Below are 114,366 nucleotides of genomic sequence, written 5' to 3'. Positions count from 1 at the left end.
ATTAGAGGACAACAAGACGATCGCTGCACTGTGCTGGCGTCACAAATTTAGTTCGCAAAGGCGCAAGGTCGCAAGGGCGCCAAGCACTCGCCTTATGAAAAATGAGATATTCGGGCAGAGGCTATGAAAAATTGAAAGTTGGCCCTGTGTGAGTCGAAAATACCGCCAAGCCCGCCAGGAGATAAATGTCAGAGAGGAGGTTATGTAAGGTACCCGGAGGTCAGAAAGAATTAACTTAAAAAATCCTCTCTGACCTTTCCACACTCCCAGTCCTCCTTTCCGACCTCTCTAACCCTCTCCAACCTCCCAGTTTGAAAATCCTCCCCGGCCTCCCGGGAACTCTCAGACCTCATAACGTTTTTCATCAATTCTATAGCGCCGGCACAGCGCAGCGTTCGCATTGCTGTCTCGCCTTTTATGCTTACCCTATCTCTTGACCATGTTGATGATGCTCATCGCCAGCTCCACTTTCCGGTCCTTGATCCCGAAGAACGGGCGGAGCTCTCCCCCGAAGTTGCGGAAGAAGAACTCTATGCCGGGCACTGTGGAGCCCTCGAAGTCGAACTCGTTCAGATGCAGCTTCTCTTTCGTAAACTTGATCGCTTCCCAGATGAGCATCGGCATGCCGCCACGGGAGTTGCCGTCCATGCCGCCTCCGATGTAGTAGGATCTTTTGTTGTCCCAGACAAGCATCAGGCTCGCGAGGGCTTCGCCGCCGCTGTATGTGGTGAAGACTTCAGCGCAGCCTCTCTTTTTACAGTGGGAGTAAATGTTTTCCCACATCCGGCCGGTGATGCGGCCGTGGTCCTGGCGCGCCATGGTGAGGTCGTTCAGCCGGGCGAAGGTTGAGATGTCCCCGGTGGTGACCTCAAAGCCGTTTCTGGCCGAGCTTTTGATGTCGTTCCTGCGCTTTCTGGAGATGTTATTCCAGACGGTATCCAGGTTGTCCAGCTTCAGAATGTATGTATAGTGGAGTGTCGGACAGTAGTCAGACCACAGGAAGGGCTGGAGGTCCATGCTGTTCACGTTGAACGGGTAGTACAGGCAGGTTCCGAAGGGCTTGATGATCCGGGCGAAGTTGGCGTTGACGTCCTTCCTGAACGAGTTTTCCGTATGGCCTTTCTTCGTCCCGTCGGGCTTGAAGACTGACCCTGAGTAAGGGGTCAGGCGCGGGTTGATGATCCACCTGGTGCCCAGCTTTTTCCGGTAAGGCACCGGAAAGCCGGCCACGATCTCCCCGTTCTGGTAAGCCCCGAACAGCTCTGCCCGGTTGGCGTTGATGCCGGCACTGTCCTCGAAGATCTTGAACCACCAGCTCTTGTGAAAGAGCGTCCCTTCCACAGACTCGTCTACGAGCGTATCATAGATCTCGATGTCCTCTCCAGGTATGGGCATGAACTCCATTTTGTTCAACTACCTTTCTCCCGCCAGTGGTACGGCCGGGCGTATACTGCCGTGTCAGGAGTTGATTTCGCCTGCACGGCAACTATTTAATTATCGTGTTTATATTTATAAGAGCATAATATATAATATTTTTGCCGGTTATCCTGGGTTGCCCTGCTATGCGGGGCCTGGGGTAAAGGGTAACAGGAGTGTGCCCTGTAGTGACCTGCCAGATACTGACAGTGCTCCTGCGTACGTGGATCTTATAGGTATCGAGGGCACGGGTGTGTATCGTTTATGTGCCATGCTCTTGCTTTACAAGTCTATCTATAATAAACTATTAATATTAAAATCATCATATAACATGTGTTGACACCTCAGGTGAGTATATGATGCAGAACAGCGACAGCATATTTAATAAACATTCGACTACCGGAACCGGCTTTCCAGGAAAAGCGCTCGATACTTATAAAGACCTTCTAATCGTCCTGGGGCTGGCAATTATTTTACTTGTCTTTATCTATGTCCCGTTTCTCAGCCATAACGTGATCAGGTTTGCACTGGGGCTCGTCATGGTTCTCTTCCTCCCTGGCTATGCGTTTATAGCGGCGCTGTACCCCGGAAAGGAGGATCTCGGTAACCTGGAGAGGGCAGTACTGTCTGTGGGGCTCAGCATAATACTGGTCCCGTTCACGGGCTACATCCTCAACTACACGATCTGGGGGATTACGCTGAACTCCATCCTGCTGTCTGTCACAGCCCTCCTGCTGGTCTGCCTCCTCGTGGCGTTCGTGCGCAGGCAGTGGCTGCCTGCCGAGAAGCGTTTCATGGTGGACTTTCGCGGTCCTGTGGAGCAGGCGAAAAAGCTGGTACTGCCCGCGAGCAAGGACCGGAGCGACACGATTATCTCCGGGCTGCTAATCTGCTCCCTCCTGCTGATCCTGTCGGTCATCGGCTACCTCGTCGTCATGCCCTACCAGGCTGACAGGTATACTGAGTTTTACCTCTACGGCCCGGAAGGAAAGATGAGCAACTATCCCACCAACTTTACCCTGGGGGAGAAAAAGCCTCTCATCATAGGGATCGTGAATAAGGAGGGCATGTCGAAGGAGTATGACCTGGCGGTCACCCTCACCGACGGCAACCAGTCTCACCGCATCTTCCTCGACCACATGGTACTCGCAGATAACGAGACGCTGGAGAAGACCATCTATCTGGCACCTGACCGGGTGGGTAATATGCAGAACATGAGGTTCCTGCTGTACATGGAAGGCTCTCCGGCAGACCCGTACCGGGAGTGCAACCTGTGGGTCAACGTGACGGAGCCGGCCGTTAATGCCAGCGTCAGTAACGAGACTACCGTCACTCCCTAGTGTATATCCGTGCAAAGGCTTTACAGGGGGTTACTCCGGGCGGTTGATGCTCTCCGTCACGGGTGACCCTTCGAGCCAATTATTTACTTTAATATGTCCTGCTATGCCCAAATCTGGTGCGCGCCTGTGATAGCGGCATATCACAATTATTATATAAAATAAAATTTATACTTACTAAAAAAGCGGTTAGCTGGAGATCAGTCGTGATGGCATCGTCTGTATATTTACCGAATAGTGGTGAAATGGTTGCGGATTATGGCAGAAGTATCTGGCACGATGCCATAGTAAATAACTCTGCTCGCCCGTCCCGCAAGCTAAAAATCATGGTATTTGTCCCGTGCTACAACGAAGAAGTATACATCGGCAGCGTAGTTCTTCGCTCTAAGTACTATACGGACGATGTAGTCGTCATCGATGACGGGTCCTGCGATAAGACTGCCGAAGTTGCACAACTTGCAGGGGCGCATGTGATCCGGCATGAAGTCAACAAGGGGAAAGGCGCAGGAATTAAAAATGCGTTTGCTTATGCTAAGAAAGCCGATGCCGACATCCTCGTTCTGATGGATGGCGACGGGCAGCACAACCCGGATGAGATACCTCTGCTGATCAAGCCGATCATCTCGGGCGAAGCCGACATCGTGAACGGCTCCAGGTTCCTGGTCAAAGACAGCCACAACGTGCCGAAATACCGGCGCTTTGGACAGGGCGTGCTGAACGTGCTGACCAATGTTGTTTCCAGGCATAAGTTCACTGACAGCCAGAGCGGTTTCCGGGCCTTCTCCAGAAACACCTTTGACTGTTTCTCCTTTATGCAGACGGGAATGGGGATCGAGAGCGAGATGCTGATCGAAGCAGCCCGGGCTAACCTGCAGGTCAAAGAAGTTCAGATCAACGTGCGGTACGATGTCTCCGGGTCGACGCTGAACCCTCTGGTCCACGGCGTCAGCGTCGCAGGCTCGATAGTGAAAACACTCTTTCAGCAGAACTACACTGTCACATGCGGCTTTTGCGGGGTGTTGCTCCTGCTGCTGGGCACGACCGGTTTCTCTTTCCTGGCGATCGAGCCTTACGATCTCTCTCGTAATCTCCTCATAGGCATAACGTCTGTCAGTATGCTAAGCATTATTCTTGGCATCCTTTGTGTTTTTACGCTTCTGACCACTTCTGCCCGGGAAACCGGGCAGGTTGCGGGGCAAAGGTGAACGTCATGAGAATCGGGGTTTTCATCAACACGGCCGGGCAGGCTCACTTCTTCAGGAACATCGTAAGGCAGCTGGAAGCCGATGGCCATGAAGTAGCTATCGTCGCCCGCAATCAGGGAATCACCTGCGAGCTCCTGGATGAGCTGGAGATCCCGTACTATCCGTATTCTTCCACCCCGGACAAGTCTGCCCGGATCACTTCTTTCCCGTGGGACATCCTCAGGGCTTACCGGTACCTGAAAGAGAAGAGGCTTGATCTCATTGCAGGCTTTGGCATCTACAGCACCTGCGCAGCTCGTATGCTCCGCGTTCCTGACATCACCTTCTGCGACGACGAGCCTATGATCTATCCGGCATCCTATGCGGTGCCCTTCAACTTCTTTCGCAGGTTTACTGGCGCTCTGGTGACGCCATCTTCCTTCCGGCAGGCACTGGGTAAAAAGCAGATCCGGGTGTCCAGCTACAAGGAGCTGGCCTATCTGCACCCGAACCATTTCAGCCCTGACAGAGGGGTATATCAGCTCCTGGGCCTGCCCGAAGGATCTGACTATGTACTGCTGCGGTTCAACGCTTTCGACGCGATCCACGATGTCGGGATCACCGGCTTCAGCGGCGCCGACAAGATCGGGCTCGTCAGAGAACTGGAGAAGTACGCGCCTGTCTTCATTTCCACTTATGGAGAAGTCCCCGAAGAGATCAGAGACCGCCTTCTGCCAGTGCCCAAGCACAGGATCCATGACGTCATCAGCTTCGCGAAGCTGGTGGTCACGGATACGGGCACCACTACGACCGAGGCAGCCATGCTGGGCACGCCAGCCGTCAGGGCTATGACCTTCGTGAAGAACGACGCCGGCAACTGGATAGAGCTGGAGAAGAAGTACGGGCTGATCTACAGTTACGTCGAGCCAGGGAAAGCGATCGAAAAAGCCGTCGAGCTCATACAGCAACCCGATCTGCGAGAGCGGTGGAAGGCAAAAAGGGAGAGGATGCTGCAGGACAAGATCGACATGACCTCCTACATGGTCTGGTTCATCGAGAATTATCCGGAGAGCGTTACGAAAGTCTGGCACCCGGCCACACACCACTCCTATCAGCCCATAGTCGACGCCGGCACTACTCCATGATGTCAGCATCGTCCGCGGAAGGCTCCGTAAGCATCGGTAACGTGCCCAGGAAAATGTGTTGTTACAATGAAAAAGAATGCGATACCTATGTCAATTGTCAGGCAAAACAGAGGGCTATGGGACTTGTATACATTGAGGCACGAGTACCCTTTGATGCAGCGGAACGGATACAAGTCTTATTACAGGTCTCCAGACAGGGACTCGATCCTGGAGCCCTCTGTCTCCCGGTATCTGGTCGAAAATAACCTGGACGTGGCTTATCCCGGGGACCGACAGTTCGCCGTATGCCTGACGCATGACATAGACATCATCTACCCTACCTTACCACACAAGGCCCTGTCCTCCATTCATTTCCTCAAGGGCCTGAACCTGGGAGGGCTCAAAGAAGAGCTCTTCCGGAACAGAACCGTGAAGGGGCCTGGTACCTACGTTAACTTCAGAGAGATAATGGAGATCGAGGAAGCCTACGACGCCAGGTCGACCTTTTACTTCATGGCTCCCTGCCCCGGGAAAAAAGGCTCCGGCCTCTATGATCTGCGCTCCATAGAGGATGAGCTGGGCTTCATCTCTGACCGGGGCTGGGACATAGGCCTACATGGCGGCTACTACGCGTACGATGACCTCGCCGAAATCCTGGAGGAAAAGAAGAACCTGGAAACCGTGCTCGGGAAAAAGGTGACCGGCTACAGGAACCACTACCTCTGCTTTAAGATCCCCGACACGTGGGAACTCCTGGCCCGGGCGGGGTTTGAATACGACACGACGCTGGGCTATAATAACATGATCGGCTTCCGCAACGGCATGTGCCACCCGTTCAGGCCGTTTAACCTGAAGCTGGGCAGAGAAGTCGACATCGTGGAAATTCCCCTGACTATCATGGACCGCACGCTGTTCGGCTACGCCGGCACTCCCGCCCGGGCGTGGGAGAAAGCGAAGCTGCTTATAGACACCGTCGAGCGTTACCACGGAGTCATCACCCTGCTCTGGCACAACACCGTCTTTGGCTCTCCCTACCGGGAAGAGTGGAAGCGGCTGTACTGCAAAATACTGGACTACTGCAGCAGCAAAAACGCCTGGATGACCAGCGCGGAAGAGATCTCTAAGACGAGGATCGCCTATGCATGCCAGAATAGTATATGATCAGGGCTGGTGGGACAGGTTTGCCGCAGACAGCCCCGGAGGCACGCTGTTTCACCGGTGGAAGTTTTTGGAGATCATGGAAAAGTACTCCTCCTTTAAGATGCTTCCCTACGCCGTCTTCCGGGGTGAAGAGCCGGTCTGCATCTTTCCTCTGTTTTACAGGTCATACGGCGGCCTGAAAGCGGTATTCTCTCCGCCCCTGCAGACCAACGTCCCTTACCTCGGCCCGGCGTTCAGCGAGGGGTATTATGGCCTCAGGCAGCGGAGAAAAGAGAGCTACCTCAACGATGCCGTCGAGGAGGTCAACCGGGAGATCGCCCGGCTATCCCCAAGCTATGTCGCTGTAGACGCCGCCCCGGGCTTCGACGACGTCCGGCCTTTCCTGTGGAGCGGATACGACGTAGACGTTAAGTACACCTACGTCATCGACCTCGCCAGACCTCTGGACAGGATCTGGGAAGGCTTCGACGCAAGCTGTAAAAAGAGAATCAGGCGTTGTGAGCACACGGCTCCGGAGATCCGGCGATCGGAGGACACTCGTGCCTTCTACCAGATTATGGACGAGAGGCTCCGGCTCAAAGGCCAGAGCTCCGTCTACGGTAGCCAGAGCCACGAGTACCTGCGGGACATCCTGACAGCCTTCCCGGAGAACGTGAAAATGCACTTCCTGTGTGACCATGGCATTTCCGGCGTCCAGGTGACGTGCGAGTACCGGGATACCCTGCTCCTGTGGCTGGGAAGCGCCAATGGCCACTATAACGAGTACCTGATCTGGGAGCTGATCAAAAGGGCGAAGGCTGCCGGGCTCCGCCGATTCGAGATCTACGACGGGCACACCAGGCGGCTGACCCCGTTCAAGTCGAAGTTCGGCCCAGGGCTGGAAAAGTGCTACTCCGTCAGCCGGAAAAATATCTTCGGCACATGCGCCCGGTGGGCTTACATCGCACTTGCAAAAGCCCGGTCTGCGACGGTTTCGGGACGCCTGCCGGAGGGTGAGTAGGCTGTGCCAGTAGAGCTTCTGGATGACCGGGGCCAGTGGGACGAGTTTGTCGAAACGAGCCCGGACAGCATGCTCTTTCACAGGTGGGACTTTTTGAAGATCATCGAGAAGCACTCCAGTTACAGGCTGCTTCCGCTGGGGGTCCGCAGAGGCAGGGAGCTGGTCTGTGTATTCCCCCTGTTTTTCCGATCCTTTAAAGGGCTGAAGACGGTCTTTTCCCCTCCCCCCGGGACATGTGTCCCCTACCTTGGACCCGCTTTCAGCCCGGGGTATCACCATCTCAGGCAGAAGAGGAAGGAAAGCTACCTGAACGACGCTTTCCAGGAAGTAAGCGGGGAACTGAAAAAACTGGTGCCGAACTACATCTCTGTTTCCACAGTCCCGGGCTTCGACGACGCCAGGCCTTTCATGTGGGCCGGCTACGACCTCGGGATCAATTATACCTATTACCTCGACCTGGGCCGGCCGCTGGAAAAAATCCTGGAAGGCTTTGATCCTGACTGCAAGAAGAAGATCAGGGCAGGCGACAAATACCACCTTTCGATAGATCAGACCCTCGACGTCGAGACGTTCTACGCTATCACCCGGGACCGGTTTGCCAGCCGGGGCATGGGCTCTCCGCTCCTCAGCCCTCAATACCTGCGGGATATCCTCGATGCTTTTCCCGATAATGTGCAGATGTACTTCGCTTATGCCGGGGATGAGCTTGTATCTCTGGCACTGAACTGCGCTTACAAGGAGAGCCTGATGTTCTGGCTGGGGGAGATAAATATCAGAAAAGACATCCCCGGCAACGAGCTCATGAAGTGGGAGTTCATCCGGCAGGCGAAGCAGCAGGGCCTCCGGGAAGTTGAACTGGAAGGTGCAGGCCTCAAACACCTGTGCCTCTTTAAGTCCAAGTTCAACCCTGCACTCAGGCAGACTTTCGTGGCCAGCAAAAAGGACCCGCTGGGCGCTGCGGCTGAATGGGCTTACAAGAACGTTCTGAAAAAAAATTTTACGGCAGGGCTTAAATCAGTTATACCCCTGTATTGAGTTTGAGTCGTAGACCCTGCTGTACCTGCCAAGATCGTTCCACAGGGGCGAGTCCCCGGTGTAATAAACCGTATTGCGCCACCCAGGCGTATGGATAAAGTTCCCGTCATCCACTGCAGATACGTACAATGGCCTGCCCTCAAGCTCCCCGGACCTGATGACCAGCAGGTCTTCTCCGCTGTTTCTCAGGAACGTCAGGTTTCGGGAGTCTACCTCCAGTATGTGTGTCTTAACTCTTTCCGGAGAGCCGTACAGGTACCGGTGAGGTACGTAATCCGATAATATGTATCCGGTGGTCATCGTCGTGAGATGCTCTATGATAGCGGCATCCCCTGATGAAATGTAATGGGTGAAAAACGGCCGCTTTACAAGGGGATTGTCTGTGGCAACGAAGTCGTTCGAGACCGACAGGAGAACCATTGTGACGAAGAGCAGCGTCAGGACTGCTTTCATCGCCCTGCCGGATCGCAGGAACAGCGCCGAAAACCCTATCGCCGCGGTGAGGCCCATGAAGACGAACCCGTTCTCGAAAAATCTCTCCATCTCCACGTCCATGAAGAACTTGTTAATGAGGAGCGCAGGGCCGGGGAAGGTCAGCGGCACAAGCACCAGCGCAGTGAGAGCGATGATCTTGGCATTATGGCCCAGGCCTTTCGAGCGCAGGATGGCCACTGTGCCGACGATGATGAAGAGGAGGAACGGCACGAACTGCAGGTAGTTGAACAGTTCGCTGGCCGGGCTGGCGATGACGGATGCCATGACCTGCGTCGAGGCCCCGAGATTTCGGACGCTGTACAGTAGAGCCTGTACGATCCTGTTCCCGAACAGCAGCCAGTAGAGCGCCAGCATTGGGATCGCTACTGCAAAGTACTTCCCCGGGATCAGGGAAAATTCAGGGTCCCTGACAAAGATTTTCTGGGCCAGGTACATAGTAGCCAGGATCACGAGGATAAAGAGGATGGCTACCGGGTGGAAGACGATGATCCCGGCGGTCACGAGCACCGATAGCCAGAAACGCGATTTAACCTTGCTGTCGAGCAGAAGCAGGAGCAGAATGACCCCCAGGCATGACACGACGCTCCTGGCCAGCGCTTCGGAGCCGATCAGGATGAAGTACGGGTAGACCGCGACGAAGAGCGAGGAGAGCATCGCAGTGCGCTGGTTTCCCGTGACCTTCAGCGCCACCAGAAATACTCCCATCGCAATGACGACGTAGATGATGCCGATGTTGATGAACATGATGTCGTGCACGGGGAAGTCCACGCCTGTGATCCTGTAAGCCGCTGCGTTGAGGATGTGCCACAGGGGAAAGGTCTGGTAGTCTTCGAAGACGCTGCTCACGAACCCGTATTTCACGATGTTCTCGACGTACCACGAGTGAAGCAGGACATCGGTCCTGCCGACGTAGAAGTAGTATTTCAGGTTGATGCTCCAGATGATGTTCAGGACCAGCATCGAGATCTGCGCCAGGATGACCGGTACGCTGACCTGCCGCTTATCGAACAACAATATCTCGAGCATGATCAGCGTAGCGATGATCGCGATAAGGGCGTAGTACAGGAACGTCCGGGTCTCAAACGTGTAGAGCAGGATCAGGGACATGGAAAAGTTGATCAGGTAGACGATCAGCAGGAATCTGAAGGTTAGTCCGTTAACATGGCCATTTCCGCATTTCCTCCGGCTGTAGGCGAGGAAGAGAATGGGGCCGAGGACTATTGGGATGATCAGGTAGGTGCCCAGGACCAGCAGGTTCCACTGTTGCAGGACGAGCAGGGCCGCCATGCCAAGCAGGCCCAGCACGGGGATCGCGTATAGCACGGCATCGACTGTCAGGTCGTACAAAAACGAGGGCCTGTCCGCAGTGAAGAATCTGGTCGCGTACAGTGCCAGGAGAAATCCTGCGACGATGAGGCCCGCGGCGAGCAGAAACAATCCGTTCATATCCATTTCTCCTTCTTACAAATACCAATTATCAACAGATCTATCACGATGAAGGTGACGACCATCGCATACCCCACCCCGGTAGTCCCGAAGAGTCCCATCAGCGCGTAAGACAGTCCGAGGAACAGGCAGAACATGATCAGGTTCAGCTTAATGACGCTGTCCATTCCCATATTCACCTTCTGGATGGCACAGTACAGGGAATAGATCGCCTGGAAAAAGCTCGACAGCGCCACCAGCTTGAGAAGATCGAGAGCTGCCACATACTCACTGCCATAGATGTTGAGGACATATTCGCCGAACAGACAGATGCACAGGAAGGCAGGCACGAGCAGCGAATAGATCGCTATCCCCGACTTGATCACGTTCTTCTTCATGCTCTCTCCGTGGCTTCCCTCCACGAACAGCGAGGTACTGATCGTGTAGGTGATCTGCATCAGGAAGCTCCCGATCGTGAACGCGATGTAGTACCTGGCAGCGTCGGCTTCTCCCAGGACGTGGAGAACGATCACCGGCATGAGCAGAAATGGCACTTCGGACAGCAAGGTAGCCACGTAGTTCCGGGATGAGTAGCTGAACGAGTTCCGGATGTAGTCTCTGTCTGCCCTGAAGTCGAACCTGATGAATCTGCTGAGGATGAAGAGCACGAATAGAAAGGCCACGATGTATGCGGCCATCGTCGAGCCCACGATGCCGAAGCTTCCCAGGAAGATCAGCGGTATGAGAAACAGGACCCTGAAAGAGATGAACACGTTCTGGACAAGGTAGTACAGCGTCTTACGCATGGCTATGAATATGTTTCCAGTGACGACCGCGATGGTGCTGATGACTCCGAAGGCGACGAATATTATGAGGTAGACCGGGTTACTCACGAACGCGAGGTCAGAGGAGAGCAGAATTAGTGCAATGCTGTACGCTACGCCTATGGCCAGCGATGTAAGGGTAACGATGATTATGCTGCTGTTGATGACCCTGGCCATGCTGTAGGCCGGGAAAAACCTGATGATGGAATGCTCGATACCCAGTGTCGAGAACAGGTTGATCAGGGTTGCCGACGAGATCAGGGCTACGGCCAGGCCTACATCCTCTACGGAATAAAGCCTCGCTGCGATCATCCAGAAGACGAACCCTACCACCACTGTCAGGAGTCTGGTGGTGAAGATAAACACAGAATTCTTATACAGCGGATCGTTCAGGTGATATCTTAGCTCTCGTAAATATGCAGGTACATGGACATTCATCAGTTCGCCTCGTCATCGACCTGAACCGATATTACTAAGTGCTTATTATTTAATAACTTAAATAATTAACTATCGTACGCGATCTAATTGCCAGCTCTCTTAGCGGATGGTAAGGATGTCCTTGTGCAACAATTATATACAAACAGTATAATATAATGCTTTGGCAAGAAGCCGGACTTAAAAGGAATGTTCTATGTGTGGTATTAACGGATTCAACTGGAAAGACCTGCGCTTGATCAGCCAGATGAACGATGTAACCAGACATAGGGGGCCGGACGACCATGGTATCTACCAGGACGAAATGGTCTCGCTGGGCCATAACCGGCTGTCGATCATCGATCTCTCCGAGAAGGGTCGCCAGCCGATGTCCAGCGAGGATGGGACCGTGTGGATCACCTATAACGGGGAAATCTACAATTACCGGGAACTAAGGCGCGAGTTGCTGGAGAAGGGCCACAGGTTCAGGAGCGACACCGATACCGAAGTGATCATTCACGCCTATGAAGAGTTCGGCCATGACTTTGTACGCAGGCTCAGGGGCATGTGGGCATTTTGCATATATGACCAGAACCGGGGCACGCTACTGTTATCCCGGGACCAGTTCGGCATCAAGCCCCTGTACTATCACCTCAGCCCCGGGAAGATCATCTTCTCATCGATGATCTCCGGCATACTCTGCCATGAGATTCAGACGGCTCCCCGCGCCAGGGCAATCATGGAATATCTTGCCTTCAACCTGGAAGACCACGGTACAGATACGTTCTTCGAAAATATCCAGTCCCTGGCCACCGATTCTCTCCTCCTCTACGACCTGAAGAGCCACGAGCACAGGTATCTGAAGTGGTACGATCGAAAGCCCCGGACTACAGCTACCGCTGCTGCGCCAGACATTAAAACCCTCTTTACAGAAAGCGTCAGGCAGCGGACGATAGCTGACGTCCCCATCGGCAGCTGCCTGAGCGGCGGAGTCGACTCGTCAGCGATCGTCTGCATCCTCGATCAGCTTCTGGACGGGGATTTTTGCACGTACTCCTTCGTGGTCCCGGGCAGCCCGATCGACGAAAGCAAGTATATCCGGGAGATCGGCCGGACCACTGGTGCCCGGCAGCTTTTCACCGCGCTTGACCCTGACAGCTTCCTGGCAGAGATCGCAGACTTTGTCGCGGCACAGGAGGAGCCTGTAGGGGGGCTGAGCCCGTACGCACAGTACCGGGTGATGAAACTGGCGCACGAGCACGGGGCCAAAGTCCTGCTGGACGGGCAGGGAGGGGATGAGCTGTTCGCCGGCTACGTCTACTATTACAGCTACTATTTCTACGAGCTGTTTCGCTCATTCCGGTGGCTAAAGCTGGCACGGGAGATGCTTCTCTACTCCCGGAACTCCCGGAAAACCTACAGCAGCGCCCTATTCGGGTTCCTGCTCCTGCCGAGAGCGATCCAGGTACGGCTGTGGAAAAGCCGTCTCAATACCTGGATCAACCACGCTTACCTGAAGCAGGTCTGCGGCGACACGTACGATCCCCGCTGGAGCCGGATGCCCTTGAACGACATCCTGAACCTCTCGCTCTTCAGCACGGCGATACCTGAAATGATGCGGTGGGAGGACAAAAACTCCATGCGCTGGAGCATCGAGACCAGGCCGCCGTTCCTCGACGTCGATCTGGTGGAGGCCATGGCATCCGTACCTGCAGAGGAAAAGCTACAGGACGGCAAGACCAAGGTCATCTTCCGCAAGGCCATGGACGATATACTGCCCCCGCTTATCAGGGACCGTAAAGACAAGATCGGGTTCGCCGCACCGGCCGACGAATTTTTCAGGAACGAGAAGATCATCGCCTTCTGCGAAAACATCATCTACTCCGACAGCTTCCGGAGCCGGCCGTACTGGAAGTGGCCCGAGGTGGAGAAAATTTTCCGGGACCACATCACCGGCCGCAGGAACGCCGGCGACCTCATCTTCAAGTGGATCAACCTTGAGCTGTGGTTGCGACACTTCTTCGAAGGCCGGAATATTTCTGGGGCCGGGCCAATACCGGTTTTCACTTCCACCCCGTGAATGTCCGTTTACACAGCTGAATCGATCCGGGGAACGTGGTATAACTCCTTCATATTTATGTAATTTTTTTAAAAAATCTTCACCGCCAGCAGAAAAAAGTATATATGGGATATAAATAAACCAGAAAGTGCTTACTAAATAGCTGATAAATACGCACGGTTAAAGTGGGTGACCTGTTGACCGTTAACCGGCCCGCCAGCTTTTACCGGGCGTAAAAACGGTGGTGTTGTTATTAAAAAACTTATCCTCACAGCGGCTCTGGTGTGCACGCTTCTCGTCGCATCTCTCAGCCTGACTTCCATGAATGTCACGGCCCAGACGATCACTGTCGGCCCCGGCGGGCAGTATTCCAGCATTCAGACAGCGATCAACAATGCTGCGGCCGGCGACGTCATCAATGTCAACAGCGGCACGTATAAGGAAAACGTGAATATCAACAAACGGATTACGCTCAGGGGCGTGGACACCGGCTCGGGCAGGCCTGTCATCGACGGCATGCTCAACGGCAGGGACGCTGTCAGCATCACGGCCAGCGGTGCCTGGATCGAGAACTTCGTGGTGACCAGGGGCAAGAGCGGCATTAGCGTTGCTACTACTGGTGTAACTATCAAGGGCAACACGATCCGGGATAACTCTGAGTACGGTATATCCCTGTACCAGGCGTCCGGCAACAAGATTCTGGGCAACTCGATCTGGTACAACAAGATAGACGGCATCATTCTCCAGCGCTCCTCCGACAACAACCTCATCTCCGGGAACGACGTGAGCTACAACGCGCAGTCCAGCGTGGAGTATGAGAATAAAAACGCCGTCAAGCTCTACCAGTCGAATGGTAACGTCATCTCCGACAACACCATGAAACAGAATGGCGGCACCATTACTCGTCAGCCCGGCAACCGCGTCTACAGGCTTGGCGACGGGGTGCAGCTGTACGAGACGAGGGACAACGTGGTGAAGAACAACGTCATGATAGACGACCACTACGCGGTCTGGATCTATAAGTCGACCAATTGCACCGTCACCGGCAACGTCGCCTCGGGCGAGTACTACAACATCATGGTTGAGCAGTCCCACCGCAATACCATCGCAGACAACACCGTGTCTAAGGGCGGCAGGGGCATATGGCTGGACTACGCCAGCTATAACACAGTGAGGGGCAACAAAGTCTCCGGCGGGGGCAATTCCGAGTGGTCGACATACCTTGTGACGCTCTCCAACGCGTGGTACAACACCCTCGAGGAGAACGTCATCAGCGACAGCAGCTATGTCTACAACGCCCTCTGGCTCACCAACTCCAGCTATAACACGCTCAAGGGCAACAGAATTGCTAACACTGGCGGCCCACTGATGATCGATTCGTCTAAGAACAACCGGCTCTACCTGAACGACTTCCTCGACGGAGTAAGCTCCGGCGGCTCCGGCAACTACTGGACGTCTCCCGGGACGATGACCTACCAGTACAACGGCGTCACTTACACGAGCACCGTCGGCAACAAGTACAAGGACTACAGTGGCCAGGACGCCAACCGGAATGGCATAGGCGACACGTCCTATTCAAAGAACGGGGTAAGCGACGCATATCCTCTTATGCAGACCCACGACAGGTACCTGCCACCTGGATCGGCGACACCTACGCCCACCCCTGCCCCTACCTCTACTCCCACTGTCACGCCTAAGCCGACTTTAGCGCCTACCCCCACGCCGACACCGAAGCCTACTGCAACTCCGAAGCCTACTGTGACGCCGACTGCCACTCCGGCTCCGACGCCTATCCTCACTCCTACGCCAGTGCCTGTTCCAGGCACTCCCGACTACTCCGTGGATAACATGCGGACTATGGCCAGCTACGAGGGTAAAGTAAAGCGGATGGAACAGTTCAATGTAGCTCCCGGCAAGAGCCTGACACAGGAGATCTACTACAAGAACATCGGGGCGAAACCGGACACGTACGCCATCTACGTTAGCGGTATTCCCGCCTCATGGTACAAGGTGACTATGTACGAGGATTCTCTGGTACAGCCACTGGACTTCCGGTACGGCTATGTGACCATCACGCCGACAACCAGAGGCACATACCACGTGAATATTCAGGTGAAGTCCACCACCCACCCGGAGATCCAGGATACGGTCAACTACGAACTGCGCGTTAAATAATGTGGGGGGATTCCCCCTCACACTCTTTTTGTCGTACCTGAAGAACTTTTAATTGCAGCACAATACCTGTTGATGAGTAACTATATTATCCGCAAGCATCTATATTTAACATACTATACATAAAAGATTAGCCGCACGGCGGTGACTCGACATTAGAAAAGAAATCCGGTACGCTGCTCTCTTTATTTGCCTGCTCTTGCTCTTCCTGAGCCCGGGTATTGTCAGCTCAAAAGCCAGAACGATCCCGGTCGGCCCGACGGGGGAGTATCAGAGTATCCAGCAGGCGATAGAAAGTGCTGGCGGCGGGGATACCATCCTGGTGAAGAGCGGAACGTACCGGGAGAGCCTCGAACTGGATAAGCCTGTCCACATCAAAGGCCTGGACGATGGTGGCGGCGCTCCTGTCGTGTGCGGGGACGGTGCTGGAAACACTATCTCTATCCTTGCCGACGGGGTGCAGATCGAAGGACTCAGGATAACAAGCACAGATAGCAAAGGCACAGGTATCGGCATATACTCCGACAACAATACTATACGGGACTGCGAAATCTTCGGACATCTGCTGGGCACCGAAGTCTCCGGTTCCCGGCTAAACACCATCGACTCCAACGACCTTTATGGCAACTACATCGGCATTGACCTTAACCGGTCGGACAGTAACGTGATCGTGAGTAATATCGTCAATGGCAACAGTTTTCACGGCATCAAGCTGTACGCTTCGACGGAGAACTCCATCCTGAATAACGCCGTCTGCTATAACTCCGACGACGCGATCAGCATAGAGCAGGCTTCCGATAATAACCTGATCTCCGGAAATAACGTGAGTTTCAACGCGCTGTCGAGCGTTGAGTTCGAAAATAAAAACGCTATCAGCATCTACCAGTCTGACGGCAATGTCGTTTCTGATAACCTTATGCAGCTCAACGGCGGGACTGTAGCAAGGGACGGCGGAGCGCACGTATACCGCCTCGGCGATGGAGTCCAGCTGAAGAATACCCGGGACAGCGTGGTAAAGGACAACGTGATGATAGACGACCACTACGCTGTCTGGATCGACGCCTCCGAAAATGCCACTGTCACCGGCAATATCGCGTCAGGGGAATACTATAACGTTATCGTCGAAAATTCCCGGGACTGCCTGATAGCCGATAACGTGCTCTCCAGAAGCGGCCGGAACATCAGGCTGCTGAACGCCCACAACTGCACACTCCGGAACAACACCATGTCCGGGGGCATGTATGACCTAACCCTGACGGACTCCTGGTATAACACGATCGAGGACTGCACCTGGAGCGACAGCGCTCCGGGATACCAGAGCCTGTGGCTCTCCAACTCCAGCTACAACCTGCTGACGAGAAACAGCGCCTACGATAACGGCGAAGGCATCTGGCTGGAGCGATCGACCAGTAACCGGCTGTACCTGAACGATTTTCTCGACGGGGTCTACTCAGCGAGCCCCGGTAACTACTGGAATACCTCACAGCCAGAAACCTACTATTACACGGGTAACGCGTATACAGGCTATCTCGGGAACCATTATGGCGATTACAGCGGCCGTGATGCGGACGGGAATGGCATCGGAGAGACAGGCTATACTGTGAATGGGGTCATAGATCAATATCCCCTTGCAGAGGCATCGTACAATTATCTTATTCCGCCCCCTGCGACAGAGCCCTGTACAACCCCTCGCAGCGCCCCTGAACCTGTAAACACTTCACCGCATGCCGGGCTTAATCTATGGCAGCAGCTAGCCGTTCACCTGAAAACGTGGCTGCAGCATATCGGTTTCTAAAGCGTTTGAAAAAAGTTGAAATGCCCCGGCTTTTTCCGGGGCCGGCTGTCAAAATGGTGCTTATGCGGCCGGGATCGGCTCTTCTGCCATTTTCCTGCTCCGGGCAAGATCTGCGATCCGGTGCCCGTTCTTGTCTCCCCTGCCGATGCCCTTGTACACGAACCCCTGGGCGATGAACTGGTCGGGATCGATGATATTGCGCCCGTCGACGATGACCGGGTGCTCCTTGCCTGTCAGTTCCCTGATCACTGCCGGATCAAGATCCTTGTACTGGCTGTGGCCAGTCATAATGGCAACTACGTCAGCTCCTTCGACCGTGTGCTCGATGCTGCGCAGGATGGGCACGCCGGGGTACTTCTCCACGTAGGGGTCGTGGACCTTGACCTCGAAGCCGTCGAGGAGGAGCAGGTCTCTGAACGTCTCAGATGGCGTGTTCCTGGCATCGTCGGAGTTGCTGAGGAACGCCCAGCCGAGGATGGCTGCTCTTGCGCCTTTCCTGTTCTTGCCCGCCCGTTTCAGGCCCTGGACAGTGAGGTTAAACATGTGCCGGGGCATGAAGTCGTTGATGTTCCTGGCCAGCACGAACATCGAGTCCTTGCCCTCCGGATAGTCGAGGTGGCCGTTCAGGACCTTTACTCCCCGCTCCAGGTGGTAGGTGTCCTTGGTCAGGCAGTGCCCGCCGACGCCTGCGCCGGGCCAGAGGATGGCTCTGGTGATGCCCTCGCCTTTCAGGCTGTCGATGCCAGTGCGGACGTCGTAGAAATTAATGCCCATTGCTTCGCAGTAGAGTGCCAGTTCGTTGGCAGCTGCGATCTGCAGGTCCCTGAAGGTGTTCTCCGCTGTCTTGGTGACCTCTGCTGCTGTCGCCGACATGGGGATGATCTTGCCCTTCGTGAGGATCGGTGAATATAGCTCCACCGCCCTCTTCGTGCTCACTTCGTCGATGCCGCCCACAATGCGATCGTGCTCCTGGATGTTCTTGAGCAGGCGGCCGACCATGACCCTTTCCGGAGCGTGGGCGAGGGCGAACTCTACCCCTGCCTTCATGCCTGATTCTTCCTCCAGCACTTCCTTTGCCATGCCCATCGTAGTGCCGGGGGTGACCGTCGACTCGATGACTACGAGCGTGCCGTACCGGATGTACTTACCGGCCATGCGCAGGCCTTCGGTCAGCGCGCTGAAATCAGGCACCAGATCCTTGGGATTCTTAAAGGGCGTCTGGATAGCGAGGGTGACCGCATCGAGCTCCCTGATCCTCGAAAAGTCCGGGGTACACTCAAACCTACCCTCGGAAACCACCTTCTTCAGCAGGTCCTCGAGGCCCGGCTCCTCACCTTTCAGCGGGCTCTCCCCGCGGTTAAGCATATCGATCTTGTAGCCCGACGACGGCGAGTCCCTCTGGAATCCGAGGACATGCTCGAACTGCCTGCAGTCGGCAAACAGCGCTGCTGCGGGAATCCCTACGTAGCCCATACCAATAACGCCGACCTTGCGGATCGGGCCTTTCCGTTCGATGATCTTTTTTAAATCGTCCATGTTCAACCCCTTGGGATGTAATCAGCATAATATATACAAGTGTATTATATAAAATTTGCGCAATAATTGCTTTGAGTGCATGGGAACGAAAACCATTCTACAATCGGCTGCTATGGATCGTATCGTTCTCTCCGACGGGATCACTCGTGATACTGTGGACTATCAACATTAGTGATAATGTGTTATCCTACGCCCGGGAGGTTGATCTTATAACGCTAAGGCGCCAGGATGCTAAGCAGGCTGTCAAATGCTGGCGATGCGATAACGAACGCTGTGCTATGCATAACAGATTGCTTATATGAAGTGAGATAGCAAGTCGAACGCTGTGCTGTGCATAACAGATTGCTTATATGAAGTGAGATTGCAAGTCGAACGCTGCGCTGTGCTAAACCACACAGATGCCACAGATTGATACAGAATCCACAGATTTCTAATGGATAGCACAGATGACGCAGAATCTGATGATTCTGATGGATTCCACAGATAGATAAAAAATATTCTGATCGATTGTCTTATGATTGCTATCGGTGATCGAATAGTATAATCGTATTCCATCTGTGATATCGAGTAGTAATCGGTGGATTCAGCAGAGGAATCTGTGGAATCAATCACAATCCGTGGAATCTGTGAGGATTGGCACAGCGCAGCGTTTGTGTACGTTCACCTGCACATAGACAACTGTTTGCGAGTATCCTTGTAATGGTGGCTAGCACAGCGCAGCGTTTGTGTACGTTCACCTGCACATAGACAACTGTTTGCGAGTATCCTTGTAATAATGGATAGCACAGCGCAGCGATAGTTATGACTTTTTCATAATGCCTTGCGCGCCGCGCACCGCACATGATCAGGTTTATTTACACCTTTTGCCCCTATTAGTAACAGGACTCAAGTCCATGACATAAGGAGCGTCATCAGATAATGGTAACCTATGCTGAGAGGATCAACTCGCTGCCACCTTACCTGTTCGCCGAGGTGGACAAAGCCAAGCAGCAGAAGCTCAAAGAAGGAGTCGACGTCATCGATTTCGGCGTCGGCGACCCGGACACGCCTACCCCCGACTATGTGATCGAGGAACTCTGTAAAGCGGCTAAGGACCCTGCAGCCCACCAGTACCCCGCGTACTCAGGGTCCAATATATTCAGGGACGCGGCCGCCACGTGGTGCAAGAACCGGTTCGGCATCAAGCTCGACCCGGAGACCGAAGTGATCACTTTGATCGGCTCCAAGGAAGGCATTGCCCACATTCCCCTGGCGTTCGTGAACCCGGGCGACTACACGCTCTGCCCTAACCCTGGGTACACCGTGTATGCGACCGGCACCTCTTTTGCAGGCGGCAAGCCGTACGACATGCCCCTGCTCGAGGAGAACGGCTTCAAGCCCGACCTGTCCGCCATTCCGAAAGACGTCGTGAAGAAGTCGAAGATGATCTTCATCAACTACCCCAACAACCCGACCGCTGCTGTGGCTGACAAGAGCTACTTCAAGGAAGTAGTGGACTTCGGCAAGGACAACGGCCTCGTCGTCGTGCACGACAACGCCTACTCAGAAGTCTGCTACGACGGTTACCGGTCTCCCAGCATCCTGGAGGTGCCGGGTGCCATGGACTGCTGCATCGAACTGCACTCGCTGAGCAAGACCTCTAACATGACCGGCTGGCGCATCGGCTTTGCCGTGGGCAACCCCGAGATCGTCGCAGGCCTCGGCAAGGTCAAGATGAACGTGGACTCCGGCGCCTTCCTCGCAGTGCAGATGGCCGGCATAGCGGCTCTGAAGCAGTCTCAGGCCTTCACTGAGAAGACCAACAAGATGTACGAGGTCAGGAGAGACGCGCTCTGCAGCGGCCTCAAGTCCATGGGCCTCAACGTGACGCCCCCGAAGGCGACCTTCTACGTCTGGACGCCCATACCTAAGAACTACACGTCCATCGAGTACGCCAAGTACCTGCTGGACAAGGCGGGCATCGTCGGCACGCCCGGCTCCGGCTTCGGCAAGTACGGCGAAGGCTACATCCGCTTCTCGCTCACCAGCCCCCTCGAGCGCATTCAGCAGGCCGTCGAAAGAATGAAGAAACTCTGAGGTTGACCCAGCCATGAAAGCTTACGAAATCCCCGGCCACCTGGAGGTCAAGGGCAACCATCTCACTATAGGCGGAGTTGACGCTGTCAGCCTCGCTGAAACCTACGGGACGCCGCTCTACGTGACGAACGAAGACCGCCTGCGGGACAACTACCGGCGGTTTTCCGCCGCATTCCCCGGCGTGTCCATTTTCTTCGCGGCCAAGTCGAACAACAACCTGGTCGTCCAGCGCATCTTCGCTCAGGAAGGCGCAGGCGCGGACGCCTTTTCCGACGGTGAGATTTACCTCGCCCGCATGGCCGGCATCCCCGCAGAGAAGATCCTGTTTACGGGCAACTCTAAGACGGACGCCGAACTGCAGTACGCAATCGACTCCGGCGTCATGGTCTCGGTGGACTCCCGGGACGAACTGCTGGCGCTGTCGAAACTGGCCAAAAAGGCGAAGAAGGAAGTCAAGATCGCCTTCCGGGTGAACCCCGACGTATCCGCGGACGCCCACCCCAAGCTCGCGACCGGGCTAAAGGTCTCCAAGTTCGGCATTCCGACGAAGGATATCGTATCGATATATAAGGAGGCAAAGAAGCTTCCGGGCGTAAACCCGGTCGGTATCCACTGCCACATCGGATCTCAAATCTTAGAAACCGCTCCCTATACGGAGGCCACCAACAAGATGATGGACCTCGTGGAGCAGATCAGCGGCTTCATCGACCTGGAATGGGTCGACCTGGGCGGAGGCTTCGGCATCCCCTACCAGAAGGGAACGAAAGTCCCGACCCCGAAGGACTGGGCTAAGGCTATCCTGCCGACCTTCAAGGCGAGATGTAAGAAGATCGGCATCAGCCCCGAGCTCCATCTCGAGCCGGGCAGGTACATGGTCGCAGACAGCACCGTCCTGCTCATGAGGGTGAACACTGTGAAGAAGGCCTACAAGAACTTCGTCGGCACCGACGCGGGCTTCAACACTCTGATACGGCCGGCAATGTACGACTCGTACCACGAGGCTGTAATAGCCAACAAAGCCGGGTCCCCTGCGAAGGGCGAGTACACTGTCGTAGGCCCGATCTGCGAGTCCGGCGACATCCTGGCTACCGACAGGCAGCTGCCAGTGGTGGAGAAGGACGATATCGTGGCGCTGCTCGACGCGGGCGCCTACGGCTTCTGCATGAGTTCCCAGTACGTGGGCCGGCCGAGGTGCGCCGAGGTGCTCGTCCACAACGGCAAGGCAGACCTGATCAGGAAGCGGGAGACGTTCGACGACCTGTTGCAGAACCAGATCATGCCAGGCAGGTTACTGTAATGACGAAGATCAAGTTCACCAAGATGCACGGCAACGGCAACGACTTCATCGTGATCGATGAGTTCGAGAACCCCGTGCCCGAGGAGAAGAAGGCGGCCTTCGCCAAAAAGGTCTGCCACAGGCGGTTCGGCATCGGTGCCGACGGCGTGCTCTTCCTGGCAAAGCCGCTGCACACGTCGCTCCACATGCGCATCTTCAACGAGGACGGCAGCGAAGCCGAGATGTGCGGCAACGGCATCCGGTGCTTCGTGAAATATGCAGTGGACAACGGCCACATGAACCCCGGCAAGGACAAGGTTGAGACGAAAGCCGGCATCCTCGAAGTCGAGGCAAGAATAGAGGATGGCAAAACCCTGGTCAAAGTCTCCATGGGCAAGCCATTATTCGACCCGAAGAAGATCCCGGCCGCAGGCCTCAACAACTTCATCAACAAGCCCCTGCACGGCTATGAAGTCACCGCCGTCAACACCGGAGTACCCCATGCCGTCATCTTCGTGGATGACGTAAACGCGGTGGACCTTATGAAGGTGGCCCCGGAAATCCGGTACGACCTCAAGACCTTCCCGAAGGGCATCAACGTAAACTTCGTCCAGCGCGAGGGCCACAACCTCAGAGTGAGGACATACGAGAGAGGCGTGGAAGGCGAAACCCTGAGCTGCGGCACAGGTTCCGTAGCCTCGGCAGCAGTCGCCAGGTACCTGGGCTACACCCGGGACGAGACCACTGTCTATACAGCGGGCGGCCAGCTCAACATCAGCTTTGTCAGCGACATCGCCTACATGGAAGGGCCGGCTGAAACCGTATACGAGGGCGAAATTGATGTAGACTTCAGCGCCCTCTAATCTTTTTTTAATTTTCAAGTATAGTCATCTTTGTCATTCAGGTCCTCCAGGGCCTCTGGTCCCTCACATTCCTCCTCTCTGATCTCCGGTGCCTCCGAAACCTCCCTGTTGCCCGGCTTGCGCACACGTACACTACAAAGTGAGAGGTTGGGGAGTGCCCGGAGGTCCGGGAGACTTTTCAAGCTGGGAGGTCAGGGAGGTCAGGAGGTCTGGGAGGAGGAAGGTGAGTGCCCGGAGGGTGTGGGAGGGAAAACCGGCTGTCGGGAATCGCCTTGAGAACGCCTGCGGATGCAGGCGTTCAACAGGCGAATATCCCGGCAAAGGAACTGTCCAAAACGTTTTGGCAAAGAGTCAGGTGATGATCGGAGCCTTGATCAGGCATAAGTGATGTAAAACTGGCAGTTCCCAGTTTCTGCGCTAGTAAAGCCGCCAAGCTCGCCAAGGGGCCAAGCTCGCCAAGAGATAAATTTATTGATCGACGTGGTTCCGATCGAAAAAGTCCCTGGCGTGCCTGGCTTCTTGGCGTTCCATGAAAAATTAGCTCTTGGCGAGCTTGGCCCCTTGGCATGCCTGGCGGTATTTTCGACTCACACAGGGCCAACTTTCAATTTTTCATAGCATCTACCTGAATATTCCATTTTTCATACGACGAGTGCTTGGCGATCTTGCAACCCTCGCCGAAGCAACAAGTTTCATAGGACTAAAATTCGTGTAAACGGTACGGGCATTCATACAAAACATATCAGTAATGACTATAATCTCGGCGCCCAATAGTATCCTATTCAAGGGATTAGTATGAAGCATGAAATCTTATACCGTCCGGTCTATTCTCTGCTCCAGATCGAGCTGGAGGCCGGAGAGTCGATCAGCGCCGAGTCGGGCGCCATGGTCACTATGACCCCGAACATCGATATCCAGACCAGCGCGAAAGGAGGCGTCCTCTCGTCGCTTAAAAGGTCGATACTCGGCGGGGAATCTTTCTTCCAGAACACCTTCACCTGCAGGCAGGGCAAAGGCGTGATCAGCTTCGGCCCCGCATACATGGGCGACGTAGAGCACATACCCCTCACCGGGGAGTGGTTCGTCCAGAGCGGGTCGTACCTGTGCTCAACACCGGAGCTGGGCATTGACACGAAGTTCCAGGGCCTCAAAGGGGTCTTCTCCGGGGAAAACCTGTTCTTCCTCCGCATCTACGGACAGGGGGAGCTTTTCATATCCTCTTTCGGCGCCATCCACCCCATCGACCTCCAGCAAGGGGAGGAAGTCAAAGTAGACACAGGCAACCTCGTAGCCTTCCAGCAGGGCATCTCCTACACCGTAGAAAAAGTCGGCGGCATCAAGTCCACGATGCTCAGCGGCGAAGGCCTGGTTTTAAGACTGAGAGGCCCGGGCAGGCTGTACGTCCAGACCAGATCACCACGGACCTTCGTCGGGTGGCTCTGGCCCATGCTGCCCAAGCCCCAGAGTCAGTAAGAGAAGTAATGCAGCCGAAAACCAGCCACTCTGAGCGTTTCCATAGTTAAAAGGCCACTCGCAATGGTGATGCTGGTTATTTTTTCTCCTGCAAAGCAGGGAGCTTCCCCGCATGGCGGTCGATATCTCTCCACGGGTCTCCAGTCTCTCTGAGGTGCTTTACAATATTGCGGATGTTGTAGGCCTGCGATGATTCGAGGTCTTCCAGCTCTTCCCAGCTTACCGGCATCGCCACGGGTGCGCCCTTTTTCGCTCGGACTGTGTATGGTGCGACGGTGGTCTGGCCGTAGGCGTTTCTGGTATAGTCGATGAACAGCCTGTCGCCGCGGCTTTCCTTTCGGAGCTCTGTGGTGAAGCTGTCGGGGACTGCCCAGGCCAGCTTCCGGGCGAATTCCGCAGCCCATGCCCTGACTGTATCGAAGTCGACGGACCTGTCGAGCGGGACGACGACGTGCAGGCCGCGGGAGCCGGTAGTCATGGGAAAGGCGGGTATGCCAAGATGTTTCAGCTTCGCCCGGAGGGTGTTCGCCGCGAATTTGACAATGCTAAAATCGTCGTCGGGCGGGTCGAGGTCGAAGATCATCCGGTCCGGGTACTCCAGCCGGTCGGCCCTGCTAAGCCAGACGTGCTGGGTAATCGAGCCCTGGTCGGCCAGATAAGCCAGCGTAGCAGCGCTATTGCACAGGATCTGGCGCTGCTCCCGGCCCTCCTCCCGGAGCGGAAAGGTGACGGTGTCAATCCACTCAGGCAGGTAAGAAGGGGCCTCTTTCTGGTAGAAGCCGGGCTCCCCGATGCCGTTCGGGAAACGCTGCAAGGTCATCGGCCGATCCCGGACCTGAGGCAGCATAAACTCTGCCACGTCCCGGAAATAATCGGCCAGCTCCTGCTTGGTGATGCCGTCCTCTGGAAATAGTACTTTATCTGGGTGAGAGAGTTCGACTCTATCTGAATCGGTGGTAACTCGTGCAGTCATCCTTTGTCCTCCCGGACTACTTTTTCAGGCTCCTTATCGTCCCGCAGGCCCTTAAACCTTGGCTGCCGGAGCCTGTTATAGCGGGTCCACTCCTCGAAGCCGATCTGGGCGACGAGCTTCGGCTCCAGCCAGTGGACTTCCTTATCAGGCCAGCCGCCACCTGAGAATGGCGACGTTGCCCGCTCAAGAGGAGCCATCAGCTGGCACAGCTGCCTCAACGTCTCGTCGGTATAGCCTGTGCCTACTTTGCCCGCGTACAGAAGCTTTTCGCCCTCGTAATAGCCGACCAGCAGTGCTCCGAGGCAGATACGTTTACCCTTTGGCTCGGTGTAGCCCCCGATGACGAACTCCTGTTGATTGACGCACTTGAACTTGAGCCAGCTATCTGAGCGGCGGTGCTCGTAGACACTGTTAGCATTTTTAGCCAGCAGTCCCTCCCAGCCCACGGCGCAAGCCTCCCCGAAGTACTTCTCGCCGTGCTCCCTGCGATAATCCAGATACCGCAAGGGATCCTTGTAGACGAGAGCCCGCCTGAGCAGTTCTTTTCTTATGACAAGGGGCAGGGAAGTCAGGTCATATCCAGCCAGGTATAGTATGTCGAAGATATAGTAAAAGATCTCAACGCCCCGGCTGCGGGCCTCACCGGGATTGCTGATGCCTATCCGCCTCTGGAGTGCCTCGAAGCTGGTCTGCCCGTCCTTGAAAGCAACCACTTCGCCGTCGAGGACGAAGCTTTTTTCGGGCTGTGCCAGGAGGGCGTCTACCACTTCCGGATAGGTATCGTTCAACGGCTTTTTATTCCTGGATATCAGCCGAACTATGCCGTCACGCTTAAAGGCCAGAACTCGCTCTCCGTCAAGCTTCCTCTCGAAGATCCAGTCAGGGCTGGAAAACCTCTCGTGGGTAAGTGTCGCCAGCATCGGCTCCGTCCACTCGGGCTGTTCAGCCTTTAAAACATTTAGCCGTTCCTCTGGTGGAAGCTGTGATAATAAGTCGTTCATAGCGCATCTGGTATATGTGAAGATTTTCTTCTGCGGCGATAAACAAATGTAAAGCATAGTCGGTTCTGGAACTTTTTTGATGCTCTTGAACGGTAAAAAATGGGCGAATAAGACATATTTGTGAGCAGAATCTTTCGTATGCCGTGACGTTCGCCTTTTGAACGCCTGTGAATGCAGGCGTTCTCAAGGCGATTCCCAACAGACGATTTTTCCTCTCTAATCCTCCGGGCCCTCACCATCCTCCTCTCAGACCTCTTAACCTCCCTGACCTCCCAGTTTGAAAAGTCTCCCTGATCTCCGGGCCCTCCCCAACCTCCCAGTTTGCCGGGTATGTGTGCGCAAGCCGGACAACAGGGAGGTTTCGGAGGCCCCTGAGGATTGAATGACTATAAAATGATTTATTTCTTCAGGACCCTGCGGACCATGATGATCAGCCCCGATATCAGGACAGTCAGCAGGCCGCCGAAGATCAGCACTTCGCCTGCGCCTGATATGCTCCATTCGAGGCCGCTTCCGGGCTTTTCTCCGGCTGCGGCGAGGGCGAATCTGCCGGGGCCGGAAACGACTGCCTGGTATACGACAGTGGTATTATCGTCCGCCTTCACTAAGCGGGTGGCTACCGGCACAACGGATGTGTCGTGTCGCCCGTAGATCGTGATATTGTCGCTGCAGTATTTCTCCACCCAATCCTGGTCTGTGCTCACGGAGACTATGATAAATTCTATCATGCTCCGGCTCTTCTGGTCAACGCCGTCTACCTCTATAGCCAGCGGCACGGCGGGCGGAGCCAGCCCGGCAGGTTCGAGGGCGGCATCGATTGCCCTTTTCATGTCCTGACCTTCGGTCGTAACCATTCGATAGGCGATACCCTGTGGCAGGCTTTTGAGAAAGATGGCTGTGCCAGCAGAGAACCTGTGCCCGTCTACAGTTCTTTCTCCTCCCGGGATGTCAAGCTCCACACCTGTAATCCTTCCTGTATAGCCATCCCTGCCCGCTATCATCTCGTCTGTGGCAAGTACCAGTCTTGCTATCACATCGGAGTCCTTGACTACGGGCAGTGCTATCGTATTGTTACGGAAGACTACCCCTGTCTCAGAATCCCGCAGCGAAGTCAGCCTTGCCCCGTTCTCTGCTGATACCGCGGGGATGAGTAAAAAAGAGGCTGTATCTGTATGTATTATCTGAATGTTTCCTGCCACAGCGCCCGCTGTCGATCCTGTGCTTGTCAGCTCGGCCGGGCCGGATAGCGGGAACTGTGATGGTATAGTCACCACTATCGCGTCTGCCGTCTGGCCCGCATGAGCAATGCCTGCAAGGGACAGGAATAGTACGATCGCCGCAGCTATGGGTAAAGCAGACGATGGCAGACGGACGGACATATATTAAAACGGTGAACAGCCAGATACTTAAGACTGATCGGCTTTTTCCACGAATGCCAGCTGAGGGCATTCTGAAGCAATGAAAAAATTAGAAAAAAGGTGGGGGTGTAAGGTCTGGCCTTACATTCCCATGTCCATTTCGCCCATGCCGCCGGGGCCCATGCCCGGTGCGCCCTTGTCGCTGGAGAGCTTGGAGGCTGCGATGACGTCGTCGATCCTCAGGATCATGACGGCTGCCTCAGAGGCGCCGCTGACAGCCTGGGTCTTGACGCGGAGCGGCTCTACGACCTTCTCCTTCTTCATGTCTACGGCTTCGCCGGTGAAGACGTTGATGCCCGCGGTCTTCAGGGCGCCCTTGCCTTCGTGCTTGCTGCGCAGGCTGACGAGAGTGTCGATCGGGTCCAGGCCTGCGTTCTCTGCGAGGGTCCTCGGAATGACTTCCATGGCCTCTGCGAACGCCTCGATAGCCAGCTGTTCCCTGCCACCGACGGTAGAGGCAAACTCCTTGAGCCGGAGCGCGAGCTCTACCTCGCAGGCGCCTCCGCCCACGACGTACTTCTTGTCCTGTACTACGACGCCTACGACGCGGAGAGCATCGTGGACTGCCCTGTCGAGCTCGTCTACTACGTGCTCGGTGCCGCCGCGGAGGACTATGCTGACTGCCTTGGGGTTCTTGCACTTCTCGACGAAGATCATGTTCTCGTCGCCGATCTTGCGCTCTTCCACGAGGCCTGCCGTGCCCAGGTCATCCTTGCTCAGCTCGTCGATGCTGGTGCTCACCCTGGCGCCGGTGGACTTGGCGAGCTTCTTGAGGTCGGACTCCTTCACTCTGCGGGCTGCCATGATGCCGTTCTTGGCGAGGTAGTGCTGGACGAGGTCGTCCACGCCCTTCTGGCAGAACACGACGTTTGCGCCGACCTTCTTGATCTTCTCAACCATGTCCTTGAGCATCTTCTCTTCCTGGTCGAGGAAGCTCTGAAGCTGGTCGGGGCTGGTGATCTCGATCTTGGCGTCGATCTCGGTCTTCTCGATCTCCATCGGGGTGTCGAGCAGAGCGATCTTTGCGTTCTTGACGGTCTTCGGCATGTTCGGGTGGATGCGTTCCTTGTCGATTACGATGCCCTCGATGAGCTCGGAGTCGCCGATGGTGCCGCCGACTTTCTTCTCGACCTTGACATCGTCCACGTCGACCTTGCCGTTCTCGTCGACGACTGCCTTGATGGCCCTGACGATGATGTCGGCGAGCTTCTCGCCTACTGCTTCAGCGCCCTTGCCGGTCATGGCGGTGATCGCGAATTCCTTGAGGAGTGCCTCGTCCTTGAGCGAGACGTCGAAGGCCAGGTTGTTCAGGATTTCCCTTGCCTTGCTGGCTGCCTGCCTGTAGCCGGAGGCGATGACAGTGGGGTGGACGTCCTGGTCCAGGAGGCTCTCGGACCTCTTCAACAGTTCGCCTGCGAGGACTACTGCGGTGGTGGTGCCGTCGCCGACTTCGTCGTCCTGGGTCTTGGCGATCTCAACGATCATCTTGGCTGCAGGGTGCTCTATGTCCATTTCCTTGAGGATGGTGACGCCGTCGTTTGTGATGACTACGTCGCCCAGAGAGTCTACGAGCATCTTGTCCATGCCCTTCGGGCCGAGCGTCGTCCTGACTGCCTCTGCGACTGCCCTCGCGGCCATTAAGTTCATGCCCTGGGCGTCGCGGCCCCTCGTCCGGGTGGAGCCTTCCCTTAAAATAATCACTGGTTGACCAGACTGTTGCTGTGCCAAATGTGTAACCTCCTTAAATGTAAAGTAAGCTATGTAGCAGGCATTTATGAGTTTGTGATTCTATATATAATTTGCGATTGCCTGTCTTGCCCACAAGCCATCCAAAGCCGTTAGCATACAGGGATTTATGATTCTCCGAAGCGCAAATCGCTGATAGACCACAAATGTAGTGCCCACTTGATTTTTTCCCTTCTGTACGGGGAAAATTGCAGTGAAATATGAGATTACACTTCTATAAATAATTTTCTGAGCATATAATAGTGGGGCAAGGGGGTCAATCTAATATGGGGTCTGCCAATCGCCGGCGGCGCAGTGATGTCCTCATAGCCTGAGCATTCTCATCCCTCTTTCCCCGTCGCTGATCTATGTCATGGCTTTTTCCGTATGCCATTATGAAACCCGGACCACTATGAAATATTCCTGGGACGGCGCCGACCAGGGCCTGATCAGGCTGAATACCAGCCTGCATTCCCCGGTGGCGATTGCGTTGAACCGCCACCATCTCTCCCCGAGCCCTGTAAACCTGGCCTCGCCTTTCTCCCGGTAGTCCGAGTCTTCGAGTTGCAGGCGGGGACAGCCGGGCTCATGGTATTTCCACATGTACCCGGAAATCCGGCTTTCGGGCAGGCGTATTTCAAGCCGTTCCCGGAGGTGGATCTCCAGTACCTGTCCATTGCTCCCTAATCCTGCGATAGTGGTCATAAATTTCACATTATAGTTCTGGTTATTATTCGAATACATTTATTATGCTGCCAGAGTAACTTTTTCACTAACTAAACTCAGGCTGATCCGCATGAAGTATGCTGCCGATACCTCCGGGATCTTTTCACGCTACGATATCTCTATAGAAGTAGCCCGGCAAAAAGCCCGCGAAGTCTCCGAAGACGTCCTCCTGCAGAAGGTAGTCGAACAGCTGGTAGCCGGAGACGAGGCAGGAGTAGAAGCCAGCGTAGAGCTGGCGCTTGAACACGAGGAGCCGATGAAGGTCATCAACGACGGGCTGATCCCCGGCATGAAAGAAGTCAGCCGTCTCTGGGCGGAAGGCGTATATTTCCTGCCCCAGGTCATCCTCTCCTCCGACGCGATGATGGCCGGAATCTCGTTATGCGAGAAGCGGCTGGGCAAGCCTGTCAAGAAAAAAGCCACGGTGGTAACCCACACGCCTGAAGGCGACATTCACGACATCGGCCAGGTGATCGTCAACGCGCTGCTGAACGCCTCCGGGTTCGAAGTGGTCAACCTTGGCGTGGACGTGCCCGTGGAGCAGGTCGTTGAGACTTGCAGGCTCCGGCGTCCTGTCATGCTGACCGGCACTGCCCTGATGACCACGACTATGACCGCTTTTCCCCGGACTGCGGCAGGGCTGAGGGAACTGGGCCTCGACATTCCGTTCGTCTGCGGGGGAGGTGCAGTGACTGAAGAGTTCGTGACCAGCTTCGACCTGGGGATCTGGGGGAGAGACGCCAGCCAGGCCCCGGAGATGGCGGAAGACGCGATGAATGGCATGACCTGGCAGGAGATGCGGGCCAAATGGAACGGGTGAGCAGGGAGGCCCTGACATGAGCCTTAAACTGTCGAATTCGATGGCTTACCAGAGCCCTGATCTGATGATGTTCGGTTCGGCTCTGAAGCCTGTCCGCGTCAGGTGCGGGATGGCCATCGGGGGAGGTGCTGTCATCCCTGAGATCGTCCCGCATCCCCGGCTGGGGAGCGAGCAGAACCTCAAGACGCTGCTCCGGGAGTTCGAGCGGGCCAACGGCGATGCGCTGGAGCAGTGCATCCTCCTGGGCTTCCCCGGCATCATCATCGAGAACGAGCACGTGTCCCAGATGACGCAGAACCCTGACTGGGGAAAGGAGATCGCCAGGCAGACGGCGGGGCAGATCGACGATTACTACGATAAATACGGCCTCAGCGCCGGCTACCGGGCGACCATCGCCGACCTCAGAAAGCCCGAGGTGGCCCACCTGAGGCGGTCGGACCGGGCCTCTCTGATCCTGGAGGCGTTCGAGGCCTGCGCGGAGCACGCGGACATAATCTCCATAGAATCAGTGGGCGGCAAGGAAATTTCGGACCACGCCATCATCCGGAACGACGTTACCGGGATGCTCTTCGCTCAGGCAGTGCTGGGCGGCCGGGACATGGAATGGCTGTGGCCGCAGATCGTCGGCATCGCGAAGAAGCGCGGCTGTATCGCCGGCGGGGATACCGACTGCGCTCAGGCGAACGTAGCCATGTACCTCGCCGGGGGCTTCGCCTCAAAGGACGTGCCTCACTCGCTGGCCGCTCTCTGCCGGGCCATGGCAGCCGGCAGGTCTCTCGTCGCCTACGAGTGCGGCGCCACTGGCCCTGGTAAGGACTGCGGGTACGAGAACCCGATCATCAAGGCGATCACCGGGCTGCCCATGTCTGCCGAGGGCAAAACCAGCGCCTGCGCGCACCTGAGCCTGTGCGGCAACGTGACCGCCGCCGTGTGCGACCTCTGGGCGAACGAGGCGGTGGAGTACCACGAGATGTTTGGCGGCACCACTCCCGCCGTTTTCACCGAGATGCTGGGGTACGACGCAGCGATGATGAACTCTTCGATCGCGCTTGGCTTCCATAAAGAACTCCAGGCCTGTATGATCAACTCCGATCGGTACCGGAGCCCCCACGGCTACATCCTCTGCCCCGACATCGCGTGGGAGATCGGCAAAGCGATCGTGGAGAACAACGACAGCATGTATTCCCGGGCGAAGGCGGCGGCGCTGAAATGCGGCCAGCTGATGCTCTCTGATGCCCGGCTCAGGTTCACCGCTTACGAGCGGGATTCTCTGCTGGGGTACATGAAAGAGCTTGAAGCCCTCCCTGACAGGGAAGGCGATTTCATCGACATGTGCCTGAAGAAATACGAGAGAGTCAAAGCGTTCAAGCCAGCGTCCTACGAGCTATGAGACTGATAAATATGGATAAGGATGGATTTAACGGAGTGACCCGATGGCCAGACTCGCTATTGCCCTTGACCTGGGGACGAGCGGATTCAGGGCTCAGGCCCTTAACCTGGAGTCCCGGGAAACGCTGTCCACCGTGATCACGTCATGCCACCCGCTGCCGGGGGACAATGTGATCGATCATATCAGCTTTGCCTTAGATGCCGGCATCGAGGTCGCCCGGAAGCTCATCGTCGAGGCAGTCAACCGTCTCATCGCAGCCCTCGGGGTGCCTCTGGACGAGGTAAGCGTGTTCGGCGTCTGTGGCAACCCCGCCCAGCTATCTTTGTTCCAGGGTATGGAAATACGTGATCTCGCTTATGCCGGGAAGCGAAAGCTTGACTCGCTCGGCGTGAATGTTCCCCGGCGGGAAGCGGCTGTTCTCAAGGCCTGGCAGTTTCCCGGGCTTCTCCTCCCCCCGGACTGCGACATCCTCATTCCTCCGGCGGTACGCCACGAAGTCGGGGCAGACGCGCTTGCCCTCATTATTAAAACAGGCATGCTTGAGCGTGACGAGACCTCCCTGGCGATCGATTACGGGACGAACGCCGAGATGGCGCTCTTCCATAACGGGGTGGTGTATACTGGTTCAACTGCGGCGGGGCCCGCTCTCGAAGGGCAGCAGATCACCTGCGGCACAATAGCCATTCCTGGCGCTATATGTGACCTGGAGCCGGAAGAAACGACCGACGTACCCTTCTACCGGCTGATGATGCTGGATGCCGGCATGTCTCCTGTGCCAGGGCCCGTTGTCGACTTCCGTGAAAGCCGTTTCGTCGGCTCCGGCGTGCCCAGGCCCGCAGGTATCACGGGCACTGGTACAGTAGCAGCTATCTATGAGGGAATCGAGTGCCGCCTGATCTGCCTTCCACATATCACCACTACCGATCGCAGGTTGCACTTCGGCGAAGACGTGTACCTGGCGGAAGCAGACCTGATAGAGGCCGGTAAGGCGATGGGCGCAATCAGGGCAGGGTACATAGCGCTATGCAAGCGTGCGGGCATTGCCATTCAGGATATCGATACTGTGTACATGTCAGGATCGGCCGGCACTTATATGGATGCCCTGAAAGCGCAGAAACTGGGGCTGATCCCGCCGAGGGTGAGCAAAGTGTGCCATGTCGGCAATACCTCTCTGGCAATGGCCCGGGACCTGGTATCAGACCCGGCGAAGCTCGGGGAGATGTCAGAGCTTGCCCGGAAGCTGAAAAGATACCACTGTATGTTCGCCCTGTCGGCCGTCTTCAAAAAGGCCTACGTGCTGGAACTTTCGTACTGGACCGAGGGCATGCCGGCCCACCTTCACAGGTCCCTGCTGAAGCGGTATGGCCTGCCAGATCTGCCGCCTGTGGCAGGGACGCCAGAGGTTCTGCATCTCGTGAAAAAGGACATCGAGGATACCGGCATTATGGGCCTGACTACGCTGCACGATTTCGGTAGTTCCGCCGATGCGCAGTTCGAGGGGTGTACAGCCTGCTGGCAGTGTGTCTCAGGATGTCCCGGAAAAGCGCTCTCTGCCCTGAAGAGCGAGCCTCCTGTCGTAGCGATCGATCCTTCCCGGTGCAAGGGCATGGCTTGCAGGCGATGTGAGCGCATATGCCCTGAAAGGGTCTTCAAGGTCCGCCAGTTTTTCAGCAGCCTCCTGCCTGAGGGGGGCTCATCATGATTGTAACCCGCGAAGACCTCTCATCACTTCCGCTACTCTATGAGGGCAACAGCACTCTGGTGTACCTCCTGGAAGAGTCGGAGTACGGCGGCCCCGTAGTAATCAAGGTACTTCAGCCCGGATATGCTGCCCATGGCGGGACCGGGCGGCTTGACGTAGAGTACGAGATAGCGAAAGGACTGGATCTGCCGGGCGTCAGAAAAGCCTGGGAGTACCTGACGATCGATGGCAGCCCGGCAATTGTCCTTGAGTACGTCGAAGGCAGGGCGGCCTCTGAGGTCTTCCGGGAACGACTGAGTCTCGAGAACATGCTCAGGATAGCCTTGTCCCTGGCCGTCGCACTGGATCAGCTGCACCGCCACAAAATACTGCACAGAAACCTCACCAGCAGCAATGTTATCATTGACAAAGATATGCAGGCCACAATCATTGACCTGGACATGGCAGTGGCCGGCGGCAGGGTCGTCAGGCGGGAGAGCCTCGACATGTTCGAAGGTCCGCTGGAGTATATTTCGCCCGAGCAGACGGGAAGGATAAATCTCCCTATCGACTATCGCAGCGATCTTTATTCGGCAGGCGTCATACTCTACGAAATGTTTGCCGGGAGGCTGCCCTTCTATGCGGCTTCCCGCTCAGAACTCACCCACCAGATCCTGGCCAGAAACCCGGTGCCTCCGCACGAGGTCAATCCGCTGGTGTCCGAGGCGGTTTCTGCCATCGTGATGAAGCTGCTGGCCAAGAGCCCTGAAGATCGGTACCAGTCAGCGTACGGCCTGATGGCGGACCTGGAAAAGGCCTTGAGCCGGCTGCGGTCCTCCGGCAGGGTCGAGCCGTTCCAGCCGGGCCTCGAAGACCTGCCCGGAGTCTTCCAGCTGCCCGGCAAGCTGTACGGCCGGGAACCTGAGACCGTCGAGCTCCTCAAAGCGATAGAGGATGCTGCGGAGGGTGGCTCCGAGGCTGTGCTGATTACCGGCCCTCCCGGAGTGGGCAAGACCATGCTGGTCAGCGACGTGCAGCGGTTTGCCGGAAAAGCCGGTGGCTATTTTATCACCGGCAAGCCGGACGAGTACCAGAAAAACTCCCCACATTATGCCCTGATCCAGGCTTTCACCGAACTGGTCGACCAGATACTCACCGAGAGCGTGGAGAGCGTAGCTAACTGGAAGGCGAAAATTTTACAGGCAGTCGGAACCAGCGGAGGCTTGCTGGTCAGCATGATCCCCCGGCTGGAACTCATCATCGGCCGGCAGCCCCCGGTTCCGGACCTCGGGCCCACCGAAGCGCAGAACCGCTTCAGGCTCGTCTTCCTGAGCTTCGTCAGATCGATAGCGGGAAAAGGGCATCCGCTCGTCCTCTTCATCGACAACCTGCAGTGGGCCGACCCCGCGACGGTGAACCTGCTCAGGCCGCTGATGGCAGGACAGGACTACCCGTACCTGCTGTTTATCGGCGCGTACAGGAATACTGAGACGGGCCCCGGACACCTCCTGTCCATGGCGATAGATGAGCTGAGACGAAGTCAGGCTCATATCCGGTTTATCCAGCTGGAAAACCTGTCGCCGGATGCGCTCAACCAGATAGTCTCTGATACGCTTCGCTGCGATCCCTCATTCTCCCGCCCTCTGTCCAACCTGATCTTCGAGAAGACCGGGGGTAACCCGCTGTTCGCTGTACAGTTCCTCCAGTCGCTGTATGAAGCCGGCCACCTCACCTTCAACTACGACCTGCGTCAGTGGGAATGGGACGTCGATCACATTCAGCACATGGGGATCACTGATAACGTGGTCAGGCTGGCGATGCAAAAGATCGAGCGGCTGCCCGAGAAAACGAGACACCTGCTATCGCTGGCCGCATGCATCGGAAACCAGTTCGATACCTGGACACTGGCAGCGGCAGCTGAGATGCCGGACCAGGAAGTCGAAGATCACCTCTGGCCGGCGGTCGAAGAAGGGCTGATCCTGCCTGTCGGGGAACCGATCTCCCCGGATCTGGGCGAGACTCTGCAGGCAAACGAGAGCCGGTTCGAGTTCCTGCACGACCGGGTCAGGAAAGCTTCCCTCTCTTTACTTCCCCGGCGGCAGCGAAAGCTCGTGCATGTGAAGCTGGGCCGGATGCTCCTGCAGAGTACCTCTGAAACAGAGCTTGAAGATATGATCTTCACCCTGGTCAGCCACCTCAACGAGGGCTTCCAGTACCTGGATAGCGCAGCTGAGCGGCTCCGGCTGGTCGAGCTAAATCTTTCCGCCGGGCAGAAGGCGAAGCGGGAGGCGGCTTATCAGGCAGCCATCTGGTACTTCAGCATGGGCATAGGGATGCTGCCTCCGGATAAGTGGGAGAGGTATCACAACCTGACACTTAACCTGTACATGGAGGCCATCGAAGCAGAATACCTCAGCCTGAACTTCGAAAGGGCTGAACTGCTGTCCAGCGAGGTACTGCAGCACACGGACGACGTGCTGGTCCGGGGGCGGGTGTACGAGCTGCATGTCATTTTCTACGCGACGCAACGGCAGGACGAGGAAGCTATCCAGGCGGGGCTGGAAGCGCTCGACCTGCTGGGGGTACAGCTCCCCCGGGAGCCTGGAGCGCTTCAGGAGTACTCAGCGCAGCTACGCCAGGAACTTGCCAGGAAAATCCCGCGGGTGGAGGACCTTGCCTACCTGCCCGCAATGACAGAAGCCCGGCAGCTGACGCTGATGAGGGTGATGATGAGCCTAGCCGCGCCTGCGTACAGGATGAATTATACCCTGCTCACGGCGCTCATCTCGATGATGGTCCTCATCTCTGTGAAGCACGGTAACTCGCCCATGTCGGCCTTCGCATACGGCTGGTATGCAGTGCTGCTATGCGGGCCGTACGGGGACGTCGAAACCGGCTACCGGTTCGGACAGCTTTCCCTGAAACTGCAGAGGCTGTACAAGGCAAGGGAGCATGAGGCGAAGATCAACTTCCTCTTCAACGTGTTCGTGAGGCCCTGGAAAGAGGATGCCCGGGACTCGCTTAAGACACTGAAAGAAGTCTCTCAGGCCGGCATGGAAACCGGCGACCTCGAATACGCTTTTGCCAGCGCGGTTCACTACAGCGGCTATCTCTTTTGCACTGGCGGACAGGTCGACGAGATCCGCAGGAGCGCGATTACATGCCTGGATACCATGGATCGGCTGAGGCTGGAGTTGCACGGCGATCTGGCCCGGATATGGGGACAGGCTGCGCTTAACCTGGCCGGCGAGGCCGCCGATCCACGGCATCTACATGGCAGGCTTCTGGACGAGACCACCGCCCTTGTCCGGTGGAGAATGGAAAAGAATTATTTCCCCGCCTTCTGCACCCTGTACTGTAAAATCCGGCTACAATACCTGTTCGGCGACTACAGGGGCGCGATCGAGTCCGCCGCATCCTGTGCGGAATATGAAAAATCCGGCGAAGGTTACCTGTACTACGCCGATTTTCTCTTCTATTATGCGCTGGCACTGCTGGCGTACTACCCGAACGCCGCGGAGCACGAGAAAATATGGCTTCTCGAGAAGGCGAAATCGGTCCTCGCTGACCTGAATAGCCGGGCCAGCCATTCGCCCCTGAACTTCAGTCATAAGTGTGATTTAGTAGAAGCCGAATTAGCCCGCGCGACCGGCGAGATAGGCCAGGCAGTAGCCCTGTACAGTCATGCGATCAGGGCCACCCGGGAAAACGGCTTCGTAAGCGAAGAAGCGCTGGCCTACGAGCTGGAAGCCAAATTTTACCTGTCTCTGGGCCGGGACGATCTCGCAGGGGTCAGCCTTCGCAATGCCACCGACTGCTATCGCATATGGGGCGCTTCACGCAAGGCTGAGAACCTCAAAGCACAGTACAAGTACCTGCTCGTCCGGGAACGCGCCGCTTCGCTGGACGCTGCGGCGATTATCGCAGCATCTCGCACTCTCTCCCAGGAGATCCGCCTCGAGCAGCTGCTGAACCGGCTCACGAGCATCGCCATAGAGAATGCGGGTGCCCAGAAGGGCATCCTGATGATGGTAAGAAACGCTTCGCTGTTCGTGCAGGCACGAGGCGTCATCGGTCGCCCGCAGGTCGAGACTCTCCCGGGACTGCCGATCGAGGAGAGCGGGGAGGTCCCCGTCTCCGTAGTCAACTACGTGGCGAGGACGAAGACGCCAGTCATGCTCAACGACGCGTGCCACGACAGCATCTACGGGTCGGACCCGTATATCTCGGAGCATCGTACCAGGTCTATGCTCTGTCTTCCTATCGTCCACCACGATGCCCTGTCGGGCATTCTGTACCTCGAGAATAACCTGGCCACAAACGTGTTTACCCCTGAGAACCTCGAGCTTTTAAAAGCACTGGCTTACCAGGCCGCCATCTCCATCGAGAACGCTCACGTCTACGATGCGCTGCGGGAGAGCGAATCCAGGTTCAGGACGCTGGCCGAGACCAGCTCTGCCGGCATCCTTGTCTACCGCCAGAAAATCCTCTACGCAAACCCGGCTACTGAGAAGCTCCTGGGCTACAGCGTCGAAGAGTTGCTGTCCATGGATATCGCAGAGATCGTCCACCCCGAGTTCCGGGAAAAGGTCAGGGAGCGGGTGAAGTGCCGGCTGAATGGCGAGGCCGTACCCACCCACGACGAGTATCCGATGGTCCGGAAAGACGGTGAAACGAGGTGGATCGATGTCTCCGTCACACAGTTCCAGTACCAGGGTCAGCCAGCCGGCCTGGGCATCCTGATCGACGTCACGGATCGCAAGCGGGCGGAGGAAGGGCTGAAAGCGGCCAAAGCACAGGTCGAGATGTACCTGGACCTGATGAGCCACGACATCACGAACCTGAACCAGATCGGCATCGGCTTCCTGGAGTTCGCCCTGAGCACCATGGACCTTGACAGGAGCAGCAGGGAACTAATCTCCAAGCCGCTGGAAGCACTGCAAAGCAGCACGAGGCTGATAGAGAATGTTCGGAAGCTGCAGCGAGTAATTGAGGGCGGCGTCAGGCACTACGAAACCGACGTCGACCAGGTGATCAGGGAACTGGTCTCGACCTACTCGAACCTCGTCGGCAGAGATATAAAGATCAACTACACCGGGTGCAAGTGCATCGTGATGGCCAACGAGCTGCTCACCGACGTCTTCTCCAACATCATCGGCAACGCCATCAAGCACTCTCTCGGCAAGCTGATCATCTCCATCACGCTGAAAAAAGAGGTGGTCGACGGGAAACCCTACTGTTACGTGTCAGTAGAGGACAATGGCCCGGGCATCCCCGACGAGCTAAAGGTGAGGCTCTTCAGCAGGTTCCAGAAAGGAAAAACCCGCACCAGCGGCAAAGGCCTCGGCCTATACCTGGTGAAAGTGCTGGTCGAAGACTACGGCGGCAAAGTCTGGCTGGAAGACTGCGTGGCCGGGGAGCACACAAAAGGCTGCAGGTTCGTGATCATGCTGCCTGCCGTCGCAGCTTCGGAGCAGCCCGGTACTGCCCTGCCGGGCTGAAGCGAACCTTACCGGCCTCACCGCCCGGATACTCCCGGCCTGGGTGCCCAGTCTACTTCCACTCGAGCCTTGCGCAACACTTTGTTTTTCAGGTAATATCCCGGCATCGCCACGTACCGGACAGTCGGCCTTACGAGAATTTTGGGGGGACGGTCCGCGAGATTGATGATCTCGTGCCTGATATCGTCAAAGGGCTCGCCCTTTTCGATCGGTATCTTTGCTACCCCTGCCTGCTCAAGCCTCTGCAGCAGGCTGGAATAAACGGTCACTATCCATCCGAACCCTTCTACGTTTTTACCTTCATACTGCCGGATGTAACCAGAAAGGCCGTCGCAGACCTCTATCAAGCTGAGTAGCTGTACCTCCAGGTTGTTGGCCATGCTGATCCTTTCTTTTTGTACCTCTTTCATATAACTCAAAAGCACGTCTCTGAAGCCTTGTGTCCTGGTCATGAGCTCCTGTGCGTACCTTTCTTCCAGACTCGACAGGCCGGCAGGTGTGTCTTTTCCCTGCGGGGCTACTGATCGTGCTGCTCTATCGTTCATCATTGTTCCTCATCCACCGCTACCAGCATACCTATTTTCCACCATTTGCTCAGCACTTATCACCATGTCCCGTCAGTCCGGAAGTTCGATGAACAGGGTCAAAGCCGCTGATGCCAGTATTCAGTTTAAATGGCAATGCTAATACTACGTGATATCTGAAATATTTTAATATACGACTGTAACAAGTTCGTCAAAAACGATAAATAAATTTTGTTGTACAACATCAAATACCGGGCGCTTCTCACTCGCAATGTATACGCAGGCAGCTGTTACCGCGCACATGTCTGCGTGACGTCTGACCGCCCATGTAAAAGTCTTTATAGGATGCAGCCTCCATTTTTTCCGCGATGAGCCACGTTTATCTTGGAAAGCTGACGCTGTTCTGGTGTGACGCCTGCAACGTGCCCGTGCTCGGCAAAAGGTGCGCGAAGTGCGGGAACGAGACGCGACGGGTAGAGGTCACGCCGCCCGGCGACATCAGGCCGGCCTTCCCCTTCGACGTCGATCTCATAAACCGGGCGATCGCCGATGGCTTCGGCCACGAAGGCATGATCCAGGATAAAGTTGTCGTGCTCAACAAGGCTCCGTACGAGGACCGGCTCGACGAGATCTACGTGGACGGCCGGATGTTCGGCGCCGTCAGGTTCGACCCGGTCAGGCTCAGGTGGATTTTCATGCCCAGGCCCTATGCGGCTAAACAGATGAAGCTGACCAAGGGCTTCGTGATCGCCGACAAAGGGGCGGAAAAGCCCCTGCTTGGCAGCTCCAACATGCTTGGCCCCGGGGTGGTCGGCTGTGACGAGTCTATCCAGATCGACGACGAGGTCATAGTACTGGTCAACGGCAGGCCGGTGGCTATGGGCAGGGCCAAGATGACGGGCGCCGACATGAAGGCCAGGAAAAAGGGTGTGGCGGTCAAGACCCGGTGGAACGGCTACGATGACCACGCCGTCCCGGCCGGGGGCCAGACCTGGGACGATGCGATAGCCGCTAACGCAAACTATATCGACGGCTTCGAGAGCGAAGGCATCAGCTTCGCGAAGAGGGTGGCTGCAGAGAAGAACCTGCCCGTCACTGTCTCGTACTCCGGCGGCAAGGACAGCCTGGCCACGCTGCTGATCGTGAGGAAAGCCCTGCCGGACTTCGATGTGATGTACATCAATACAGGGCTGGAGTTCCCTGAGACCACGGCCAACGTGCACGAGGTGGCAGAGAAGTACCAGCTGAAGCTGAAGGTGGCCGAGGCTGAGTCCTTCTGGGCAGCGGCCCCCAAGTTCGGGCCTCCGTCGGTTGAGGCACGCTGGTGCTGCAAGGTCTGCAAGCTCGGCCCGATCACCGACCTGATTGAGAACAGCTACCCTGAGGGCTGCCTTTCCTTCATTGGCCAGCGCCGGTACGAGTCCGAGGTCCGGGCGAAGAGCCTGCGGGTCTGGCAAAACCCATGGGTGGGCAACCAGATCAGCGCGTCGCCCATCCAGAACTGGACCGCCCTGCACATCTGGCTCTACCTGTTCCGGGAGAAAGCGCCCTACAATCCGTTATACGAGCGGGGCTTCGACCGGATCGGGTGCTGGCTGTGCCCGAGCGCCAGCCTGGCCGACTATGAATACGTCCGGCAGCAGCACCCCGAAATGTGGCAGCAGTGGGAGGCTTTCCTGCTGGACTACTGTAAAAAGGTAGGGCTGTCCCCCGGCTACGTGACCTACGGCCTCTGGCGGTGGAAGCGCCTGCCCCCGCAATGGGAGGAGATCCGCAAGGCTCTGGGTATCACGACTACTACACCTGAGGGTAAGGTGGAAGCCCTGGAGTTCAACGTCGTCTGCGGCCATCGCCCGTGCAAGGACGGCTCCGTGAGCGCCGAGGGCAGCTTCGACGCCCCGCTGGATCTGGAGAGGCTCGAAGTCATGCTCAGGCCGCTGGGCGAGATCAAGACCATAGACGGAGTCCTCTTCATTCCTTCCGCAGAGGGGAGCGTACAGGTCTTCGCCACCGGCACTGTAGTGGCCAGGGGCAAGGACGAAGCAGCAGTGGGAGAGACCATCCGGCTGGCCGAAAATGCCATCAGGAGAGGCATGCTGTGCACCGGCTGCGGGGTGTGCGTGGGCGCATGCCCCATAAACGCTATAACTAAGGAGAACCACAAAGCTAGCATCAGCGAGGCATGCAACGCATGTGGTGAATGTATCTCCATCTGCCCCCTCGTCAAATTCAGGAGAAGCGGAGGACAGTAAAGTGAAGATCGCGATAATCGACTATGGTGCAGGCAACCTGAACAGCGTGGCAAGAGGCCTCGCCTTCGTCGGGACGCCGGGCAGGATCACCGGCGATCCCGCAGAGATCGAGGCTGCGGACGCGCTCGTCCTCCCCGGGGTCGGAGCTTTCGAAGCCTGCATGCGCCAGGTCGAGCCGTTAAAAAAGGTCATCCTGGAGCGCGTCGATGCCGGAGTGCCTCTGCTCGGCATCTGCCTCGGCATGCAGATGTTCTACGAGGCCAGCGAAGAGAACGGCCGGCACGAGGGACTCAAGATTGTCCCCGGCACGGTATCCCGGTTTGCGGGAGGCCTGAAAGTCCCCCACATGGGCTGGAATTCGCTGTCCGTAGAGCGGGAGCATCCGCTGCTCAAGGGCATCGAGACTGGCAGCTACGTCTATTTTGTCCACTCGTACAGGGCTGAAGTAAGCCCCTGTACCGTGGCATCAGCGGACTATGGAGGGGCCTTTACAGCCATCGTCTCCAACGATGCCGGCAACGCCGTAGGCACCCAGTTCCACCCGGAGAAAAGCGGCCCTGTCGGACTAAGGATGCTTAAAAATTTCGCAGAGATGATTTAACTCTGGCCAAAAATGTAGTGCAGGTGTGTTAGTGAAGGACATATTATTACAGGCAGAGATCGCCATTTCGAGATTCTACCCCGACTACCGGAAGCTGGTAAAGTCGCTGATGGTGGGCGTGCTTGCCACGCTCGTCGACATGGCGATACTGTTCGCACTGGATCACTATGTCGGCCTCTTCTACATCATCGCGAAGATCATTTCCTATCACGTTGGCATGGGCGTGAGCTTCTACCTTAACAAGACCTTCACGTTCAGGAACACCTATGAGAAATACCACCATCAGCTGGCGTCTTTCGCGCTGGTAGCATACTCTCAGATGGCTTTAACGGTAGCCCTGCTATTCGTTCTGGTCCAGTTCATCTTCCAGAACGACGCGACTCTCTACGTCATGATCGCCAACGTCATTGTAGCCTTCATCGGCTTCATCTACGCTTTTACGATCAACAAGTCGGTGACGTTTAAGATATTCAAATAATTTTTTCGTTCCAGCCCAGATGGCCGTATACCGGTTCCTTCGCCATTGACGCTCGCCCGGCAACTGGATTAAAATATTTAGGCGCTGTCGATGCCCTTGAGCAGCGACGATAAGGTCTCAAAAGTAGACTTCACGATGAGGTATGCGCCGCCGATGTAGACTATGCTCTGCGGGGTCACGGGCAGCACTACGATGGAAAGGAAGGCTGCGGCCAGCAGGGCGGTGTCGCCTCTGGTGAGGAAGGCGGCCACTTTCTCCATTACGTTGGGGTTGACTTCGGACGAGTCCATCTCCAGCACGATGGTGCCTTTCTGGAATACTTTGATCCAGCTGGACTCCTCCGAGATCAGGATGGCCGTGGAGTTTGGCAGGCTTTCGGTGATGCCGCTGGCGGCGGCGTGTCTGGTGCCGAAGCCCGGCAGGGTGGTCGAGCGTAGCAAACGGGCGCCGAAGGCCACGAGCTCTCCTCTCGGGGTAATCAAAACAGAGCCGTCGATGGTCGCCAGCTTCTCCAGGACCACATTCATGCCCTTCTCGGTCACAGGATAAGCGGTGGTAAACTGCGGGTAGTGGGTTTCGAAAAGGCCGTCTATGTCAGCACGGTCGGCTATCACGATCAGGCCGCCCTCTCCGCTCTTGGAGATGCCCTTAGCGACGCCCAGGATTACGTCCATCACTTTTTCTTCCTGGACCTCACGCTCGTCGATAGTCACTGCTTCTGCTGCCAACGTCCGCCTCCGCCACTCAAAATTTCCTATGTCTTAGTGCACTTTGAAATATTAGTAGGTTATCATAGACTGGTGAGTACGCTTACTCGCCAGACGGGCTTGCTCGTCCAAGCAGGCCAATTCGTATTTTGTCCTTATCCTATAAAAGGAAATAGCATGCGACACAAGCAATTGTAGCTGCTTCGCATGCTACAATAGCTTGTGTCTTAGGCAATTGAAGCTTTGCTACGCACGCTCCAATTGAATGCGACACAAGCAATTGTAGCTGCTTCGCATGCTACAATAGCTTGTGTCTTAGGCAATTGAAGCTTTGCTACGCACGCTCCAATTGAATGCGACACAAGCAATTGTAGCTGCTTCGCATGCTACAATAGCTTGTGTCTTAGGCAATTGAAGCTTTGCTACGCACGCTCCAATTGAATGCGACACAAGCAATTGTAGCTGCTTTGCATGCTACAATAGCTTGTGTCTTAGGCAATTGAAGCTTTGCTACGCACGCTCCAATTGTATGAGCCGTAAGCAGTTGTGAAGTACTCTTAAATACCAAAAGGGTGGATATGCACTAAACCATGAAAAACAAGCTCGCCTTTGTGCTTGTCCTCCTGATGCTGCTGGCTTTGGGAGTCCTCGCCGGCAGTCTCGTCTACTCGACCATCCTTCTCGCCTCGGTGGTCAACTGGGTGCTGGTCAGAGAATGGATACCCCTGGCGTCGTACACACTGCTGGGTATCGTGGTGGTTATCACCATCTATTTTGCCGCCCGCTTTGTCGAGCAGAGCCGCATGTACCGCCTGCCGGAAGCCAGCGTGCGGAACCCGCTGCCGATGACGATCATCATCCCCACCCTGAACGAGGAGCGCACCATCGGGCAGTGCGTCGAAAGCATCATGAAGGCGAACTACCCCCACGACAGGCTGGAAGTGATCATCGCCCCTGAGGTCCGCCCGAGGTGCAGGGACTCGACACCGGAGATCGCTGCGGCGCTCTCCCGGAAGTACCCGTGTGTCAAGGTCGTTCCTAACGAAGGGCCCCACGCCGGCTCTAAGGCAGGATCGATCAATAACAGCCTCACCCATGCGACCGGCCAGATCATCGCCATCTACGATGCGGATCACACCATAGATAAGGACGCGCTGATCCGGGCTTCGGCCGAATTCATCATGGACCCGAAGCTGGACTGCATCGGCGGAAAGGTCATGGCCAGGAACATGGACTACAACCTCTTTACCACGATAACCGGCAACGAATCGACGGTCCTCAACAATTTCTCGAGGTTCATCTCCGACTTCCTGACAGGTAACCACTCCATCTATGGGTCGAACGTTTTCCTCCGGAAAACCGTGTTCGACCGCATCGGCGGCTTCGACGAGTCCAGCCTGACCGAGGACTGCGACCTGGGCATGAAGCTGATCAGGAAAAACTGCCACATGCGCATCGACTACACGATCAAAAGCTACGAGCAGCCGGCGCTTGGCCCACGGGACTGGTGGCACCAGCGCGTGCGGTGGACCCGGGGCAGCATGGGCGTCCTGCGCAAGCACCTCAAGCAGTCTGCAAAGGAGCGCATCAACCTGAAAACGCTCAACACGATCCTGCTGTACTCCCTGAGCACCGGAGGGCTGCTGTTCAGCGTCATCCTGATGGGCTTCCTGGGGTTCATGCTCTACGTCAACGTCGTGCCCCCCATAATCCTGATCGCGCTTGTATTACCGCTGGCCATCCTGTTCGCTGCCGAGTCCATCCTCCAGCTCGAAGAGGGGAGGGGAAGCATCTCCGACATCCTGCTCTCTATCTTCGTCCGGCCATGGATCATCTTCGCCTACTCCCTCGTAGGCGTATACTCAGTCGTGCTCGAAGTGCTTGACGCCGAGCGCGACTGGGAGGAAAACAAGCGTATTTGACCGCCAGAGATGCCCGGATCATTCTGTGGGCAGTGCTATCCGCCATTTACGTGGTATCAAGCTAATTCTCCCGCGGGTAGAAACTGGAACCATGTACCAGATGCGCAAAGCCGTGGATGTGAACAGCAACGCCCCTGAATTCGCCGCGAGAGACGTCCGAGGCACTGAGTTCAACATCGCTACCTTTAGAGGCCGAAACAACCTTGTCATCTTTTTCTACCGCAACAGCCGGTGCCAGACCTGCCGGGAAGAGCTGAAAAACCTGGCCGACTACTATGGCTACATCTCTCAGCAGGACGGGGAAGTAGTCGCCATCAGCACCGACAACCTCGACGAGGCGAAGAACCTGGCCGTAGACTTAAAACTGCCCTTCCGGGTGATCAGCGACCCGGAGCACAGGATCGCTGACCTTTACGGCGTCTTCGACACGACGACCGATACTGCTTATCCCGCCCTATTCCTGATTGATAAAAACGGCGTAGTACGCTACCGCAAGATCATCGAAGGGCTCAACGACCTGGTCCCCGGCAGCGACGTCGCCAACAGGCTCCGCGACATGGGGCCAGGCATGGGCTCACACGGCGGGTTTAACCCGAGGCCGTCGCCATAGGCGATGAAAAGTTCCCTAAAATAAATGGTTCAGGCGCTGAAGCGCCTTGATCATTATCTACTTTTTAATATTCTCGTTCATATACCGCCCGCTATACCCTTCCTGCTCTGAACTGAGATGCATGAAGATGAGTTGGATGGCCCTGGTATCCTTTTTCAAGAAGAGGCCCTGCTCGTTGTGAACGACCAGGAGCGCCTCGCTTCTGCCCCGGTAGCCGGCGTCCCAGATGGCCGTCTCCACGGTGGCGCCCATGCGGAGCAAACTTGACCTGGGCCGGGCAATGGCGCACATATCCTTAGGAATGCTGACGATCTCGTTGAACACGATTTTATAGCAGCCCTTCGGCAGGAAGAGCCAGCCGTCCGAATCCCATTCGAGCCGCTGGTATACGGGCAGCTTTCGGTCGGCGTTGTCGAACCCGATACGCCCGGGGCCGTCGAAGGCTTCTATATGTTCTACTGTCAGCTCCAGACCATTCACCTGTGTCTGGGCATCAGCATCTATGGCGCCCTCAATCAGTCCCTTTCTAATGAGCCCTGAGAGCTCTGTCTTGCCGGGGATCATCAACAATCACACCCTCGTCGAAAGTTCTCACGAACGGCTTAATGTCCAGCACCGGGGTGCCGTCAAGCGCGTCCAGCCCCTCGACGGCCAGAGTATTGCCTTTCCGCTCGATAAGCTTTACTACCGTGACGCCGATCGGGTTCGGCCGGAACTGGCTCCGGGTGTTGAAAACGCCGGTGATAGGGCGAGACTCGTCGCCACGGGGGTGAAGCCTGAGCCGGTATCCTGTTGAGCGGTCGAAGTAGAAGATCACGGTGATCAGCTCGTTCTGCTCTATGTCCATGAGGCCGTCGGCATATTCCTCATCGATCACGATCTCGGAGCGCATGTGCCGGAATTCATCGGAATGAGTATCCTGTCCCGCGTCATTATTTATGTAGCCAATGGGGGTAAGCGTCATCCGGTCCATACTAAAGGGATAGGACATGCGGGTATATAAACAGAAAGCTGGTAAAATGCCTATTATTGCCCTTATATCCGGACAATTGAGTTCGCATCGCAGATTTCTCCCGTCATCGTTAGTTTAGAGATATAGAAATAAAGGCCTGGTTAGTTATAGAATCAGCCTGATTTACTCTTGTAGCCTAAGTAGTAATTACCAAGTTACCGGTGATATCATGAATGCGATTAAAGCTGGCATCTCTGCAGGAATATTAGGTATTGTGTTAATTGTTGCCAAACTATTTACCATGATGCTTCTAGTCAAGGCATTTCCTGTCTCCGAGATGGGATTCATCGGGCTGGCTACCACACTGTTATGTTATGCCGTACCGGGCGCTTTGGCCGGTATATTTGCGTCTCGCCATGTCATGAGTACTAAGGAGTCTCTGCTACCTGGGCTGATCGCCGGCGGAATCGTAACTTTTGTAAAAATACTCATAGCGGCCAGTATTATCTTCCCAGTAATAGGCGGTGAGCACGGGAAGGACTTAGTTTTACCCATGCTCATTAGTATTCTCCTCCAGGCACCCTTCACTATTGTGCTTTGCGGCTTGTGCTCTGCACTGGCAGTTTTTTTCACCAGGGAGCTCTACTGGAGTATTCCAGCGCGTGAGCAGGACCCTGATCCTGCAGCGCTAAAAACTTTATACGATGAGCTATGGAAAGATGCGACGACCCTGGTTATCGACATGAACCGGAGCATCAGGGTTTACCTGTTTGGAGGGGTCCTGATGCTGATCTGCGGTCTGGTAATCCTCGGGATGGGGCTTGCCGGCTGGCAGTATCTCAGCCCTAGGGGAGGCGCAGCATCAGATTATGTCATCGTAATCGGCGAAATCGCCGGCGGCTTGATACAGATAATCATCAGCCCATACCTACTATACTGGTACTACAAGCTGAAGAAGCGCTATTCAAGGCTTATTCAGATGGAAAAAACCCTTGGAGCCTGATGGATGACCCGGAGCAAATCGCCTCCGCCCTCAAAGGCTGCGGAGAGACTCATGGAGTACCTTGACATTATCAAAATGGCGCAGGATCAGCGTGGCAAGGCGCTCTGGTACGATATATACCGCAGGGCAGGCAATCAGTATCAGACAGATAGCATGATCCAGTACCTGCAGGATAATGGTCTCATAGGCGGCAACAAGGAGGAAGGCTACCATATGACTGAAAAAGGCCATACCTGGCACGACATCCTGAAGAAACACCGGGATCTTGTGGGAGTGCTAACGCGAGAGCTTAGCGGAGATCGTAGAAAAGAATGGTGATTCTCCTGAATGTTCATTTTCTACGCGTATTAATTTAATATTGCCAGCCGCGCCAATCGGGTTACTAAATCGCATCATGTCGGTATCAAGAAGTTTTTAAACGATCGGAGGCTAACTATAACCCGTATGGCAGGCAAGGACCGGATATTCCGGGTGAAAAGATATGGCACGGCAGGCAAGCTCATGTATTCGCTGGCTGCCGTAGGCCTGCGGCTATCCCGTGTCCCTGTCATTGGCAAGTTCTTTGATATTGTAGCTTCCCGGCACAGGCTCAAGGTCGTCACTGTGCCCGTGGAAGCAAAGTTCAGCCGCAACCCGGCAGTACTCCACATTGACGCTGCTAAGGCGCTGGTCGAAGCCTCTTCCTACATCGTCCGCACCGACTGCATGTGTCGGGAAAGCCAGCAGTGTACTGAGTACCCGATCGATATCGGCTGCTTATTTCTGGGCGAGGGCGCCCGAAAGATGGGCCGGCATAATAAGGTGCGCCCGGTGACCCGGGAAGAAGCGCTCGCCCATCTCGAAAGGGCGCGCGAGGCAGGCCTTATCACAAACGTGATCTGGTCCTCGCTGGAACTGGCCGCCATGGGCGCAGACCCCGCACACACTGTCGAGCTTTGCTCGTGCTGTCCATGTTGTTGTCTCGCCTTCAAGACCAGGAATGCATCTGTGGCGTTCCTCGACGGGATTGCAGGCTTCGGAGTGTCCCGCATCACCAGCGTGGACGACTGTACCCGGTGCACAAATTGTGTGGGCGTATGTCCCTTCAAAGCCATCCGGCTGGACGACATCGTCGAGGGCCCGGTCATCGACGAGAGGCGGTGCAAAGGCTGTGGCCGTTGCGAGGTCGTATGCCGGCCCGGAGTCATCAAAATCGTGCCCTTCGAGCCTGCTAAGAGCGCAACCCCTCTACCAGGCACAATGTACCTGGAAGAGTTCCTCCAGAAGGTCCGGTAGCGCAAAACCCGGTGTTATCTAGTCACCCCTGTTACTTTTTAATGTTCATTACTCGTACACTGTTGTCTATGTGCGGTGAGATAGCAATACGAACGCTGCGCTGTGCAAAACCTCACAGATTCCACGGATTGAGACAGAATCCACAGATTACGACCGATTGCACAGATAAGCAAAAATGTTCTGATCGAGTACTCTTATGATTGCAATCGGTATTCGAATAGTATTAGAGTATTCTTTCTGTGATATCGTGTAGTAATCCGTGGATTCAGCAGAGAAATCTGTGGAATCAATCTGAATCTGTGGTATCTGTGAGGATTGGCACAGCGCAGCGTTCGACATGCTGTCTCGGGAGAGCCTGCACAACCGGGTAACGCATAGCGCAGTGTTCGTTCTGCAATCTCCACAGTTATTTCTTCTTCTCTACAGGGCGTTTTACTATGGTATAGAGGTTCCTGCGGTAGATGAAAGCTACCAGCAGGGCTACAGGCACGGCGATGAGGAGGATCGCAATGGCGATCGCATATATCCAGATTTTGGCCCACGCCGTCTGTCGGGCGTTCCAGCCTCCGGTGAGCTCTGCTGTCTTTTGGCCCGCATCTGCGCTGACTGAACTTAGCTTTAGCTGCTCCTGCCGGACGTTGTCGAGCAGGTTTTTGGCATAGCCCTTGAGGTTGAGGACGTTTTCCTGGTAGTCCTCCGCAACGCCGAACAGATATTCAGCGTATTCCTGAAGGCTGCCTCCTATCAGTGGCACGTAAGCCAGCAAACCTGTCGCCCACTGCTGGATAAAGGCCAGGAAATCTCCGACGTCCGACATGTTGTCCAGCGCTCCCTGGACTTTCGCTATTTGGTCCTCCATGACGTCGAGGTCCGTCGTCGTATGCGTAATATCGTCCTGCAGCTCAGGGTCAGCGTAGCCTGTGCCGTTCTTTATTTCCTTCGACCTCGAGATGATCCCCGGCAGGCGTTCGTTGGCTTCGACGGTTGCGTTGCTGAAGTCGTTCAGCTGGTTGTTCAGGTTGTTGATGAGGATGACCGCGCCTTCGTACCCGGCGTTGGTGCTGTTGACGGTGCCGGTGATGAGGCCGATGGCGTACTCGTTGGTGATCCCGTACTTGTTCAGGCTCCGCTTCAGGTTGAGATTGTCGATGATGCTGTTCGAAAGGTTGGCGAGAGGCGTCACTGTGTTACGGATGTTCCGGGTGTCGTCCCTGATGATCTCGAGCGCGGCGATGTCTTAGTTTTCGAGCGACTGGATCGACTCAGTCCACGCCACGGCCTTCAAAATCGACTTAGCCTGGCTAGAGTTAGCCACTTTCGTGCCGTTTTCCGCCAGGACTTCGATGCCTCCGGCCAGCGGCAGATAGTTTTTGTATTCCACGATGTAGTACCGTCCGTCCTCTGTGGTGATGATCCGGGAGATCTGTACATCGCGATCGAACGGCACGCCATACTGTCCGGCGGCCTCGAGGGCGGCAGCGTCCAGCGCCGGATTTGGTGTCGAGTTCAGGAGCTTCGGGGATGTTACGCCGGCGGCATACGCTGAGACAGGGTCGGCATAAGCGGGAGCAATGGCTGCCAGAAGGATAACGAATAATGTGATCACTGCGCAGATTCTAAAGCTATTTTTGCCTGTCATCATAGTTGCTCCTTCGGGCGATATCGACTCCAGCTACAGGGCCTTCGCCGATTGAATTGTAAATCCTATGTTATAGAAATATTTATTATATACTTGCTGATGGAGCGGCTGCTGATCTTAGAGTAAACGGGACATTAAATCTTCCTTGCTTGATTTTATTGATAGCCCGCGCTCTCAGCGCAAGAAAAAGAAAAAAGAGTTTTTTATTGTTTGGACGCGAAAGCGAGGTTGCCGTCGACCTTGTTGATCTTGGCTTTGACGATCTCCCCTGTCCTGGCGTTGGGGATGAAGATAGTGAACTTGTCTACCTTGGCGATACCGTCGCCCTTTTTGCCCTGGGTCTCGATCTTGAACTCGTAGGTCTTGCCTTCCTCTATGGATGCCACGGCTTTGACAGAGGCCATCTTAGACCTTCTCTTCTGGATCGAGCGCTGGGCTCCGCAGGCATCGCACTTGAGAGTGGTAACCCGGTCATACTTGACCAGCTTAGTGTCAGGGCGGCCGCATTCTGCGCACCTTACGTACTCTCCGACGTACTCGTCCACCAGGGAACTTATCTGTTCAGAGGTGAAACGTCCCTGCAGGACAAGCCTGTTGCCTTCGACTTTGCCCGCGGTGCCCATTTCCTTGAGCAGGAATTTCAAAAAGTGGTCCTGCTCCCTGTTCAGGGTGTCGCGGATTTCTTCGAAATTGTCCCAGACGGTGGTCCGGCCCTCGATAAAAGTCTTCGGCTTCGGTACATTAAAGCGCTCTCCGCTCGCGTTGGGGTTAGGCGTTTTGGAGATCGCCCTGCTTAATAATGAGTCGTATCCTTCCATTGTTACACACTTTGGTTAGAGTAGCTTATGGGCGGGGTATTTAAAAAGGTTTTGGTAAAAAAAGAGCTCCGGGCACGACCCTTTTATAGTGTACACTACTCGCTTCAGTTTACGAAGTATAAAGAATAGAAAAAGAATCTGGCGGCCGTCAGGCCGCTTACTTAACGAGCTCTGCGCCCTTCTCGACGACGACCCTGTAGGGGGTCGGGAGCTTGTGGCCGGCACGCCTCATGGCTTCCTTGGCCTTCTCGAAGTTGGCGCGGTTGACCCAGATGGTGAAGACGCCCTGTCCCTCGTAGACGCGGGCTGCGGTGCCGACGGCCTTGCCGAAAGCCCTGCGCATGCCGTCCGATACACGGTCTGCACCTGCGCCGGTTGCCTGCTTGTTCTCCCTGAGGACCTGGTGTGGGTAGACCCTTACCTTGAACCTGTAGTTGGTCTTGCCGACGTCGTTCAGGAGGTACCTGTTAGCAGAGATGCGGGCTGCCTCGAGGGCATCGTGCCTGATCTGGCAGGTCTCGTTGACGACGAGGGTGACTGCGATGGGTAATTCTTCAGTGAGGTTGCCCATATCGAACTGGGCTACCTTGACACCCGGGACACCGCCCATGTATTCACGCCTGGTGTAGGCCGGGCCCGAAAACTTCTTGTACATTCTTCCTGGTTTTCTCGCCATAATCTGATCTCCGTTGAAATCTATGAGTATTAGTTGCGGTCTTAAAATGACTTTGGGTATTATAAATGTTATGGCAGATCAGGCAGCTTTTAAAAATATAAAAGTTATCGCCTGATCCATCATATCTTGATCATTTCGTTCATCTGTTTCATAATATGCTTGATGCGCTCGACCGTTTCTTTGTCCCGGGCGAGCTTGTCGCCGACGGACGCGTCGAACTTTGCCTGCGAGGCCTTGAGGTCTTCAGACATGCGGGCGATTTCGGCTATGGTAGAATCGCTGATCTCCTGGATACTGGCGGCTGCCGATTCGCTAATCTTCTGCAGCTCTTCGACCGATGCCTGGCTGATGACCCTGGCTTCTTCTATCGATGCGGCTGTCGTAGCTCTGACTTCTGCAATCGTAGCCTCGCTGGTCTTCCTTACATCGTCAACGGATGCCTGGCTGACCTGTTTTACATCGTCAACAGATGATTGGCTTATCTGCTTTACCTTGTCGATCGATGTCTGGCTGAACTTCCCGACCTCTGCCACGGCGGTTTCACTGATCTGCCTGACCTCTGTCACGGACGTCTGGCTGATCTTCCTCATGTCTTCTGCCGTTGCTTCGCTGATACTCTTGAGATCGGCAATCGAGGCTTCGCTGATCTTCCTGACGTTCTCTGCGGCGGTGTCGCTGACGAGCTTGATATTCCTGTTAGCGGCCTCAATCAGGGCGTTCAGCTCTGCTGTCCGTGCATGGACCTCCGAGCTCTCCCTGGCGATCTGATTCATGATCTCTGTGTAGCGCTGGTTGAACTTCGCTTCCCACTCCTCGACCCTCCGCACGAACTCTGTGTTGCGGGCCTGGGCGTCGGCTTCGATCCGGTGAAGCTCTGCCAGTCTCTCATCGATGGCCATCACGGCTTCGGCGGCGACTTCCGAGCGGCTGAGGACGTATTCTCCGGCTTTCAGCAGGCGGATCTCGTCCTCGGCGAGCTCGTAGTTGCCCACGTCTGCCCGCCGCTCGTAAGAGTTGCTGTCGCTTCTCTCTTTGTCCAGCCGGGCGATGAGTTGCCGCTCTCTCGAAATGTAGCTCTCGAAATCCATGGCGACACCTCTATGCCCTGATCAGCTCGTTCATCGTCTTCATGATCTGCTTGATCTTCTCGGTGTTCTCCCTGTCGGACTCAAGCTTCTTGTTGATGGATTCCTCGACTTCCTTCTGAGTGCTCTTCAGCTGGGCCAGCGCTTCGTCTCTGACCGAGATCAGGGAAGCCTTGCCAGTGTTAACTGTGTTGATGACCTCGTCCCTGGACTTGAACATCGATTCCAGCGTGGTGTCCTTGGTGTTGTTAGCCGCGGAGATCACTACATCTCTGGTATCCAGGAGCTTCTTGATGGTCTCTTCTCTGGTGCTCCTGATGCTGTCCAGGATTTCGTCCCTCGTCTTGGCCATCGACTTTTCTGCCACGATCCGGGCGTTCTCCGTCGACGACAGCACGATGGACTCGGTCTGCCGCAGGGAGACGATGAGTTCGTCCTTGACCTTGTACATGCCTTCGATGGCTTCCTTCTTCTGGGTATCGACGATGCCGTGGAGGCTGTCTCTCTCCTGCTTGATCATCGCCGATATCTCGGTCTTGGCCTTGTTGACCGCGGCCCCGGTCTCCTCGCTTACGCTGCCGACGATCCTGGCGACTTCCTCCCGGGACTTGCGGGATGCGGAGTTGAGCTCCGCCGTAGTCTTCAGGATCTCGTCTCTGGTAGCGCTGACGTCGGTGAGCACCTCGTTTCTGGCGTTATAGAGCGATTCCCTGGCAACGTCCGCTGCCTTGATCGATTCGGCCGTCGAGTCCTTGATCGACTTGACCGTCTCTGCCTTCAGGCTGGCCGTGGATTTCAGGACGTCGCCTCTGGTCTCCTCCATCTGCCTTATCGCATTCTCCCTGAGGCTCACGACGTGCTCGGTGAGGTCCGACCGTGCAGTTTCCAGCTCCTTCAGGGCCGTGCTGCTGGTCTCCTCGATCCTTCTCGCAGATGCGGCGCCGGTCTCTTCGAGTTCTCTCAAGGCCGTAGTGCTGTTATCCTCTATCTGTTTCAGGGTAGAGTCTCTGGTCTCTTCGAGTTCTCTCAGGGCTGCAGTGCTGTTATCCTCTATCTGTTTCAGGGTAGAGTCTCTGGTCTCTTCGAGTTCTCTCAGGGCTGCAGTGCTGTTATCCTCTATCTGTTTCAGGGTAGAGTCTCTGGTCGTTTCCATGTCCCTTATAGTGGCACGGCTGGTCTCTTCGAGCTGCTTCAGGGTGATATCCTTCGTCTCTTCGAGCTGCTTCAGGGTGATATCCTTCGTCTCTTCGAGCTGTCTGATTGCCGTGCTGCTGGTCTCTTCCAGCTGGCTGGTAACCGAGGCACGGGTTTCGTCCAGCTGGCGGAGCAGGGATGCCCGGGCATCTTCTACCTGCCTGGTAGCTGCCGAGCTCACTGCGCTGATCTCTCTGACCGCTTCCACTCTGCCATTCTCGATCTGGGTGGTCGTCTTGACGCTGACATCCTCGATCCTCTCGATCGTCATGGCGCTGACGCTCTCCACCCGCTCTACTGCAGATGAGCTCACGTCTTTGATCTCGGTGATCGTCTTGTTGCGGATGTCGTCCAGGTCGCTGATAGTCCTGGAGCGGGCATCGTCCAGCTCTCTCTTGACCGTAGTGCGGATATCCTCGACTTCGGCGGATACCTGGGTCCGGACCTCTTCCATTTCCCTGGTGACCTCCGACCTGGTCTCCTCGATGTCGTGCTTGACCTCCGTCCTGGTGCCCTGGATTTCCCTGGTGACCGTGGAACGGGTTTCCTCGAGTTCCTGCATCAGGCTGGTGCGGGTGTTCTCCAGCTCGCTGGTGAGGGTTTCCTTGGTATCCTCCAGCTCCTTCAGGAGATCCTTGGCCTCGCGGCTCTGCTGGGCGATGCTGGCCTCTACCTCGCTGACCTTGGTGATCAGTTCGCTCTCGGCCTCCCGGACCCGGGTGATCATCTCCACCTCGATCTTGTTCTCGAGGTTGCGCTCCATTGCGTTCAGGTTGTCCTCAAGCGCCCGGTAGCGGTACTCGATGTTGTTGAGGTTGATGAACTCCTTGCGGATGGCCGCGAGTCTCTCGTCCAGGTCGGAGAAGGTCTTGTTGACCTGGTCGATCTGGGCTTTCAGGTACTGGCCCGACTTGATGAGCTTGGCTTCCTGCGGGGTGACCCTCTCGGACTCCTCGCTGAAGCTGTCGAGAGTCTTCTTGACGGCGTTCAGCTCGTCCTTCTGATCCCCGATGATCTCGCGGATAGTCTTGATATCGTTAGTGTACAGCCTGAATTCGTCCTTGAGGCGGAGGATCTCCTCCCTGCCCTTGGCGAATTCCCTTGCCTGCTTTACATCTTCGGCGAACTTTTCCACCATGCCCTTGATCGACTTCAGCTCACTCCGGTAGTCCATGACTGCCTTGCTAAGCGAGTTCACCTGCTCCATGCTGTCCCTGAGCTTGTTCAGGTCGTCACGGTAGCCGTCGAAGGCCCTGATGTCAGACCCGAAGGCTTCCTTGAAGTCGGCCATCTCGGTCCTCGTCATCTCTCTGATCGAGGATACGTCTGCCCTGACCGAGTCCCTTAGCGTGTCGACGTCGGTTGTAAGAGTGTCCTTCACCCTGCCGATGTCTGCCGACAGCGACTCTTTCACCTGGCTGATGTCTGCGGATGTCGAAGCTTTGATCTGGTTGATCTCCGCCATGAGTTCGCTCTTTGCGTCAGCGACCTCGGCTGTCAGGGCTTCTTTCACCTGGCTGATCTCGGTGGTCATTCTGGCCCGGTCAACATCGTTGAGCGAGGCTCCCTTGAGGCCTTCGATCTCCGCATAAGTGGTGTCTCTGACTGAGTCCACGCTGGACTTGACGATTTCTATGCTGTCGGACATTCTCTGGATGTCCGCTGCCATGGTGTCTCTGACTGAGTCCACGCTGGACTTTACAATCTCTATGCTATCCCTCGTAGATCCGATTTCGGACGACATCCTTGATATGTCGTCTGTCATGCGCTCAACGTCGGCCTTAACGGATTCTACGCTGGCTTTCACCGTCTCGAGATCTGTGGTCAGCGACTCGCTGGCTCTGGTGACATTCGCCGACACTCTCTCGATGTCGGCTGCCGTCGAAGCCCTGACCGAGTCCACGCTGGACTTGACGATCTCTATACTGTCATTCATCGTTCCGATATCCGACTTCACGGCTTCTATGTCAGACGACACCCTTGTGATGTCGGACGACATCCTGGTGATGTCGGACGACATCTGTGTGATGTCGTCTGACATCCTCATAATGTCGGACGCCATGGACTCCCTGACCTTGGTGATGTCCGCGGCAACGGATTCTCTGGCATATTCCTTGATCGATGACAGGTCGGATGCGATCGATTCCTTGATGTGGGCCATGTCGGGGATGGTCGCCTTGACTGTGGCGATCTCTGCCATGACCGAAGACATGCCGGTATTCAGGGCATCCTTCGAGGCATCCAGTGCTTCCCTGACGCTGGCTATGTCGGATGATATGGCTGCTTTTACAGATGCGAGTTCCTCGGCGTTGCTGTCTACCCTGCCGGTGATCGCATCTACAGTCGCCTTAAGCGACCTGATCTCTTCTTCGTAGCCTGCTATGGCTGCGGTGATTGACTCGATCTCTGCGTTGTTCTTCGACTCGCCGATCTCTATGATGTTGTCCCGCAGCGAGTTGATCTTGCTGTCGAGGATAGTAATGGAGGTCTTGATCTGCTCGACGCTTCCGGACTGCTCCGTCCCGGCGCTCTTGAGCGCTTCGATCGCCTGTCCGAACTCGTTGAGCCTGGCGGTGATCGCCGAGGTTTCGTGCTCGATGCCTTCGGACTTTGCCTTCGAGGTGCTCAGACTCTCGGAGACGCTGGCTACAGTGTTACTTACTGCAGCAATCTTCTCGTCATAGCCGGATACAGTGTCTTTCAGGTCTTTGATCTCTACTGCGAGCGTCTCGAGGACTTCCCTTTCCTGTTCGATGTAGTCCTCGAAGCTGATGTCCTTGAGTTTGCTGATCTCGTCCTGCAGCGCGATGATTGTCTGGCGCTGGGTGTCGATCATGGCCCGGTTCTCGCTGATATCGGCCTCGTATTTGCTGAAGTTCGGCAGCTCCGGGAGCTTTACCTCTTCCTTCGGCATGGCTGCCACGGCTTCGGCGGCTGCCGCCGCCGCTGTCGCCTTGATCTTCTCGAGGTCCGGCTTTTCGGCCTCGAGCTTCTCGATCTCTGTCCCATGTTTCTCTATCAGGGCTTGCATGCTGGCGACTTTCAGGATCAGCTCCTCGTTCTGTTTTGCGAGGTTCTCGTTCTGCTGCTTAAGCTCGCTCCTGAGAGCTTCGATTTCACTGCGCTGCTTCTCGAAGTCTGCGCTCTGCTTTTCGATCAGCGCTTTCAGCTCTTCCACTAAAGCGGGGTCCGGCTGCAGGGCAGGCCTGGCTTCCCCGATGGCCTGCTCGGCCTGGGCGGCTGCCGGCTTGACCGGCGCTTCCCTGATCTCTATCTTTTCTGGCGCTTTGGCCGGGGCTGAGGTTGGGGCTGGGGGCTGTGTGGGTTGGGATGAATGTAATATGTTAGGCTTCAAAATAGGCTTCTGCAGTGGCGGCACCGACGGCCTGACCGGCGGCTTCTGTGCAGGTGCTTTTTCGATCTTCTCTACTTTCTCCGGCATTTTCTGCGGAGCAGCCTGCGGCTTTGGGATCTGGGTCTTGCCAGCGGGTGCAGGCATCCTTTCAGCCGGCTTCTCAGGTGCCTTTCCGGGCTTAGCCTCTGCCTTTGCAGGCTCAGCTTTCGTCGAAGCCTCCGGCCTGGGAGGTTCGCTCTTCGAAAGTATAGACTGGAGTGTTTCGAGTTCTTTCTTCAGCCGTTCGTCGTCTTCTTTCGTTTTTGCCGGTTTTGACTCGTCTTTCTTCGGTTTTCTGTCGAATAAACCCATTATGAATCCCAACCTTGGTTATTTCGCTTTTAAAGCTACCGTTAATATTCAAAAATTCTTTGATATATACTTTGTTATATTTCCTGTAGCTATACTTGCATTACCTTAGTTATTATACATTATAACTTTTTGTGTCCCTGTACTGGCGTTAATGGTAAAAACGCATGACCAGCGGGGGTAAAAGAGCTTATTACGGTACGAGCGCTACTTCTGGCCCCCGCGAAAAAAGTCTTCGTTATCCCTTTTCATGGTAGACAGCGCACGATTCTACGAACTTGCCCGAGAATGGCACGTACGATGCTGCGTGTAAGTGGGTGTAGGTGGCGAGGGTGTTGTCTGACATGATGCCGTCGAGGCCGTTGTGGATTCCCGTGCCCCTGTCCAGCCTGCATGCGAACCTCGCGTTCGAGGCCAGGTCGGTGATGACCGAGTGGTGGAACTCGTGGCCTTTGAACAGTGCCCCTTCCTGGCCGATGGGCGTATCCATCGCGAAGCGGCCCGATACGTAGCCTATGGTGCGGACGTGCTTCATCGAGGCGACGCCTTCGAACACGCCTGCCATGTCATGGCGGGAACCGTCCTCGGTCTCCAGGCTCTTCATAAGGTACATGAGCCCTCCGCACTCCGCGTAGATGGGCATGCCCCGCCTGGACGCTTCGAAAATAGACTTCCGCATAGCTTCATTCTGGGCCAGCTCTGCGGCGAAAACCTCGGGGTAGCCTCCCCCGATGATCAGTCCGTCGACTTCCGGTATCCCGGCGTCGTTCACCGGGCTGAAGTGGACAATCTCGGCGCCGCGGCACTGGAGCAGGTCTATATTATCTTTGTAGTAGAAGTTGAATGCCTCGTCGAGGGCAAGGCCGATGCGGACTCCTCCGGGATTTTTCCTGACAAATATGTCCGGTTTTGGCTCCCTCAGGGGGGGTGCCCCGGCGGCGATTTCGACGATGCGCTTCAGGTTCAGGTTATCCCTGATGGTCTCCTTGATCTTTTCCAGCTTGGAGTCGAAGCCCTCGACTCTGGACGCGCCCTCCCGCGCAGGGATCAGGCCTAAGTGGCGCATGGTCAGCTTCATCGAGTTGCTTCGGGGGATGGCGCCCAGCACTTCTACGCCGGTGTACTTTTCGATGGCCATTCTTGCTTTTTCAGCATGGCGCTCGCTGCCGATCTTGTTGAGGATGACGCCTCTGATGTTGACGCCCCTGTCGAAGTCCCGGTAGCCTTTGACGATGGCTGCGGTGCTCCGGGTGATGCTCTGGGCGTCGACGATGAGGATGACCGGTGTCTTGAGGACCTTGGCGATCTGCGCAGTAGAGCCCACGTCGGACAGGCTTTCCAGGCCTTCGTACAGGCCTCTGACGCCCTCTATTATAGAGATGTCAGACCCTTCCGAGGAGTGCACGAACGCCTCGGCTATAGCTTTGTCCGACATCAGGTAGCCATCAAGGTTGCCGCCTTGCTTGCCGGTGATCATGGAGTGGTAGCTGGGATCGATGTAGTCCAGTCCCACTTTGAAGGGCTGGACTGTCTTCCCCTGCTCTTTGAGCAGCGCCATAATGCCTACGGAAATGGTCGTTTTTCCCGCGCTGCTCCTGTCGCCGGCCAGGATGACCCTCGGTATTTTTATCATAATAGTGTCAGTTCCCTCAGGTATGCGTCTTCTAATGCTTCTGGAACCTTATTATCCTTTTCCATTAAAACTTTCGCTGCGAGACCTCTGTAAATTGAAGCGGTCCCTGAGTCAGGGCTTGCCTCTATGACGGTCTTCCCCTCCCGCTCGCACTGCTGGACGATCCGGCTGCGGGGAATGTATGACAGCAGCGGCACGCCCAGCGCGTCCGCAAACCGTCCGACGATCTCTTTTTCGTCCGCCGCCTCCCGCTCGTTGCAGATGATGCCGCCGAGCGGAGTCCTGAGGGTGTTGAGGCCCCGGCATATGTTGTTCGCCGCATACAGGGGCATGTACTCCCCGGAAGTAATAATATATGCTTCGCTGACCATCTTTTTGGTGATGGGGACGGCGAAGCCTCCGCATACGATGTCGCCCGGCACGTCGAAGATCAGGACATCCGCCTCTTTCATGAAAGTCGAATTCTTCATGAGCACATCGACAGCAACAATGATGCCCCTGCCGGCACAGCCGATGCCGGGCTCGGGGCCGCCCACTTCGGTACACCTGACGCCGCCGAAGCCTTCGAAGACCACGTCTTCTTCTTTAATACCATCGATCTTATTCTTCCGCTCCCTGACCGTGTCCATAATAGTGGGGATGCGGCGGCCGCCGAGCAGAGTAATAGAAGAGTCACTCTTGGGATCGCACCCGATGAGCATGACTTTCTTCCCCATCTCCCCCAGCGCTGCGGCCATGTTCGAAGCCGTAGTAGACTTGCCGATGCCGCCCTTGCCATAGACTGCCAATTGCTTCTGGCTCGTAGACTGTTTCAAGCTCATAGCATGCTCCTGAGCGTGGCCCCGAACTCTGACTCTACTATATTATCTACTCCCAGCGTCTTCGGGTGGAGGTCGATCTCCACCATCACGTGCTGGTGCCCGGCTTTCCGCAGCGGCTCCACCTGGCGGGGGCCGTTGGTGATCGAGAAGATTTCCATGCCCTGAAGCGCCTCGAACGGGACGCCATGGGGGACGCCGGTGATGACTGCATAGTCATAATCGCTGTACTTCTCTTTGATGATCTCCGCTGCCCTGTCACCAGCCAGGGGGTACTCGTCCAGGCCGCCGGTAATGTGGTCGATGGAGAAACCCTTCTCGCCATAAGCCTTCGTGATCGTGCTGGCGTACCGGCGAATTCTCGGCAGGCCTATCCTCATATCCAGATTAGCGATCGTAACCGGAGCCGGAGCGCCCAGCCTCAGGGCAGCCTCGTTTACAGCCATGTTGGCATCGGCGAACATGTATGCCGTCTCCTTCTTGGCGTTCAGGATGGAGATGCCCTTTTTGTCCTCGCGCATCAGCTCCAGCAGGCGCGCTGCAGCCCTGTACTTGAGATCGCCTCTCGAGGGCTCAATGTAGTCGCTGCTCGCGGCTCCCGCCTTCTTCTCCAGCTCTGTGGCCAGCAGCAGCATCTGCTTCTGGCGGTCCAGTTCCGCCTTTTCGAGGATTCCGGCGGCGTGCGCAGCTTCCAGCGTGGCTATCGCTCCGGTGGTGTTGTCCCCGTGGCCGGCATGGATCTCTACTTCTACTACTGGTACGCCCGGCTCCGCGTCTTCTACCGCCCGGTGGAAGTTCTCCCCGATGATCATGCTGGCGCAGGTGCCCACTATGCCGATCGTCTTCGGGCTGAACCGGTCGGAGACTTTCTTTAGCACGCTGACCAGCACGTCGTGGGCGCCGAAGACGTAGTCCGAGTCGCACATGGCGGTGGTTACCACCCTCATGCCGTCCTCTTCCAGCAGCCTCGAGTGCTTGAAGCAGCAGCCCGGTGGCCCGTGCAGCACTGCCACGTCCACGTCCAGGTCCCTTAAAGTATAGAGCGCCGCCACGATGGCGCTGGGCCGCGGCTGAATGATCCGGTTGTCTTCCAACTTAGTCTACCTCCATGTCTTCACGCAGGATATGATCATGTCTCCGGGCGCAGTCCTGCTCAGCGCTTCCCGAAGTCCCTCTTTCAGGCTGGCTGCGTGCACTCCGCTGACCGATAGCAGTCGATCGCCCACCAGCACGACTTCTCCGGCCCAGGCTTCGGCAATTCGGGCAGCCTCCGCAGGGTCCAGGCCTTCGCAGACGTTATACTTCTCCTCGCCCAGCACCAGCACTTTTCTGCCCGGATGGCCGCCGCTCTTTTCCAGAGCCCTGAGTACTCCGTCGATGGAGAGGCCCGAGCAGGAGTTGTCCAGCAGTTCCCTGCCCTGGATGATGCCGCGCTTCATCCTGCCCGGGATGCCGTCGAAGCCCGCCAGCGCGTCGGACACTGCTTCCGGTGATGTGCCCATACTGAGGGCGGCAGCCGCAGCGCATAGGGCCGGGTCTCCGTACGATTCAAGGTCCAGCCCCGGCGCAAATGCTGGATATATGGTCTCGCCTTCCAGCAGCGGGCCCTCGATCATCCCGGCTTTCCCGTAGAAGAGATCTCCGCCTTCTCCGAAGGTGATCTCATCACGCCCGCCGGTCAGCCTGTAGGTTGCCTGGTGGACGATAGTGCTACGGGGTTTGGCGTGCTCTATCATCTGCATTTTAGCCATATATGATCGTTTTGTCCCTCCGGCGACGGGGTAGTCCCTGTCCAGCGTGGTGATGATTCCGACGTCTGCGGTTCCGCAGCCGCCCAGAGAGACCTCGAACACGCAGGCTGTCGGGTGCAGGCCCGCTTTTTTGGCGCAATCAAGCGCCCGGAGCATGTTCGCCGGCGTAATGCTCAGCCTTTCGCCCACTGGCATGCCATCAAAGGTTAGCCCCATGCTGGCGTGCACCAGCACATGCTCTCCTTTGGCCTGCAGCATTCTTCCCAGCAGCGCACAGGCAGTGGTCTTGCCATACGTGCCCGTGACCTCCACGCTTTTCACGCCCTTCAGCCGTCCGGTAGCTTCGATCAGCATGCCCGCCATGCGATGATGGGTGAGGACCGGCATGCCTCGCCGCACCGCATCGTAGAGCAGCTTATAGGGGGCCATGTGCACAGGCGCGACGAGCATGTCGAAAGCCGGGGCTTCGTCAGCCTGCACTATCCTGATATCTTCGCTTTCTTTACCCGATCCATAAACGTCTACCGCGAAAGTGTCGTAGCCCAGGCTTTGCAGCTCTCTGGCCAGGACCAGCCCTCCGTGGTTCACGTCCAGGATGGCGATGCGGGATGCGTTCAGTTCCATCCGGCTATACCTTCGAGCCTCAGCTCTCGTAAACGGCGAACGCCTGCGTTACTCTTCTGCAGGACAGCTCGGCGATGAGGTCGTCGGAGCCCAGGGGGTCCGCGTAGACGATATCATAGCCGTTGTAGGTGATCCTCTTCTGGCCCTCTTTCAGCCCGATCAGGTTAGGGATGTCTTCCTTGATGTGGACGCCCTTTGCGAGGAACAGCGGGAACACGACGATCTTCCTGACACCGGTACCGTTGAAGCTGTCCAGCCCTTCCTTGATGGTCGGCTTGTTCATGTTCATGAACCCGACACGCACCACTGCGTCGGGCATCTTCTTTGCGATTCGGGCGGCGATGTCTTCGATCAGCTCTTTATTGTAGGGCATGGAACTGCCATGGCCGACGACCAGCAGGCCGAACTTTTGGTTTTCCATTACAAACACTCCGTTGGGCGAGCGATAGCTCGCCAGGTTCTTACAAGATAGGTAAGCTTGAAGGTATAAAAAAGTTAGCGTTCGTAACACTGAATGTGAAAAACAGATTCAATTTTATACTGGCAGGACCGATGGCCGACTATCATATCGACAGCCTCCGGTAAGAATATGACAACGCTCCGGCTCGATAGCGATCGGGTACTGGATCTGAAAATTAAAAAAGAGTTTTATATCCTGTACCAGTACAGGGTAAAGTTTTCGAGCTTGTAGCCCGCCTTGCCCCGGCCGACGAGGCTGCTCATGTGCCCTTTCAGCATCACGAGGGCGATGTAATAGTTATTCATGCTGTGGTAGAGCTTCAGCTTCTCCGCCAGCATGGAGAGCAGGTCTTCCATGGAAACCGGCTCGGAGATCAGGTCCAGGACCACATCGTCGACTTTGTCGAGCTGGCTCAGGTGGAAGTCTGCGGCCTTCAGCGCCTCGCTACGGGTGAGCGGCCTGCCGTGGCCCGGCACTATATAGTCGAAGTCCTGCTCTTTGATCCTCCGGAGCGAAGTGCGGCAGACGTCCGGGTCGATGCAGTACGGCAACTTGTACTTCGACCACAGGTCTTCGGAGTATAACGCGTCGGCTGTGTAGAATACTCCGTCTTCGGTGATGAACCCGTACTGGCCCAGCGTGTGGCCGGGGAGGAATACGGGCCTGATCGCAGGGTCCTGCCACTCCTCGACCAGCCTGTCCACCTCACAGGCGTTGCCCTGGAAGTACGGCGTGACCAGCTCGATCGGCGGCTTCGCCCAGCTGAAGAGGCCCCGGATGTTGACCTCCGGGTAGCGGACCAGCAGCGCATCGTCTCTTGATGCTATGACCCTCGCTCCCCGCTCCCTGAACTCGCAGGCGTGGCGGAAGTGGTCGTTGTGGCCGTGGGTGATAAGGACATTATTGATCTCCTTCCCGGCCACTTCTTTGTAGCCAGTGCTCCCCGGGTCGATCACGTAATCCTTGAATAGCCCGGTGTTGCTCGTCGCTGGCAGATAGTACGAGTTGCCCACAACCCTGACCGGTTCCACACTCTTCTCGCTTGCCATAGCATCACTTTATATCCGATTGACGATATACATTTTTTTAATGCCGCTCAACAACCTTAAAGGTTCTCCAGATGCAGGCCGCCACGTGGTACAAAACCGGGAACGTGTCAAGCCTTACACTACTAAGGACGGCTCTACAATCTGGGAGTTGCTTCACCCGCTGAAACACCCGGTCATGGACGTCAGCGTCGCGGAAGCCTACGTCGAAAGCGGCAACGAAACCCGGCTCCACGTCCACCACGAGTCCCAGGAGATCTATTACGTGCTGGATGGAGAAGGGATCATGTGGCTGGGCAACAGGCGTATCGACGTCCGCACAGGTGACGCAATACTGATTCCGCAGGGCACACCCCACAAGATCAAGGCAGGGGAAGGCGGGGTTCGAATTTTGTGCATCTGCGCGCCGCCTTACATGCATGAAGACACGGGGCTCATGGATCTCTGATTGCTCAGGCTCCCTGTGACAGCGCAGCGTTCGTCTACGTTCGCGAGCCATATACCACTCTGGCCAAGAAAAACGATATAAACGATCAGCCCCCGTCTTTCTGGTAATATGCCGACACCAGCAGATTCCGTTAATCCCCCGAAGAGCCTCGACTTTTTCAGGCAAGCGTACCGGATGAGGGTAGATGATCTGCTGGCGCAGAGAAAGGCGGGTAAAAAAGTAGTGGGCACCTTTTGCCTGTTCGTCCCGGACGAGATCATCTTCGCCGCAGGCGCCGACAGGGTTGTCCTCTGCGGGGGCAGAGAAGATACTATTCCTCTTGGCGAGCAGTACCTGCCTCGAAATATCTGTCCGCTGATCAAGTCCTCTTTCGGCTCTATCGTGGGAGGATGTACCGGCAAAGGCGAAGCATGCCCTCACTTCGGCGCCGTAGATGCGGTCGTCGGGGAATCGACCTGCGATGGCAAGAAGAAAATGTTTGAGCTGATGCGGCAGTTTATCCCGACTTACATGATCGACCTGCCCCAGAAGCCCGATACCCCTGCAGCTCTCCGGTATTACCTCTCGGAGCTCGAAGCTTTCCGTGAGTACATGGAGCAGCTGACCTGTAACAGGATCACTGACGATCGGCTGCAGGAGGAGATCCGGGCCGGGAACGAACTCCGGAAGCTGATGCAGCGCCTGTTCGCTTACCGGAAAGCGGCCCGGCCGCCCATCACCGGCCTCGAGGTGCTACAGGTGACACAGCGGCAGCTATTCCTGTCCCCGCAGCAGCTGAAAGCGGGCGTAGCCCGGCTGTGTGACGAGCTGGAGGGGCGTACTGTCGATCATTCCGGCCCGCGGATTATGATCTCCGGCTGCCCCATGTCGGCAGGCAACGTCAAGGTGCCCCGCCTCATCGAGGAGCGGGGCGCGGTCATCGTCGTCGAGGAAAGCTGCACGGGTACGAGGGCTTTCGACAGTCTTGTTGACGAGAGCAAGCCGCCTATGGAGGCGCTGGCGGAGCGGTACCTCCAGATACCCTGCTCCTGCATGACGCCCAACGACCGGCGAGTCGAGCGCATCCTGTCCCTTGCGAAGGAGTATGGCGTAGACGGAGTCGTACATTATTCCCTGCAGTCCTGCCACGGCTACAACGTAGAGAAGTTCAAAGTACAGCAGGCGCTGCGGGAAGCCGGGATTCCCATGCTGGCGATCGAGACGGACTACTCGGCTTCAGACGTCGAGCAGTTGCGAGTCCGAATCGACGCCTTCCTGGAGATGTTAGCGTGATAACCGCCGGAATCGACGCGGGTGCAGCGACCATCAAAGCCGTACTGCTTGTCGATGGCAGGGTGGCGGGCAGCATCGTCCGGCCCACCGGGTTTGATTTCTCGGCGGCAGCGGCGCAGATCTACGACGACCTGCTCCGGGAAACCGGGACAGACAGAGCTGCCGTCGGTGCCATCGGAGCCACCGGGTACGGCCGGGACAACGTTGCCTTCGCGACCAAAAAGATCAGCGAGATCACCGCCCATGCCAGAGGAGTAGCTCACCTGTATCCCGAGGTACGGGGTATCATCGACATCGGCGGCCAGGATAGCAAGATCATAGTCGTTAACGCAGGTAAGGTCGTCGACTTCCTCATGAACGACCGCTGTGCGGCAGGCACGGGCAAGTTCCTGGAGCACACGGCCAGGGCGCTTGAGCTTTCTGTAGAGGATCTCGGCCAGGTTGCGCTGTCTTCGACAGGCCCGGCCAGCATCAACAGTATGTGCACCGTTTTCGCCGAATCAGAAGTAATATCTCTGAGGGCCAGGGGCTACCCAAAGAAGGACATCGCGGCGGGGCTCGTCGAGAGCATATCCAGAAGGGTAGCGGTGATGGCGAAGCAGAAGGGCCTTGATGGTCATATTGCCCTTGTTGGAGGGGTAGCGAAGAATTCAGGCATCAGGGCAGCTTTAGAAAAAGAGCTGGGTATGGAATTGTTCGTGCCTCCGGAGCCGCAGATCACGGGAGCCATGGGAGCCGCACTACTGGCGGCAAAGTGAGCTGGCGTAGTCTTTTCAAAACTATTTACTTCGTCCCGTCAAATTCACGGCGTTAAGTCTAACTTATTTATATTATCAGCGATAAAGAAGTAGGGTTAGTTCAAGAAGCGGGGTTACTATGCATACTAAACTGCGCGATTCAGGCATCGATATCATTGGAAATGTACCCTGGGGAACCCACTTCTGCATGTTTTACAAGACCGGCAAAGACCTGGTCGACATTATCATAGCATACTTCGATGCGGGCCTGAAAAATAACGAGTTCTGCATGTGTGTCACCGCCGACCCGGTGGATGCCGTAGAGATGGAACGCCTCATGAGAGCCGCAATGCCCCGTTTCGACGAGTACCTGCAGAGAGGCCAGGTCGAGATCGTGCCCTATTCTCAGTGGTACGTCATCGACGGGGTCTTTGATCAAAAGCGTGTCCTTGACGGCTGGGAAAAGAAGCTCCGACAGGCGCAGGACCGGGGCTTCGAAGGAATCCGGGTCACGGGCAATACCTTCTGGCTTGACAAGCCCATCTGGAAAGATTTCATTGAGTACGAAAGCGCGATAAACGGGGCCATCGACGGCCGCAATTTCCTGGTGCTCTGCTCCTATTGTCTCGACCGGTGCAGCGCCAATGAGATCATCGACGTAGTCAGCACCCATCAGTTCGCGATAACCAAGTGCGACGGCGAGTGGAAGATCATTGAGAACAGTGAGCTGAAAGAGACGAAAAAATCGCTGCTGGAGTCCAAGGCTCACGCCGAGCTTTACCTCGACCTGATGGCCCACGACATCAACAACTATAACCAGACAGGCCTGGGTTACCTTGAGCTCGCCCTTGACTCAGTCGAAGACGGCCAGGCTAAAGCCCTGCTGGAAAGCGCGATGAACTCGTTTAAACGCAGCTCCCGGCTCATCGAAAACGTGAGGGTGCTGCAGAAGGCCAGGGCCGGAGACCACCCCGTCAGGCCAGTCGATCTGAGGCAAATCCTGGGAGACGCGAAAGACGCATGCCTGACCCACGCCGGAAAGCGCGTATCTGTTCAGATCGCATGCAATGGCGGGCGTGTCTTAGCCAACGAGCTCCTCAAAGATGTCTTTTCCAACCTCCTGTCCAACGCAGCCAAGCACAGCCCCGGCGACGTCGATGTAAAAATCACGGCAACGAGGCTCTGCGAGAATGATGAGATCTTCTATAAGGTGGCAGTCGAGGACAACGGTCCTGGCATCCCGGACAGCGTCAAAGACCGGCTCTTCTTCCGGTATTCCCGGGGCCAGACTACCGCCGGGGGAAGCGGCCTCGGGCTGTACCTGGTAAAATCGCTGGTAGAGCAGTACCGGGGCAGAGTGTGGGTCGAAGACCGGGTGCCCGGCAACTCTGGCCAGGGCGCCAGGTTCGTAGTCCTGCTGCCTGCGGCAGACTGAGCCTTTCCCTCCTCCTGCACAGCGGTTATCTGATTAAGGTCTGGCTTTCCAGTACACTTTATGCCCGCGGAGCTCGTAGTCGGCCTCTTTGCGGCGGTTGAGCATGTACAGCATCGACCGGACCGTGGTCTCGCAGACGATGTGCATGGAGAAGTCGTCCCTTATACCTAATTTCCGCCCGACGAGGCTGACCATCTCCTCGACAGTCCTCTCTTCTCTACCGAGAATGGCGATCACCGCCTCTTCGAGCATGTCTATGCCTTTCAGGTTCACTTCCGCCAGCTCCACGGCCTGATCCCTGTTCAGCAGGACGCCGTGGGACGGGAGCACGAATTCGGCTTTCGACCTGATGATCGTCTCCAGGGATTTTCGGGCGTCCGGAACGCTGGTATAATATACTATGTGCTTGGTGTCCCAGACTTTCTTCGTCACCATGGAGTCCGCCACGTAGAACACGCCATCCGGTGTCAGGAAGCCGCATTGCCACTGGGAGTGGCCGGGCAGCGGCACCACCTTGATCGGGGAGACGAGGCGATCCAGCGTGTCGTCCACCGGGCAGCAGATCTTGCGGAAGTACCACGGCAGCATGCTCTCCGGCGGCACCGCCCAGCAAAAGTTGCCGTTAGTATTCACCGCCGTATTCTCGATCATGGAACGCTCCTCGCGCGGAGCATAGATCTTCACGCCTCTGGCGTGGAGCTTTGCCCCATTCCAGAAATGATCGGTATGGCAGTGAGAAATTAGTGCTGTTTTAACCGGCAGCGGGCTGTCCCAGTCCACGTTCTCGTTGTTGCTGGGGTCCAGAATATAGTCCTTATACAGACAGACGTTGGTGATGCCTGGAATGTAAAACGTTTCTCCTGCGACGTGTACCGGCTTCAATCTAACTCCCTTGTGCTAAAGTCAACGGCATTAGTTATAAAAGCCATTGGTAGATCGTATACAGTTTCTACAGCAGTGGATTTCGGATGCCTGAAACATATCAAACGTCAGGACGCCAAGCACTCACTTTATGAATACTGGGATATTCAGGTAGAGGCTATGAAAAATTGAAATTTGGCACTGTATATATCGAAAATACCGCCAGGCACGCCAAGGAGCCAAGCTCGCCAAGAGCAAATTTTTCATGGAACGCCAGGAACATTTTCGACCGGAACCATGCCGATCACTAATTATTGCTTGGCGTTCCATGAAAAATCTGGGTCCGGGAGGTGTTGAGAGGTCGGAGGGGAGGTCGGAGAGGTTCATGGAGTTCAGAGAGAACGTTCAAGCTGGGAGGTCAGGGAGGTCATGGAGGTCAGAGAGGAGGTTATGTGAGTACCCCGAGGTCAGAGAGAATTAACTTAAAAAATCCTCACGGACCTTTCCACACTCCCGGGCCTCTTCTCCGACCTCTGACCCTCTCTGACCTCCCAGCTTGAAAATCCTCTCAGAACTCCCGGGAACTCCCCAACCTCCAGAGGTTTTCATCGGCTTAACTTGAAAAACCAGTTATCATGGGATGAGTGCTTGGACTCTTGGCGAGCCTGGCGGCTTTACAAGCGGAGAAACTGAGAATTGCCAATTTTTCATCACTTATACCTGATCAAGGCTCCGATCATCACCTGACTCCTGGCGTCCTGGCGTTTGATTGGTTTCTTGTTTTGCTTTACTCCTGTCCATAATCAGCGGCAAACCGTGGAGCCTCGTCGTAGTACTTGCCGGTCAGGCCGGCGACGTGGCCAGCGAAGGCTTCGCAGAAGCTCTCCTCGGGGTTGAAAGAGTAGCCGGATGGCTGAGCGTGCTCGTAGCCCTGTTCCCACTGCCGTCGGCTTTTGGCGCTCATGTTGACGTAGATGAAGTGAGCGAACTCGTGGCAGATAATGTATTTTATGGGACAGCCGCAGTCGGGGTGGTAGCTGATAGATACGTCATTCAGGTACCTGTCCTTGAGCTGGCTGTGATCGTCGAGCCAGCCGGCGTTGATCAGGATGACCGGCACGGGCAGGAACGGCAGCCAGTGGTTGAGGCACATAGCGTAGGCGTTGAGCTGGCCTTTGAAAAAGTTACGGTCAATCCACTGGATCGGCGCTGGTATGGGGACTCCTGCTACGATCGCTCTTCTGGTCAGCAGTGGATAGCGTGCCTTGAGATCATCGCAAGCGGACATGATCCGTTGTCGGCTGCTGGCAATGGCCGCGAGCAGTATCATAAAAAGATTTGAGGGTTTCCGGGCGAGGCCGGAAACTCTGCTGGTGTTATCGTTTTCAAGGCTATGAGATCAAAAGCTGATCTAGGCTTTTGCTTCGGCTTTCTCTGAGCGGCCGCCCTTCTTCTTCAGCTCTTCTTCGATCCACTCGAGTCTCCCTAAAGCTGGCTGACGCATCGTCAGCCCGATCTTGCTCTCCCTGGGGTCGTGCTCGTTCAGGCTCACGGTGACGATCCTGGCCCTGACGTGGTCGCCCTCGTTGAGGGACCTGTTGGTTTCCCTGCTGGTGAGGCGGGCGTTCTTCTCGTCGTAAGTCATGAACTCGTCGGCGATCTGGCTGACGTGGACCAGGCAGTCCACTGGCCCGACCGCTATGAAGGCGCCGAAGGCCACGATTTCTACGACAGAGCCTTCGATGATCTCCTGCTGTTCCGGCTTGTACGCGATGGCGTCGAAGGTGACCTCGTAGTAGACGGCGCCGTCGCCTACGAGAATGTGGCCTTCGCCGATCTCCACGACGTCGGTGACTGCCACGATCGATCCGAGCGTCTTGTCTATGCGGCCTTCCAGTTTTTCGCGAAGGGTCTCGGAGATTACTTTCTCCAGGTCTTCTTCCAGCCTCTGGGGCGGTATCCTGATGATGTCAACGAGTCTAACCTTTCTGTACATACTATAATCCCATCCATGTGATAATTACTGATGATAACGATCTAGTTAGTCCATTTCCAGCTTGTGCCGGGATCGCATGAAGATACTTCTCACGCCTTCTGCTTTCAGGCGCTTGCGGAGGATCACGTCATTGGTGAATACGGGGGCCTCCAGGCGCTTCCCGAGCGCGATCAGGACGTCGTCAGCGCTGCCGGGCGCCTCGATGACGGAGCACCGGTCCAGGAGGCCGGATGCGATCGAAAGCGCCAGGCGATCTTTTCCTCTGACCTTTTGCTTCAGCGCTTCAACTTCCTCTTTCACGGCCGACGGCACCAGGAACTCGTCGTAGCCCAGCCGGCGCAGCTCGTCGAACACGTCGATGCCGTGCTGTCCGGGGACCATGAGCCCGTTGGTGTCGATCAGCACCTTCAACCGATCAGTTCTCCCACGCCGATCAGTCTCCAGCGGGCGCCTATGCGGCGGCTGATGGCGATCCTGGAGCCGACTTCAGCGCAGACAGGGCGCTTGAGCTTGACTTCGGCCTCGTCCTTCCTGGCGGAGGTGACCACGCCGATCGTCATCGAGGTGCCTACGCTGAGCATCAGCGGCTCGCTCGTGGCGATGGGCTTGACTTTCTCGTCTTCGCTGACGCCGACCACCCGATCGAGCAGCTGCGTCTTCATGACGAATTTTTGCCATACCGGAGGAAGTGTGCCGGGCTTGCCGACGACCTGGCCTGCCATGCCGTCGCTCTTGGTCATGGCGGGGTCCAGCTTGGTGCCTACTGCGAGCAGGCCGCCTGGCGTGGCTATGTCTACGGCTTCGCCGCCATAGATCAGCCTGGTGACTGTGGTCGTGATCGGGACCCAGCTTTCCCTGTTTTCGGACTCGACCCTTCTGCCGGGGCGGATCTCGATCTCGTCTTTGACGGCGAGCTTTCCGTGAGAGATCGTGCCGCCGATGACGCCGCCGCTCAGCTTAGCCGGAGTCGTGCCCGGACGGTTGACGTCGAAGGACCTGGCCACGAACATGGTGACGGGCTTATCCAGGTCGTGCTTCGGGGTGGGGATCTTCTCCTCGATGGTCTTGATGAGCACGTCGATGTTGACCTTCTGCTGGGCGGATATCGGGACGATCGGGGCATTCTCTGCCACCGTGCCCTTGACGAATGCTTTGATCTGATTATAGTGCTTGAGCGCGTCTTCGCGCGATACGATGTCGATCTTGTTCTGGGCGATGACGACGTTCTTGATCCCTATGATGTCCAGCGCCATCAGGTGCTCTTTGGTCTGGGGCTGGGGACAGGGCTCGTTAGCCGCTATCACGAGGACCGCGCCGTCCATGATGGCGGCGCCCGAGAGCATCGTCGCCATGAGCGTTTCGTGGCCCGGAGAGTCTACGAATGAAATAGTCCTGATCTCCTCAGTATCCCCGCCACAAGTAGGGCACTTAGAAGTAGTGCAGTAGCACTCCGGCTCATTGCAGTTCTTGCACTTGTAAAAAGTACAGTCGGCGTAGCCGAGGCGGATCGAGATTCCTCGCTTTAACTCCTCGCTGTGCGTGTCGCTCCACACGCCGGAGAGAGCGCTGACCAGGGTGGTTTTGCCGTGGTCTACGTGGCCCACCATACCGATGTTAACAACAGGCTGTGACAAATCTGGTATCCTCCGGAAGAAAGAATGTATAAGATGAAATCTGTATATATCACTCTTCGCGATGTTCTAACGACTTAGTATCACTTCTTATATAAGTACATTTAGGAAATAAACTTATTTCATTTATCCCGCCGTCAAACCTGATGAAAAGGGGTGGTTAAGTTGACGGCAGGTGGCGGCAGCGATCATACTGTCTGTGAGGCCGTATCCTATCCCTCACGTATCAGAGGCTATTTGAACCCCCGGCTCTATCCTATTATAAGTATATACTGCAGGTGTCACGTATGAGGACGATCATTTTCACCCACGCAGACAGCGACGGTATTTGCGCAGGCGCCCTGGCCCTTGCCGCTTTCCCCGACTCTCCAGTCTACTTTACCAACGCTGTCTCGATCCTGGCCGACATCGAGAACGCCGTCGGCTTCGACCAGGCAGTCATCACCGACATCGCCGTCAACATCTCGACCGGCGCCCGCCTCAAGGACCGCATCGACAGGCTCGCCGCCGAAACCAAAGTGATCTACCTCGATCACCATCCTCTCCCCGAAGGCTTCTCCGCGGACTGGATGATCAACAATACTGCCTCAAGCGCCTCCGAGATGGCCTTCCGGCACTTCAAGGAACTCCTGTCCCCGGACATGAGCCGGGTAGCCCTCTACGGGGCCATCGGGGACTACCGGGACGATTCTCTCAGCATCTATAATATGGTGCAGAACTGGGACAAGCGCAGCCTGTACTACCAGGCCGGCACTCTGTCACAGGGTATAGAGATCGGCAGGCGTGACTACGACTGGAAACGCTACCTCGTCATGCAGCTGGCCAAAAACGTACAGCCTTCCGATATACCCGACCTTGCTAAGAACGCCATCCGGGCTTCCGCTCTCGAGAATGAGCTGAGGCTGAACGTATCGAAAGACGTGATCAGGATGCGCAATCTGGCCTATGTCCTGGACCAGAACGCCTGCATGTCCAAGGCGGCGATCTATGCCCGGGTCTACGGCGGCACTCCTGTGGGCATGTCTGCAGAGTACCGGGACCACCGGGACGTCTACGACTTCAGCCTGCGGGCGATAGGGCGGATCAACCTGAACCCCCTCGTGAGCAGCATCGCCTCCAGATACGGCGGCAACGCCGGCGGCCACCCGCTCGCAGCCGGCGGCCGGATACCGGCCGGAAACTTCAAAGAGTTCCTGCTGGACCTCGACGACGCCATCGGAGAAGAGCTGAGTGCCTGAGGGCACCCCCCTTTTTCTTTGCCGTAACATTTTAATACTGGAAGACACTATTTGCAAGGCGGTGATTCTGCATGGGAAAGACTGGAAGCGTTGAATGGGTCCAGATCCGTGGTAGGAAGGGCCAGATGAGGCTCGTCCCCAAGGGCGACTCTGCTGCTAACAAGCCGGGCCCCTCACAGCGTTATGATTCCAAGGGCTTTGTGCGCCGCGTCTTAGCCAGGGCTAAGAAGAATGTGCTCGGCGTGAAGGCCAGATCTAAGAAATAACTTTCTTATTTCTATCGAGGCCCCGTAAGGGGCCGCATCGATATTTTCAAGGGTAATTTTTTCTTCTCGTCTCACAATAGTTTTACTTTTGTCGCCTTCAATCCTCCGGACATTTACCCTCCAGGATCCGGCCGGTACGTATCAGATACTCAATCGTCTGCATAATCCTGATGTAACTTTCTATTTTAATTTCATGATAATATTTCGCATGTATGTCAGGTCTATCCTCACTCCTGTAGTACATCTTACTACAATACCTGTGCAGGAGTTTTTTTCACTTATTATAATCAACATCGCATATTATTCTACGGTAATAAAAAGCTTTAAGAACGAAGCCGTACATCTAATGACAGCTATCTACAAAGATGATGCTATTCAGGGGAATTGTATGTCAAAGGCTGAAATACTGACCCAGTTAAAGACAGCCGAGGAGCAGGCGAGGGGACGTCGCGCAAAGGCCGAGGAAGAGGCCAGGCAGACGATCGCTAACGCTCGTAAGGAAGCCTCGGCTATCCTCGAAAATGCCCGGGTAAAGGCAGCGGCTGAAGCCCAGTCGAAAATCGACAAGGCGGCAGCCGAGATCAGCACGGAATCCAAGGCGATGCGGGCTGAAGGCGAAAAGAGCGCTGCCGCGCTGAAGGCGTCGGCGGCGAAAAATGTGAGCGCTGCAACTGACAGTCTGATAAAAGAATTCGAGAGGTACGTCGATGTTAGAGCCTCACAGAATGGATAGAGTCCTCATCGTCGGTACCAAGGACGTAATGGAGCCCACGATCAACGCGCTGCACGACCTGAACCTGCTGCACGTGGAAGACTACGTAGCGGAAGACGAGTACTTTCAACTAGGCAAGCCCCTGAAGTCTGCAACTCCGCTCTCTGAGAAGCTGCTGAAGCTCCGCTCGATCAAGAGCTACCTCGGCACGAAAGAGGGTACCCCTTCTAAGGCAAAGAAGAGCAAAGTACTACAGGAGCTCGAGGCCAACCTCGGGTCGCTCGAAGAGACCGTCACTAAAAAGACGAATGAGAAGAATGCGCTTGAGTCAGAGCTGAAAGATCTCGAGCACAAGTCCGAGGTCCTGAAGCCGTACGAAGCTCTCGGCTTACCTTTAGAGCTGCTATCCGGTTACGAGTCTGTCACAGTCTTTACCGGCACTGCCAGCGAAGGCATCGAGAACGTCGTCAAGGGCATCACTACTAATTATGAACTATTTTCCGCACCCTATGGAAAGGGTAACGTCATAGCCCTGTTCGTCCCGAAGGACGACGCTGGCAAGGTTTCGGAAGCGCTCCTCAAGAGCAACTTCGTCGAGATCGAGCAGCTCAGGGAAAGTGGCGAGCCCGCAGCCATCCGGAAGCGCATCGAGGACGGGAAAGCTCAGGCCGAGTCGAAGCTCGAAAAGGTTACTGGCGAGCTGGCTGACCTGAACAAGAAGTACGCCCAGTTCATCGTCTCCGCGGAAGAGCTGCTCAGCATAGACACGCAGAAGGCCGAAGCTCCGATCAGGTTCGCGACTTCCGAGAGCACTTTTGTCGTGGAAGGCTGGGTTCCGAGGGACGACTTCGAGAGGCTCCAGTCGACGGTCGACAAGGCTGCCGACGGCAGGGTCTACGTCACGAAGATCGAACCGAAGCCCGGGCACTACGAGAAGAATGCGCCCGGCACGGCAATTGACAGCCACGATGACCACCACGAGATCGATGCTCCGGTCAAGTATAACAATCCCAAGATCGTGAGCCCGATCCAGAACGTCATCGATGCGTATGGCAGGCCGAAGTATAACGAAATCGACCCCACGATGATCTTCGCCATCGTCTTCCCGCTGTTCTACGGGTTTATCGTAGGCGACATAGGCTATGGTCTGCTGATCCTGATCCTGATGTTTGCACTCAGGTCTGTCCTGAAATCCGCTAACCTGCAGATCCTGATCAAAGTCATGATCGTATGCGCGATCTCCTCGATCTTCTTCGGAATATTGTTCGGAGAGTTCCTGGGCTTCGCGATAGCAGAGCCTATAGAAGACGGCCATGGCGGCATACTCGGGCTGGTCTCGCTCTCGAGCCTGTACCCCCACTCGATCACCATCGGCCCCATCGGCCCGTTCTCGCTGCCCTTAGAAAGGATGCAGGCAGGCGGACCACATGACGGCGTATATGTGTTCGGCATTAAGGACCTGCTGGTGTTTACTTGCATCATCGGTGTCGCTCAGATTATGCTGGGCTATGCCCTCGGCTTCTGGAACGAGCTCAGGCAGCACGGCCTCAAGACCGCTATTCTCCACAAGGTAAGCTGGGCTTGCGTGCTGATGGGCGGCGTCTCGATCGTATGGTATGTGTTCCCGCTGGCGCTGACGCAGACGCTGGGCACGTTCACACCGTTCGACCCGCTGTTCTTAATCGGAGCGGTCCTGTTCCTGCTGGGCATTATCATGGTCCTGATGGGCGAAGGCCCGATGGGTCTCATAGAGATAACCTCTCTATTAAGCAACGTACTCTCCTACACTCGTCTACTGGCAGTAGGCCTGTCCTCTGTCGGTATCGCGTTCGCGATCAACACCATCAGCATGATGCTGGCGGATGCAGGCGCAATAGGAATGATTGGAGCAATTATCGTGTTCCTTGTGGGACACCTCGTAAACCTGGTACTGGCTATGTACGCCCCCTTCATCCAGTCTCTCAGGTTGCACTTCGTAGAGTTTTTCCAAAAATTCTACAAGAGCGGGGGCAGAATTTACAATCCATTTGGATACAACAGAATATACACGGAGGACTAAAACATGGTTGATGGATTAGTTGCAATTGGCGTAGGATTAGCAGTCGGATTAGCTGGTATCGGCACTGGTATGTCCCAGGGTCCCATTGGTGCTGGTGTAGTAGGCGCTGTCGCTGAGGACCGCTCGTTCCTCGGTATGGGTGTCTTCTTCATCGCACTGCCGGAAACCATCGTCATCTTCGGTCTGGTCTTTGCCATCCTGCTGATGTTCATGTAAATACACTTTGTTAAGGTGAACCGACAATGGGACTGGACAAAGTTGTAAAGGACATCATGGATAAGGCTGAGGCGGACAGCAGGGATATCACCGCGAAAGCCGCTGCCGAAGCTGCCGAGATCAAGAAGTCGGCAGAGGCGGAGGCTAAGCAGATTATCGCAGCCGAGAACGCCAGGGCAGAACAGGCCATATCCAAGATGAGGCAGAGGGAACTTTCCAGCGCCAAGCTTGACGTGAAGAAGGCCAAGCTTAACTCCGAGAAGGATGTGCTTGCCGAAACGCACGAAGCGTTTGTCAGGCAGCTCTCAACCCTTCCCCGTGAGAAGAAGGCCGACCTGCTCCAGAAGCTGGTCAAGCTGGCGAAGAAAGACATTCCGCAGGGCAAGATCTTTACGAACGCAGCTGACGCGGACCTGGTCAAGGACTCCGGGTACGAGTACGGCGGCAACGTCAAGTGCATCGGCGGAATCGTGGTCACCAGCGTTGACGGCAGCGTCAACCTCGACTATACCTTTGACTCTATCCTGGAGGATGTCTGGACGTCCTCGATGAAGCCCGTTTCTGACATATTGTTTGGCAGCAGGTGAAATCCATGATAGGGCGACGTGCAATGGGCAACTACGCATATGCAAGCGCAAGGGTCAAGACGAGGAAATCGTTCCTGTACCCGAAGGAGACCTACCTCAAGCTCTTGCAGATGGATCTACCTGAAATAAGCAGGTTCATCGAGGAGAGCAGGTACAAAAAGGAGATCGACGAGCTGGCAAACAAATACTCCGGCATCGATCTGCTGGAGTACGCGCTGAACCTCAACATGGCAAGGGAGATGAACGAAGTCCTCGACTTCTGTCAGGGCGAAATGAAGATTCTCCTGGGTGCCTATCTCATGAAGTGGGATGTCTGGAATATCAAGTCGATCCTGAGAGGTAAGAATTACGGCGCCTCAGAGGATGAGATTAAGGAAACCTTCGTGCCTGCGGGCGAGCTGCGCATGTCGACCCTGGTTGACCTGATCCACAAAGGCAGCATACCGGATGTAATCGAAGGACTGAACGGAACCCGGTTCTACAAGCCTCTCTCCAGTTCGCTGGAAGAGTTCAACAGGACTCATACCCTCTCCCGGCTCGAAAACAACCTGGACAAAGCATATTATGCATACCTGCTTTCTATCAAGCTTGCGGGTACCAGTGCGGACGAGCTTATGATGACTTTTGTCAGGAGAGAAGTCGATATCACGAACCTCCGGACGCTCTTCAGGCTGAAGAGGCAGGGTCTCGAGCACGAGAAGATCATGGACTACATCGTGCCAGGTGGCAAGCTCAAGGCAGACGAAATGAGAAAGCTTGCCCAGGCGCCGAGCTTCGACGAGTTCGTGAACCTGGTCAAGGATACTCCCTACTGGCCTGACCTGGCCGAGGCTGTCGAAAACTACCGTGCGACCGGGTCTCTGAACGCTATCGAAGTGGCCCTCACCCGGGCTGACATCAGCTATGCGGATAAAATTTCGCACGCATATCCCCTGTCGATTTTGCCGATTCTGGGATACACTGTCAGAAAGCAGGTCGAGGTCAACAACATCCGCACTATTGCCCGTGGCAAGGAAGTGAACCTCAGCAATGAGGTCATTAGAAACCAGCTGGTGATCTGATGGAAATCGCAGTTGTTGGGAAAAGTGAATTCGTGGTCGGTTTCAGGCTGGCCGGAATCCACAAGACCTACGAAGTCAAAAATGACAAGGATCTCGAGAGCAAAATCCGGGAGTGCCTGACTGACAGGAACCTGGGTATCATCGTCTTGCACTCGGACGACCTCAAACATATCTCTCCGGGTCTCCAGAAGGTCATCGACGAATCTGTAGAGCCGACGTTCATCGCGATCGGAAGTAAAGAAGATGCAGGGTTGAGGGACAAGATCAAGCGCGCCATCGGTGTAGACCTGTGGAAGTAAGCGATCAAACCTGCAGTTGAATGTAATCTGTTAAACAAAGGTGTTAACTGTGAGCCAACAAGGAACAATTTACCGGGTTGCCGGTCCGGTGGTGACCGCAGTCGGCCTTAACGCCCGTATGTACGACGTGGTGAAGGTCGGCAACGAGGGCCTGATGGGCGAGGTCATCGAAATCGACAACGATAAGGCCATCATCCAGGTGTACGAGGATACATCCGGTGTCAGGCCCGGCGAGCCTGTGGAGAACACTGGCATGCCCTTATCCGTAGAGCTGGGTCCGGGTCTGCTGACCTCGATCTATGATGGTATCCAGAGGCCCCTCGAGGTCCTCAAGGAAAAGATGGGCAACTTCATCACGAGAGGAGTTTCAGCTCCCGGCCTTTCCAGGACCAAGAAGTGGAAGTTCGTACCGGTCGTCAAGGCTGGCGACAAGGTCAAGGGCGGCATCGTCATCGGTACTGTCCAGGAGACCAAGACTATCGTTCACAAGATCATGGTACCCCCCAACGTGGGTGAAACAACCATCAAGGACATCAAAGAGGGCGAGTTCACCGTTGAGGACGTCATCGGACACCTCGAGAACGGCACCGAGCTCAAGCTCATGCACAAGTGGCCCGTCCGTGTACCGAGGCCCTACGTCGAGAAGCTCAGGCCGGACATCCCCCTTATTACCGGTCAGAGAGTGCTCGACGGCCTGTTCCCGATCGCCAAGGGCGGCACAGCGGCTATCCCCGGCCCCTTCGGCAGCGGCAAGACTGTGACTCAGCAGCAGCTGGCAAAGTGGTCTGACGCAGAGATCGTCGTCTACATCGGCTGCGGCGAACGTGGCAACGAGATGACTGAAGTGCTGGCCGAATTCCCGCACCTCACCGACCCGAAGACCGGCAACCCGCTCATGGACAGGACTGTCCTTATCGCTAACACGTCCAACATGCCTGTGGCAGCAAGAGAAGCATCCTGCTACACTGGTATCACCATCGCGGAATACTACAGAGACATGGGCTACGGTGTCTCCCTGATGGCAGACTCCACCTCCAGGTGGGCAGAAGCCATGAGAGAAATCTCGTCCCGTCTCGAAGAGATGCCCGGTGAAGAAGGCTACCCCGCGTACCTCGCAGCCAGGCTTTCCGAGTTCTACGAGAGGGCAGGCCGTGTCATCACCCCGATCGGCAAGGAAGGCAGCGTCACCGTCATCGGCGCAGTCAGCCCCGCAGGCGGAGACATTTCTGAGCCTGTCACGCAGAACACCCTGCGTATCGTCAAGGTCTTCTGGGCACTCGACGCCAAGCTGGCGCAGAGAAGACACTTCCCGTCGATCAACTGGCTTAACTCGTACTCGCTGTACCAGGACAGTCTGAAAGACTGGTACGACAAGAACATCTCTCCCGAGTGGAACCAGCTTAAGGCAGAGTCCATGGAACTGCTCCAGAGGGAGTCCGAGCTTCAGGAAATCGTCCAGCTCGTCGGTTCCGACGCGCTGCCCGAAGACCAGCAGCTGACCATCGAGATCGCCCGTATGATCCGTGAGATCTTCCTGCAGCAGAACGCCTACCACGAGGTAGACACCTACTGCAGCCTCGACAAGCAGCTCAAGATGCTGAAGTCGATCATGCAGTTCGGCGCCTACGCAAGGACCGCCCTCGCATCGGGCGTCCCGATGAGCAAGATCCTGAACCTGAACTCCAAGAACGACCTTGCCAAGGTCAAGTTCGAGGCGAACTACGACGCTTACCTGACCAAGGTCAACGACGATATGAAGAAAGAGTTCAAGAGCCTGGAGGCGGCTTAACATGAAGGAATACAAGACAATCAGTGAAATCGCAGGGCCGCTCTTATTCGTGAGGAAAACCGAGCCTGTGGGCTACCAGGAACTGGTCAACATCGTCCTGAGCGACGGCACGGTTAAGAGGGGCCAGGTGCTGGACTCCTCCAACGATGTCGTGGCAGTCCAGGTTTTCGAGGGCACCTCCGGTATCAGCAGGGACAGCAGCGTTAAGTTCCTGGGCGAGACCATCAAGATGCCCGTGTCCAAGGACATGCTCGGCCGTATCCTCTCGGGATCAGGCGAGCCGCTCGACGGCGGGCCGGCTATCATCCCCGAGAAGAGGCTGGAGATCGTAGGCGCAGCCATCAACCCGTACTCGAGAAGGCAGCCTAAGGACTTCATCCAGACCGGCATCTCGACCATCGACGGCATGAATACGCTGGTTCGTGGTCAGAAGCTCCCGATTTTCTCGGGTTCCGGTCTGCCCCACAACGAGATCGCTCTGCAGATCGCCAGGCAGGCAAAAGTAGTAGGCTCGACTGAACCTTTCGCAGTAGTCTTCTGCGCCATGGGTATCACCGCTGAAGAAGCTCAGACCTTCATGAAGGACTTCGAGAGGACCGGTGCTCTGGAGAGAGCAGTAGTCTTCCTGAACCTTGCGGACGACCCCGCCATCGAGAGGATTATCACCCCGAGACTGGCGCTCACCACCGCAGAGTACCTCGCATTCGAACACGACATGCATGTGCTGGTCATCTACACCGACATGACCAACTACTGCGAAGCGCTGAGACAGATCGGCGCCGCTCGTGAAGAAGTGCCCGGCAGGCGTGGCTACCCCGGTTACATGTACACTGACCTGGCGCAGTTATACGAGCGCGCAGGCATCATCGAGGGCAAGAAGGGTTCCATCACCCAGGTGCCCATCCTGACGATGCCCGGTGACGACATTACCCACCCGATCCCTGACCTGACCGGCTACATCACCGAAGGCCAGATCGTGGTCGCTAGAGACCTGCACAGGAAGAACATCTATCCGCCCATCAACGTCTCGCCCTCGCTGTCCAGGCTTATGAGCCTGGGTATCGGCGCAGGCAAGACCAGGGAAGACCACAAGGCCGTATCCGACCAGTGCTACTCTGCGTATGCAGAAGGTAAGGACCTCCGCGGTCTCGTAGCCATCGTCGGTAAGGACGCTCTCTCCGAGAGGGACAGGCAATTCCTGGAATTCGCCGACGCCTTCGAAGACAAGTTCGTCCGCCAGGGCCGGGAAGAAGACCGGTCCATCGAGCAGACTCTGGACCTCGCGTGGGAACTCCTCTCCATGCTGCCGATCAACGCCCTGAACAAGATCGACAACAAGTACATCGAGAAGTACCACCCGAGCAAGAGGAAGAAGTAAGGTAGGTGAGCCAATGGCTATTAAGGATAACATCAAGCCAACCCGATCGGAGCTCCTGGAGCTGAAAAAGAAGATCGCTCTCTCGCAGAGCGGCCACAAGCTCCTGAAAATGAAGCGTGACGGCCTGATCATGGAATTCTTCGAGATCATGGACAAGGCTAAGAACGCCCGTGCTGAGCTTCTCAGATCGTACGAGGATGCTACCCAGAAAATAGCCATTGCCAGGGCCGTAGAGGGTAACATGGCGGTTACATCGGCCGCCTTCTCCCTCAAGGAGCAGCCTGAGATCAACCTCGAGAGCAAGAACGTGATGGGCGTAGTCGTCCCCAAGATAGAGTCCTCCGGGATCCAGAAGCCCCTCCAGGAGAGAGGCTACGGTGTCATCGGGACTACGTCCAGGATCGACGAAGCGGCCGAAGCCTACGAGAAGCTCGTGGAGCAGATCATCATCTCGGCCGAGATCGAGTCCGCCATGAAGAAGCTCCTCGAGGATATCGAGAAGACCAAGCGCCGTGTCAACGCTCTCGAATTCAAGGTAATTCCCGAGCTCAAGGACGCTGAAAAGTTCATCAAGCTCAGGCTGGAAGAGATGGAACGCGAGAACACTTTCCGTCTTAAGAAGATCAAAGCATAATCATGCCCAATAAAAACTTCTTCGAGAGGGCTGTCGACAAAGTCCTCGAAAACCCGGAGAACCAGGCCAAAATACTGGTCTATGGCCAGTATCTGGTGCTTGGCATGATTATCCTCGGCTACCTGATAATGGCCTACCTGCTCTTCGTTCGTTAGTTAGAGGCTGATGCCTCTAACAGTTTATTATTTTATCCTGGTAATTCGGGAATAACTGCAAGTACCCAGTATTTTTTTATACTTAAACAGATTACTAACGCACTATGCCAGAGTTGCGGGCGTTTCATCCTGTGAGCACGGCTCTCGACAGGACAAAAAAGCTCCTTTTCGAGCCTTTTGATGCATGGTTATGGTTGAAGTTAGTCATCATCATGTTCTTCGTGGGTAGCGGAGGCAGTTCTTTCAATCCCACGAACGCCTTGCAGTATACGACTGGAGACGATGGCGAATTCTCCGGCGAACTGTTTACCAATGGTATATCCAGCATACTTACAGACACTACGCTTTTGATACTGATCGTATTGTTGATTTTAGCAGTCCTTGTCCTGACGCTTGTCTTCTCATACCTGCGAGGGGTGTTCTCTTTCGTCCTTATCGACGCATTGACTACGGGTCAGGCCAGCATTATCCGGCAGTTCCGGGAAAACATGGGGCGCGGCTTCAAAGTGTTCCTCTTTAACGTGGCGATGATGCTGGTGTCCATTACCGTAGCCCTGGTGCTGATCATTTTGCTGCTGCTGACCATCTTCTGGCTGATCGGCATGGGCGATCCGGATTCTGCGAGAGCTGGATTCGTTTTGATGTCCGTAGGCATCCTATTGCTTACAATTTTGGGGTTCATCGTCTTCTCAGTGGTTGTTGGCCTGATCACCGGGTTCTTCTACGACTTCGCAGTACCTCTGATGCGCTTTAAAAACATGGGATTGATAGAGTCTATCAGGCACGTCATCTCTCTCGTCGCAAAAGAGCCTGTAGAGTTCCTCGTATACATCGCAGTCCGATGGGCACTGGAGGCTGTGGTAGGCTTCATCTTCGGCATCATCTACCTTTGCATCTTTGCCGTATTCATCGCGGTCGGACTGATCCTCGCCATGCTGGCAGTCGCAGCAGCAGAGGTATCCATGTGGCTCGTAATCCCGTTTATCCTGGTGTTTGCCGCAGGCCTGGGGCTGCTCATAATCCTCACGGCGCTCCTCACGATGCCCGTGGGCGTATACTTCAGGTATTTCTCCCTGGACTTCCTGAAGTCCTTCGACCCCGGCTACGTCCAGTACTCCGGACGGTTCGCCTAAAAAAGAGCTTACTGGCTGGCGCAGGTGATCGATCAGGCATCACCTGTGCCGGAACTGCAAAACCAGCCGATTTTATTATTTTGCCAGTTTACCCAGGTCCTTATGCATATAAATGTCAGCACAGCGTTTGGAACAAAAACTCTTGCCCGCATATCTCTCTACTTTATGCCCGGCCAGTTGTTTTCCGCAGCTTGCGCACGTTTTAGAGCCAAATATCCTGTCAAACATGCGATTCACCGATAACCTGTATTATGCATCCGACAGTTAAAATCATGACGGTCTGCTAATCGATGACCTTTGATCAGATTATCTTTTTATAGGAGCGGCTGGGATACAAATGACTGGTACAGGTGTGACCATGAGATACAAACCCGGCATCAGAAGCCTGTTATCTATCGCCATCCTTACGGTACTGTCTATCGCCATATTCTCCGGCACTGCCGCGGGCGCGACAGCCGCAAAGCTATACGTTGCGGACTACGACGACAACATCGTATACGTTGTCGACCCTGACACCGGTAAGCTGTTAAAAAACATCTCTGTTGGCAGCCACCCGGTCAAAGTCCTCACCGACCCCACTGGCACAGTGGCCTATGTGCTCACCGAAGGGGATAATACCATCTCGGTGATAAGCATCGACCGTGACGAGGTAATGAAGAAAATCCCCTCTGGTGACCAGCCCACGAACATGGCCATCTCTCCGGACGGGATGAGACTTTACGTGACCAGCTTCAACAACCAGCGGGTCTACGTGATCAACACGACCGGCGGCAGCATAGAAAAGACCATTCAGGTAGGATCGGGCCCGTCAGGGATCGCCTTTACGACCGATGGTTTTGCATGCGTGGGAAACTCCATCGATAACGCGGTCATGGTCATCGACTCTGCCGGCCGTAATCCGGTCAAAACGATCTCCGTTGGAGCATGGCCTGAGAACGTCGGAATCGATCCTTATAACCGGCTGGCCTTTGTTCCCGGCTTTGTCGATGGTTCCCTGACCATCATCGAAACCAACGGCTGGTCGGTCGTCAAGACCACCAGCATAGGCGGAAATCCGCTGGACATCGCTTACGATGTAAGCCGGGGGGTATTCTACGTGACCGACCCCACAGCCGGACAGGTCAGATCTGTAGACCCTCAGGGTGAGGCTATCACTATCGCCTCGATACCCGCCGCCCGCAGCGTCGTAGTCGAGAGCTATGGCAGCCGTATCTTCGTGGCCAGCCCGGATAACGGCACTATCAGCGTCATCCCCGTTACTGGCGCAGATAAGCCTGTGACTTATGTGATCGGCCACAAGCCGACCTCCATCACCCCGATATATCTTGCAGAGGACGGCACGCCGGTGCCCACTGTTACTCCGACTGCCACACCGGTACCCACGCCTGTACCAGCAACCCCGACACCCGCCCCGACGTCAGCAGTAGTGACCCCGACTTCGACTGCTCCAGCGCCTGCCCCGGCACCAATCCCGACGTTGCTGCCGCTGCTGGCTTTGGGTACGGTTGCAGTAGGACTTGCGTTGAGAAAGAATCTGTAAGCCTGAGCCATGGCCGAAGGCCTCAGGCTTCATTTATTTTAATTGACTCTGGATAGTCATATTTTTAAAGTATACCAGTATACTCTCTCCTGATATCATGCTTACCCGGAGGATTATACCCTGTCTGGACGTCACTCTCGGCCCTAACGGGGGCTGCGTGGTCAAGGGAGTCGAGTTCGTGAACCTGCGGAGCGCTGGGGACCCCGTAGAGCTGGCGAAGCGCTATAATGATCAGGGCGCTGACGAGCTGGTCTTTCTGGACATCACCGCCTCTCACGAGGGCAGGGCCACGATGATCGACGTGATCGAGCGCACGGCCAGTGAGGTCTTTATCCCCATGACCGTCGGTGGCGGCATCAAGACCATCGAAGAGATCCGGGCGCTCCTCAGGGCCGGCGCGGACAAGATCACGATCAACACTACCGCAGTCAAGGACCCAGAGTTCATACGCAAGGCCTCCGACATCTTCGGCTCCCAGTGCATCGTGACTGCCATAGATTGCCGAAGTAACACCAACATTGATGACCCTAACGCCCGTAACATCGTTCGCCGCAGAGACGGAACTCCTGCATGGTACGAGGTTGTAATATATGGCGGCCGCAAGGCCACCGGGATCGACGCCATCGAGTGGGCCAAAACGATAGAAGAGCTGGGCAGCGGCGAAATCATGCTCACGAGCATGGATGCCGACGGGACTAAGGACGGCTACGATCTCTATATTACGAAAGCGATCGGCGAAGCCGTCCGCATACCCGTCATCGCATCCGGCGGAGCCGGCACCATCGAGCACATGTACGACGCCTTCAAGATCGCCAATGCCGACGCCGCTCTGGCAGCCAGCATCTTCCACTTCGGCGAGTACACCATCGGCCAGGCTAAAGACTACCTCCGGCAGAGAGGCATACCAGTGAGGCCATAATATGGAAATCCGGGAATTCCAGCGGCTCATGAAAGAGCTGTACGGCGAAAACGACAAGGCCCGGGGCTTCGAGAAGACCGCCCTGTGGTTCTACGAGGAAACCGGCGAGCTCGCCGAGGCCCTCAGAAAGGAGAACAAGGAAGAGATCGCCCACGAAATGGCCGACGTCTTCGCCTGGATGGTCTCCATGGCCAACATGCTGGACATAGATGTCCAGGATGCCTGTTTATCAAAATATCCTTTAAAGTGCACCCGGTGTAACTCAAACCCCTGCCAGTGCGGGAAATAAAACGATCTTTTTTAACTTTACCAGCCGGGCAGCTACTTGTTACCACAGAGATTCACAGAGTGACTGGTTCACCACAGGGACTCACAGTGGACTGGACCCCTGCGATGAATAGTAAGTCTTTGCGGTGAACTGTTTTCTATGTCAATTATCGGAACGTATTTATCGCTAAGCGTCTATTATTTGGCGTATGTCAGAGCCAACGGCCGCCGATTCGTTGAGGTATGCGGGTAAGATGGCCCGCCAGCTTTTGTTTCCCTTCGGCTTTAAGAAGTGGCTGGGAGCGTATCTGGGGCTGAACGGTCTGACCGGGAATAAAGCCGATCCGCTGATCGTCGAACTACGCCGTCTTCAGAACTATTACCGGGGGACGAGCCTGCTGGCGAAGGCAGGATTGCTTTTTGTGGTGCTGGGCTTCTTCCTGCCGTTCACGGTCGTATTCGTGGGCCTTGAAGGCTTTTTCGTGCTGCTGGCCGGGTACATTGTGGCTATGTTGCTGTTATCTCTGGCCGGCATCGTGCTGGAGGTCGTGCTGGACCCGATCTTTGCGCTGCGGTACGAGGATAAAGTCTCGTTCAGGAAAGCGGCTGGAGAGTTTTTTACGCTGCTCGGCAGGAAGACCGGTCTAATAGGCGGCTACATGTTGATCAAGCTCATCATCGACATGTTTCTCGTCACGGCAGTGCTTGCCATGTTCATACCTGCGCTGATCAGCGCCATGGCTGTCATGCTGTACGTCATCGATGCCGTACAGGCGGGAGTCGATGTGAGATCGACTGCTACGTGGGGACTGAGTGGGGTGCTTGTACTGGGCCTGCTCGGCTTTACCGCCACTATCCTCATTACAATTGTAGCCTCTGCTTTCTACGGCTACTACACGGAGCATGCGGTGCGGCTGATTAGGGCGTGATCATCAGATCAGGCTGTCCGAATTTACTTAAAAAAGTCAGCCGGCAGCCTCTCTTCTATCGCCTTCACGATCTCCTGGTGTACTTTCTCCGGGCTCTGATCTGCGCTAATTATAACACCATTCGGCTGCCTTCCTATGTCGAGGAATATATTTCGAACCTTCTGCAGGTACTCTTCTTTCTCGAAAGCATCGAGCTGGCTCTTTCGCTGGTTGACGATGCGGGAGAGCCCTCTGGCCGGGTCTATGTCGAGCACGATGACGAGGTCGGGCCTGGGTGAGAAGCGCTCGTTCTCTTCCCTGATCTTCTCCGTATCCAGGCCTCTGGCTCCCTGGTAGGCGATGTTGGACTGGTAATACCTGTCCATGACCACGACTTTGCCTGCACGCAGCGCCGGGAGGATGTTCTTTTCCACGTCCTCCTTTCGATCCTCCATGAACAGCCACAGCTCTTCTTCGGTGCTGGTCGCTTCGTGAGCGATCGCCCTTCTGGCAATCTCCCTGCCGTACTGGCCGGCGGTGGGCTCCTTCAGGATCACGTGTTCAATTTTTCTGTCCTGCATCCACCGCTGCAGCATCTTGATCTGGGTGGACTTGCCAGCCCCGTCGATGCCCTCGATGCTGATCAGGAACCCCTTTTTGTCGTGGCTCATCCAGAGTTCATTGACGGTCAACGATAAAATAGATGACGAATACTTATGTTCAATGCAATGAAAAAATATATGCTGTTTAAGGAGAATTATCTAGTGTGCCTTCGTTTGTCCTCCGGATTGTCGCGTTAATCATATTTGTGGCAGTGCTGGTGCCTGCGCTGGCGTTTTCGCCTGCGGGAGCGTCTCCGGACGAAGCGTACCGGACAGTTGCCAGGGTGATCTGCGGGGGAGTCCTCTTCCTGAGCGGCCTCGGACTGGCGGCATCTCTGGAAAATACTCTGCTTAAGGCCGGGGGCAATGCAGCCTTTAAAATGCTTTACTTCACTGCTGCCGGCATGTCCGGGGCGGGGGTCGCAGTATGTCTGTCCGCATTCTTCCCCGTAAATACAGCTATGTCGATGCTTTTCTTCTCGGTGATAGCGGTCGTTACCTGTATCATATGGCTGAGGTTTTACTATGCTGCTACAGGCTGACATCCTTTCGATGGCCGGGTATGTGGCTGCGATTCTCAGTATCGTTTCCCTGGTGCTGGCAGTACAACTGCATCGCCTGTTCAGAACCGGCCTTTCTTTCTGGTTGATGGTTACCTTCGGATCTATGGCCACGCTTGCGCTGGCTTTCTGTCTGTCAACTTTCTGCCTGGAGGTCGCCGCAGTGGCAGATTTAAGCGTGCTGGCCACAGGCTTTGCAGGATATGCTCTGTCCCGGTGGCTCCGAGAGCGGTTTGAGCTGGGGGCGAAGTATGGCGGTTAAGGAAATTGTCGATGCGGCCCGCTCTGCCCCGGGGTATTCGGGGCTGGCGATCTTTATGGGGGACGAGCCCATCTGTCTGGAACGCCTCGAGGCTGAGTATGCACACCATTTGCGCGCGCTCTACTGTCGGGTATTCGGAGCACATCAGCCAGAGGGCGAACTTATGTGCGCCGTAGCGGCAGGCTTTACCTTTTACGCATCTTGCAATGCGGGCCTCCTCGTTATTATCAGGATAAGTGGCCGGTTTAGCCCCCGGCCGGCCCTTCCCTGTGCCGAACCTGACTATGCCGAGCCTCTTACGGATGCCCTGCTGCCTTCCAGAGCAGGCGTGCGCCGGGAGGCAGAAGCTCTGCTGCGGCAGTATGATCTGTTGAGATGACTTAGCTTTTGTAATTTTTGAATTTTCAAAAAATTTAAATAGTTGCCCTGCAGATCATGTCCTGATGACCAAGTCCTACTCGGATATCCTCAGGGAACGGGAAGCGATCCTCGGCACGTTCGAGGCGCTGTTCAAAGCCCGGGGCATGGGGGATCTGCATGGCCGTGTATTCGGCGCAATCCTGCTCTCCGTCAACGAGATGACGCAGGACGAGATCAGCATGTTTACCGGCTATTCAGTGCCTGCAGTCAGCTCGGCTCTGGATGAGCTGGTGAGGGTAGGGCTGGTAAACCGGCACAAGCGACAGGATAGCCGGAAATACTATTATTCCAGCAAGGCAGACCTCGATGAGATCATGAGGACGGTGCTCAGGACGCTCCACGACGACTACGTCCAGGTCGTACTGGATCAGCTTTCGGCTGCCAGGGCCGGTGCCAGATCTGACGACGGCCCGCAGTTGAGAGAGCACATGGAAAACATCCAGAACTATGAGCGGGAGCTGAAGAACCTGGAGAACTACCTGAAGAGACTGCTGGAAGTCCCACTGGAGGAACAGTAATGATAACAGTAAACCGTTACAGGTGCGGCTATTGCGGCGCTTGTGTGGGCGCCTGCCCCAAAAACTCTATCGACCTGGTCGAGACCTTCATCGAGATCGACAAGAACTGCAACAGGTGCGGCATCTGCACTAAAGTCTGCCCGATGGGTGCGCTGGAGCTGGTGAAGGATGAAGAGTGAGTACGACGTCATCGTCGTGGGCGCCGGTCCCGGCGGCTCACTGGCAGCGAAGACCGCGGCAGAGCAGGGCCTGGACGTGCTCCTGATCGAGAAGCGGCAGGAGATCGGAGACCCCGTCAGGTGTGCCGAAGGCGTCGGCAAGGCGGGCCTCCAGGAGTTCGTGGAGCCCGACCCGAAGTGGATCAGCGCGGACATCAAGTGCGCCCGGATCTTTTCCCCGGACGGCACCATGGTCGAGCTTTCCGAGAAGATGGCGGGCAACGAAGTAGGCTTCGTGCTGGAGCGCAAGATCTTCGACCGGGAGCTGGCTAAGATGGCAGCCAAGGCAGGAGCCGAAGTCCAGGTCAAGACCCAGGCGACCGGCCTCATCATCGAGAACGGCCAGGTCTGCGGCATCACCGGCAAGCGGCACGGCGACGAATTCACCGCCCGGGCAAAGGTAGTCGTAGCGGCAGACGGCGTCGAGTCGAAGGTCGGCCGATGGGCGGGCATCAACACCACGCTGAAAATGAAAGACATCGAGACCTGCGCCCAGTTCCTGATGACGGATATCAACATCAAGCCCAACTCCTGCGACTTTTACCTCGGCAGCAAATACGCCCCCGGTGGCTACGTGTGGGTCTTCCCCAAGGGCGACCGGGAGGCTAACGTAGGCCTCGGCATGCTGGCATCTCACTACAAGGGCAAGCACCCGATCGAGTACCTCCGGGAGTTCGTCGCGGACAAGTTCCCCGAGGGCAAGATCCTCGAGACCGTCGTCGGCGCGGTGCCCGTCAGCGGCATGCTGCCCAAGCTCTCGACCGGCGGCCTCGTGCTCGTGGGAGACGCAGGCCACGTATCCGACCCGATCACCGGCGGCGGCATCATCAACGCCATGAGCAGCGGCAGGATTGCCGGCAACATCATAGCGAACTGCATCAGGGCTGGCGACGTGTCTGCAAAGGCGCTGTCCCGGTACGATGCCGAGGTCCGGGAAGCGCTGGGCAAGTCGCTGGACAAGAACTACAAGATCAAAGAAGTAGTGACCAAGGTGAGCGACAACACCATGAACGTGGCAGCTCACTCACTCCAGGGCGTCGACTTCGAGAACGTGACCGTCACCAAATTAGTCAAGGAGATCGTCACCCGGAATCCTGCCTTGCTGAAAGAGCTCGTGGGGCTTATCTGAACCCCCGCAGCTTATTTCTTTTTTCACCTGTAATTTTACCGCTTTTCGAAAAGATATCGTCGGCGCTGGAATATCTAGCATTATTACGGCTTTATTTGACAAACGCGCTCATTTATGCTTAAGTTACATTTTTGTATCAAAAACTTTATTACCCGCAAAGCAAACATCTAAATTATGAAATTAAACGATATAGTCGCTTCGATGTCGGGATACCTAACCGAACAGACGATTGTGGACTTTATCATGTTCAGCAAAGCCTTCGACGACACCCGGTACTCGGTGCTCAAGACCAAGGCCATTGATAAAGTCTCCATAGCGTTGCTAGCGGCTGCTAAAAACGGCGAACTATTCTATGATGTAGTTCAGTGGGGCGAGGAAAGCAGCGTGGCGTCCAAGGCTACGTTCTCCCGCAGGAAAGACTTCCTGGTCAACCTCAGCGTCATCCAGGAAGAAAGCGTGAAAACGCCGTTTGGCAGGCCGAAGATCCGGCTCAGGCTCAACGAGCCCAAGCTGAAAGAGTACTTCGGCATCCCGTAACTAAATTTCATACAATTTTTATTTTAATCCGGTGTAAAACAGCCTGAGCTCCGTTTCTGCAGTGATGCCGGAAATATCGCCCGTCACTGTCACCGCCCCCGGAATTCCGGCCACCACCAGCCCGTTCAGCCCTCCCCGGCCGCAGAGCACGTCCTGCTCCGGGTGAGTGCCCGGCACTATGCACGATGTCAGCCTGATTCGCTCACCCGCAGACAATACTACTGGTAAGCGCCCTGTGGCAGGGTGATTCTTCGGCAGCACCAGCAGCGGCATACCGCCCATGCTGGCAAGGTACAGCATGCACTGGATCGCTTCCTTCGCTCCCGGGCCGCCGGAAAAGCACGAGGCGGCGATGAGGTCGTCCTCCCCCAGAAACTGCACCAGCTCTTCCTTTTCAGTTTCGATGAAAACGTGCCTTAGCCTCGCCGCTTTGACGATGCCTACCGTATGGCTGCCATCGCCCAAAAATAATATTTCTCCGAAGCCGAGCTTATACTCCTGCATCACTCGATCAGCTCAACGTCTTCGCACCCGCAGGACGGGCAAGTCGGTTTCTTGCCGGCTCCCTTGAATGTGGAATCGCAATCCTTGCACTTGTATTTCCTGAACTTGATCTCGTCAAGCTCGACGTCCATAGCCATGCCTCCGCCGCTACACATCATGGCTCACCTCCTTTCGATATGGCTTATTTGAATCCCATGGTTTTAATATTTTCCGAAACCCTGTTGCGCACGTCCTGGTACAGGTCGTGCAGATGTGCATCCATAGTTACGGTCAGCGGCCCGAAGTCTTCTACTTCCAGCACCCAGACCGCCTCTGCCATCCCCAGGTCAGTCCACTCGACCCCGGCTACCCGCTTCACCATCCGGGCGCCGAGGACTGCGGCCCCTCCGGTCATTGACAGGTATACGCTGCCATGATCATGCAGCGCATGCAGGGTGCGGCTATCCATGCCTCCTTTGCCGACGATCATCCGGGCTCCATGGGCAATTACCGGGGGCTCGAGGTCGTTCATCCTGGCGCTGGTCGTCGGCCCGATAGCCACCATCTCCCATCCATCCGCCTTCTGCCGCACGATGGGTGCGCCATGAAAGATGACTGCGCCTTCGAGGGAGAACGGCAGCGGCTTCTCCCCCGAAAAGTACTCCGCCATCCGGATGTGCGCCTTATCCCTGGCAGTGATCATCGTGCCCGTTAAAAAAACCGTATCGCCGGCGTGCAGGGACCTTGCAGTTTCGGCGCTGACCGGAGTCCTCAGCCTGTGCTCCATCTCAGTCACCCCTGAACTCTGTCCGGCCGTCCGGGTAGACTCGTATCGTCGCCCTTCTCGCAGCATAACATTGTACATTCAGCCCCACCGGCAGGCTGGCAGTATGACAGCTTGCCCATTCTACGTGTACTGCCAGTGCAGTCGTCCTGCCTCCCAGGCCCATCGGGCCCACTCCCGTCCGGTTGATCAACTCCAGCAGTTCCGCTTCCAGCTTTGCCATCTCCGGATCGGCATTCTTCTCTCCGACCGGCCGCAGCAGGGCTCTTTTAGCCATCGCCATACACATGTCGGAACTGCCTCCCAGGCCCACGCCGATGATCACGGGCGGACAGGGCTTGCCCTCTGCCTTAGCGATAGTCTCTACGACAAACTTGCGGATGCCCTGCACGCCCTGAGACGGGTTCAGCATGGCCAGCGCGCTCATGTTCTCCGAGCCGGCCCCTTTAGGCATGTACGAAATCTCCATATATTCGGCATCATGGAACGAATAAGCTATGTGTGGCATATCGGTGCCCGTATTATCTCCAGTATTCGCCCTGGTCAGCGGATGCACGACGTTTTTGCGGAGCGGAACTTCTGTGGTAGCCTTTCTTACGGCTGCGGCAAGGACTTCTTCCAGCCCCTTCACCCTGAACGACCCTACAGTGACGAAGAATAACGGGATCCCGGTGTCCTGGCACATGGGCAGGGTGCATCTCCCGGCTTCCCTCACGTTCTCGATCATGGCCCGCAGTTCCCGCTTAGGGGTATCCTGCGATTCTGTCCTCTCCGCTCTCTCCAGCTCCGCAATCACTCCGGCCGGCAGCCGGGTCACCGCCCTTCTGATCAGCTCGACGGCGGCGTCCTCGATGTTCCTCTCCAGCGACATCAAGAGCAAGTAGTCCGCATGGGGCTTAAAAATTACTTAAGAGTATCCGGCCTGTCAGAAATTTTCGAGGTTTTCAGAAGATTTTTAATCCGGCACGATATTATCCGGTGTGACTATGCGAGTCTATATCGAGACGTACGGCTGCACCGCCAACGAAGCGGATTCCGCAGGCATCAGGGACGCAGTGCTGGCATCGGGTGGAGCGATCGCCTCAAGCCCGGAGGAAGCCGACGTCATCGTTGTAAACACCTGCGCCGTGACCGGCCATACTGCGAATAGCATGCTGAGGGCAGTCTCCCGCTTTCCCGGCAAAAGAGTCCTCGTGGCCGGGTGCCTGGCAGTGGCGGAGCCCGGGCGGCTTAAGGGCTACGAGTTCGTGGACGGGCCCGGCTCGCTGCCGGTCGTCCGGGCACTGGGCCTTCGGCCGGAGGCCGGGCTTTCGATTGCGATGACTGGCAGGACCGCGACCATCAAGATTGCCGAAGGGTGTAATGGCCAGTGCTCATACTGCATAGTGAGGCTCGTGAGGGGCCGCATCCGCAGCACGCCTGCCCCGGACATCGTGGAGGCCGCCCGCCGGGCGATCGCAGAAGGCGCCTCGGAGCTCTTCCTCACCTCTCAGGATTCAGGGGCTTACGGCCTGGATACGGGAGTGCGGCTACCCACACTCATACGGAGTATTGCTTCGCTTCCCGGCAACTTCAAGGTGCGCATCGGCATGATGAACCCCTTCTCGATCGCCGACATCCTGCCCGATATGGTCGATGTGCTGAACCATCCGAAGGTCTACCGGTTTGCCCATATACCTGTGCAGTCAGGGTCCGATCGAATTCTGAAGCTCATGCAGAGGCCGTATACAGAGCAGGAGTACTCGGCTATCATATCACGGCTTCGAGCCGGGGTGCCGGGGATCACCTTCTCGACAGACTACATCGTAGGCTTCCCTACCGAGACCGAAGCGGATTTCCGCCTCACGCTGGAAGATCTGCGGACTAACCGGCCGCTGAAGGTGAACATCACCCGCTTCTCCCCCCGGCCGGGCACCCCTGCGGCAGCGATGCCAGACGTGCTCGAGCGCACCAAGAAAGAACGTTCCCGTATGCTGACCGCACTGCATCACGAAGTCACCTCTCATGACCTGAAAGAAGCGGTGGGCAGCCGCAGATCCGTGCTTGTATCAGAAAAGGGCAAGCCTGGCACGGTTATCGCACGCGATCCCTCCTATAATATGGTGGTGATTGAGGAAGACCTGCCGCTGGGAACAGTGGCGAACGTGGAAATATCCGCTGCAAAGACAACTTACCTGATCGGGCGGAGAATATAGCCCCAAATCACTGGATCATCACCCCTCATTCCACGCTTATTTACATTGTAACGTAACCTAAAAATATCGGAAAATACACGCTAAATATGCTATATGGTGGCATATTGTAGCTCTAATTTGAGATCGTACGCTTATCCCGACCATTATTGTAATAATATGCTGATACATGTGCTAAAAAAGTTATTTCTTGTTAATTTTGTCTTTTTTTTACATATAGTAATCTATTTATAGATTCACTTGCAAATGTATGATATTCACTCCTTTTTAGAAGTTATTTTTATATTAAAATAATATCGATTAAGAAGCTAATTACGTTTATTTATCATGTTTTGTAACAAATTGATTAATATGGATGACAGGTAATTATAGGAATATATTTGGATTATTTCTTTTCCATTTGTTTATAACTATATTGAAGCTCAAATGATTGATTAACGAGACATAAACTTAATATCTTTGAAATGCTATATCATTATTGTTCAAGTGGTTAGAGAGAGGAATATCAATACTGATCGTTTTAGGAATTCAGCGATTGATGACCTGGCGCAGCATGGCAACAAACACTGCCTGGCTTGCGGCGAGGCTTCTCTCCACAGCCGTTATCCGGCCACTTCGGCCACTTGATATGTTTTGAAATCCTACGGGAGGAGGGAGAAAATGCCAAAATATAAGGACAAGATAGACCTGTATGATGACAAGGGAAAGCTTCTGGAGAAGGACGTTCCACTCGAGGCAGTCAGCCCGATTGTAAACCCCGCTATCCGCAAGATCGTCAACCTGACCAAGAGATCCGTCTCCGTCAGCCTTGAAGGCATCGAGAATGCCCTTAAGACTGGTAAGGTAGGCGGCAAGGGCAGGCAGGTACTGGGCAAGAGCCTGGACTTACCCCTGACCAAGGACGCAGACAAGATCGCCAAGAAGATCGAGGAACTGGTCCGCGTAACCAAGGGCGACGACACCAACGTCAAGGTCCTCGGCGGCGGCAAGAGCCTGCTCGTGCAGGTACCGACCCAGAGGATAGAAGCGGGCGCAGAGTTCGTGGCAGGCATCAGCTCTACCGCAACCGCGACCGTCGAGTCCATCCTCGAGCTGTACAAGGTTGACATGTTCGACGGTGCCTTCGTCAAGGCGGCTGTCTGGGGTATGTACCCGCAGACGATCGACCTCGAAGGCGGCAACGTCAAGTCGATTCTCGATGTCCCCCAGAAGGACGAAGGTGTCGGCTACGCACTGAGGAACATTCCGACCAACCACTGCGTCATCATCTCTAAGAGAAACGCCATGAACGCAGCTGCCCTGAACTCGATCTTCGAGCAGGCAGGCGTGTGGGAAATGGGCGATGCAATCGGTCCGTGGGAGAGGTACCAGTTAATGGGCTTCGCATACCAGGGCCTGAACGCGAACAACCTCGTATACTCCACTGTTAAGGAGAACGGCAAGAACGGCACCGTCGGTTCCGTCGTTGCCACCATCGTTGGCAAGGCCATCGAGGACAAAGTTATTAAAGTCGAGAAGACACTTCCGTCCGGATACAAGGTGTACACCACGGACGACATCCCGAAGTGGAACGCCTACGCGGCAGCCGGTGTAATGGCAGCCACGATGGTCAACTGCGGTGCACTCAGAGGCGCCCAGGCTGTGTCTTCGACTCTGCTGTACTACAACGACCTTCTCGAGAGAGAGACCGCACTTCCGGGTGTGGACTTCGGTAAGGTCCAGGGTACCGCTGTCGGCTTCTCGTTCTTCAGCCACTCGATCTACGGTGGCGGCGGACCGGGTATCTTCAACGGTAACCACGTCGTGACCAGGCACTCCAAGGGCTTCGCTGTACCTTGCGTGTCGGCAGCTTGCGCACTTGATGCAGGCACTCAGATGTTCTCGCCCGAGTCGACCTCCAAGGCAATGGAAGTCTTCGGTGAGATCCCCGAGTTCAACCAGCCGCTCGTCGCAGTAGCGAAGGGCGCCAAGGAAATCAAGGACAAGATTTAGACAGGTAACTGAACAAAGCGGAGTTTAAGAATGGTAGCGCCGGTTACCGGGAAAAATCGCCTGATGCAAATCGAGATTTTCCCCGAGCGGCTACTCAACATCGAGACTGCCCAGGCTCTGCTCAACGAGCTGAACAAGATCGGCGGGATCACCCGCATGATCGTGTACGGCCCCCGTCTCCCGAAGGATGATCCGAAAGACCTCCTGGATGGAAAGTTCGATGCCCGCGAGAAGAAATTTCTCGACATCATGGGTGAAAAAATCGAGTTGACCGTCCAGGTGGGGCGGATTTTCGTGGAGATCGAGAACCCTGGAGTAAAAGATAAAATCAACGAAGCGTGTCGAAAGACTTTGCCTTTCCCGTTCGAGATCAACGAGGGTCTCTATATCCGGACGCAGAAAACGCTGACGGACTACGTGAGAAAAGGCGGTAAAGTCGACGACATATCTGTGGGCATGTCCGATCCCGGGGCGATGCAGAAATACTCGTACTGCCCGCCGAAATCGGACGACAGAGACGAAAAACGGAGATGAAGTAAAAATGCCAATAGACCGTGAGACACAGGTTGTGGATTGCAGAGAAAGCATGGGCCTGGATAAGGGAGGAGGCCTCGCCCAGAGAGGCACCCTTTCAGAAACGGGCCGACCCGATGTGGTCGCCATCGCCATGACTCCCGGGAGGCGGCACATAACCAAGCCAGTTTGCGAGATCACCCACGGGCTCAGGAAAGAAGGCATCCAGGTATCTGTCCTGGTGCTCTATTCCGGCGGTGGCGTGCCCTCCGATGCGGAGGACGCAGCTATCGGCCACGGGCCTAAGTTCGGCTTGAACGAGAAGGAGATCGAGCAGATACGCCGGCACAAAGTGGCATTGATACATCTGGGCAACGTGAAATCTCACGTGATCTACAAAGCCAGGGACATCCTGCGTTTTGTCGACATCCCCGCAATCATCGTCTGTCAGGCCCCGGTAGACTTCGAGGACTTCGCCCGGATAGGCGTCAAGACCCGCGTGGTCCAGCCGCCCGAGGACAAAGTCGAAACACAGGGAACAGTCGTTGAGATCGTAACCGGTATCACGAGAGGTCAGACTTGTGCAAGAGACAAGCTGAACGAGATCGTGAAGCATATCATTGAACTAAACCCGCAAAAGCTCACTACAAAGTAGGAGTTGAATGATATGGCATACAAACCACAGTTCTACCCAGGTAAGACTTCTGTGGCCCAGAACCGTAAGAAGTTCATGGACCCCTCATACAAGATGGAGAAGCTCAGGAGCCTCTCCGATGATGACATCGTCATCATGCTGGGACACCGCGCTCCGGGTTCCGCATACAAGACCATCCACCCGCCCTTAACCGAGAGCAACGAGCCGGACTGCCCGATCCGCAAGCTGGTCGAGCCCACCCCCGGCGCAAAGGCAGGCGACAGGATCAGGTACAACCAGTACGCTGACTCCATGTACTTCGCCCCGATGGTCCCCTACCTCAGGTCATGGATGGCAGTCACCAGGTACAGGGGAGTAGACCCAGGCACCCTCTCCGGCAGGCAGATCATCGAAGCTCGTGAGAGAGACCTTGAGAAGATCACCAAGGAAACCTTCGAGACCGAGATGTTCGACCCCGCCAGGACATCCCTCAGAGGCTGCACTGTGCACGGCCACTCGCTCAGGCTGAACGAGAACGGCATGATGTTCGACATGCTGCAGAGGCAGGTCCTGGACAAGGACGGCACCGTCAAGGCAGTCAAGGACCAGGTCGGCGACCCGCTCGACCGCAAGGTCAACCTCGGCAAGCCCATGTCCGAAGCAGAGCTCAAGAAGAGGACGACCATCTACAGGATCGATGGCGTTTCCTTCAGGTCCGACGACGAGGTAGTTGGCTGGGTCCAGAGGATTTTCACCCTCAGGACAAAGTGCGGCTTCTACCCGAAGGTGTAAGGAGAGGTGAGCTAAATGGCAGTTAAGGAAACTCAGAAGAGATTCATCAAGGCAATGAAGAAGAAGTTCGCCGAAGAGCCGACCGCCCAGGTAACCAAGTTCAAGTACGAAGGTTACACTCAGTCCAAGAGAAAGGTCGAGTTCAAGAAGACCGGCGACGCAATCGCGAAGAAGAGAGGCATCTCCATGTACAACCCCATGGTGCACATGGGAGGTATCCCCCTCGGTCAGAGGCAGCTGATGAACTATGTAGTCAGCGGCACTGACATCGCAGTTGAAGGCGACGACCTGCACTTCGTCAACAACGCTGCAATGCAGCAGTTCTGGGATGAGATCCGCAGGACCGTCATCGTAGGCCTTGACACCGCCCACGCCACCCTCGAGAAGAGGTTAGGCAAGACCGTCACCCCTGAAACGATCAGCAACTACCTGGCAGTGCTCAACCACGCAATGCCGGGCGCAGCAGTCGTACAGGAACACATGGTCGAGACCCACCCGGGCCTCACCGACGACTGCTTCGTCAAGGTCTTCACCGGTGACGACGAGCTCGCCGACTCCATCGACAAGCAGTACGTCCTGGACATCAACAAGGCATTCCCCAAGGAGCAGGCCGCCCAGCTCAAGAAGGCTATCGGCAAGCAGCTGTTCCAGGCTGTCCACATCCCGACCATCGTAGTCAGGACTTGCGACGGTGGCACCACCTCCAGGTGGTCCGCAATGCAGATCGGCATGTCGTTCATCGACGCATACAAGATGTGCGCCGGTGAGGCAGCAGTCGCAGACCTCGCATTCGCCGCCAAGCACGCATCGGTCGTCGAGATGGGTAACCTCCTGCCCGCAAGGCGTGCCCGTGGCCCCAACGAGCCCGGTGGAGTATCCTTCGGCTTCCTGGCAGACATTGTCCAGACCCACAGGAAATACCCGGACGACCCCGTGAAGTCCTCGCTCGAGACCGTCGCATCCGGCTGCATGCTGTACGACCAGATCTGGCTCGGCAGCTACATGTCCGGCGGTGTCGGCTTCACCCAGTATGCAACCGCTGCATACACTGACGACATCCTCGATGACTTCTGCTACTACGGCTACGACTACATCAAGGGCAAGTACGGCATCGCCAAGGCGAAGCCGACCATGGACGTAGTCAACGACATCGGCACTGAAGTCACCCTGTACGGCATCGAGCAGTACGAGAAGTACCCGACCACCCTCGAGGACCACTTCGGTGGCTCGCAGAGGGCGACTGTCCTGTCCGCAGCAGCAGGTGTCACCACCTCTCTCGCGACCGGCAACGCCAACGCAGGCCTGTCGGCCTGGTACCTGTCCATGTACCTGCACAAGGAAGCATGGGGCAGGCTGGGCTTCTTCGGCTACGACCTGCAGGACCAGTGCGGTGCAACCAACGTGTTCTCCTGCAGGTCCGACGAGGGCGCAATCGATGAACTGAGAGGCCCGAACTACCCGAACTACGCAATGAACGTAGGCCACCAGGGTGGCTACACCGGTATCGCCGGCGCAGCCCACTACGGCCGTGGCGATGCGTGGGTCGCAAGCCCGCTCATCAAGATTGCCTTCGCAGACAAGAGCCTTGCCTTCGACTTCACCGAGCCGAGGAAGGAGTTTGCCCGCGGCGCAATCCGCGAGTTCATGCCGGCAGGCGAGAGATCTCTCGTCATTCCCGCAAAGTAAGGGCAGAGATATTTGGAGCCGTAAGGCTCCAACACTTTTCTTTTTTAGTTTCGTTAATTGTCTGATATTATAACATTTTTATATTACTAAATGGCACTTCTCTATGCCATTTTTTAAATTATTGTCTCGAAAGTTTTATTACTCAGCAAGCCTTTGATTAACTGATAGTTTAGCGCTAATTATGGATGTTTGTCCCAATACCGATCCATAATTATAAAATTAAAGGAGGATAACACATGGATGAATTGGCAGTTAGCCTTGGAACCCTCGCACTGATGGGCGCTTGCGCAACCATCGCGGGTGCAGCCGAGGACCTTGAATCCGACTTCGGTTCACAGTCCAACGCAAACTCGCAAGTGCAGCTGGCTCCACAGGTAGGCTATCTTCACCGTATATACAACAAAGCGGTTTGCGGTGAGCCTGTTGCCTATGGGCTTTTAGCCGCTACTGGAGCTGCTATTGCTCTGGCCCTGGCCACGGCATTTAGCCTCAACATAGTAATATCGTTAGCTCTCGGCGCTACCGTCGCAGCGCTGATGTACGGTGTATATGCTACAACGGCATATATGGGCAGGATCACCGGCCAGATGAGGTTCGGCCAGCCCGTGTATCTCGATGTATTGCTGGTAACTACACCTTCGATTATTGCACATGCATTTATTGCAACGATGGCAATCGCAACTTTCTCGTACCTTTTGAATGTTATCATTGGACAACCCTTCCCGTTCCCGATTCTGGCTCTTCTCTGGGGTATCATGACTGGCGGTATGGGCTCTGCAGTCGGTGACGTACACTACGGTGCCGAGAGGCAGTACCAGGCAAAGCCGTTCGGTATGGGCCTTCCGATCGCCAGCTCGGGCAAGATCATCCAGAAGGGCGAGGCTGGCCTCAGAAGCAGCACTGACATCGCCGGTTTCTGCGTAAAGCACGGCGGTCCGCTGACCGGTCTCGGTCTCGGCCTGACTGTCTTCGTGGACCTGTGGAGACACATCATCTTCATCGAGTTCGCGAACGGCTGGGGCGCCATGATCGCTGGCCTGATCATCGTTCTGATTATCGTCGCCTTCAACAGGATCATCGAGCTGTGGGCGAGGAAGAACTACGGCCCGTACAGGGAAGCGGAGGACTAAAACATGGATCCGTTAACTCTCGTAATTATAGTCGCATGCATCGGCCTCGGCGGACTTCTCGTCGGTCTTGGTGTCCACTTCGTGCCTGTCGGCGGCGCACCTGCCGCAATGGCGCAGGCAACCGGTATCGGTACTGGCACCACCATGCTGGCCGCATCGTCTGGTTTCCTCGGCCTGATCAGCGCAGGACTGGTAACTGAAGAAATACTCATCAACAAGATCCAGTACCCCGGATTTGCAGAAGCACTGGCTAACGGCACGCTCTTCAGCATCGCCGGCATCACCGCTAACATCGGTGCCATCGCCATCATCATCGTCGCCGGTATCATCGGCGCCATGCTGATGATCGCAATCCTCTGCGTAGTACCCAACGTACTGTACATCTTCGGACTCGGTGTCCCCCTCGCATCGGCCAAGGTCAAGTTTGACCCCGTAACCGGCGACAGGCAGGACATCTACGTCACCAAGGGTACAGAAGGCCACGGCACTCCGACCGTAGCTGTAGTAAGCTCCCTCATCGGCGGCTTCCTCGCAGGCATCGGCGGCGCTCTGACCTACCTGGCACTCCTGGCTGGCGGGTTCTCTATCGCAGCAGCAGCATTCGTCGCAATCGGCATCTTCTTCGTGAACTCCGTGCTGGCCTCGTACAACATCGCTGGTACCATCGAAGGCTTCCACGACCCCAAGTTCAAGAGGTGGCCGAGGGCATTCATCGGATGTCTCATCGCATCGGTTGTCCTGGGCATCTGGGCAGCTGCAATCATGTTCCTGATGGGGGCTTAAACAATGTCAGAACACAAGGATATTGACTGGTACACTCTCGCCGGCATAGGAATCATTGGCGGCCTGATCTGTATCTACGCTGCATATGCCCTGAACACTGTCCTCGGTGTAAGCTACTTTGCTTTCCTGGGTGCAGTAGGCGCAATTCTGGCCACCGTCTGGGGTGCAGACGCAGTCAGAAGGATCTGTAAGTTCGGTATCGGTACCGGTGTGCCGTCCATCGGCATGCTCGCTTTCGGTATGGGTCTGGCCACGACTCTGCTCGGCCTCGCCCTCGGAGACTACCTCGCAACCCACGGCCTGTCCATGGTCGTCTCGGGCATCTCCGTCGCACTGTTAGTCGCTCCTGTAGCCGCACTGATCTTCTCCCTGATCCAGGGTGCCATCATCGGCTTCATTGCACAGAACATCATCAAGATGAAGATCCCGACCATGCAGGTCGGCATGACCATGATTGCGGGTGCCGCATCCATGATTTACCTCGGCTACTCGGTCGCCATCACTGGCGGAGCATTCGACTTCGGCTCTGTGATGACCAAGGTCGTCGACACCGGCTTCATCGCCCCGCTCTTCATCGTAGGCGCTCTCCCGATGCTGCACGCGTTCAACGCTTGCATGGGTCCGGATGAGTTCCAGAAGAGGACGCTCACTCTGGCCGTCGAGGCTGCCACCATGAGCATGGTTATCTTCGGCATTCTGTCCTTCGCCGCTCCGGCATTCACCGTTGACGCAGCGACTGGCAAAGCGATTGTCGACACCAAGCTGATCACCATGCAGACCATGATCTCCAGCGTTATCACCATCGCGCTGGGCCTGATCGCCTGGTTCATCGCATACCTGGCATACTTCGGCAAGGTCAAGGAAAGCGGAGTACCTGTACTCGCCACTGGTCTCTTACCCAAGAAGGAGGAGCAGTAAATGACGGACTACGTAAAGTTACTACCAGAGTACAAGCTCTCGTACAACTACAAGACGGGTAAAGTCGAGCCCGAGGCAGGAGGCGTCGTAAAGTACAACTTCAAGCCTATCAACGAGAACCTCGACAAGCTCGACAAGTACGCAGATGACCTGATGAACTCGCTGACCCCCACTGGCCCATTCCTGGAGACATACCCCGGCAGGGAAAAGTCTCTGTACTACGCCAGCATCGGGACCAACCTGTTCTACGGCTTCATCTTTGGTGGCATAGCAGCGTTCGTATTAGTAATGCTGATACTCGCGAAGGTGATCTAATATGGTTGAAAAGAAAGAGCCAGCAAAGGGATGGCCGGTTATTAAGGGCGAGTTCGATGTTGGTGACCCGAAGAGCTGTGTTGCAGTAGCGACTGCGGGTTCCCACTTCGGCCAGTGGCCGATTAAGGCTGGTGCTGCCATTTCGGGTCCGTTCCACACTGAGAACCTGGGTATCGAGAAGATTGTGGCTAACGTTATCTCGAATCCGAACATCCGGTTTATCATTATTACCGGTGCTGAGGTTAAGGGCCACATTTCGGGCGATGCTCTGGAGTGTCTGCACAAGAATGGTCTTAAGGGCGGCAGGATTGTCGGTGCTAAGGGTGCTATTCCCTTTATTGAGAACCTTGATGACAAGGCTGTCAAGAGGTTCCAGGAGCAGGTCCAGACTGTCTACATGATTGATGTAGAGGATGAGCAGAAGATTACGGCTGCCATCAAGGACTGTATCGCTAAGGATCCCGGTGCGTTTGCCGGTGAGCCGATGCTGCTCGAGATCAAGGAAACCAAGATCGGCGAGGAAGAGGAAGAAGCCGGCGGCGAAGTTGTCGCAGGCGCAGTCCCCGCAGGCGGTGTCGTCAGCGGCATGGCCTCTGAGATCATGATGATCCAGAGCAGGATCAGGCTCATCAAGCAGGATGTCAAGGGCATCGGCTACCTGAACAAGTTCGCCATGGGCTGGTACGCAGGCAAGATGGAAGGCGTCATGATCGGCCTCGTTCTGTCCCTGCTATTGCTCGCTCTGCTGTTCCCGCAGGGAGTGGACCTATCGACATTGAGGATTAAGTAGGTGATCTAATATGGTTGAAAAGAAAGAGCCAGCAAAGGGATGGCCGGTTATTAAGGGCGAGTTCGATGTTGGTGACCCGAAGAGCTGTGTTGCAGTAGCGACTGCGGGTTCCCACTTCGGCCAGTGGCCGATTAAGGCTGGTGCTGCCATTTCGGGTCCGTTCCACACTGAGAACCTGGGTATCGAGAAGATTGTGGCTAACGTTATCTCGAATCCGAACATCCGGTTTATCATTATTACCGGTGCTGAGGTTAAGGGCCACATTTCGGGCGATGCTCTGGAGTGTCTGCACAAGAATGGTCTTAAGGGCGGCAGGATTGTCGGTGCTAAGGGTGCTATTCCCTTTATTGAGAACCTTGATGACAAGGCTGTCAAGAGGTTCCAGGAGCAGGTCCAGACTGTCTACATGATTGATGTAGAGGATGAGCAGAAGATTACGGCTGCCATCAAGGACTGTATCGCTAAGGATCCCGGTGCGTTTGCCGGTGAGCCGATGCTGCTCGAGATCAAGGAAACCAAGATCGGCGAGGAAGAGGAAGAAGCCGGCGGCGAAGTCGCAACCACCGTTGCAGCTGCCAAGCCGGACAAGGAAATTCCGCCTCTGGTAGACGACGTCTGCTACCGTGCACAGCTCTGTGCAAGAAACCAGAAGCTGACTTCTGCTGTAGGCGCAACGAAAGTCCTCGGGTTCGTCCTGGGCGCAGTCTTCGTGATTGCGTTCGTACTGATCCCCGTGTGGCTGATGGGAGGTATCTAATATGTACGTAGACCCCAAGGACTACGCAGCAGCGATCAAGAAGGTCGACGGCATCGAGGAGAAGGTGGAGTTCACCTTCGCCGAGATCCAGCAGACCGAAGGAAAGAGGTTAGGCAGAGAAGTCGGAATACTGTACGGGTTCCTGTTCGGAGCATTAATCTACATCGCGTACAGCATATTTATCCAGTTAGGACTGATTTAAGGGAGGTTTACCAATGTTCAAGTATGCAAATCAACAGAAAGTCTACGAGGTTGGTAGAGCTAAGGTAGGCGGCCAGCCGGGCGAGTACCCCACCGTACTGGCAGGTTCTATCTTCTACGGCAAGCACAAGATCGTCACCGACACCAAGACCGGTGCGTTCGACAAGGAAGTTGCAGAGAAGCTTGTCAGGCAGCAGGAAGAGATGAGCGACATCACCGGGAACCCGATCTGGCTCCAGATTGTCGCAGACTATGGCGAGGCCATGGGCAAGTACATCACCTGGTACGCAGACATCGGCAAGGACGCATTCCTCATCGACTCCACCGTCGCAGACGCGAGGGTCGCCGGCGCCAAGAAGGCTGACGAAATCGGCCTGAGCGACAGGGTCATCTACAACTCGATCAACGCCGCCGCACAGGCAGCCGAAATCGAGGCACTGCAGCCCCTGAAGTTCACCTCCGCCATCGTCCTCGGCTTCAACGCCATGGACATGTCGGTCAAGGGCAGGATGGAAATGTTCACCAAGGGCGGCGCAGGCCAGCCGAAGGGCATGCTCACCCTCGCCACCGAGAAGGGCATCACCAGGCCCCTCCTCGACGTAGCAGCAACCCCGCTCGGCAGCGGCTCCGGTGCGACCTACAGGTCCATCTTCGCTGTCAAGTCCCAGCTCGGAGAGCCTGTGGGCGGCGGCTACCACAACATCCCGTCCGCATGGGCGTGGCTGAAGAAGTTCAAGAAGCAGCCCGGCAAGGAAGGCGCATACATGCCCTCCGACATTGGCAGCAACCTCGTTGCCATCACCCTCGGCTGCGACTTCTGCCTGTACGGTCCGATCGAGCACTCCGTCGAGGTCTTCCCCGCAGTCGCCATGAACGACATCATCGTCGCAGAGGCTGCCAAGGACCTGGGCACTGTGACCGTCGACGAGCACCCGCTCAAGAAGCTGGTATAAGTATAAATGGCTGGCAGGAGACTGCCAGTTATCCTTTCTTTTTTTTAAAAATATTATCGGCTCGCTTGTTTACCATTTTACATAAATCGCCGTATCCTTTATGCCTCATTAAAGCACAAAATATATGATATCAGCGTAAAAACCATCGATAATTATTCCACGGTGATCAGGATGCAACTAAAACCATTACTCAGAAAGCTCGGCCCGAAGCCGCACATTGCTGAGAGCCCGTATCTGTCTCTCGTGTCCCAGACTTCGTCTCCAGGCATGAACTTCAAAGTCGACATAGCCAAGACCAACTATTACGTTGTTGCATCCGTCGAAATGGGTAACACTACCACCAAGTGCATTCTCACGGCCACCAACCTTGAAACGGGCAAGACTTACCTGCTCAACAAGACCGTGAAGATGTCGCGTGATGTCAGGGATCCGAAGCCCGGGGAAGAGGTGTTCGGCAAGACCCTCGACGGTCGCAGGCTCACCAGAAATTCTGTGGGCGAGATGGTCAGGGATAATCTGCTGGAATCTCTCAAAGCGGTTAACCTGTCAGTCGAGAACGATCTGAACTTCGTGGTGCGCAGCACTGGCGTCGTGGCGGGATTCGACAGCCCCGACGACGTGGGCGAGTTCATTCTGGCCCTGGCCGATGGCTGCATCCAGGCTAAAGTCCCGCCCAAGAACATGTGCCCGGCGATGAACAAGGATAACATTATCGCCAGGCTTCGTCCCTACTCATTCCTCGACAAAGTCTTCTTCGATGGCGCGGTTGCCAGTACTCTGCCTCCAGTGGGCAGCTCGGGCGTGGAGATCGTGGCTAACGAGATGGAAGGCGAACTTGCCACCGCCGGTATCAAAGAGGCTGCGAAGTGGGCTGATGTGGATTTCAGAAACCCCTGCTGCAGCATTGACTTCGGCACCACGCTCAAAGGCAGGGTCACTAACGACCAGATGCCTTACGCTAAGACTGTCGGCAGCTTCTGCGGCCTTGCAGGCGCGATTCCTGATGCCATCGTGCGCGGCACCGGCCTCGTAGACAAGAAGTACGGCAACGTGCTGGACGTGACCGGCAAGTACAAGCCCGGCGTGATTACTGAAGTGCTTAAGGATAAGGTTATCGAGGACTACGCTAAGATGGCCCACGAAATGGTTCAGATCGAGGTCGTGCCTGAAGGCCGCAAATGGTACGGCAGCGTCCCGGTCAACCCGAAAGCAGCGAAGACCAATGGCGTCGTCCTGATAGGCTGTGAAGTGGGCGAGAATGGCAAAGATCTGCCTAAGCTGAATGCTGTGGGCGAAGAGGTCTACAAAAAGCATGGTATCCAGACCCTGCTGGCCACCCTCGACCTGACCAGCGCCATGATTGCCTACCGGCTGGTCAAGACCGCCCTCGACAACAAGCTGATCACCGGCAAGACTGCGATCGGTATCACTGGCAGGGCTGGCATTACGGGCAACAAGCCGTACCTGATCGTCGAGAAGATCGGCTCGCTTGGCATCTACGACAACCCCAACGATAACATAGTCTTCTGCGACGACGGCCTGGCCAGAGGCGCAGCCGTAATGGCCCGTTGCATGAACTCCTTCGGCACCCCAAAGCACCCGATGGGCGGCAGGAGAGGCGGTAAGTGCATCCTGGCAGAACGTATGAAGCTTCAGAATAAGAAATAACGGTGTACCTATGGCCTGTCTCAACGATTACAACTACGAAATCCTGCTTTCCCACTGCACCCTCCGCCAGGGCGAGGAGTTCATCCGGTCGAAATACTGGGAAACCTACTACTTCGAGCCGGGCTTTCAGGTGCTCGGCCTTCGTACCCTTGGAGAGGGCGCGATCCCGGTAGCCATCGAGGATAACACGGACGATACCATCATCTTCACGTATACCAAGCCGTGCATGGGCACCTTCGTCCTCCGCATTCCGGGAGTTCCAGATGAGGTGAAGAGAGTCCGGACCGGCTATACCAAATCGCTCACCCTGGACCGATGGACAGGCTCGTCCGGCAAGACTGCCCGGGCAGAAGCTATTACATGTCCTCTAGACGTCTCTCTCAGGAACTTCAACTACGACATCCTGTCCCACTTCAAGACCTTCCGGGAGTGCGAAAAGTTCATCCGGTCGAAATACTGGGAAACCTACTACTTCCCCCCGGAATTCCGGGTGCTTGGCCTGCGGCCGCTGGGTAAAGATTATATACCAGTGGCTATTGACGACAAGGATGAAAATAACCTCATCTTCCCCTTCCACGACTCTACGATGGGACCGCTGGTCATCAGGATCAACGGTGTGCCCTCGGAAGTAAAGCGGGTCCGGGAGAACTACTCGAAGGACCTGACGCTGAAGAAGTGGAAAGAGACTTCATAACTTTCATCAATTGATAGGATGTGTTACTATTCCTGCTGTAAAGAAATCTTCGGCCGCTACTGGTACAGCGCCTAAAAAGGCTGCACCTGAGAAAGTCGCCAGCAAGCCTGTTAAGAGGGCTGCTGCCTCGAAGAAGGCTGCTGCGATTAAGGCACCGTCAAAGGCTACCGTATCGAAAAAGGCCGTTGCTAAGAAGGCTCCCGTTAAGGCTCCCGCTAAAGCCGCTCCTAAGGCACCTGCCGCTAAAAAGGCGCCGGCAAAAGCGCCGGCCAGGGCACCCGCCGTTAAAAAGGCCCCTGTTAAGGCTGCGGCGAAATCTCCGGCAGCTAAAAAAACAGCCCCAAAAGCTAAGGCCGCGAAGTCCGAAGGCAAGACGGTCAACGACCTGATCACCCCGAGGCCCATGGAAGTCAAGTCTATGGATGAGCTGCTGGGCATCAAGAAGTTCGAAGACACCCGCAATAAGCCGATCATCCCCGGCAAGTTCGACCTCATCCTCCCGCCCGGTACGCCCCGAAAGCTGATTCTTACCCTCGCGAAGGAGTTCGACGTCGAGCTGGTCACCAGGACCGATATCTACGTACCTATCGGCATTAGCGACATCCAGAGGGAGCTGCTGGCCATCAGGGGTGACAAGAAGACGATCAAGAAGTTCGAGAAGATCGTTCTGGAGAAGCTCGCAGAGATCGCTGCGGACACTACCGGCCCTAACGCCAGCTACGACGAGCGCATGAAGGCGAGCAAGGCCGTAAAGAAGCCTGCAGCGAAGAAGGCTTCGAAAGCCAGTGCTTAAAAAATTTTTAATGATGGGGAACCTGATCGGTTCCCTGTAGCCTTTTTAATTGTATAATCTAATTTAGCCCCCGCCTTCGCAGCTGTTGTCAGTGTAAACATCCTTGATCTTCAGGGCCTCTTCCATGTCCTTGATCTTTCTCTCCACTTCGGCGAGGTCTATCTTAACTGTATCCTCGTCTTCCTCGGCCGCTCCCTGCTCGTCTGTCACGGTCAGGTAATGCGTATCATAATAGAGCTTCGAGGTGTCGATCTGCGCAAAGGTCCTGTCTTCCTCCTTCTTCAGGTCGATAACCTTGCCCAGCGTCCTCGTGGTGATGTAGCGGACCATTGTGCCGATCTTGATGGGCTTGCCGTACAGGTCCGTCGCCGTGATCGTTTCGCTTGCCTCCATGCTATCCTCCGGAGAATAATCTAGTTTTGATATAAATAAACTTACTGCCACAGTATATGCACATACTTTCCATCTCCGATTAGAAATTATTGTCATTATTAAAATTTTAAACGGTTCCTCTGTATGAGCGTTCGCCTTTTGAACGCCTGTGTCCGTAAGAGTTCACGAAGGCAATTCACAAAGGAACTGTATCTATTTGGTCTTGAAAGTTTTCAAGTTGAGAAGATGAAAAGCTGGCTGTTATCATGCTATTGGTCGAAAATGCCGCCAGGCCCGCCAAGGGGCCAAGCCCGCCAAGAAAAACGTTTTTCATGGAACTCTGAGGTCGATCTATCTGGGCCTGGCGTGCTTGGCTCCTTGGCGTTCCATGAAAATTAGCTCTTGGCGAGCTTGGCACCTTGGCGGGCCTGGCGGTATTTTCGACTCACACAGGGCCAACTATTAATTATTCATAGCCTCTACCTGAATACCGCATTTTTCATAAGGCGAGTGCTTGGCGGCCTACAAACATAAGATCATAGCAACAGTAGACCATAATTTCATAGGACTATACTACTGGTGTCTTCTCTAAGCTGAAATGTTAACGAATACCCTGTATCGGTTTACAGGATATAATTTTCCTTCAACCCGTTCTTCTTTGATCATGTCCCAATAATCATCCAGGCGGGCATCTATTACCTTATCTCCTGAGACAATCACGTACCCCTTATGAGCCTCGAATGAAGCCACTCCGCCATTCCTGTGGCCATAGCCCGTATATCTACAAACAAATTCTACAGTTACATTATAGCGGCCTGGTACCTGTGGAGTACTGTTGTCGATATATACACGTAATGTCTCTTCTACGCCAATGGATTCGTAAGTCTCGTAGTGTATGATAAACGCCCTGGCTACCTCGATCGCATCTTCTTCCGAATATCCTGCATTAGTTAACACATCCATAACCGGTACCATCGTTGCTAATGATAGAGTCAGTACTATAATACCGGCAAAAGACCAGATGCAAAGCCTATCCATGTTAACACCTTACATGTTCGAGACATTCAATTATTTATATACCTCAATTAGGTATATAAGAGCACATGTAGCGTGATACTTAGTACAAATAATCCATTGTCTATTCTTTCACTTTTACTTTCTAACTCGTACCATTCTTATGCCTGTGCCCAAAAACTTTTATGACACTCGACAGCCTATACGCTTTTAGTTTACAGGGCAGGTGACCGGATGAAGATTACGCTGAAAGCGACGCCAAAAGGATACACGAAGGACACCCACCGGGTCGTTCCTCCGGAAGAGACTTTAAACCGGGTCGAGAAGCTCTTGCCTGACATCGGGGTTACTCGTGTGGCAGAGATCTCGGGCCTGGACCGGATTGGCATACCTGTGTACTCCGCCATCCGGCCTGGCTCGGAGAAGGGTGCTATCTCAGTCTATGCCGGTAAGGGCGCCACTCCCGTCGAGGCGAAGGTCTCGGTGATCATGGAGTCCATCGAGCGGTACTCGTCCGAGATGCATAAGCAGGACAAGAAAAAGGTGCTGGTGGGCACCTACGAGGAAGTCTCTGAGAAGCACGCCGCGGTGGACCCGCAGAGCCTGATCCTGCCCGGCCGGCTGCTGCCCGGGACTAAGCTGGAATGGTTCGATGGCTACGATTTGATTGGCAAGAAGGATGTGAAGCTGCCCTGTAACGCTGTCTTCCACCCTTATACCTCTGCCGCAGTCCGCCTGTTCAGGAGCAATACTAACGGCCTGGCATCGGGCAATACCATGGAGGAGGCGATCTTCCACGCGCTCATGGAAGTCGTTGAGCGGGACGCCCTGTCGCTGGCGGAAGCAACCCGGAACACTGGCCAGGCGATCTCTATCGATGAGGACGACGGTATTGCTTACGATCTCTACGCTAAATTCGGCAAGGCCAACATCGACGTGAAGCTCTGGTACCTGCCCACCGATACGGGCATTCCCACTGTGCTGGCGGCTGCCGACGACAAAGAGCTACTGGATCCCGCGCTGCTGGTCATGGGCGTTGGCACTCATCTCGATGCGCGGATCGCCACATTACGGGCGCTGACTGAAGTCGCACAGAGCCGGGCCACCCAGATTCACGGCGGCAGGGAAGATACGGACCGGGAAAGAATCACCCGGTCCATCGGCTACGAGCGCATGAAGCGCCTGAACAAGCACTGGTATGCCGAAGCAGCGGAAACAGTATCGCTTAAAAGCCTGCCCGACCTCTCGACCACCTCTCACAAAGGCGACATAGAGAAGTCTATCAGGCAGCTGAAGGGCATCGCTCAGGGCGTGATCGTCACCGACCTCACCCGGTCCATAGGAGTGCCTGTGGTCAGAGTCACAGTTCCCGGCCTCGAGATGTTCGCCATCGACAAGGAACGCATCGGAGACCGGTGCAAGAAAGCCTCTGTAGCGCGGGCTG

Annotated in this window: 111 protein-coding genes (2 of these 111 only partly in view); 72 read left to right on the top strand and 39 right to left on the bottom strand. The window is 55.7% G+C overall.

Annotated elements, in window-relative coordinates:
- On the top strand, position 1 holds a 1-nt sliver of the coding sequence (locus RCI_RS05770) for a right-handed parallel beta-helix repeat-containing protein (protein WP_081477288.1). Its footprint begins 1,295 nt before the window's first position; only 1 of the gene's 1,296 nt is visible here; its start codon lies beyond the left edge, outside the window; only part of the stop codon is in view: it crosses the left edge, with 1 base visible at position 1.
- Positions 2-230: 229 nt separating this feature from the next.
- Here RCI_RS05770 and RCI_RS16940 read toward each other — a convergent pair whose 3' ends face one another.
- Positions 231-401 carry a hypothetical protein gene (locus RCI_RS16940; RefSeq protein WP_158308874.1) on the bottom strand — a complete coding sequence of 57 codons (171 nt, stop codon included), beginning with the start codon at positions 399-401 and terminating at the stop codon, positions 231-233.
- Positions 402-426: 25 nt separating this feature from the next.
- Positions 427-1,404 carry a GNAT family N-acetyltransferase gene (locus RCI_RS05765; RefSeq protein ID WP_048198121.1) on the bottom strand — a complete coding sequence of 326 codons (978 nt, stop codon included), beginning with the start codon at positions 1,402-1,404 and terminating at the stop codon, positions 427-429.
- Positions 1,405-1,772: 368 nt separating this feature from the next.
- Between RCI_RS05765 and RCI_RS05760 the strand changes: the two genes are divergently transcribed.
- The 6 genes from RCI_RS05760 to RCI_RS05735 all read left to right on the top strand — a co-directional run bounded on the left by RCI_RS05760 (position 1,773) and on the right by RCI_RS05735 (position 8,257).
- The gene (locus RCI_RS05760) at positions 1,773-2,756 is read left to right on the top strand and encodes a DUF1616 domain-containing protein (protein WP_052309912.1); all 984 of its coding nucleotides are present in this window, start codon (positions 1,773-1,775) and stop codon (positions 2,754-2,756) included.
- 242 nt (positions 2,757-2,998) lie between these two features.
- Positions 2,999-3,958 (top strand): glycosyltransferase family 2 protein, encoded by a 960-nt coding sequence (locus RCI_RS05755; RefSeq protein WP_012035460.1) that lies wholly within the window; start codon positions 2,999-3,001, stop codon positions 3,956-3,958.
- A 5-nt stretch (positions 3,959-3,963) separates the two neighbouring features.
- Positions 3,964-5,082, top strand: coding sequence for a glycosyltransferase (locus RCI_RS05750; protein WP_012035459.1), 1,119 nt, complete (start codon positions 3,964-3,966; stop codon positions 5,080-5,082).
- A 153-nt stretch (positions 5,083-5,235) separates the two neighbouring features.
- The gene (locus RCI_RS05745) at positions 5,236-6,222 is read left to right on the top strand and encodes a polysaccharide deacetylase family protein (protein ID WP_231844950.1); all 987 of its coding nucleotides are present in this window, start codon (positions 5,236-5,238) and stop codon (positions 6,220-6,222) included.
- Complete coding sequence (locus tag RCI_RS05740) at positions 6,200-7,222, top strand: GNAT family N-acetyltransferase (protein ID WP_012035457.1); 1,023 nt, start codon at positions 6,200-6,202, stop codon at positions 7,220-7,222. Before RCI_RS05745 ends, RCI_RS05740 begins: the two co-directional genes overlap by 23 nt.
- Before the next feature lie 3 nt (positions 7,223-7,225).
- Positions 7,226-8,257: a GNAT family N-acetyltransferase gene (locus RCI_RS05735; RefSeq protein ID WP_012035456.1), complete on the top strand. Its 1,032-nt coding sequence runs from the start codon at positions 7,226-7,228 to the stop codon at positions 8,255-8,257.
- On the opposite strand, the gene RCI_RS05730 is transcribed toward RCI_RS05735, so the two are convergent.
- Positions 8,237-10,198 carry a hypothetical protein gene (locus RCI_RS05730; RefSeq protein ID WP_012035455.1) on the bottom strand — a complete coding sequence of 654 codons (1,962 nt, stop codon included), beginning with the start codon at positions 10,196-10,198 and terminating at the stop codon, positions 8,237-8,239. The two genes, RCI_RS05735 and RCI_RS05730, sit on opposite strands and share 21 nt — an antisense overlap.
- Positions 10,195-11,439 (bottom strand): lipopolysaccharide biosynthesis protein, encoded by a 1,245-nt coding sequence (locus tag RCI_RS05725; protein WP_012035454.1) that lies wholly within the window; start codon positions 11,437-11,439, stop codon positions 10,195-10,197. Before RCI_RS05725 ends, RCI_RS05730 begins: the two co-directional genes overlap by 4 nt.
- Before the next feature lie 193 nt (positions 11,440-11,632).
- Here RCI_RS05725 and asnB point away from each other — a divergent pair, with 193 nt between their 5' ends.
- The 3 genes from asnB (at position 11,633) to RCI_RS05710 (ending at position 17,441) form a co-directional block, all read left to right on the top strand.
- A complete protein-coding gene (gene asnB, locus RCI_RS05720; RefSeq protein WP_012035453.1) occupies positions 11,633-13,495 on the top strand; it encodes an asparagine synthase (glutamine-hydrolyzing) in 1,863 nt (620 codons plus the stop codon).
- Between the two features lie 261 nt (positions 13,496-13,756).
- Complete coding sequence (locus RCI_RS05715; RefSeq protein WP_012035452.1) at positions 13,757-15,649, top strand: right-handed parallel beta-helix repeat-containing protein; 1,893 nt, start codon at positions 13,757-13,759, stop codon at positions 15,647-15,649.
- Between the two features lie 196 nt (positions 15,650-15,845).
- Positions 15,846-17,441 (top strand): NosD domain-containing protein, encoded by a 1,596-nt coding sequence (locus RCI_RS05710; protein ID WP_012035451.1) that lies wholly within the window; start codon positions 15,846-15,848, stop codon positions 17,439-17,441.
- A 60-nt stretch (positions 17,442-17,501) separates the two neighbouring features.
- Here the strand turns inward: RCI_RS05710 and RCI_RS05705 are convergent, their stop codons facing one another.
- Positions 17,502-18,977: a nucleotide sugar dehydrogenase gene (locus tag RCI_RS05705; protein WP_048198117.1), complete on the bottom strand. Its 1,476-nt coding sequence runs from the start codon at positions 18,975-18,977 to the stop codon at positions 17,502-17,504.
- Between the two features lie 918 nt (positions 18,978-19,895).
- Between RCI_RS05705 and RCI_RS05700 the strand changes: the two genes are divergently transcribed.
- The 4 genes from RCI_RS05700 to RCI_RS05685 all read left to right on the top strand — a co-directional run bounded on the left by RCI_RS05700 (position 19,896) and on the right by RCI_RS05685 (position 24,665).
- Positions 19,896-21,053 (top strand): LL-diaminopimelate aminotransferase, encoded by a 1,158-nt coding sequence (locus tag RCI_RS05700; protein ID WP_012035449.1) that lies wholly within the window; start codon positions 19,896-19,898, stop codon positions 21,051-21,053.
- Between the two features lie 13 nt (positions 21,054-21,066).
- Positions 21,067-22,350: a diaminopimelate decarboxylase gene (gene lysA, locus RCI_RS05695; RefSeq protein WP_012035448.1), complete on the top strand. Its 1,284-nt coding sequence runs from the start codon at positions 21,067-21,069 to the stop codon at positions 22,348-22,350.
- Positions 22,350-23,192: a diaminopimelate epimerase gene (gene dapF / locus RCI_RS05690; RefSeq protein ID WP_012035447.1), complete on the top strand. Its 843-nt coding sequence runs from the start codon at positions 22,350-22,352 to the stop codon at positions 23,190-23,192. Before lysA ends, dapF begins: the two co-directional genes overlap by 1 nt.
- 795 nt (positions 23,193-23,987) lie before the next feature.
- Positions 23,988-24,665 carry a TIGR00266 family protein gene (locus RCI_RS05685; RefSeq protein ID WP_012035445.1) on the top strand — a complete coding sequence of 226 codons (678 nt, stop codon included), beginning with the start codon at positions 23,988-23,990 and terminating at the stop codon, positions 24,663-24,665.
- A gap of 76 nt (positions 24,666-24,741) precedes the next feature.
- Here RCI_RS05685 and ligD (RCI_RS05680) read toward each other — a convergent pair whose 3' ends face one another.
- The 5 genes from ligD (RCI_RS05680) to RCI_RS05660 form a co-directional block, all read right to left on the bottom strand.
- Positions 24,742-25,638, bottom strand: coding sequence for a non-homologous end-joining DNA ligase (gene ligD / locus RCI_RS05680; RefSeq protein ID WP_012035444.1), 897 nt, complete (start codon positions 25,636-25,638; stop codon positions 24,742-24,744).
- Entirely contained in the window at positions 25,635-26,639 is a 1,005-nt protein-coding gene (gene ligD / locus RCI_RS05675; RefSeq protein ID WP_048198114.1) for a non-homologous end-joining DNA ligase, read from the bottom strand. The genes ligD (RCI_RS05680) and ligD (RCI_RS05675) overlap by 4 nt, the downstream gene beginning before the upstream one ends.
- Positions 26,640-27,037: 398 nt before the next feature.
- Positions 27,038-28,018, bottom strand: a complete 981-nt coding sequence (locus RCI_RS05670) for a hypothetical protein (RefSeq protein ID WP_012035442.1) — start codon at positions 28,016-28,018, stop codon at positions 27,038-27,040.
- A gap of 120 nt (positions 28,019-28,138) precedes the next feature.
- Complete coding sequence (gene thsA, locus RCI_RS05665; protein ID WP_012035441.1) at positions 28,139-29,785, bottom strand: thermosome subunit alpha; 1,647 nt, start codon at positions 29,783-29,785, stop codon at positions 28,139-28,141.
- A gap of 390 nt (positions 29,786-30,175) precedes the next feature.
- A complete protein-coding gene (locus tag RCI_RS05660; RefSeq protein ID WP_148266539.1) occupies positions 30,176-30,487 on the bottom strand; it encodes a protease inhibitor I42 family protein in 312 nt (103 codons plus the stop codon).
- A gap of 91 nt (positions 30,488-30,578) precedes the next feature.
- Between RCI_RS05660 and RCI_RS05655 the strand changes: the two genes are divergently transcribed.
- Genes RCI_RS05655 through RCI_RS05640 form a run of 4 tightly spaced genes read left to right on the top strand, consistent with a single transcriptional unit; the run spans position 30,579 to position 39,900 of the window.
- Entirely contained in the window at positions 30,579-31,328 is a 750-nt protein-coding gene (locus RCI_RS05655) for a cobalamin B12-binding domain-containing protein (protein WP_012035439.1), read from the top strand.
- 16 nt (positions 31,329-31,344) lie between these two features.
- Positions 31,345-32,718 (top strand): methyltransferase MtaB domain-containing protein, encoded by a 1,374-nt coding sequence (locus RCI_RS05650; protein WP_012035438.1) that lies wholly within the window; start codon positions 31,345-31,347, stop codon positions 32,716-32,718.
- Between the two features lie 43 nt (positions 32,719-32,761).
- Positions 32,762-34,420: a methylamine methyltransferase corrinoid protein reductive activase gene (locus tag RCI_RS05645; RefSeq protein ID WP_012035437.1), complete on the top strand. Its 1,659-nt coding sequence runs from the start codon at positions 32,762-32,764 to the stop codon at positions 34,418-34,420.
- On the top strand, positions 34,417-39,900 hold the full coding sequence (locus RCI_RS05640) for an AAA family ATPase (RefSeq protein WP_012035436.1): 5,484 nt from the start codon (positions 34,417-34,419) through the stop codon (positions 39,898-39,900). The genes RCI_RS05645 and RCI_RS05640 overlap by 4 nt, the downstream gene beginning before the upstream one ends.
- 17 nt (positions 39,901-39,917) lie before the next feature.
- On the opposite strand, the gene RCI_RS05635 is transcribed toward RCI_RS05640, so the two are convergent.
- The gene (locus RCI_RS05635) at positions 39,918-40,448 is read right to left on the bottom strand and encodes a nucleotide exchange factor GrpE (RefSeq protein WP_012035435.1); all 531 of its coding nucleotides are present in this window, start codon (positions 40,446-40,448) and stop codon (positions 39,918-39,920) included.
- Between the two features lie 344 nt (positions 40,449-40,792).
- Between RCI_RS05635 and RCI_RS05630 the strand changes: the two genes are divergently transcribed.
- The 3 genes from RCI_RS05630 to RCI_RS05620 are packed head-to-tail and all read left to right on the top strand — an operon-like array spanning position 40,793 to position 43,755.
- Positions 40,793-42,676, top strand: a complete 1,884-nt coding sequence (locus RCI_RS05630) for a phosphoadenosine phosphosulfate reductase domain-containing protein (protein ID WP_012035434.1) — start codon at positions 40,793-40,795, stop codon at positions 42,674-42,676.
- Position 42,677: 1 nt separating this feature from the next.
- Positions 42,678-43,277: an imidazole glycerol phosphate synthase subunit HisH gene (gene hisH, locus RCI_RS05625; RefSeq protein WP_012035433.1), complete on the top strand. Its 600-nt coding sequence runs from the start codon at positions 42,678-42,680 to the stop codon at positions 43,275-43,277.
- Positions 43,278-43,308: 31 nt separating this feature from the next.
- Positions 43,309-43,755: a GtrA family protein gene (locus tag RCI_RS05620; RefSeq protein ID WP_048198112.1), complete on the top strand. Its 447-nt coding sequence runs from the start codon at positions 43,309-43,311 to the stop codon at positions 43,753-43,755.
- Positions 43,756-43,832: 77 nt separating this feature from the next.
- On the opposite strand, the gene RCI_RS05615 is transcribed toward RCI_RS05620, so the two are convergent.
- Entirely contained in the window at positions 43,833-44,483 is a 651-nt protein-coding gene (locus tag RCI_RS05615) for a DNA integrity scanning protein DisA nucleotide-binding domain protein (RefSeq protein WP_012035431.1), read from the bottom strand.
- A gap of 569 nt (positions 44,484-45,052) precedes the next feature.
- On the opposite strand from RCI_RS05615, the gene RCI_RS05610 reads away from it, so the two are divergent.
- Together RCI_RS05610 and RCI_RS05605 are read left to right on the top strand one after the other, a co-directional pair.
- On the top strand, positions 45,053-46,384 hold the full coding sequence (locus tag RCI_RS05610; RefSeq protein ID WP_148266538.1) for a glycosyltransferase: 1,332 nt from the start codon (positions 45,053-45,055) through the stop codon (positions 46,382-46,384).
- Positions 46,385-46,475: 91 nt separating this feature from the next.
- Positions 46,476-46,994 (top strand): peroxiredoxin family protein, encoded by a 519-nt coding sequence (locus RCI_RS05605; protein ID WP_048198111.1) that lies wholly within the window; start codon positions 46,476-46,478, stop codon positions 46,992-46,994.
- Between the two features lie 57 nt (positions 46,995-47,051).
- On the opposite strand, the gene RCI_RS05600 is transcribed toward RCI_RS05605, so the two are convergent.
- A complete protein-coding gene (locus RCI_RS05600) occupies positions 47,052-47,561 on the bottom strand; it encodes a deoxyuridine 5'-triphosphate nucleotidohydrolase (RefSeq protein WP_394296432.1) in 510 nt (169 codons plus the stop codon).
- A complete protein-coding gene (gene tsaA, locus RCI_RS05595; RefSeq protein ID WP_148266537.1) occupies positions 47,521-47,967 on the bottom strand; it encodes a tRNA (N6-threonylcarbamoyladenosine(37)-N6)-methyltransferase TrmO in 447 nt (148 codons plus the stop codon). Before tsaA ends, RCI_RS05600 begins: the two co-directional genes overlap by 41 nt.
- A 208-nt stretch (positions 47,968-48,175) precedes the next feature.
- Between tsaA and RCI_RS05590 the strand changes: the two genes are divergently transcribed.
- From RCI_RS05590 to RCI_RS17315, 3 genes are all read left to right on the top strand, one after another.
- Positions 48,176-48,949: a hypothetical protein gene (locus RCI_RS05590; protein WP_012035426.1), complete on the top strand. Its 774-nt coding sequence runs from the start codon at positions 48,176-48,178 to the stop codon at positions 48,947-48,949.
- Positions 48,950-48,952: 3 nt separating this feature from the next.
- On the top strand, positions 48,953-49,267 hold the full coding sequence (locus RCI_RS05585) for a winged helix-turn-helix domain-containing protein (RefSeq protein ID WP_012035425.1): 315 nt from the start codon (positions 48,953-48,955) through the stop codon (positions 49,265-49,267).
- A 126-nt stretch (positions 49,268-49,393) separates the two neighbouring features.
- Positions 49,394-50,224: a 4Fe-4S binding protein gene (locus RCI_RS17315; protein ID WP_012035424.1), complete on the top strand. Its 831-nt coding sequence runs from the start codon at positions 49,394-49,396 to the stop codon at positions 50,222-50,224.
- A gap of 406 nt (positions 50,225-50,630) precedes the next feature.
- On the opposite strand, the gene RCI_RS05575 is transcribed toward RCI_RS17315, so the two are convergent.
- The 12 genes from RCI_RS05575 to RCI_RS05520 all read right to left on the bottom strand — a co-directional run bounded on the left by RCI_RS05575 (position 50,631) and on the right by RCI_RS05520 (position 65,674).
- A complete protein-coding gene (locus RCI_RS05575; protein WP_012035423.1) occupies positions 50,631-51,407 on the bottom strand; it encodes a hypothetical protein in 777 nt (258 codons plus the stop codon).
- 54 nt (positions 51,408-51,461) lie between these two features.
- A complete protein-coding gene (locus RCI_RS05570) occupies positions 51,462-51,866 on the bottom strand; it encodes a hypothetical protein (protein WP_048198109.1) in 405 nt (134 codons plus the stop codon).
- A gap of 200 nt (positions 51,867-52,066) precedes the next feature.
- Complete coding sequence (locus RCI_RS05565; protein ID WP_012035421.1) at positions 52,067-52,681, bottom strand: translation initiation factor IF-2 subunit beta; 615 nt, start codon at positions 52,679-52,681, stop codon at positions 52,067-52,069.
- Between the two features lie 157 nt (positions 52,682-52,838).
- Entirely contained in the window at positions 52,839-53,357 is a 519-nt protein-coding gene (locus RCI_RS05560) for a 50S ribosomal protein L16 (RefSeq protein ID WP_012035420.1), read from the bottom strand.
- A 119-nt stretch (positions 53,358-53,476) separates the two neighbouring features.
- Complete coding sequence (locus RCI_RS05555; RefSeq protein ID WP_012035419.1) at positions 53,477-54,445, bottom strand: hypothetical protein; 969 nt, start codon at positions 54,443-54,445, stop codon at positions 53,477-53,479.
- A 10-nt stretch (positions 54,446-54,455) separates the two neighbouring features.
- Positions 54,456-59,342, bottom strand: a complete 4,887-nt coding sequence (locus RCI_RS05550) for an apolipoprotein A1/A4/E domain-containing protein (protein WP_048198107.1) — start codon at positions 59,340-59,342, stop codon at positions 54,456-54,458.
- Between the two features lie 235 nt (positions 59,343-59,577).
- A complete protein-coding gene (cfbB, locus tag RCI_RS05545; RefSeq protein ID WP_012035417.1) occupies positions 59,578-60,972 on the bottom strand; it encodes a Ni-sirohydrochlorin a,c-diamide synthase in 1,395 nt (464 codons plus the stop codon).
- The gene (gene cfbC / locus RCI_RS05540) at positions 60,969-61,793 is read right to left on the bottom strand and encodes a Ni-sirohydrochlorin a,c-diamide reductive cyclase ATP-dependent reductase subunit (RefSeq protein WP_048198105.1); all 825 of its coding nucleotides are present in this window, start codon (positions 61,791-61,793) and stop codon (positions 60,969-60,971) included. Before cfbC ends, cfbB begins: the two co-directional genes overlap by 4 nt.
- Positions 61,790-62,884: a Ni-sirohydrochlorin a,c-diamide reductive cyclase catalytic subunit gene (gene cfbD, locus RCI_RS05535; protein WP_012035415.1), complete on the bottom strand. Its 1,095-nt coding sequence runs from the start codon at positions 62,882-62,884 to the stop codon at positions 61,790-61,792. Before cfbD ends, cfbC begins: the two co-directional genes overlap by 4 nt.
- 6 nt (positions 62,885-62,890) lie before the next feature.
- The gene (cfbE, locus tag RCI_RS05530) at positions 62,891-64,165 is read right to left on the bottom strand and encodes a coenzyme F430 synthase (protein ID WP_012035414.1); all 1,275 of its coding nucleotides are present in this window, start codon (positions 64,163-64,165) and stop codon (positions 62,891-62,893) included.
- A 19-nt stretch (positions 64,166-64,184) separates the two neighbouring features.
- Positions 64,185-64,586 carry a sirohydrochlorin nickelochelatase gene (gene cfbA / locus RCI_RS05525; protein ID WP_012035413.1) on the bottom strand — a complete coding sequence of 134 codons (402 nt, stop codon included), beginning with the start codon at positions 64,584-64,586 and terminating at the stop codon, positions 64,185-64,187.
- Positions 64,587-64,813: 227 nt separating this feature from the next.
- Positions 64,814-65,674: an MBL fold metallo-hydrolase gene (locus tag RCI_RS05520; protein ID WP_048198103.1), complete on the bottom strand. Its 861-nt coding sequence runs from the start codon at positions 65,672-65,674 to the stop codon at positions 64,814-64,816.
- Between the two features lie 40 nt (positions 65,675-65,714).
- On the opposite strand from RCI_RS05520, the gene RCI_RS05515 reads away from it, so the two are divergent.
- The 4 genes from RCI_RS05515 (at position 65,715) to RCI_RS05500 (ending at position 69,563) form a co-directional block, all read left to right on the top strand.
- On the top strand, positions 65,715-66,119 hold the full coding sequence (locus RCI_RS05515; RefSeq protein WP_048198101.1) for a cupin domain-containing protein: 405 nt from the start codon (positions 65,715-65,717) through the stop codon (positions 66,117-66,119).
- Between the two features lie 108 nt (positions 66,120-66,227).
- Positions 66,228-67,391, top strand: a complete 1,164-nt coding sequence (locus tag RCI_RS05510; RefSeq protein ID WP_012035410.1) for a double-cubane-cluster-containing anaerobic reductase — start codon at positions 66,228-66,230, stop codon at positions 67,389-67,391.
- The gene (locus RCI_RS05505; RefSeq protein WP_012035409.1) at positions 67,388-68,149 is read left to right on the top strand and encodes an acyl-CoA dehydratase activase; all 762 of its coding nucleotides are present in this window, start codon (positions 67,388-67,390) and stop codon (positions 68,147-68,149) included. The genes RCI_RS05510 and RCI_RS05505 overlap by 4 nt, the downstream gene beginning before the upstream one ends.
- A 118-nt stretch (positions 68,150-68,267) precedes the next feature.
- Positions 68,268-69,563, top strand: coding sequence for an MEDS domain-containing protein (locus RCI_RS05500; protein ID WP_012035408.1), 1,296 nt, complete (start codon positions 68,268-68,270; stop codon positions 69,561-69,563).
- 33 nt (positions 69,564-69,596) lie between these two features.
- Here RCI_RS05500 and RCI_RS05495 read toward each other — a convergent pair whose 3' ends face one another.
- The 5 genes from RCI_RS05495 to RCI_RS05475 form a co-directional block, all read right to left on the bottom strand.
- A complete protein-coding gene (locus RCI_RS05495) occupies positions 69,597-70,445 on the bottom strand; it encodes an MBL fold metallo-hydrolase (protein WP_012035407.1) in 849 nt (282 codons plus the stop codon).
- Positions 70,446-71,211: 766 nt separating this feature from the next.
- A complete protein-coding gene (locus RCI_RS05490; protein WP_012035405.1) occupies positions 71,212-71,754 on the bottom strand; it encodes a hypothetical protein in 543 nt (180 codons plus the stop codon).
- A gap of 81 nt (positions 71,755-71,835) precedes the next feature.
- Positions 71,836-72,420 carry a DNA-directed RNA polymerase gene (locus RCI_RS05485; protein ID WP_012035404.1) on the bottom strand — a complete coding sequence of 195 codons (585 nt, stop codon included), beginning with the start codon at positions 72,418-72,420 and terminating at the stop codon, positions 71,836-71,838.
- A gap of 45 nt (positions 72,421-72,465) precedes the next feature.
- The gene (locus tag RCI_RS05480) at positions 72,466-72,825 is read right to left on the bottom strand and encodes a PIN domain-containing protein (protein WP_231844979.1); all 360 of its coding nucleotides are present in this window, start codon (positions 72,823-72,825) and stop codon (positions 72,466-72,468) included.
- A 2-nt stretch (positions 72,826-72,827) separates the two neighbouring features.
- A complete protein-coding gene (locus tag RCI_RS05475) occupies positions 72,828-74,054 on the bottom strand; it encodes a translation initiation factor IF-2 subunit gamma (protein WP_012035402.1) in 1,227 nt (408 codons plus the stop codon).
- Positions 74,055-74,338: 284 nt separating this feature from the next.
- Between RCI_RS05475 and RCI_RS05470 the strand changes: the two genes are divergently transcribed.
- From RCI_RS05470 to RCI_RS05415, 13 genes are all read left to right on the top strand, one after another.
- Positions 74,339-75,289 carry a DHHA1 domain-containing protein gene (locus RCI_RS05470; protein WP_048198100.1) on the top strand — a complete coding sequence of 317 codons (951 nt, stop codon included), beginning with the start codon at positions 74,339-74,341 and terminating at the stop codon, positions 75,287-75,289.
- Positions 75,290-75,360: 71 nt separating this feature from the next.
- Positions 75,361-75,555 (top strand): DUF5350 domain-containing protein, encoded by a 195-nt coding sequence (locus RCI_RS05465; RefSeq protein ID WP_048198098.1) that lies wholly within the window; start codon positions 75,361-75,363, stop codon positions 75,553-75,555.
- Positions 75,556-75,943: 388 nt separating this feature from the next.
- A complete protein-coding gene (locus RCI_RS05460) occupies positions 75,944-76,288 on the top strand; it encodes an ATP synthase subunit H (RefSeq protein WP_048199029.1) in 345 nt (114 codons plus the stop codon).
- Positions 76,263-78,326 carry a V-type ATP synthase subunit I gene (locus RCI_RS05455; protein WP_012035399.1) on the top strand — a complete coding sequence of 688 codons (2,064 nt, stop codon included), beginning with the start codon at positions 76,263-76,265 and terminating at the stop codon, positions 78,324-78,326. The genes RCI_RS05460 and RCI_RS05455 overlap by 26 nt, the downstream gene beginning before the upstream one ends.
- 3 nt (positions 78,327-78,329) lie before the next feature.
- Positions 78,330-78,542 carry an A(1)A(0)-type ATP synthase subunit K gene (locus RCI_RS05450; protein ID WP_012035398.1) on the top strand — a complete coding sequence of 71 codons (213 nt, stop codon included), beginning with the start codon at positions 78,330-78,332 and terminating at the stop codon, positions 78,540-78,542.
- Positions 78,543-78,568: 26 nt separating this feature from the next.
- Positions 78,569-79,129 carry a V-type ATP synthase subunit E gene (locus RCI_RS05445; RefSeq protein WP_012035397.1) on the top strand — a complete coding sequence of 187 codons (561 nt, stop codon included), beginning with the start codon at positions 78,569-78,571 and terminating at the stop codon, positions 79,127-79,129.
- Between the two features lie 5 nt (positions 79,130-79,134).
- On the top strand, positions 79,135-80,190 hold the full coding sequence (locus RCI_RS05440; RefSeq protein ID WP_048198096.1) for a V-type ATP synthase subunit C: 1,056 nt from the start codon (positions 79,135-79,137) through the stop codon (positions 80,188-80,190).
- On the top strand, positions 80,190-80,489 hold the full coding sequence (locus tag RCI_RS05435; protein WP_012035395.1) for a V-type ATP synthase subunit F: 300 nt from the start codon (positions 80,190-80,192) through the stop codon (positions 80,487-80,489). The genes RCI_RS05440 and RCI_RS05435 overlap by 1 nt, the downstream gene beginning before the upstream one ends.
- A gap of 49 nt (positions 80,490-80,538) precedes the next feature.
- Positions 80,539-82,278: an ATP synthase subunit A gene (locus RCI_RS05430; protein ID WP_012035394.1), complete on the top strand. Its 1,740-nt coding sequence runs from the start codon at positions 80,539-80,541 to the stop codon at positions 82,276-82,278.
- Between the two features lies 1 nt (position 82,279).
- On the top strand, positions 82,280-83,656 hold the full coding sequence (locus RCI_RS05425) for an ATP synthase subunit B (protein WP_012035393.1): 1,377 nt from the start codon (positions 82,280-82,282) through the stop codon (positions 83,654-83,656).
- A 13-nt stretch (positions 83,657-83,669) separates the two neighbouring features.
- Positions 83,670-84,290 carry a V-type ATP synthase subunit D gene (locus tag RCI_RS05420; RefSeq protein WP_012035392.1) on the top strand — a complete coding sequence of 207 codons (621 nt, stop codon included), beginning with the start codon at positions 83,670-83,672 and terminating at the stop codon, positions 84,288-84,290.
- A gap of 2 nt (positions 84,291-84,292) precedes the next feature.
- Positions 84,293-84,445 carry a hypothetical protein gene (locus RCI_RS16935; protein ID WP_158308873.1) on the top strand — a complete coding sequence of 51 codons (153 nt, stop codon included), beginning with the start codon at positions 84,293-84,295 and terminating at the stop codon, positions 84,443-84,445.
- A 104-nt stretch (positions 84,446-84,549) separates the two neighbouring features.
- Positions 84,550-85,578 carry a DUF7544 domain-containing protein gene (locus RCI_RS05415; protein ID WP_012035391.1) on the top strand — a complete coding sequence of 343 codons (1,029 nt, stop codon included), beginning with the start codon at positions 84,550-84,552 and terminating at the stop codon, positions 85,576-85,578.
- A 75-nt stretch (positions 85,579-85,653) separates the two neighbouring features.
- Here RCI_RS05415 and RCI_RS17630 read toward each other — a convergent pair whose 3' ends face one another.
- A complete protein-coding gene (locus tag RCI_RS17630; protein WP_449288707.1) occupies positions 85,654-85,806 on the bottom strand; it encodes a hypothetical protein in 153 nt (50 codons plus the stop codon).
- A 130-nt stretch (positions 85,807-85,936) separates the two neighbouring features.
- Between RCI_RS17630 and RCI_RS05410 the strand changes: the two genes are divergently transcribed.
- The 4 genes from RCI_RS05410 (at position 85,937) to RCI_RS05395 (ending at position 89,233) form a co-directional block, all read left to right on the top strand.
- Positions 85,937-87,118: a YncE family protein gene (locus RCI_RS05410; RefSeq protein WP_048198094.1), complete on the top strand. Its 1,182-nt coding sequence runs from the start codon at positions 85,937-85,939 to the stop codon at positions 87,116-87,118.
- 97 nt (positions 87,119-87,215) lie between these two features.
- Complete coding sequence (gene hisF / locus RCI_RS05405; RefSeq protein WP_012035389.1) at positions 87,216-88,037, top strand: imidazole glycerol phosphate synthase subunit HisF; 822 nt, start codon at positions 87,216-87,218, stop codon at positions 88,035-88,037.
- Between the two features lies 1 nt (position 88,038).
- The gene (locus RCI_RS05400) at positions 88,039-88,326 is read left to right on the top strand and encodes a MazG nucleotide pyrophosphohydrolase domain-containing protein (RefSeq protein ID WP_012035388.1); all 288 of its coding nucleotides are present in this window, start codon (positions 88,039-88,041) and stop codon (positions 88,324-88,326) included.
- Between the two features lie 187 nt (positions 88,327-88,513).
- A complete protein-coding gene (locus tag RCI_RS05395; RefSeq protein WP_012035387.1) occupies positions 88,514-89,233 on the top strand; it encodes a hypothetical protein in 720 nt (239 codons plus the stop codon).
- Positions 89,234-89,256: 23 nt separating this feature from the next.
- On the opposite strand, the gene tmk is transcribed toward RCI_RS05395, so the two are convergent.
- Positions 89,257-89,883 (bottom strand): dTMP kinase, encoded by a 627-nt coding sequence (gene tmk / locus RCI_RS05390; protein WP_012035386.1) that lies wholly within the window; start codon positions 89,881-89,883, stop codon positions 89,257-89,259.
- A 95-nt stretch (positions 89,884-89,978) separates the two neighbouring features.
- On the opposite strand from tmk, the gene RCI_RS05385 reads away from it, so the two are divergent.
- The 7 genes from RCI_RS05385 to RCI_RS05355 all read left to right on the top strand — a co-directional run bounded on the left by RCI_RS05385 (position 89,979) and on the right by RCI_RS05355 (position 93,458).
- The gene (locus RCI_RS05385) at positions 89,979-90,356 is read left to right on the top strand and encodes a hypothetical protein (RefSeq protein WP_012035385.1); all 378 of its coding nucleotides are present in this window, start codon (positions 89,979-89,981) and stop codon (positions 90,354-90,356) included.
- A complete protein-coding gene (locus RCI_RS05380; RefSeq protein WP_048198090.1) occupies positions 90,340-90,636 on the top strand; it encodes a hypothetical protein in 297 nt (98 codons plus the stop codon). The genes RCI_RS05385 and RCI_RS05380 overlap by 17 nt, the downstream gene beginning before the upstream one ends.
- Positions 90,626-91,015, top strand: a complete 390-nt coding sequence (locus RCI_RS05375) for a hypothetical protein (RefSeq protein WP_048198088.1) — start codon at positions 90,626-90,628, stop codon at positions 91,013-91,015. Before RCI_RS05380 ends, RCI_RS05375 begins: the two co-directional genes overlap by 11 nt.
- Before the next feature lie 64 nt (positions 91,016-91,079).
- The gene (locus tag RCI_RS05370; protein ID WP_012035382.1) at positions 91,080-91,574 is read left to right on the top strand and encodes a GbsR/MarR family transcriptional regulator; all 495 of its coding nucleotides are present in this window, start codon (positions 91,080-91,082) and stop codon (positions 91,572-91,574) included.
- Positions 91,574-91,753, top strand: a complete 180-nt coding sequence (locus RCI_RS05365) for a 4Fe-4S binding protein (RefSeq protein ID WP_012035381.1) — start codon at positions 91,574-91,576, stop codon at positions 91,751-91,753. Before RCI_RS05370 ends, RCI_RS05365 begins: the two co-directional genes overlap by 1 nt.
- Entirely contained in the window at positions 91,743-92,921 is a 1,179-nt protein-coding gene (locus RCI_RS05360) for an NAD(P)/FAD-dependent oxidoreductase (protein ID WP_012035380.1), read from the top strand. Before RCI_RS05365 ends, RCI_RS05360 begins: the two co-directional genes overlap by 11 nt.
- A 174-nt stretch (positions 92,922-93,095) precedes the next feature.
- Positions 93,096-93,458, top strand: a complete 363-nt coding sequence (locus tag RCI_RS05355; RefSeq protein ID WP_012035379.1) for a transcriptional regulator TbsP domain-containing protein — start codon at positions 93,096-93,098, stop codon at positions 93,456-93,458.
- Positions 93,459-93,476: 18 nt separating this feature from the next.
- Here the strand turns inward: RCI_RS05355 and RCI_RS05350 are convergent, their stop codons facing one another.
- The 4 genes from RCI_RS05350 to RCI_RS05340 are packed head-to-tail and all read right to left on the bottom strand — an operon-like array spanning position 93,477 to position 95,596.
- A complete protein-coding gene (locus RCI_RS05350) occupies positions 93,477-93,962 on the bottom strand; it encodes a hypothetical protein (protein ID WP_048198085.1) in 486 nt (161 codons plus the stop codon).
- A complete protein-coding gene (locus RCI_RS16930; protein WP_158308872.1) occupies positions 93,962-94,120 on the bottom strand; it encodes a hypothetical protein in 159 nt (52 codons plus the stop codon). The genes RCI_RS05350 and RCI_RS16930 overlap by 1 nt, the downstream gene beginning before the upstream one ends.
- Positions 94,121-94,143: 23 nt before the next feature.
- The gene (locus RCI_RS05345) at positions 94,144-94,728 is read right to left on the bottom strand and encodes a FumA C-terminus/TtdB family hydratase beta subunit (protein WP_012035377.1); all 585 of its coding nucleotides are present in this window, start codon (positions 94,726-94,728) and stop codon (positions 94,144-94,146) included.
- 1 nt (position 94,729) lies between these two features.
- On the bottom strand, positions 94,730-95,596 hold the full coding sequence (locus tag RCI_RS05340; RefSeq protein ID WP_012035376.1) for a fumarate hydratase: 867 nt from the start codon (positions 95,594-95,596) through the stop codon (positions 94,730-94,732).
- Positions 95,597-95,711: 115 nt separating this feature from the next.
- Between RCI_RS05340 and RCI_RS05335 the strand changes: the two genes are divergently transcribed.
- From RCI_RS05335 to RCI_RS16625, 17 genes are all read left to right on the top strand, one after another.
- On the top strand, positions 95,712-96,920 hold the full coding sequence (locus tag RCI_RS05335; protein ID WP_048198083.1) for a tRNA (N(6)-L-threonylcarbamoyladenosine(37)-C(2))-methylthiotransferase: 1,209 nt from the start codon (positions 95,712-95,714) through the stop codon (positions 96,918-96,920).
- A 657-nt stretch (positions 96,921-97,577) separates the two neighbouring features.
- Positions 97,578-98,909, top strand: coding sequence for a coenzyme-B sulfoethylthiotransferase subunit beta (gene mcrB, locus RCI_RS05330; RefSeq protein WP_012035374.1), 1,332 nt, complete (start codon positions 97,578-97,580; stop codon positions 98,907-98,909).
- Between the two features lie 30 nt (positions 98,910-98,939).
- A complete protein-coding gene (mcrD, locus tag RCI_RS05325) occupies positions 98,940-99,443 on the top strand; it encodes a methyl-coenzyme M reductase operon protein D (RefSeq protein ID WP_012035373.1) in 504 nt (167 codons plus the stop codon).
- Between the two features lie 7 nt (positions 99,444-99,450).
- Positions 99,451-100,077 (top strand): methyl-coenzyme M reductase I operon protein C, encoded by a 627-nt coding sequence (gene mcrC / locus RCI_RS05320; RefSeq protein ID WP_012035372.1) that lies wholly within the window; start codon positions 99,451-99,453, stop codon positions 100,075-100,077.
- Between the two features lie 12 nt (positions 100,078-100,089).
- Entirely contained in the window at positions 100,090-100,848 is a 759-nt protein-coding gene (gene mcrG / locus RCI_RS05315) for a coenzyme-B sulfoethylthiotransferase subunit gamma (RefSeq protein ID WP_012035371.1), read from the top strand.
- 15 nt (positions 100,849-100,863) lie between these two features.
- Entirely contained in the window at positions 100,864-102,534 is a 1,671-nt protein-coding gene (gene mcrA, locus RCI_RS05310; protein ID WP_012035370.1) for a coenzyme-B sulfoethylthiotransferase subunit alpha, read from the top strand.
- 236 nt (positions 102,535-102,770) lie between these two features.
- Positions 102,771-103,664, top strand: a complete 894-nt coding sequence (gene mtrE / locus RCI_RS05305) for a tetrahydromethanopterin S-methyltransferase subunit E (protein ID WP_012035369.1) — start codon at positions 102,771-102,773, stop codon at positions 103,662-103,664.
- Between the two features lie 3 nt (positions 103,665-103,667).
- The gene (gene mtrD, locus RCI_RS05300) at positions 103,668-104,447 is read left to right on the top strand and encodes a tetrahydromethanopterin S-methyltransferase subunit D (protein ID WP_012035368.1); all 780 of its coding nucleotides are present in this window, start codon (positions 103,668-103,670) and stop codon (positions 104,445-104,447) included.
- Positions 104,448-104,450: 3 nt separating this feature from the next.
- Entirely contained in the window at positions 104,451-105,365 is a 915-nt protein-coding gene (mtrC, locus tag RCI_RS05295; RefSeq protein WP_012035367.1) for a tetrahydromethanopterin S-methyltransferase subunit MtrC, read from the top strand.
- Positions 105,366-105,680 (top strand): tetrahydromethanopterin S-methyltransferase subunit MtrB, encoded by a 315-nt coding sequence (mtrB, locus tag RCI_RS05290; protein WP_012035366.1) that lies wholly within the window; start codon positions 105,366-105,368, stop codon positions 105,678-105,680. It abuts the gene before it with no gap.
- Between the two features lies 1 nt (position 105,681).
- On the top strand, positions 105,682-106,470 hold the full coding sequence (mtrA, locus tag RCI_RS05285; RefSeq protein ID WP_012035365.1) for a tetrahydromethanopterin S-methyltransferase subunit A: 789 nt from the start codon (positions 105,682-105,684) through the stop codon (positions 106,468-106,470).
- A 10-nt stretch (positions 106,471-106,480) separates the two neighbouring features.
- Positions 106,481-107,227: a tetrahydromethanopterin S-methyltransferase subunit A gene (gene mtrA / locus RCI_RS05280; protein ID WP_012035364.1), complete on the top strand. Its 747-nt coding sequence runs from the start codon at positions 106,481-106,483 to the stop codon at positions 107,225-107,227.
- A gap of 1 nt (position 107,228) precedes the next feature.
- A complete protein-coding gene (mtrG, locus tag RCI_RS05275) occupies positions 107,229-107,429 on the top strand; it encodes a tetrahydromethanopterin S-methyltransferase subunit MtrG (RefSeq protein WP_012035363.1) in 201 nt (66 codons plus the stop codon).
- A 13-nt stretch (positions 107,430-107,442) separates the two neighbouring features.
- Entirely contained in the window at positions 107,443-108,381 is a 939-nt protein-coding gene (gene mtrH, locus RCI_RS05270; RefSeq protein ID WP_012035362.1) for a tetrahydromethanopterin S-methyltransferase subunit H, read from the top strand.
- A 171-nt stretch (positions 108,382-108,552) separates the two neighbouring features.
- The gene (locus RCI_RS05265; RefSeq protein ID WP_012035361.1) at positions 108,553-110,049 is read left to right on the top strand and encodes a methanogenesis marker 14 protein; all 1,497 of its coding nucleotides are present in this window, start codon (positions 108,553-108,555) and stop codon (positions 110,047-110,049) included.
- Positions 110,050-110,059: 10 nt separating this feature from the next.
- Complete coding sequence (locus tag RCI_RS16160) at positions 110,060-110,743, top strand: DUF1894 domain-containing protein (protein ID WP_012035360.1); 684 nt, start codon at positions 110,060-110,062, stop codon at positions 110,741-110,743.
- A gap of 10 nt (positions 110,744-110,753) precedes the next feature.
- Positions 110,754-111,536: a hypothetical protein gene (locus RCI_RS16625; RefSeq protein ID WP_012035359.1), complete on the top strand. Its 783-nt coding sequence runs from the start codon at positions 110,754-110,756 to the stop codon at positions 111,534-111,536.
- A 63-nt stretch (positions 111,537-111,599) separates the two neighbouring features.
- Here RCI_RS16625 and RCI_RS05245 read toward each other — a convergent pair whose 3' ends face one another.
- A complete protein-coding gene (locus tag RCI_RS05245) occupies positions 111,600-111,929 on the bottom strand; it encodes a DUF2098 domain-containing protein (protein ID WP_012035358.1) in 330 nt (109 codons plus the stop codon).
- 567 nt (positions 111,930-112,496) lie between these two features.
- The gene (locus RCI_RS05240; RefSeq protein WP_012035356.1) at positions 112,497-112,946 is read right to left on the bottom strand and encodes a hypothetical protein; all 450 of its coding nucleotides are present in this window, start codon (positions 112,944-112,946) and stop codon (positions 112,497-112,499) included.
- Between the two features lie 210 nt (positions 112,947-113,156).
- On the opposite strand from RCI_RS05240, the gene RCI_RS05235 reads away from it, so the two are divergent.
- Positions 113,157-114,366, top strand: the 5' portion of a protein-coding gene (locus RCI_RS05235; RefSeq protein ID WP_012035355.1) for a YcaO-related McrA-glycine thioamidation protein. Its footprint extends 38 nt past the window's final position; only the first 1,210 of its 1,248 coding nucleotides appear in the window; it begins with the start codon at positions 113,157-113,159; its stop codon lies off the right edge, out of view.

The sequence above is a fragment of the Methanocella arvoryzae MRE50 genome (assembly GCF_000063445.1).
In the GTDB taxonomy this organism is placed as follows: Archaea; Halobacteriota; Methanocellia; order Methanocellales; family Methanocellaceae; genus Methanocella_A; species Methanocella_A arvoryzae.
Note: the sequence above shows the minus strand (reverse complement) of the source record. Positions and strands in the feature narration are given on the sequence as shown.

Excerpts from the sequence above, each read along its gene's own strand:
- RCI_RS05245 (WP_012035358.1), bottom strand. The coding sequence starts at position 111,929 with ATGGAGGCAAGCGAAACGATCACGGCGACGGACCTGTACGGCAAGCCC.
- RCI_RS05605 (WP_048198111.1), top strand. The coding sequence starts at position 46,476 with ATGTACCAGATGCGCAAAGCCGTGGATGTGAACAGCAACGCCCCTGAA.
- RCI_RS05470 (WP_048198100.1), top strand. The coding sequence starts at position 74,339 with ATGAGGACGATCATTTTCACCCACGCAGACAGCGACGGTATTTGCGCA.
- RCI_RS05555 (WP_012035419.1), bottom strand. The coding sequence starts at position 54,445 with ATGGATTTCGAGAGCTACATTTCGAGAGAGCGGCAACTCATCGCCCGG.
- RCI_RS05745 (WP_231844950.1), top strand. The coding sequence starts at position 5,236 with ATGCAGCGGAACGGATACAAGTCTTATTACAGGTCTCCAGACAGGGAC.
- RCI_RS05440 (WP_048198096.1), top strand. The coding sequence starts at position 79,135 with ATGATAGGGCGACGTGCAATGGGCAACTACGCATATGCAAGCGCAAGG.
- RCI_RS05660 (WP_148266539.1), bottom strand. The coding sequence starts at position 30,487 with ATGACCACTATCGCAGGATTAGGGAGCAATGGACAGGTACTGGAGATC.
- RCI_RS05630 (WP_012035434.1), top strand. The coding sequence starts at position 40,793 with ATGAGCCACGTTTATCTTGGAAAGCTGACGCTGTTCTGGTGTGACGCC.
- RCI_RS05335 (WP_048198083.1), top strand. The coding sequence starts at position 95,712 with ATGCGAGTCTATATCGAGACGTACGGCTGCACCGCCAACGAAGCGGAT.
- mtrG (WP_012035363.1), top strand. The coding sequence starts at position 107,229 with ATGTACGTAGACCCCAAGGACTACGCAGCAGCGATCAAGAAGGTCGAC.
- RCI_RS05765 (WP_048198121.1), bottom strand. The coding sequence starts at position 1,404 with ATGGAGTTCATGCCCATACCTGGAGAGGACATCGAGATCTATGATACG.
- RCI_RS05500 (WP_012035408.1), top strand. The coding sequence starts at position 68,268 with ATGCATACTAAACTGCGCGATTCAGGCATCGATATCATTGGAAATGTA.
- RCI_RS05340 (WP_012035376.1), bottom strand. The coding sequence starts at position 95,596 with ATGTCGCTGGAGAGGAACATCGAGGACGCCGCCGTCGAGCTGATCAGA.
- RCI_RS05565 (WP_012035421.1), bottom strand. The coding sequence starts at position 52,681 with ATGGAAGGATACGACTCATTATTAAGCAGGGCGATCTCCAAAACGCCT.
- RCI_RS05435 (WP_012035395.1), top strand. The coding sequence starts at position 80,190 with ATGGAAATCGCAGTTGTTGGGAAAAGTGAATTCGTGGTCGGTTTCAGG.
- RCI_RS05645 (WP_012035437.1), top strand. The coding sequence starts at position 32,762 with ATGGCCAGACTCGCTATTGCCCTTGACCTGGGGACGAGCGGATTCAGG.
- RCI_RS05750 (WP_012035459.1), top strand. The coding sequence starts at position 3,964 with ATGAGAATCGGGGTTTTCATCAACACGGCCGGGCAGGCTCACTTCTTC.
- RCI_RS05560 (WP_012035420.1), bottom strand. The coding sequence starts at position 53,357 with ATGGCGAGAAAACCAGGAAGAATGTACAAGAAGTTTTCGGGCCCGGCC.
- RCI_RS17315 (WP_012035424.1), top strand. The coding sequence starts at position 49,394 with ATGGCAGGCAAGGACCGGATATTCCGGGTGAAAAGATATGGCACGGCA.
- RCI_RS05590 (WP_012035426.1), top strand. The coding sequence starts at position 48,176 with ATGAATGCGATTAAAGCTGGCATCTCTGCAGGAATATTAGGTATTGTG.
- mtrC (WP_012035367.1), top strand. The coding sequence starts at position 104,451 with ATGTCAGAACACAAGGATATTGACTGGTACACTCTCGCCGGCATAGGA.
- RCI_RS05520 (WP_048198103.1), bottom strand. The coding sequence starts at position 65,674 with ATGGCAAGCGAGAAGAGTGTGGAACCGGTCAGGGTTGTGGGCAACTCG.
- mtrA (WP_012035364.1), top strand. The coding sequence starts at position 106,481 with ATGGTTGAAAAGAAAGAGCCAGCAAAGGGATGGCCGGTTATTAAGGGC.
- RCI_RS05740 (WP_012035457.1), top strand. The coding sequence starts at position 6,200 with ATGCATGCCAGAATAGTATATGATCAGGGCTGGTGGGACAGGTTTGCC.
- RCI_RS05460 (WP_048199029.1), top strand. The coding sequence starts at position 75,944 with ATGTCAAAGGCTGAAATACTGACCCAGTTAAAGACAGCCGAGGAGCAG.
- RCI_RS05445 (WP_012035397.1), top strand. The coding sequence starts at position 78,569 with ATGGGACTGGACAAAGTTGTAAAGGACATCATGGATAAGGCTGAGGCG.
- hisF (WP_012035389.1), top strand. The coding sequence starts at position 87,216 with ATGCTTACCCGGAGGATTATACCCTGTCTGGACGTCACTCTCGGCCCT.
- tmk (WP_012035386.1), bottom strand. The coding sequence starts at position 89,883 with ATGAGCCACGACAAAAAGGGGTTCCTGATCAGCATCGAGGGCATCGAC.
- cfbC (WP_048198105.1), bottom strand. The coding sequence starts at position 61,793 with ATGAGCTTGAAACAGTCTACGAGCCAGAAGCAATTGGCAGTCTATGGC.
- RCI_RS05705 (WP_048198117.1), bottom strand. The coding sequence starts at position 18,977 with ATGGACGATTTAAAAAAGATCATCGAACGGAAAGGCCCGATCCGCAAG.
- RCI_RS05370 (WP_012035382.1), top strand. The coding sequence starts at position 91,080 with ATGACCAAGTCCTACTCGGATATCCTCAGGGAACGGGAAGCGATCCTC.
- RCI_RS05755 (WP_012035460.1), top strand. The coding sequence starts at position 2,999 with ATGGTTGCGGATTATGGCAGAAGTATCTGGCACGATGCCATAGTAAAT.
- RCI_RS05760 (WP_052309912.1), top strand. The coding sequence starts at position 1,773 with ATGATGCAGAACAGCGACAGCATATTTAATAAACATTCGACTACCGGA.
- RCI_RS17630 (WP_449288707.1), bottom strand. The coding sequence starts at position 85,806 with ATGTTTGACAGGATATTTGGCTCTAAAACGTGCGCAAGCTGCGGAAAA.
- mcrD (WP_012035373.1), top strand. The coding sequence starts at position 98,940 with ATGGTAGCGCCGGTTACCGGGAAAAATCGCCTGATGCAAATCGAGATT.
- RCI_RS05670 (WP_012035442.1), bottom strand. The coding sequence starts at position 28,018 with ATGTCCGTCCGTCTGCCATCGTCTGCTTTACCCATAGCTGCGGCGATC.
- ligD (WP_048198114.1), bottom strand. The coding sequence starts at position 26,639 with ATGAACGACTTATTATCACAGCTTCCACCAGAGGAACGGCTAAATGTT.
- mcrA (WP_012035370.1), top strand. The coding sequence starts at position 100,864 with ATGGCAGTTAAGGAAACTCAGAAGAGATTCATCAAGGCAATGAAGAAG.
- RCI_RS05585 (WP_012035425.1), top strand. The coding sequence starts at position 48,953 with ATGACCCGGAGCAAATCGCCTCCGCCCTCAAAGGCTGCGGAGAGACTC.
- RCI_RS05685 (WP_012035445.1), top strand. The coding sequence starts at position 23,988 with ATGAAGCATGAAATCTTATACCGTCCGGTCTATTCTCTGCTCCAGATC.
- RCI_RS05730 (WP_012035455.1), bottom strand. The coding sequence starts at position 10,198 with ATGAACGGATTGTTTCTGCTCGCCGCGGGCCTCATCGTCGCAGGATTT.
- mcrG (WP_012035371.1), top strand. The coding sequence starts at position 100,090 with ATGGCATACAAACCACAGTTCTACCCAGGTAAGACTTCTGTGGCCCAG.
- mcrB (WP_012035374.1), top strand. The coding sequence starts at position 97,578 with ATGCCAAAATATAAGGACAAGATAGACCTGTATGATGACAAGGGAAAG.
- RCI_RS05400 (WP_012035388.1), top strand. The coding sequence starts at position 88,039 with ATGGAAATCCGGGAATTCCAGCGGCTCATGAAAGAGCTGTACGGCGAA.
- RCI_RS05570 (WP_048198109.1), bottom strand. The coding sequence starts at position 51,866 with ATGATGACAGGCAAAAATAGCTTTAGAATCTGCGCAGTGATCACATTA.
- RCI_RS05425 (WP_012035393.1), top strand. The coding sequence starts at position 82,280 with ATGAAGGAATACAAGACAATCAGTGAAATCGCAGGGCCGCTCTTATTC.
- mcrC (WP_012035372.1), top strand. The coding sequence starts at position 99,451 with ATGCCAATAGACCGTGAGACACAGGTTGTGGATTGCAGAGAAAGCATG.
- mtrE (WP_012035369.1), top strand. The coding sequence starts at position 102,771 with ATGGATGAATTGGCAGTTAGCCTTGGAACCCTCGCACTGATGGGCGCT.
- RCI_RS05490 (WP_012035405.1), bottom strand. The coding sequence starts at position 71,754 with ATGATACTGCTCGCGGCCATTGCCAGCAGCCGACAACGGATCATGTCC.
- cfbB (WP_012035417.1), bottom strand. The coding sequence starts at position 60,972 with ATGATAAAAATACCGAGGGTCATCCTGGCCGGCGACAGGAGCAGCGCG.
- RCI_RS05240 (WP_012035356.1), bottom strand. The coding sequence starts at position 112,946 with ATGGATAGGCTTTGCATCTGGTCTTTTGCCGGTATTATAGTACTGACT.
- mtrA (WP_012035365.1), top strand. The coding sequence starts at position 105,682 with ATGGTTGAAAAGAAAGAGCCAGCAAAGGGATGGCCGGTTATTAAGGGC.
- mtrH (WP_012035362.1), top strand. The coding sequence starts at position 107,443 with ATGTTCAAGTATGCAAATCAACAGAAAGTCTACGAGGTTGGTAGAGCT.
- mtrB (WP_012035366.1), top strand. The coding sequence starts at position 105,366 with ATGACGGACTACGTAAAGTTACTACCAGAGTACAAGCTCTCGTACAAC.
- dapF (WP_012035447.1), top strand. The coding sequence starts at position 22,350 with ATGACGAAGATCAAGTTCACCAAGATGCACGGCAACGGCAACGACTTC.
- ligD (WP_012035444.1), bottom strand. The coding sequence starts at position 25,638 with ATGACTGCACGAGTTACCACCGATTCAGATAGAGTCGAACTCTCTCAC.
- RCI_RS05515 (WP_048198101.1), top strand. The coding sequence starts at position 65,715 with ATGCCGCTCAACAACCTTAAAGGTTCTCCAGATGCAGGCCGCCACGTG.
- RCI_RS05610 (WP_148266538.1), top strand. The coding sequence starts at position 45,053 with ATGAAAAACAAGCTCGCCTTTGTGCTTGTCCTCCTGATGCTGCTGGCT.
- RCI_RS05380 (WP_048198090.1), top strand. The coding sequence starts at position 90,340 with ATGCTGCTACAGGCTGACATCCTTTCGATGGCCGGGTATGTGGCTGCG.
- RCI_RS05465 (WP_048198098.1), top strand. The coding sequence starts at position 75,361 with ATGGGAAAGACTGGAAGCGTTGAATGGGTCCAGATCCGTGGTAGGAAG.
- RCI_RS05350 (WP_048198085.1), bottom strand. The coding sequence starts at position 93,962 with ATGCAGGAGTATAAGCTCGGCTTCGGAGAAATATTATTTTTGGGCGAT.
- RCI_RS16940 (WP_158308874.1), bottom strand. The coding sequence starts at position 401 with ATGCGAACGCTGCGCTGTGCCGGCGCTATAGAATTGATGAAAAACGTT.
- RCI_RS05395 (WP_012035387.1), top strand. The coding sequence starts at position 88,514 with ATGTCAGAGCCAACGGCCGCCGATTCGTTGAGGTATGCGGGTAAGATG.
- RCI_RS16935 (WP_158308873.1), top strand. The coding sequence starts at position 84,293 with ATGCCCAATAAAAACTTCTTCGAGAGGGCTGTCGACAAAGTCCTCGAA.
- RCI_RS05450 (WP_012035398.1), top strand. The coding sequence starts at position 78,330 with ATGGTTGATGGATTAGTTGCAATTGGCGTAGGATTAGCAGTCGGATTA.
- RCI_RS05355 (WP_012035379.1), top strand. The coding sequence starts at position 93,096 with ATGAAATTAAACGATATAGTCGCTTCGATGTCGGGATACCTAACCGAA.
- RCI_RS05485 (WP_012035404.1), bottom strand. The coding sequence starts at position 72,420 with ATGTACAGAAAGGTTAGACTCGTTGACATCATCAGGATACCGCCCCAG.
- RCI_RS16160 (WP_012035360.1), top strand. The coding sequence starts at position 110,060 with ATGGCCTGTCTCAACGATTACAACTACGAAATCCTGCTTTCCCACTGC.
- RCI_RS05455 (WP_012035399.1), top strand. The coding sequence starts at position 76,263 with ATGTTAGAGCCTCACAGAATGGATAGAGTCCTCATCGTCGGTACCAAG.
- RCI_RS05265 (WP_012035361.1), top strand. The coding sequence starts at position 108,553 with ATGCAACTAAAACCATTACTCAGAAAGCTCGGCCCGAAGCCGCACATT.
- RCI_RS05640 (WP_012035436.1), top strand. The coding sequence starts at position 34,417 with ATGATTGTAACCCGCGAAGACCTCTCATCACTTCCGCTACTCTATGAG.
- RCI_RS05415 (WP_012035391.1), top strand. The coding sequence starts at position 84,550 with ATGCCAGAGTTGCGGGCGTTTCATCCTGTGAGCACGGCTCTCGACAGG.
- RCI_RS05345 (WP_012035377.1), bottom strand. The coding sequence starts at position 94,728 with ATGGAGCACAGGCTGAGGACTCCGGTCAGCGCCGAAACTGCAAGGTCC.
- cfbE (WP_012035414.1), bottom strand. The coding sequence starts at position 64,165 with ATGGAACTGAACGCATCCCGCATCGCCATCCTGGACGTGAACCACGGA.
- RCI_RS05550 (WP_048198107.1), bottom strand. The coding sequence starts at position 59,342 with ATGGGTTTATTCGACAGAAAACCGAAGAAAGACGAGTCAAAACCGGCA.
- lysA (WP_012035448.1), top strand. The coding sequence starts at position 21,067 with ATGAAAGCTTACGAAATCCCCGGCCACCTGGAGGTCAAGGGCAACCAT.
- RCI_RS05365 (WP_012035381.1), top strand. The coding sequence starts at position 91,574 with ATGATAACAGTAAACCGTTACAGGTGCGGCTATTGCGGCGCTTGTGTG.
- cfbA (WP_012035413.1), bottom strand. The coding sequence starts at position 64,586 with ATGGAAAACCAAAAGTTCGGCCTGCTGGTCGTCGGCCATGGCAGTTCC.
- RCI_RS05635 (WP_012035435.1), bottom strand. The coding sequence starts at position 40,448 with ATGATGAACGATAGAGCAGCACGATCAGTAGCCCCGCAGGGAAAAGAC.
- RCI_RS05360 (WP_012035380.1), top strand. The coding sequence starts at position 91,743 with ATGAAGAGTGAGTACGACGTCATCGTCGTGGGCGCCGGTCCCGGCGGC.
- tsaA (WP_148266537.1), bottom strand. The coding sequence starts at position 47,967 with ATGGACCGGATGACGCTTACCCCCATTGGCTACATAAATAATGACGCG.
- RCI_RS05655 (WP_012035439.1), top strand. The coding sequence starts at position 30,579 with ATGAAGTATGCTGCCGATACCTCCGGGATCTTTTCACGCTACGATATC.
- RCI_RS05510 (WP_012035410.1), top strand. The coding sequence starts at position 66,228 with ATGCCGACACCAGCAGATTCCGTTAATCCCCCGAAGAGCCTCGACTTT.
- RCI_RS05650 (WP_012035438.1), top strand. The coding sequence starts at position 31,345 with ATGAGCCTTAAACTGTCGAATTCGATGGCTTACCAGAGCCCTGATCTG.
- RCI_RS05375 (WP_048198088.1), top strand. The coding sequence starts at position 90,626 with ATGGCGGTTAAGGAAATTGTCGATGCGGCCCGCTCTGCCCCGGGGTAT.
- mtrD (WP_012035368.1), top strand. The coding sequence starts at position 103,668 with ATGGATCCGTTAACTCTCGTAATTATAGTCGCATGCATCGGCCTCGGC.
- RCI_RS05700 (WP_012035449.1), top strand. The coding sequence starts at position 19,896 with ATGGTAACCTATGCTGAGAGGATCAACTCGCTGCCACCTTACCTGTTC.
- RCI_RS05420 (WP_012035392.1), top strand. The coding sequence starts at position 83,670 with ATGGCTATTAAGGATAACATCAAGCCAACCCGATCGGAGCTCCTGGAG.
- RCI_RS16930 (WP_158308872.1), bottom strand. The coding sequence starts at position 94,120 with ATGATGTGTAGCGGCGGAGGCATGGCTATGGACGTCGAGCTTGACGAG.
- asnB (WP_012035453.1), top strand. The coding sequence starts at position 11,633 with ATGTGTGGTATTAACGGATTCAACTGGAAAGACCTGCGCTTGATCAGC.
- RCI_RS05725 (WP_012035454.1), bottom strand. The coding sequence starts at position 11,439 with ATGAATGTCCATGTACCTGCATATTTACGAGAGCTAAGATATCACCTG.
- RCI_RS05410 (WP_048198094.1), top strand. The coding sequence starts at position 85,937 with ATGAGATACAAACCCGGCATCAGAAGCCTGTTATCTATCGCCATCCTT.